This window comes from Caulobacter sp. P4_E5 (genome assembly GCF_056401555.1).
This window is the reverse complement of record NZ_JBFUJD010000008.1, coordinates 1-101,071: the sequence shown is the minus strand read 5'-3', so window position 1 is coordinate 101,071 and position 101,071 is coordinate 1. Positions and strand designations below refer to the sequence as shown.

Below are 101,071 nucleotides of genomic sequence, written 5' to 3'. Positions count from 1 at the left end.
GCAGGTAAGAGGCCAGGATCGCCGAGCTCTGGGCGATCATCATTCGCGCGCCAGCGAACTTGGCTTTCTCTTCGTACTTCTTGGTCATCTCCGCCGCGAGGGTTTCCCACGGGATCAGGAACATCGTGTAGAGGAACTCGAAGAAAACAAAGGTGAGAAGGTAGTAGACGAAGGTCTGGCCGGTGACGAAGATCAGCGCGAAGGCCGGCAACAGCGGAATGGTCAGGATCAGGAAGATCTTGCGCCGCCCGATCTTCCGGCCAATCCAGGTGTGGCGCAGGTTGTCGGAGATGTAGCCGATCAGCGGGCAGGTGATCGCTTCCAGCAGGCGCGGCAGACCCAGGATCAGGCCCGTCTCGACTGGCGACAGCCCGCAGAAGGTAATGAAGAAATAGGCCAGCCAGCCGGTGATCACGGCTTGCGCGCCGGCTCCCAGCATGTCGCCGGAACCCCAGCCCCAATAGGTGACCCAGGTGGGTTTGCGGATGTCCGGCGTGGCCATGGTCGTCTCGTTTCCCTTTGAGGAGGGGTCTTGGCGCCCCTTGCTGACCCGGCCCCAAGAGCGAAAGGGGCCGGATCAGTTGATGCGGAGGTGGCGTTAGATGAAGGCGCGCTGGAACTCGCCCAGGGCCAGCATGGCCAGCGACTGGCCATAGGGCATCGAGGTCAGGGGGATGTCCTTGTAGCCCTGGATCGTGTCGAACACCGGCGTGCCGAACGAGACCTGCTGCAGCTCGCCCTTGTCGTCGATATTGGCCAGCACGCCCTTGATGGCGCGGATGGCGACCGCCTCGTATTCCTTGCCGATATAGCGCTTGCGCACGGCCTTGAGGACGCCATAGGCGAAGCCGGCCGTGGCCGAGGCCTCCAGGTACGAGGTCTTGTCGTTGATGATCGTGTGCCACAGGCCCGTGGCCTGGTCCTGATACTCAGTCAGCGCCTTGATCTGCGCTTCCAGGGCGTCGATCAGGAAGGCGCGCAGGCCGTCGCCGGGCTTCAGGTCTAGGAGTTCGATGAACTCGGGGATGGCGATGGTTACCCAGCAGTTCCCGCGCGCCCACAGGGCGTCGGCGAAGTTGTGGCGGCCTTCGAAGGTCCAGCCGTGGAACCACAGGCCGGTCTTGCGGTCGGCCAGGTACTTGATGTGGACCATGAACTGGCGCTTGGCCTCCTCGACGAAGTCGGGGCGGTCGAGCAACAGGCCGATCTTGGCCAGCGGCAGCACGCTCATCATCAGCGTGTCGTCCCACAGCTGCTGCGGGTTCTCGCTGTTGAACACGATGTGCTGGAAGCCGCCTTCCTCGGTGCGCGGGCCCTCGTACATGACGTAGTCGGCCCAGGTCTCCAGATAGGGGACGTAGGTGTGGTCGCCGGTGGCTTCGTACAGATAGGCCAGGGTCAGGAACGGCGAGACGGTGTTGATGTTCTTGGTCGGGGTGCCGGCTTCGAAGCGGTCGGCGAACCACTGGGTCATGATGTCGAAGGCGCGCTCGTCGCCGTACATCTCGTACTGCTTCCACAGGCCGTAAAGGCCGACGCCGTGGGTCCACTCCCAGTCGTTCCAGCCCTTGGTGTCGATCACCCGGCCGTCGTCGAGGCGCAGCAGGAACTCGCCGGTCTCGTCCTTGATGTCGACCAGATTGCTGATCAGCAGGGCGATCTTGGCCTTGATGTCCTTGGCCTCGAGGCCGTGGGCGAGATTGGGCACGATAGTCTCCAGTGTCGGTCTTAGAGCGGCGAGGGAGCGCCGGTCTTAGGGTTTGAAATCGGGAGCGGGCACGCGAGCGACGGGGACGCCGCCGCGCACCGTGCGCAGGTTGACGAGCTTGACGGCTTCGAGCGCGTCGCCGGGAGCGCCGTCGCTGGTCACGGCCAGGGCGATGGTGTTCTTGCCGCGCGGATCGACGATGCCGTTGGGCAGCACGAAGGTCCGCTGCGGGCCGACATGGGCGATGAACTGGCCCATGTTCCAGCCATTGACGAAGATCAGCACGCGGTAGCGCTTGTTCGGCGAGCGCGGCTTGTCGGGATCGCCGATCGACAGGCCCAGGGTCACGTCATGATCCTTGGGCAGGGCCAGGTCGAAGCTGGTCCGGTACCAGGTCGTGCCGGCATAGGGCTTGGTCGCCGCCATCTCGGCCTTGGCCCACGACGTGTCCGGGAAGCCCGGCAGGTGCCAGCCTTCACGCTCGCCGTACTGACCGCCGTTGTTGGGGTTGCCGCGCACCGGATCCTGGATGTCCTCGCCGCCCTTGTTGCCCTGGATTTTCCAGGCGATCGGCACGGCGAAGCTGTAGCTGCCGGGACCCGACAGCGAGGTCGAGACCAGACCGCGCGCTTCCTTGTGGAAGTCGTCGGCGTCGAGATCCCAGTTGTGGCCGTTGTTGCGGACCATGACCGACAGCACGTGCTCGCCGGCTCCGCGCAGGTCCTCGGGCAGCTTGAAGGTGGCCACGCCCGTGGTGATCGGACGGGGCAGGCCGCCGTCCAGTTCGTGCTCGCCGAGGAACCGGCCGTCCAGCCAAACCTGCAGCATCCCCGCGCCGCCGGCCCCGTAGTGCAGGGTCAGGGTGTCGATGTCGGCCTGGCCCTGGTAGCGGCCGCGATACCAGACGTCGCCCTGGTGGAAGCCGTAGGTGCTCATGTCCAGCGCCGGCTGGCCGGTGGGACCGCGCACGGTCGAGCCGCTGCGGCGGCCCTCGGTCTTCAACCAGGAGCCGTCATCGAACTTCGGATCGGTCTCGGGCGTGCCGGACGTGGTCTTCCAGTCGAGCTTGGCGAGATCGGGCAGGGTGATCGCGGCCGGACCGGCAAGCGCCTTGTCGGCGAGCAAGCTGCCCGAGGCCGTCACCTTGGCCGCGACTTTGGCGCCGTTCCAGCGGATCGAGGTCACGGCCTTGGGCGCGAAGACTTCGAGCGGGCTGTCGGTCTCGGTGTCGCCGGTCAGGGAGAGGGCGCCGCCCTTAAGCGCGTCGCTGCGGACCAGGCCTGGGCCGCGCACCAACACGTCGTCGCGCCGCCAGAAGGTCTGACCCGTCTCGGCGTCGGCCAGCAGCAGGGTCAGAGAAGGGCGACCGCCGCCGGTGATCCGCACACGGGCTAGGCCCTTGTGGGCGTAGGTCAGCTTCAGGTCGCCCTTGGCCGCGTCGAAGGCGGACGTGACGTCGCCTTCGATGACCTCTACCTTCGGCGCGCTGGCGTAGCGCAGCACCGTTTCGCCCGTCTCGCCGGCGCGGCCGTAGAGCAGGGCCAGATCGCCGTCGTTCCACTTCAGGTGCGTCTGGATCTCGGAGGTCGAATAGACCAGCCGCTGGCCGCCCAGATCGTAGCTGGCCATCAGCATCTTGGCGTCCTGGCCCTTGATCCGCGACGGGACCACATAGTCGCCGTCGCGGATCTTCAGCTTGAAGGTGAAAGCCTCGTCGCCGGTGGCGCTGCTGGGGTTGTGGACGACCACATAGAGGTGGCTGCCGGTCTCGGCGTTGACGTTGTGATAGACGCGGACCTTGTCGTTCGATGGGACAACCGCCTCGCCCTTGTCCATGCGGGTGATGTCGGGGACGGCGGCGATGAACTCGCCCATCTGCTTCATCACCCGGATCTTGTCGCGCAGGCCTCGGGCCTCGTCGATGGCCGAGCCGTAGTCGTACGAGCTGAACACCACCGGGGCCGGCAGCCAGCCCCAGCTGGTTCCGCCATAGGTCATGTAGAAGCTCTGCAGCGTGATGCCGTTGGCGATGTTGGTCGCGTAGAACACCCGCTGATAGCCGACGCCGCGGTGGATGGCCGTGCAGTCGTAGTCGCCGTTGCTGCCCCAATAGTCGAACCAGCCGCCGCCGAACTCGGCCAGGAAGCCGGGGGTGTTGGGGCTGGCCAAGGCGCCGCCCTTGGCGCCGCTGGCGCCGTAGATCCCCCAGTCGGGCGCGACGCCCGGACTGGCCGGCTTGGAGTCGACTCGGCAGTTGCCGCCCGGGTAGCCGTCGAAGGCGTAGAGGTCATTGGGGCCTTCGACCGTGCCCGGCACGTTCGAACCCTTCGGCACCCAGTAGCCGTTGCGGCCTTTGTCGTTGTGGAAGATCGGTACGGTGATGCCGTCGGCCTTGGCCTTGTCGGCCAGCCACCGCATGTAGCGCTGCTGCGGCGCGCCGACGACGTCCAGTTCGTTCTCGATCTGATGGGCGATCACCGTGCCCTGGCCGGTGGTCAGTTGGTGGCGGGCGATGACGGCGTTGATCTGGGTCAGCCACTCGTCGGCGGCCTGGATGTATTCCGGCGCGTCGGTGCGGGCGCKGGCCTGCTGGTTGACCAGCCAGCCGGGGAAGCCGCCCCGGGTCAGCTCGGCGTTCACATAGGGCCCGGCGCGGGTGATGACGTAGAGGCCTTCTTCCTTGGCCATCGTCAGCACGCGGTCCACGTCGCGCACGCCGCTGAAGTCGTAGACTCCCTGCTTAGGCGAGTGGTAGCCCCAGTCGAAATAGATCGCGACGGTGTTGTAGCCGCTGGCCTTCATCTTCTGGAGGATGTCGCGCCACAGATCGGGGCTGGGCACGCGGAAGGGGTGGAACTCGCCGCCCCAGGAGAAGATGCGCTCGCCGTCGACCTTCAGCGAGTACTTGTCCCAGGTGATCTTGTGGGCTTCCACCGGCTTGGTCGCGACGGCTTGGTCGCCGCCTTCCTTGAGCACCGTGAAGTGACGCACCGTGCCGGAAAGCTCAGGCAATTCAGCCTTTTTCGTCCAGGTCCTGAAGCCGTCCTTGCTGTCCGAGTACCAATATCGCTTGGCCATGTACTCGTCGAAATAGATCCGCCAGCCGCCGTCGGGCGTGCGGGCCATGGCCGGGCCTTCCAGGAAGCGGCCCCAGCCGGCCCAGTCGCCGGTTCCCTTCGGCGCCCACGGGCCGTCCAGCGAGGGGGCGGTCCAAAGCTCGATGAACTTGGTCGTCTCGTTCTTGGCGAAGGCTTGATAGAGCCCGTCCTGGCGTACGACAAAGGTGTCGATGAAGTTCGGACCCAGCCCGGACAGGGGCTTGGGCGCGCTCCAGGTCGTCAGCGAGGCGTCGCTCGCCGTGAGGCGATAGGCTTGGAACTGGCCGGCGATGCCGGTAGTCGAGACCGACAGGATCAGATTGATCGATCCGTCCTGGTCGACGAACCACTCGGGCGCCCAGCTATTGGTGGCGCCGGGAACGTCGACCTTCACGTCGCGCAGGAAGGTCCAGTCGACCAGGTTCTGGCTGCGGGCCAGGCCGATCGTGTCGCCGGTCCAGCCGGTGGTGTAGGCGACATAGTACCAGCCGTCGGTGTGCTTCATCACGCTGGGGTCGCGGATGAGCCCCTGGGGCGGCGTGTAGGCCAGCGGCTTCTTCAGCGTGAACCGCGTCCCGTCGGCCGAGTCGTACACGCTCATGTTCGACTGGCTGGCGTTGGTGAACGCCGTCATCGTGTAGCGGACGGGCTCAGCAAGTGCGGAGGTCGCCAGCAGCGCGGCGGTTAGGCCGAACAGGAGGGAGGAGCGCATCTCAGCCCTCGAAGTAGAAGACGGGCTTCAGCGGCCACTCGACCGGCTTGTTGTCTGGATGGACTTCCATCAGGTCGGCCATGTAGTCCCACCAGCGCTTCATCACCGGCTGCAGCGGCAGGGCGTCCTTGTTGTGGTCGGGGCGCAGGCGCAGCACGGCGAAGAGGCTCATGGTCTCCTCGTCCAGGAAGATCGAATAGTCGTGGATCCCTGCGTCGCGCAGGGCCTCGGCCAAGTCGGGCCAGAGTTCGTCGTGGCGGCGCTCGTACTCGGCGGCGACACCCGGCTTCAACTGCATGCGGAAGGCGAGGGGGCGGCTTTCCGTCGTCGTGCTCATCGTCTTCCTCCCGTTTTCTTGTTGCGGCGATCTTGTTCTTGTCAGTGCGGTAATCGGTAGATCCGCCGCGCGGTCCCGGCGAACAGCGCCTCGCGCTCGTCATGGCTGAAGCCGGCCGTGATCGCGTCGTAGGCGGCGTAGAAGGCGCCGAAGCTGCCGTGGACCTTCTCGACCGGAAAGTTGCTGGCGAACATGCAGCGCTCGACGCCGAAGGTCTCGATGACCTGGAGCACGAAAGGTTTCAGGCTCGCCGTCGTCCATGATCGATCGACCATGGCCAGGCCGGAGATCTTGCAGCTGACGTTCGGGCGCTGGGCCAGGACGGCCAGGCCCTCGCGCCAAGCCGCCAGACCCGCCTCGTCGCGATCCGTCGGCATGCCGGCGTGATTGACGATCAGCGGGATGTCCGGGTGCGCGTCGGCCAGCTCGGCGGCGACCGCCATCTGCGACGCGTAGAGCTGCAGGTCGAACGACAGGCCATACTTGGCCAGGAGCGCGAACCCTTCACGCCATTGGGCGCCGAGCAGCTTGTCGGTCGGGCCGTAGGTCTTGGCCGGATCGGCGTGCCAGTTGACGATCTGGCGGATGCCCCGGACGGCCTCGCGGCTGGCGTGGGCGGCCAGCATCACCTCGACGTTCGGATCGTCCAGATTGGCCCCGGCCACGATGCCGCCGATCACGCCGCGCTGGTCGGCGATCGCCTGCAACCAATCGGTCTCGGAGAGCTGATCCTTGGGCGGCAGGCCGCACTCGACGTGGACGACCTGAACGACGTTCCAGCCCTTGGCGTCGGCCAGATAGTCGTCCAGCCCGTAGGACTTGTAGGCGATGGAGCTGATGTCGCCGGCCGGGTTGTTCGGCAGCGGCGTGTCCTGAAGCCAGGCGTAGTAGTGCCGATCGAGGTCCCACAGGTGCATGTGGGGATCGACGATGGGGCCTGTATACGCCATGRCTCCCTCCTAGAACGTGGTCCGACCGCCGGAAGTGTCGAAGGTCGCGGCGGTGGTGAAGCTGCATTCCTCCGAGGCCATGAAGCAGACCATGGCCGCGCTCTCGTGGACTTCGCCCAGGCGACCCATCGGGATCTTGCCGCGCATGTAGTCGACCTGGCTCTTGGGCAGCTGCTCCAGGATCGGGCTCTCGAAGGTGGCCGGGGTGATGCTGTTGGCGATCACGCCCTTGGTGGCCAGCTCCTTGCCCAGCGACTTGGTCAAGCCGATCACCGCCGCCTTCGACGCCGAATAGGCGCTGGCGTTGGGATTGCCTTCCTTGCCGGCCACCGAGGCGACGTTGACGATCCGGCCGTAGCTGTTGGTCAGCATGAAGGGCACGATCGACTTGCAGCAATAGAAGACGCCGTGGACGTTGATGTCGATCACGCGCTTCCAGCTCTCGGTCGGATACTCGTGCACCGGAGCGGTGGCGCCAGTGATGCCGGCCGAGGCGATCAGGATGTCGATGCGGCCGAGGGCGTCGTTGGACGCCTTGGCCGCCGCGTTGACGGCGGCTTCGTCCGAGACGTCCAGGGCGACGACGTGGGCCGCGCCCACTTCGGCGGCGGCCTCTTTCAGGCCGTCGGCGTCAAGGTCCCACAGCGAGACCTGGCCGCCCTCGGCGACGATGCGGGCGGCGACCGAACGGCCCAGGCCCGAGGCGCCGCCGGTGATCACCGCCGTGCGACCGGCGAAACGATTGGCGTAGGGAGTGCTCACGCGACGCCTTCCTTGGTCCAGGCCACCACGATCTGGCGCTGCTCGCCCAGCTTCTCGATGCCCAGGCGGATCTCGTCGCCGGCCTTCAGGTAGACGGGCTCGGGCTTCTGGCCCATGCCAACGCCGGGCGGGGTGCCCGTGGTGATCAGGTCGCCAGGCTCCAGCGTCATGAACTCACTGATGTACGAGACCAGCTTGCTGATCGGGAAGATCATGGTCTTGGACGAGCCGTCCTGCTTGCGCTGGCCGTTGACGTCCAGCCACATGCCGAGATTCTGCGGATCGCCGACCTCGTCCGAGGTGACCATCCAGGGGCCGACCGGGCCGAAGGTGTCGCAACCCTTGCCCTTGTCCCAGGTGCCGCCGCGCTCGATCTGGAAGGCGCGCTCGGAGACGTCGTTGATCAGGACGTAGCCGGCCACGTAATCCAGGGCCTCGGCTTCGGAGACGTAGCGGGCGCGCGACCCGATCACCACGCCCAGCTCGACCTCCCAGTCGGTCTTCAGCGAATCCTTGGGGATCATGACCGGATCGTTCGGGCCGGTCAGGCAGCTGACCGCCTTGGTGAACAGCACGGGCTCTTCCGGGATCGGCAGGTTCGACTCGGCGGCGTGGTCGGCGAAGTTCAGGCCCACGGCGATGAACTTCGAGACGCCGTTCACCGGCACGCCATAGCGGGGCGAGCCCTCGACGACGGGCAGGGTGGCGGGATCGATGGCGGCGAGGGCCTTCAGGCTGGCGGGCGAGAGCTGGGCGCCGGTGATGTCGGCCACGTGGCCGGACAGGTCGCGGATCTTGCCCTCGGCGTCGAGGAGGCCGGGCTTCTCGGAGCCCTTGGGGCCGTAGCGGAGCAGTTTCATCAGTGTTTCGCCTTCAGGGAGGTCAGCGGGCGTAAGGCCGGTGCAGACCGACCTCGCGATTGAGTTCGACGCCGAAGCCCGGCGCGTCGGAGAGCTTGAGTTTGCCGTTCACCGGCACGGGTTCGCCGATCAGCTGCGGGTGGAACATCGGGACCACCTCGTCTGCCTTGGGAGCCATCATCAGGAACTCGGCGAACGGGCTGTTATGGCGGGTGATCACGAAGTGATAGCTGTAGACGCTGGAGCCGTGCGGGATGCAGAGCACGCCGCGGCTGTCGGCCAGGTTCGAGATCTTGATGATCTCGGTCATGCCGCCGCACCAGCCCACGTCCGGCTGGATGATGTCGCAGCACTCCATCTCCAGCAGCATGCGGAAGCCCCAACGGGTGGCCTCGTGCTCGCCGGTGGTGACCAGCATGCCCTTGGGGGCGTTCTTCTTCAGGTCGCGATAGCCCCAGTAGTCGTCGGGGCTGAGCGCTTCCTCGATCCATTTGAGGCCATGTTCGTGGGCTTTGTGGGCCAGCTTGGTGGCGTAGTTGAGGTCCAGCGCCATCCAGCAGTCGAACATCAGCCAGAAGTCCTCGCCGCACCGCTCGCGCATGGTGGCGAGTTCCTCGAGGTTCTTGCGCAGACCTTCCTCGCCCTCGGCCGGGCCGTGGTGCAGGGGCATCTTGCCCCCGATGAAGCCCATCTGCTTGGCGAGGTCCGGTCGGGCGCCTGTGGCGTAGAAGGTCAGCTCGTCGCGGACCTTGCCGCCCAGCAGGTGATAGACCGGTTCCTGGCGCAGCTTGCCCAGCAGGTCCCACAAGGCCAGGTCGACGCCCGACAGGGCGTTCACCACCAAGCCTTTGCGGCCATAGTATTGGGTGGAGAAGTACATCTGGTCCCAGATCTTCTCGACCTCGGCCGGGTCACGACCTTCCAGGAAGCGGGCCAGGTGCTTTTCGACGATATAGGCGGCCGGCTCGCCGCCGGTGGTCACCGCGAAGCCGATCGTGCCGTCGGCGGCCTCGATCTCGACGACCAGCGTGCCCAGCACGTTGATGCCGAAGCTCTGGCGGCTCTGGCGATATTCCGGGTAGCGCGACATCGGCGTGGCGATGTGGTCGTCGATCCAGTGGCCCTCGCCCTGGTCGTGATAATCGGCGCCGCCGCCGCGAACCACGAACGCGCGTACGTGCTTGATGACCGGAAACGCCATGGACGATGAGGCTCCAACCTTTTGGGCTCGCCCAACGACGACGCCCGAGACAAGGAAGGCGCGCCTCCGGAACCCTTCCGGCAAGCCCCTGGCGGAGCCATTCGGCGCCGCCTACCTCCCCAACACAACCTGTGACACGCTGTCGGTTCGCGAGGCCGGCGACCTCCGAGAGAGTCGCCGTCGTTCCGCTTGCCTTGCGTTCCACAATATGAGAGGTAGTGCTACAAAATGAAACCAGCGTCAAGGGGAGCGGAACCGGTGGCGGCGGACGAAAACGCGACGACCAAGAGCCCCAGCGGCAGCCAGACCTTGTTCCGCGGCCTCGATCTGCTGGACATGGTCGCCGAGTCCGGGACCATCGCCCTGCCAGCCCTGGCCAAGCAATTGGGCCTGACCCGCAGCACGACTCACCGTCTGGCCACGGCTCTGGTCGAGCGCCGTCTGCTTTCGCAGGCGCCGCGCGAAGGCTACAGCCTGGGTTCGAAACTGCTGGAGCTGGGCTATCTGGCCAGCCAGCAGATGGACCTGCCGCGCATTGCCCGCCCGCACCTGGAAAGGCTGTGGGAAGACACCGAGGACACGGTGCACCTGGGCGTGCTCGACGACGACCGCGCCCTCTATCTCGACAAGCTGACCGGCCGCCGGCGGATCAATATCAGCTCGCGCGTCGGCGACCGCCAGCCGATCCGCTCGACCGGCCTGGGCAAGGCCTTGGTTCTGGACGACACCGAGGACCGCTGGCGTACGCTCTATCGCTCGGAAGGTCCGCCCGCGCCGGGCGCTCCGGACGAGAAGCAATGGATCGACTGGATGCGCGACTATTCCAAGCGGGGCGTGGCCTTCGACTTGGAAGAAAACGAAGACCGCATCCGCTGCGTCGCCGCACCGATCCGCGGAGCCGCGGGCCAGGTCGTCGGCGCGATCAGCGTCTCGGGCGCGGCCCAGTATATGGACGACGAGCGGATGCAGTCGCTGGTCGACGATGTCCGCGACACGGCCAACGCCATCGGCCGCGATCTCGGTTGGAACGGAAAAAGGACGGCCGTCGGCAAGTAGCTAGGCGGCCAACTTATGGGAGGAACGATGCTTCTGAAGAACAAGGTGGTGCTGGTGACCGGCGCCTCGCAGGGGATCGGCAAGGCCGCCGCGATCGGTTGCGCCCAGCACGGCGCGGACGTGGCGATCAACTACCACTCCGACGAAGCCGGCGCGGCCGACGCCGTCGCTCAGATCGAGGCTTTGGGCCGTCGCGCCATCGCCGTGAAGGGTGACGTGGCCGACGTCGCCACCGCCAAGGCGTTCGTCGAAGCGGCCGTCTCGGCGTTCGGCAAGATCGACGTCTTCGTCAACAACGCCGGAATTTGCCCCTTCCACGCCTTCCTCGACATGCCGCCCGAGGTCATGGAGCGGACGATGAAGGTCAACCTGTTCGGCGCCTATTACATGGTGCAGGCGGCGGCCAACCAGATGGTCAAGCAGGGCCACGGCGGCGCCATCGTCGCCGTCAGCTCGATCAGCGCCCTGGTCGGCGGCGGCATGCAGACCCACTACACCCCGACCAAGGCCGGCGTGCACAGCCTCATGCAATCGACCGCTATCGCGCTCGGGAAGCATGGCATTCGCTGCAACTCGGTGCTGCCGGGCACCATCGAGACGGCGATCAACAAGGAAGACCTGGCCGACGTCGCCAAGCGCGAATACATGGCCGGCCGCATCCCGCTGGGTCGCCTGGGCGAGCCCGACGACCTGGCCGGACCGATCGTGTTCCTGGCCTCGGATCTGGCCAAGTACGTCACCGGCGCGGCCTTGCTGGTCGACGGCGGCATGTTCGTGAACCTGCAGTAGCCCAGTGATCGTCTCCTCGACCACGGACTTCCGTGAGGCGGCGCGGCGCAAGCTGCCGCGCTTCCTGTTCGACTATATCGACGGCGGCGCCTATGCCGAGCGGACCCTGCAGCGGAACGTCTCCGACCTGGCCGACATCGCCCTGCGCCAGCGGGTGTTGAAGGACGTCTCGGCGGCCGACCTCTCGACCACTCTGTTCGGTGTGAAGCAGGCCCTGCCGGTCGCTCTGGCCCCGGTCGGCCTGACGGGCATGTATGCCCGCCGTGGCGAGTGCCAGGCGGCGAGGGCGGCCGCGAAGAAGAACGTGCCGTTCTGCCTGTCGACGGTCTCGGTCTGCGACGTCGACGAGGTCAGCAAGGCCTCGTCCGCGCCGATCTGGTTCCAGCTCTATGTGCTGCGCGACCGGGCCTTCATGCGTGACCTGCTGGCCCGGGCCAGCGCGGCCGGGGCCACGGCCCTGGTCTTCACGGTCGACATGCCGGTGCCCGGCGCCCGCTATCGCGACGCCCACTCCGGCATGAGCGGTCCCAACGCCGCCGCCCGCCGGCTGGTCCAGGCGGCGTTCAAGCCGTCGTGGGCCTGGGACGTCGGGGTGATGGGCCGTCCCCACACCCTGGGCAATGTCGCCCCGGTGCTGGGCGCCAATTCGGGGCTCGAGGACTTCATGGGCTGGCTGGGGGCGAACTTCGACCCGTCCATTCAGTGGAAGGACCTGGAATGGATCCGCGAGCTCTGGAAGGGCCCGCTGATCATCAAGGGCGTGCTGGATCCCGAGGACGCCAAGGCCGCCGCCGACATCGGCGCGGACGGGGTCATCGTCTCCAACCATGGTGGCCGCCAACTGGACGGCGTGCTGTCCTCGGCTCGGGCCTTGCCGGCCATCGCCGACGCGGTGGGTGACCGGCTGACGGTCCTCGCCGACAGCGGCGTGCGCTCGGGGCTCGACGTCGTGCGGATGCTGGCCCTGGGGGCCAAGGGCGTCCTGCTGGGGCGAGCCTTCGTCTACGCCCTGGCCGCGCGCGGCGAGACGGGCGTCACCCAACTGCTGGACCTGATCGAAAAGGAGATGCGGGTGGCCATGGCCCTGACCGGTGTCCGTGATCTCGCCAGCATCGACCGATCCATCCTCGCGGAGTTCAAGTCGTGATCGCCGCCCTCGCGCTCGCCGCCGCCATCAGCGCCGCGCCGCCGGCTCAACGGATCGTCATCGCCAGCGACTCCACCGCCGCCAACTACGGCGCCGATCGCTATCCGCAGATGGGCTGGGGCATGGTGCTGAAGTGCTCGCTGAATCCGAACGTCGAGGTGGTGAACCTGGCGCGCGGCGGCCGCTCGACCAAGACCTTCATCGAGGAGGGTCTCTGGGACCAGCTGCTGGCCCAGCTGAAGCCCGGTGACACGGTCCTGATCCAGTTCGGCCACAACGACGCCGACACCAAGAAAATCGTCCGTTTCACCGATCCGAACGGCGCCTACGACGTCAACCTGCGCCGGTTCGTGACCGATGTGCGGGCGGCCAAGGCCACACCGGTGCTGGTGACGCCGATCGCCCGCTGGATGTGGGAGAACGGCCAGCCCAAGGACGCCCACGGCCCCTATGCCGCGACGATCCACCGAGTGGCCGCCGACCTGAAGGTTCCGCTGGTCGACCTGGACGGCGACATGATGGCGGCGCTGAAGGCGAGGGGAGAGCTGGCCTCACGCGGGCTCTATCTCCAGTACAAGCCCTACGACCACGTCGCCCGCTATCCCGAGGGCGTCAGCGACGACACCCACATCAACGAGCAGGGCGCGCGCCTGGGCGCGGCCCTGGTGGCCACGCGCCTGGCGGCCCTGAAGCTGCCGATCTCCCGGAGCGTCCATCCGGCCTCCGTGGCGGCCCAGGCCAAGCTGGGCGGCCCGACCTGCCCCTGATCCCCACCTGATTCAAAGAGGGACTTCATGAAGCTGTCACGCGCGGGCCTGCTCGCCCTTGCTCTTCTTTCGGCCACGCCGGTCCTGTCGGCGCCCAAGGCCAGGCCGGCGGTGGTCGCGGCCCCGCTATCGGCCTGGTCGGGCGCCTGGGGTACGGCGCCGAGCGTCTCGCAGGCGGTGGCCCGGCCCAACGAGGTGCGGGCGTTCAGCGACATCACCGCCCGCCAAGTCATGCGTCTCAACCTCGGCGGCGAGGCGCTGCGCCTGCGCCTGACCAACGAGCTGGGCGAGCGGCCCTTGAAGGTCGGGGCGATGAGCGTCGCCCTGGCCGGCCCCGATGGCAAACCACTGGGCGCGCCGATCCGCGTCACGTTCGGTGGTCGCGCCGAGACCTTGATCCCGCCGGGCGGGCCGCTGCTCAGCGATCCGGTCGCTCTGCCGGTCAAGGCCATGGACTACATCTCGGTCTCGACCTTCTACGTGGAGCCCACCGCGCCGGCCGGTCACCGCGTGCGCCTCTTCCTTTCGCCACAGGGCAACCACACCGCCAAGACCGACACGCCCGGCGAGCAGGCCCTGCGCGGGCCCGGCCTGGTTTCGGGCGTCGACGTGCGTGGCGCGGCCCAAAGACCGGTGCTGGTGACGATCGGCGATTCGATTACCGAGGGCGCGGGCTCGACTCCGTTCGCCGACAAGGGTTGGCCCGAGCAGTTGGCGGCCCGCATCGCCGCGCGCGGCGGCGACTGGAGCGTCGTCAATGTCGGAATCAGCGGCGGCCGGCTGCTGCGCGAGGGTTCGGGGCCTAGCGCCCTGTCGCGCTTCGACCGTGACGTCCTGTCCGTGCCCGGCGTGGCCGCGGTGGTCGTGCTGGAGGGCATCAACGACATCGGCCGCGCGGCCCAGCCCGGCTACGCCAGCGAGGCCGTTACGCCCGACGAGCTGATCGCTGGCTACCGCCAGTTGATCGAAAGGGCGCACGCCCGGGGCGTGAAGATCTGGGGCGGAACCATCCTGCCGTTCGAAGGCGCGATGTACTACCACGCCGCCGGCGAGGCGACGCGCCAGGCCGTCAACACCTGGATTCGCACAAGCGGCGCGTTCGACGGGGTGATCGACTTCGAGGCGGTCGGCAAGGATCCGGCCAAGCCGGGCCAGATGCCTGACGGATTCCACAGCGGTGACCACCTGCACCCGGCCGACGCCGGCTACGCGCTGATGGCCGAGACGGCGGACAAGGCGCTGTTCGGCGCGAAATAGGCGGGGCGGAAAAGAAAAATGGAGCGCCTGGAGGAGGCGCTCCATGAGCCCGCACGGGGGGAAGGCGGGCAGTCAATCGCGAGGAACGGGGTCGAGGAGGCGACCGGCGCTCCCGAACAAAATCCCAAATTATGAGATATCATTCGATATAATGAGATTGCTTGACAGGTCGCGGCCTGTCAAGCCAAACGTGCGGATGAGCCGAAACTGGCCTGACCAATCGGAGGCGTTCCATGTCGAGCTTTCCCCGGTCCGCTCCCCTTGCCCTGGCCGTGCTGGCCGCCGCCGTCGCACCGGTCCAGGTCCTGGCCCAACGCGCCGAGTTCACGTTCAACGACGGCTGGAGGATGGCGACCGGCGAGGCGGCCGGCGCCGAGAAGCCCGACTTCGACGATACGGCCTGGAAGGCGGTCACCTTGCCGCGCGCCTTTAACGAGGACGAGGCCTTCAAGGTCGACATCCATGATCTGAAAGGCGGGATCACCTGGTACCGCAAGCGCTTCGTCCTGCCGGAAATCTTCGCGGCCGGCGGTAAGGCCTTCCTGGAGTTCGAGGGCGTGCGCCAGGCCGGCGACGTCTATGTCAACGGCGTCTTGGCCGGGGGGCACGAGAACGGCATCACGGCCTTCGGCGTCGACGCGTCCAAGCTTCTCAAGCCCGCGCCGTTCGAGAACGTGGTCGCGGTGCGGGTCGACAGCGACTGGAAGTACAAGGAGCGCGCCACCAGCAGCGGCTTCCAGTGGAACAACAACAATTTCAATGTGAACTACGGCGGTATCCACCGCGCCGTGCGGCTGCACCTGACTGGCGGCTTGCACCAGACCTTGCCGCTGTATTCCAGCCTCGGCACGACCGGCGTCTACGTCTGGGCCGACGACTTCGACATCAAGGGCCGCGCCGCGACGATCCACGCGGAGTCCCAGGTGCGCAACGAGACTGACCGGCCGCGCACGTTCAGCTACCGCGTCACCGTCCGCGACGTGGACGGCAAGACGGTCGGCGCGTTCGTCGGCCCCACTGTCACCTTGGCGCCTGGCGAGACGCGCGTGGTCTCGGCCAAGCAACGGCTGAAGGGTCTGAATTTCTGGAGCTGGGGCTACGGCTATCTCTACGCGGTCGGCACGACTCTGGTGGAGGATGGCAAGGCGGTCGACGAGGTCGTCACCCGCACCGGCTTCCGCAAGACCGCCTTTGGCCAGGGCATGATCCGGCTGAACGACCGTGTCATCCAGGTCCACGGCTATGCCCAGCGGACCAGCAACGAATGGCCGGCCTTGGGGACCGACATCCCGCCCTGGATCARCGACTTCTCGAATGCGCTGATGGTCGAGAGCGGCGGCAATCTCGTACGCTGGATGCACATCACCCCGGCCCGCCAGGACGTGACCTCGGCCGATCGCGTGGGGCTGATGCAGGCCATGCCCGCCGGCGACGCCGAGAGCGACGTCACCGGCCGCCGCTGGGACCAGCGCAAGGAGGTGATGGCCGACGCCATCGTCCGTTTCCGCAACAATCCGTCGATCGTCTTCTACGAGGGCGGCAACGAGAACATCAGCGACGAACACATGGCCGAGCTCAAGGCCATCCGGGACCGGTTCGACCCGCACGGCGGCCGCGCCATCGGCTCGCGCGAGATGCTGTCCAGCAAGGTCGCCGAGTATGGCGGCGAGATGCTCTACATCAACAAGAGCGCCACCAAGCCGGTCTGGGCGATGGAATATTCCCGCGACGAGGGCGCGCGGAAGTTCCAGGACGATTTCACGCCGCCGTTCCACAAGGACAGCCCCGACTACAACCGCAATCAGGACAGCCACGCGGCCGAGAACGTCCGCCGCTGGTACGACTACTGGCGCGAGCGTCCGGGCGGCGGCGACCGGGTCAGCTCGGGCGGGGTCAATATCATCTTCTCCGACAGCAACACCCACTTCCGGGGCGACAACAACTATCGCCGCAGCGGCGAGGTGGACGCCATGCGCCTGCCCAAGGAAGGCTTCTACGCCCACCAGGTGATGTGGGACGGCTGGGTCGACGTCGAGCGGCCGCGATCGCACATCGTCGGCCACTGGAACTACGCCCCCGGGACCGTCAAGGATCTGCTGGTGATCTCTAGCGCTGACAAGGTCGAGCTGAAGCTGAACGGCCGCTCACTGGGCTTTGGCCGCAAGAGCGACGGCTTCCTGTTCACCTTCGACAAGGTGGCTTGGGCGCCGGGCAAGCTCGAGGCGATCGGCTACGACGCCAAGAGCAAGGTCATCTCGACCCATGCGGTGGAGACGACCGGCGAGCCCGCCGCCTTGCGCCTGACGCCGCGCACTGGGCCGGGTGGCTGGAAGGCCGACGGGGCGGATCTAGCGCTGGTCGATGTCGAGGTCGTCGACAAGCAGGGACGCCGCGTGCCGACGGCGCTGAACACGATCAACTTCTCGACCTCGGGACCGGTCGAGTGGCGCGGCGGCATCGCCCAGGGCGACTCGCTAGGCCGCAAGCCCGCCGCCCCGACGTCCGCCGAGCCGCAGAAGCCGGCGGGCGCCGACCAGGTCACCAGTTTCCCGGGCGCCGCGCGCGGCGACGACAACTTCATCCTGGCCAAGACCCTACCGGTCGAGGCGGGCGTCAATCGCGTGTCGCTGCGCTCGACTTTGGAGAGCGGCAAGGTGACCGTCACCGCCCAGGCCGAGGGGCTGCCCGCGGCCTCGCTGACCCTGGACGTGGCCGCGCCGCCGAAGGCGGACGGCCGCTGGCCGGCGGGCGACGACGCCCTGCCGGTGAGCCTGGCGCGCGGCCCGACGCCGGCGACCCCGTCGTTCAAGCCCTGGCGGGTGACGGTGCGGCCGATCGCGACGACCGCCGGCTCGAATGCCGACACCGTCGGCCATGCCCAGGACGACGACGAGATGACCCACTGGGCCAGCGACGGCCAGTTGGCCAACGCCTGGATCGAGTACCGCCTGGACAAGCCCCAGGTGGTCGACGAGCTAGAGCTGAAGTTGATCGGCTGGCGTCTGCGTTCGTACCCGCTGCGCGTCACCATGGACGGCGTCGTGGTCTACGAGGGCGAGCCGGCCAAGACCCTGGGCTATGTCGCCCTGCCGTTGAAGCCGGTGAAGGGGACCCGCCTACGCATCGCCCTGACGGGCGGCACGATCGACCGCGACGGTTTTGGCAAGATCGTGGAAGTGAACGGCGCCCGCGCCGGGTTGGACACGGGCGCCGAGAAGGTCGCCACCGGCGGCGCGCTCGGGATCATCGAGGCCGAGCTGCTACGGCGCGTGAAGTAGAAGGCGGGCGCGGCCTTTACGGCCGCGCCTTGGCCACCTCGACCGCGTAGACTTGGTTCGCCCCATGCATGTTGGAGCGGAACACCAGCCACTTGGCGTCCGGCGTGAAGTTGACGTTCGGCTCCAGGCGATAGTCGTGGCCGCGCATGTCGACCAGGCGCTCGGAGTCCAGGACGCCGGGGGCGATCAGGTGCTCGGCGCCGGGCGCATGGATGCCGGCGACGTCCGGCACGGCGCGAGGCTTCAGCAGCACGATCCATTTGCCGTCCGGCGCATGGGCGACCATTTCGCTGTCGCCGCCATCGCCGGCGAACAGCTTGCCGTCCGGCGAGCTGTTGAAGTGCACCGACCAGTCGTTGCGCTGGACGTGCATCCAGTTGCGCTTGCCGGTGGCGATTTCGTAGCCGGCGACCCAGAAGTCCTCGCCGCGCGGGGTCTGCAGGTCGTACCAGACGGTCTTGCCGTCGGCGCTGAACCATTCGTGGCCCGCGATCTCCATGTTCATGGTGCGGCTGTGGATCTTGACCGGTGTATCGCCCGTCTTGTCGACACGGACCAGCCACAGGCGGTCGACCTTGTGCCACGGACCCTCGTGGCAAAACATCAGCAGGCCCGGATCGGTGGGCGAGAACTGCAGGTGGTTCAGCCAGTCGGTCGCCTGATGGACGATCTTGCGCTCACCCGTGACCGTGTTGATCGTGAAGATCTCCATCGGGATGCGGCTGTCCAGGCGCGCGTTCAGCTGCACCTCGCGGCCCTCGGCGTAGCTCAGCTCGCGGCCGTCGGCGCTCTTCACGTCATCGGGGTTCTTGGGCAGGGAGTCGGCCAGGTTCGGTGGTATTGGCACGTCGGTGCGGACGGCGACGCCGGCCAGCAGGGTTTCGTCGGCGTTGAGGGTCTGCAAGGACCCGCGGTCCATCTTGGCCACTTCGCGGGTGGCCTTGGTGTAGGGATCGGTGGCCATGACCGCCTTGGGGCCCATCGGATCGGTGGTCAGCGCCTTCTCGTAATAGACCGCGCCGGTCTTGCGGCCGACGAACAGCAGACGGACCCGGCCTTCGACGATCTTGGTCAGGGCGCGGGTCGTCAGGTCCATGGCCGTGATGCCGTTCGGCGACGAGAAGACCAGCCGGTCGCCCTTGGGCGTGTAGCCGTTGTAGTTGAAGTAGAGGCTGGAGCTGCCGGGCTCGCGCGAGAGGCGGACGATCCGGTGGCCAGTGGCCTTGTCTACCCATTCCAGCGGCGCTTCGGGAGCGCCAGGCTTGGCGGCGGTCTGCATATCCTGAGCCGACGCCGCGCCGCTCAGCAGGAGGGCGATCAGGCCGCCAATCAGAAACAACTTCATTGGAACGCCTTCCGGGTGACGATGGCCGCCGGCTTGGGCGACTTCATGCCCTCGCCGAGCTGGAAGCTGGTGTGGGGCGGTTGGTTGTAGGCGGTGTTCTGCCAAGCGATCGACACGCGGTATTGCGGGTCGTGCATCAGAGTCACCAGACGCCGCTCGGTGGGGTAGGGCGTGGCGTAGATCCGCAGGGACTTGTTGTCGTCGGCCCGCCAGATCACCTCCTCGCGCCAGTCGCCCAGGATGTCGGCCGATAGGGTCGGCGTCGACTTGGTGCCGTTGTTGGACAGCATGCCCTCGGCGGTCAGCAGCGGCGTGGCTTGGCCGGTCTTCCAGTCCCACTTGCTGATCTGGTTCTTGTCCAGAAGCTCTCGCAGGTCGTCGCCGTCCCACCAGATCGCGAAGTTCGTCTGACGGGGATGCTTGACGCCCTCGATGGCTTTGCCTTGAGCGGTGTAGAGCGCGTCCGAATTCGTGCCCCAGGCCTCGTCGCCAGGGAAGCGTGGATCGATGTCGGCGGCCAGGCCCCGGCCGGTGTCGCGATCGGTGGGCGTGCTCCATAAGACCTTACCGGTCTTGGCGTCCAGCATCGCCGCGCCCACGCCGCCGTTCATCTTGGGGCTTTCGTGGACGCCGAACTTCTCCAGGCCCGGATGGGTGGGGTCGAGATCGCCGACGTGCATGGCGTCGCCGTGGAAGAGGCGGGCGCTCCACAGGCCCTTGCCGTTGTCGTCCACCGTCATCGAGCCGTAGATGATCTCGTCACGGCCATCGCCGTCGACGTCGGCGACGCTGAGCTGGTGATTGCCCTGGCCGCCGAAGGCCTCGTTGCCCGGCGCGGCGCTGTCGAACAGCCAGCGCTGGGTCAGCTTGCCGTCCCGCCAGTCCCAGGCCGCCAGGGTCGAGCGGCCGTAGTAGCCGCGGGCCATGACGATGCTGGGACGCTGGCCGTCCAGATAGGCGGTTCCGGCCAGGAAGCGGTCGGAGCGGTTGGCGTAACCGTCGCCCCAGATCTCGGTCATCTGTTCGACCGTGGGCGCGTCGGTGCGGGGATCGCGCGGGGGAGTGTAGGGCGCGCTGACCAGAGCCTTGCCCGTGGCGCCTTCGAAGACGGTCAGATATTCTGGGCCGCGCAGGATGCGGCCCTGAACCTTGGCGACCTTGGTTCCGTCCGGCGTGACGAAGGCCCCGGTCCGGTCGGCCTGAGGCCGCTCGCCGCCGCTTTCGCGCCAGTCGGCGTTGGGATCGCCCAGCACCTTGCCGGTCCCGTCGATCGTGCCGTCGCTGGTGCGTACGGCGAGCTCGGCCTTGCCGTCGCCGTCATAGTCGAAGACCTGAAACTGGGTGTAGTGCGCGCCCGCTCGGATGTTGCGGCCCAGATCGATGCGCCACAGGCGTTTTCCGTCCAGGGTGTAGGCATCGAGGAAGGCGTTGCCGGCGTAGCCGCCGAACGCGTTGTCCTTCGAGTTGGTCGGATCCCACTTCAGGATGATCTCGTAACGGCCGTCGCCATCCAGGTCGCCGACGCTGGCGTCGTTGGCCGTATATGAGTAGGCCTCGCCCGCTGGGGTGACGCCGCCCGCCGGTGGCTCGATCGGAATCGAGAGATAGCCGTCAGCCCAGACCTGGGCCGGAACGCTGGCCGCGCCTTCCTTGCCCTTGGCGACAAGCCGCACCGAATAGGCGCCCGCGCCGGGCGTGGTGTCGACGAAGCCCGTGCCGCCTTTCAGCGGCTTGGCGTTCAGCTTCTTGCCGTCCTTATAGAGATTGAAAGCTGCGTTGGTCGGGTCGTCGCCCAGCAGGCGCCAGCTGATCAGCACGCCGCCGTCCTTGGCGGGAACGGCGACGACGCCGCGATCCAGTGATTCCATCCAGCGGGGAGCGGCTTGAGCCCCGCTCGCCATCAGCGCGGCGGCGCAGATCGTCGCGCCGAACCGCATTCCCATACGTGCCGTCATGGGCGTCTGGCCCTCCCTGAACCCTTTGTAGGATCCCGGCTGGCCGCGGTGAGCGGCTTCTGTCCGGCGCGCCGTGCGAGGCCGTCGGGATCGCTTCGGGTTACACCACGAAACCCATGTTCTGTCTTCCCACAAATTGCATTGACATCTCAATATGTGGCACTACTGTAATTGTACTAAGAATGCGTCGTTGTGCGTGGAGTCGACCTTCGGGATCGTTCGCGTGGGACAGGGGCATCGGGGGTCCCAGGGGACGGGATTCCKGGCAAGGAAACTAAAGGGAGGGACACCATGCAGTTCACCATGGCGCGCCGCCGTGCGGCCGCCGCCACCGCCTCGATCCTGGCGCTCAGCGCCGGTCTCGCGCTCACCGATCAAGCCGCTGCCCAGGCAGGCGGCCAGACTTCAGCCACCACCATCAAAGGCGCCGACGATCCGACTACGGTTGACGTGATCGTCGTCGGCGCGCGCGCTTCGCAACAGAACGCGATCCAGCGCAAGAAGCGGAGCAAGACGGCTCAGGACTCGATCGTCGCCGACGATGTCGGCTCCTTCCCGGACAGCAACGTCAACGAAGCCATGTCGCGCATCGCCGGCGTGGCCATCGAGCGCAATGGCTTTGGTGAGGGCGACGGCGTCACGATCCGCGGCAACGGCGCCGACCTTACCCGCATCGAACTGGACGGCCTTGGCGTCGCCGCCTCGGGCTTCAGCCTGGCGGCCGGGGGCGGTGACGGCCGCTCGTCCGACATGCGCGAGCTGCCCGCCGAAATGATCAAGAGCCTGGACGTTATCAAGGGCCAGACGGCCGACATGACGCCCGGCGGCCTCGGCGCCACGGTGCAGATTCAGACCCGCACCGGGCTCGACTTCAAGAAGCCTTATCTGTCGCTGCGCGGCGCGGCCGCCGGCAATACCCTGTCGAAGAAGGCCGGTCCCGAGATCGGCGTCGTCGGCGCCCGCCAATTCTTCGAGGGCCGCCTAGGCTTCGTCGGTAACCTGAACTCGACCAAGCGCTACAACGACAGTCACGCGCTGAACAACGCTGGTTCGAACAACCAGCAGGGCTATACGCGTTTCGCCGACTTCGACAATTCGCCGAACAAGACCTGGGCCTACAATCCGGCGGCGACCAACGGCATCGACGCCAGCACGCCGATCGGAACCTGGGCCTTGGCCAGCGGCGGTGGCAACTTCAACGCGCCGACCCCGCTGGACGTGGTCACCAAGTCAGCGGGCGCCAAGACCAAGGCCGACTGCCTGGCGGCCTTCCCCCTGTTGACCGACGCCCAGCTGAACACCATCGCCGCGGGCACCAACGGCGGCAACCGCCAAGCGGCGCAGGCGGCGATGATCAACTCGCAGATCAGCTGCTTGAACCAGTGGAACGACTACACGCCGAACCTGGTGCGCGACCAGAACTGGTCGCAGTACGAAAACCGCCTGTCCTGGGACCTGCGCCTCGACTATCGCGTCACCGACAACCTGACGATCTTCGCCAAGTACCAGGTCGCCAACCGCAGGCAGCACGAGGACAACCGCCAACGCACGCGCGGCGGCATCACCTCACTCGGCGCGGCCACCGTGGGCTCGGTCAATTCGCCGCTGGTCAACAACACCTTCTATCCGGCCGGTACGGCCAATCCGCTCTCGGCCGTGGCGGGATCGGGTTACTCGATCTTCAGCGGAGCCTTCCCGACCGGTGTGTCCGCGATCGACACCACGCCCGGCACGGTGATCACCAATGGCTCGTTCCCGATTTACGGGGTGGCGGCCAACATCATTCCAGGTTCGATCAAGGTCGATGACGCGCACCACCTGACCTCGTTCGACATCACCAATGCCGCGGTGGGTATCGATCACATCGAGAATACCCAGGACTGGAAGACGAACTACATCACGTACGGCGCCGACTACGACAATGGTCCGCTGAAGGTCGAGTTCCGCGGCGGCCGGTCCGACGCCTCCTATACGCGTTACGACCGTCGCCTCTCGCGCAGCTACACCTACGGCAACGCGACCATGCGCGCGCTGGACAACGGCATCTGGACGATCGACACGCCGGCCTCGTACGACGAGACCAACATGACGAACTTCGTGCAGATGCTGGCCCCCACCGCGCCCGGCCTGCCCAGCTACAGCGCCCTATCGCGCCTGCAATGGAACCCGCGGATCGTCGAGAGCGGCGAGGATCAGTACAAGCTCGACGTCAGCTATCTGGTCGACGACAAGCTGCCCTTCTTCACGCGATTCAAGGTCGGCGGCTTCTACCGCGAAGCCACTACCAACTCGTGGGGCGCCGGCGGCTATTCGCCCTCTGCCGGGGTCTTCGTCCCGACCATGGCGCTGCGCAGCGACGTCCGCGCCTGCGAGAACGTCGCCAGCACCACGGCGACCAACGCTTGCGCCTATGGCTACGCGCCCAATCCCACCACCGGCACCACGTTCCTGTACGGCGTCGAGACAGTGCCGCAATCCAAGCTGATCTCGATCTTCCAGAACAGCCTGCAGGACAACTCCGGCGCCTTCATGAAGGGCTTCGAGGGCACCAAGGGCCTGACGGTGTGGGACAGCATCGACGTGCCGAAAGCCTTCAGCGAACTGGCCAGCGCCGCGAACTACAACTTCGACTGCGTGAAGTCCTGCAAGGCCAGCGATGGCAAGACCTACGACCAGCCGGTCAACAAGGCGCTGGAGAAGTACTATTCTTGGTACTGGATGGCGGAGTTTGAACAGCAGCTGCCGTTCAACATGGAGCTGAACGGCAATCTCGGCATGCGCATGCTGAAGACCGAGGTGTCCGGATCCGGCTATGTAGGCTTGACCTACACGGTCAAGACCGCGGCGTTCAATCCGGCCGACCCTTCGGCGTCGGCGGGGATCGCCACCACCACCTTCACCAAGCCGGTGACCCTGAATCGCGAATATACAGGCTGGATGCCGGCCTATAACGCGGCCCTGTGGGCGATCCCCGACAGGCTGGTGCTGCGCTACTCGTGGGCTAAGACGATCGCGCCGCCGCCGCTGAACCGCCTGTTCCCGAGCGGCTCGTGCACCTATGACGAGCGCCGGGAAGGCGTCCAGGATAGCGATGGCAGCGAACAGGACATGACCTGCGGCAACACCCCCATCGGCAATCCCGACCTGAAGCCGTATACGGCGACCAAAAACAACACCAGCATCGAGTGGTACCCGAACCGCGATACCTCCTTCAGCGTGGCCTATTACCGCCAGAAGGTGCGGATCGGCGCGCCGGCTCAGGTGCCGCTGAAGAATAGCAACATCTTCGCCGGCAGCGACGAAATCGTCCCGGGCACGACCCGGCGGCTCTCCGACTATGAGTTCGGCCTGAACACGTACGTCAACGGTCCGGGCTATGTGCAGACGGGCTGGGAGTTCGCGGCGCGGACGGCGTTTACGCGCCTGCCGTGGAAGCTCAAGCACACCGGTATGGACTTCAACGTCTCGACGACCAAGTCTGGCTCCGCGGCGGCCTATATCGACCCGCTGACCGCCGACGCGCTGGATCCGGCCGGGCAGTCGAAGTACTTCGCCAACCTGGTGTTCTGGTACGACGACAACGTCACCAAGATCCGCGTCGCCTATCAGACCCGCGACCGAGTCCTGACTTGCATCTCGCCGTGCAGCTCCACCGCGTCCTCGCCGGTCCGTAACTCGCCGAACACCAACATCGGCAACTTCGTCGGCTTCCCGTACAATCCGGGCGAGCCGCTCTATTCGGAGAAGTACGAATATCTGGACGCCAAGATCTCGCGTCGGGTCAATCCGAACCTCGAGCTCTACGTGGAAGGTCGCAACCTGCTGAACGCCGCTCGTCTGAGCGTCGGCTCCGACCGAGCTGGCTTCGCGGACCGCGCCAATCCGTGGTCGGCGCAGTTCGGCGGCGCCCGCTACGCGGTCGGCTTCGTCTACAAGAACTAGAGCGATGCGGGGTGGCGTGACGGTCTCGCGGCGGGGAGTGCTGGGTTCCGGCCTGGCCCTTCCTGCCACCCTAGGCGGGTTCGGCGAGGCCACCGCCGCCCCGGTCGTTTCGGCCGATCTGCATTGGCTGGGGGATGCTCCGCCTGTCGCGCCTGGCGCGGCGGTGTGGGGCGCGCCCTGGCCGCGCGGGGCGGTGAAGCCGAAGACCGCCATGACCGCCATCGGTGTCGACGGCCAGGCTCTGCCTTTGCAGACCTGGCCGCTGGCCTATTGGCCGGACGGCTCGCTGAAATGGACCGGTCACGCCGTCTCGGGCGCGACCGGCAAAGGCTTCCAAGTTAGGCCGGGCAAGCCTGTCGCTCCTCCCAAACCCGTCCAGGTTCGCGAGACATCCGAGCGGATCGAGGTCGTCGCTGGCGATCTTGTCTGCCGTTTCGGACGTCCGGGCGGGGCTTTGATCGAAAGCGTCAACCTGGCCGGGCGCGAGACCCTGCGCGGCGGTCGGCTCGTCTGCCTCAACCAAACCCTGCCGCCGGGTGATCTGGGCTCTCGCGAGACCCAGGTCTTCGACGGCGTGATCGAGACGGTGACCGTCGAACAGCGCGGTCCGGTGCGGGCCGTAATCCGCCTTGATGGCCGCCATCGCGGCGCGGGCCGGGACTGGCTGCCGTTCACGGTGCGGGTCGCGGTCGACACCGAGGGGCGGCTGACCCTGACCCACAGCTTCGTGTTCGATGGCGACGGAAACAAAGACTTCATCGCCGGCCTCGGGATTCGTTTCGACGTCCCGCTGACCGACGAACTTCAGAACCGTCACGTGCGCTTCGCCGGCGAAGGCGAGGGCATGTGGGGCGAGGCCGTCCGCAACCTGCCGGGCTGGCAGCCCGCCAAGTTCGCCTTGGCCGGCAAATTTCCCGACCAGCTGCGCGGCGAGCGCGTGCCCGACCTCGCGTCCATGGACGCCAAGACCCGCGACCAGCTTCTGACCGTGCCCGCCTGGGATGGCTATCGCCTGTTCCAGGGCGACGCCGACGCCTTCGCGATCGACAAACGGACCAACACCAAAAGCAGTTGGTTACGCGCCGACCACGGCGGCCGCTCTCCCGGCCTTGGCTATGTCGGTGGCGTTTCCGGCGGGGTCGCGTTCGGCGTCCGTCATTTCTGGCAACGCCATCCGACCGGCCTGGAAATCGAGGGCGCGACGACCGACGCCGCCACCGTCACCCTGTGGCTATGGTCGCCTCAGGCCGGCGCCATGGATCTGCGTCACTACAGCGACCGCGCTCACGGCCTGGAGATCCAGTACGAAGACGTCGAGGAGGGGCACAGCACCCCGCTGGGCGTGGCCCGCACCAACCAGGTGTTCCTGTGGCCAGTAGCCGCCACCCCGTCGCGCGAGACCCTCTCGGCCATGGCGCGGACCACGGCGGAGCCACCGCTGCCCGTCAGCGCCCCGGCCTACTACCAAGCCTGCGGCGTGTTCGGTGTCTGGGCGCCGGTAGACCGCTGCACGCCGGTCAAGGCCAAGCTGGAGGCGGAGCACGAGCGTCTGCTGGCCTTCTATCAGCACGAGATCGAGCAGCGCCGCTGGTACGGGTTCTGGGACCACGGCGACGTGATGCACACCTACGATCAGGACCGCCACGTCTGGCGCTACGACGTCGGCGGCTACGCCTGGGCCAACAGCGAACTGGTCCCGGACCTGTGGCTATGGACGGCGTTCATGCGCACCGGCCGCGCTGACGTGTTCCGCATGGCCGAGGCCATGACCCGCCACACCGGTGAGGTCGACGTTCACCATCTGGGCCCGTTCAAGGGTCTCGGGTCCCGCCACAACGTCAGCCACTGGGGCGATGGCGCCAAGGAGGCGCGGATCAGCCAGTCGCTGCTGCGCCGCCATTATTACTACCTGACCGCCGACGAGCGGACGGGTGACCTGATGGCCGAGCTGGTCGACGCCGACCACGCCCTGGCCGCGGTCAATCCAGTCCGCAAGGTCGCTGGCAAGACCAGCTATCCCACCCAGGCGCGCAGCGGCCCCGACTGGTTCGCCTTCGCCAGCAACTGGCTGGTGGCCTGGGAGCGGACCGGCGACACGCGTTGGCGCGACAAGATCGTCAAGGGCCTGGACGCGATCGCGGCCTCATCGAACGGCATGTTCACCGGACCGCCGTTCGGGTACGACCCGGCCACCGCGACCCTTTACGATCTCGGCAGCGCCTTCACGGGCAGCTACCACCTCGTGACGATCATGGGCGGGGCCGAGTTCGTGTTCGAGCTGGACGGCCTGATCGACGACCCGGCCTGGGCCAAGGCCTGGACCCGGTTCTGCGCCTACTACAGCGCGCCCCTGGCCGAGCGGCAGGCGGCCCTGGGACCCAAGGCGATCGACCGCTATTTCGCCTATCCTGTCTGGCACGCTCGCCTGACCGCCTGGGCGGCGCGGAAACTGAACGACCCGGTCCTGGCTCAGCGCGCCTGGCAGGAGTTCCTGAGCGAAGGGCGCGGGGGCAAGGCCAGTCGTCCGGCGCCGATCGAGCGCGTGATGGGCCCTTCAGTGCTGGATCCGATCGACGAGATGGCCAACGTCTCGACCAACCAGTCGTCGCAATGGTCGCTGAACCTGTTCGAACTGCTGGCCTTGGTCGGCGACGCCGCGCCCGCGACTCTACCGGCCGGCTGGGAGTAGGGCGAAGACCGCGAAGTTCCGCATCCGCAGATGGCTCTGGGTCGTCCTCAGGCCAAACCAGCCGCGCGTGTAAGGATCAGGGTCGCGGTGCTCGAACAGCCGGCGCCCGTCGGACCAGTATTCGATGCGCTCGCCGTCGGCGACGGGCCGCACGCGCGTCCAGCGGTTGGGCGCCAGCATCTCGTCGGCGGCCGCGTGGTCGTGTTGCGGTAATAGCGGCCGGTCGCCGGGTTTGCCGACATAGCGGCGAAAGCGCGTCGTCGTATTGCCGTTGCCGCCCTGGCCCACATAGTAGGTCTTCAAAGTGTCGTAGTCGGCGAAGGCCCCGGAGCGCGGATGCGCCAGCGGCGAGCCGCCATCGGTCTCGCGCGCCATCCAGAAGGCGTTCAGGTCGCTGACCCGGTCGTAGGGACCACCTGCCGAGACCGCCTGGGCCTCGTAGGTGACGGCCACCGGACCGATCAGCTCCGGCTTGAACCAGGCCGTGAGGCCGGCCGGAGCGACGATGTCCAGCACGCCGTCTTTGACCGTGACGGTCGCCGGCTTTTCGGCTTCGATCGCCCAGCGCTTCAGGCCATGACGGAAGTCGTCGGCGAACAAGCGCCGACCTTGGCCCGTGAAAGGCACAGCGGCCAAGCCCGCCAGCAGGGTTCGGCGGTCGAGGCTCATGGCGCCTCGTGGACGTTCTCGAACAACCGGGCCGGGCGCGCGTCGGGTGCTGTCGTCTCCAGAGACAGGTTCTCGATCTTCAGCCCGTCCACGTGCCGCGCCCACAGGCCATGGGCCGGGGAGGGGCCGAACATGCTGGGCTCGGGATAGGCTTCCGGCAGGTCGCCCGGCCGCCGCTCGGCCCACTCCACCGGCCCGCCGCCGCGATAGGACAGCCGGATGTTCGACAGCGTCACGTTCTGGATCGGTGACTCCGGTAGGCCGGCGATCGTGGCGGCGTAGTCGGGCAGGATGTCGAAGGCCTCGATGTCGCGCAGGACGATGCCGCGCATGGACCCCAGCGGCGTGCCTTCCGGCCCACGCCGCCGATCCCCGACCCGCAGGAAGATCGGTGCGGTGGTCACCTCGTACAGGTGCAGCCGCTCGGCGACCACATTCTCCATCGTCCCGCCATCGACGACCTCCAAGGCCAGGCCTCGCGAACGCGTGAAGCGGCAGTCGCGGATCGTCACGTCGCGGAACCCGCCGTTGGACTCCGTGCCGAGCTTGACGCGGCCGGTGACCCGGTCCTGGTCGGGTGAAACCAGCTGGGTCCGACCGAAGGTTCCGTCCAGCATCGTCCCCAGGTCGAAGCCGCTGACCTCGCAGTGTTCGATCACGACGCGTTCGGTCGGGATCAGCTCGCCCAGCGCCAGCGAGCTCTTCAGCACGATGGCGTCATCATTGGGCGTGTTCACGCGACAGCCGCTGACCAGGACGCCGCGACAACAGTCGATGTCGAGCCCGTCGCGGTTGGTGTCGACGACGAGGTCGCGCAGCACCAAGTCCTCGCAGCCGCTGGCCAGCACCCCGAAGTGACCGCCGCGATAGATCGTCAGGCCTTCGATCCGGGCCCGCTTCACTCGCTTCAGGGCGATGGCCTTGTTGCCCAGCCCCGCCATGGCCTCGATCGCCGGCGACAGTTCCGCCATCGCCTCGGCCGACAGCCCGGCCATGCTGAGCGGGAACTCGCCGGCCTGGCGTCTCCAGCGCGAGCCGGGGCCTTCGCGGGTCAGTCCCACGCCGTCGATGCGGCCGGGGCCCAGGATGGCCACGTCCTCCAGATCCTCGCCCCAGATCAGGCTGTTGCGCCAGTGGCTATGGCCAAAGTCCTGCCACAGGTCGTGCGGATTGGGTTCGGCGGCGTCATAAGTCCCACCGTGGAGCGCCGGATCGGCCGCCTCAAGCACGCAGCCTTCTTCCAGCCGCAAGGTGACGCCGCTGAGCAGGCGGATCGAGAACGACAGGTGGCGTCCGGCCGGCAGCACCACCTCGCCGCCGCCGCGTGCGTGCGCACGGGCGATGGCGGCGTTGATCGCGTCCGTGGCCAGGGCCGGACCGTCGCCTCTCATGCGTAGAGGCCGTGCCGCTTGAAGAACACGTCCAGCGCGGTCATCGCGGGGGCGAGCTGGCCGTCGGGCGTGCGAAGGCCAAAGCCGTGGCCGCCGACCTCCTGCAGGTGCATCTCAACCGGGACCTTCCGGGCGCGCAGGGCCTGCCACATCAGCACGCTGTTCTCGACCGGCACGGTCTTGTCGTCGGCCGCCGCGGCGATGAAGGTCGGCGGTGTGTCGGCCGGGGTGTTCAGCTCGACCGACACGGCCTGGCGCTGCGCGTCGGTGGGATTGGCGCCGAACATCTCCTTCACCGATCCGCCGTGGGCGTAGGGCGCGGTCAAGGTGATGACCGGATAGAACAGGCCCGCCGCGAAGGGTCGGGTCGGCAGCTTGTCGGCGTCGTCGACCGGGGCGTAGGTTTCGCGGCCGAACTGGGTGGCCAGGCGCGCGGCGACGTGGCCGCCGGCCGAGAAGCCGATCACCGCGACCTTGGCCGGGTCGACACCTAGCGACGGGGCGCGGGCGCGGATCAGGCGGATGGCGCGCTGGGCGTCCTGCAGGGAGACGTCCGGCCCCGCCGCCCAGCCATCGGCCGGCAGGCGGTAGTCCATGACGAAGGCGGTGATCCCCAGGCTGGCCAGCCAGGCGTCGATCGGTCCGCCGTTCTTGCCCACCGCCACGCGGCGATAACCGCCGCCGGGGATCATCAGCACCGCCGCGCCGTTCGGCTTGGCCGGGCGGCGCAGGGTCAGCCAGGGCTTGGTCACGTTCAGGAAGGCGGTGTCGTTCGGATCGCCGCCGGGCGTGCGCAAGATCACCTGCTCGGTGACGGTGACCTTCTCGCCGCCGGGCGCGCCCTTGGGCCAGAGATCGACGGTTTCGACGCCAGGAGCGCCCTCCGCCGCGCGGGCCAGAGCGGGCAGGGCCGCCAGGCCGGCGGCGAGGCCCAGCAGGGCGCGGCGGTCGGTTTCAATCGCCCCTCTTCTAGTTTCCACGAGGCGGCTCCTGGATGCGCGCCGCACTGGGCGACAGGATGAAGGTGTCGGGTGAGGGCGGATGCGCCGGATCGAACGGCGGCAGGTCGCTCGTCAGGTGGGCCGCCAGGTCCGGCACGCCGGCCCGGATCCCCTCGACCACGCAGCGCGCCAGTTGATAGGCGCCGTAGTTGTTGTGGTGGGTGGCGTCCTTGCCGCCGTCGTTGAAGGCTTTCGGCGCCTGGTCGGGCCCCAGTGCTTCGTAGAGCGTGGCGCTCATCGCATGGAGGTCGATCAGCGGGACGCCGAGATCCTTGGCCGTGTCGCGCACCGCCTGCGGATAGTCGCCGTGGGTGTTTACGATCTTGCCGGCGGCGTCGAACTTGCGGCGGTGCATCGAGGTCACCAGCACAGGCGTCGCCCCGCGCCGCCGCGCCTCGCCAACATACGCCCGCAGATAGTCGCGATAGGTGGTGGCCGCCTCGACATAGGTCTGGGGCCACTGAGTTTTCTGGTCGTTGTGGCCGAACTGGATCAGCAGCCAGTCGCTCGGCTTGATTCCGCTCAGGAGCTTGTCGAGGCGGTGTTCGGTCAGGAACGACTTCAGGGTCTCGCCGGACTCGGCGTGGTTGGCGACCGACACCTCTGGCTTGAAGAAGCGCGGCAGCATCTGGCCCCAGCTGGCCGCCGGCTCGCCATTCTGGTCCGTGACCGTGGAATCGCCAGCCAGGAAGACGGTGGGGATGGTGACTGGCTCGATCCTCAATCGCCGCACGGCGGCGGTGGAGCCGCAGAACTCCAGGGTCAGCTTGTCGTCCCAGTTGAAGCTGCCGACCTCGCGTGGATTGAGCAGGACCCGCGTTCCGCCGGGCGCGTTGCGCGGCGGCGGCGTGAGGTCGGGGCGGCGGACATTGACGACAATCGCACGCGTCTCGGTCTGGCGCGCGTCGACTCGGACGTTTTCCAGCATCAGCCGTCGGGCCTCGGCCTTTACCGTGGTCTCGGAGGCCTTGTCGCCGCCGAGTTCCAACGTGACCCGATAGTCGCCCTCCGGCACGCGGACGGAGAACAGGCGGTCGGATCCTGGCTCGAAGCCATGGCCGATGGCGGGATCAAAGGGCCCGATGGAAGGTGATGTCGTGAAATCGAAGGCCCACACGGGCGCGACCTCCCTGGCGAGCGCGACGCTCGGCGCGAGAACGAGGCTCGCCAACAGCTTGCGCCGGTCCAGGATCATGCCGCCTCCCTTGCGCGCCGTGTCCGTGATCTTGGTAGCGCCGCCAGCAGGGGGTTTCAATGTCAAAATACAGGACATTATCCTGGAATGTGGGACTTACGTCCCGGCGCGGACCGAGCGCTGGAACTCAGCCGGCGTACGGTCGTAGGCCTGCTTGAAGGCGGCGCTGAAATGGCTGTGGCTGGAGAAGCCCAGATCCAGAGCCAGGTTGGTCAGGTGGTCGTAGCTGTCCAGCAGATCCAAGGCTCGGGCCAGACGCAGCCGCAAATGATATCGATAGAGCGGCACGCCTTCGACCTGCTGGAACATCTGGGTCAGATAGACGGGCGAGACTCCGACCTCATCGGCGATCTCGGCCAGGGTCCAGCGGCGGCCGAGGTCAGAGGCCAGCACCAGCTTGGCGCGATCGACGAGCTTTTGGCGACCCCAGCTGGCTGCCGCGGCGTGCGAGGTCCGCTCACCCAGGGCGCGGCGCACCAGGGTCAGGCTGAGGGTCTCGGCCTCCAGGGTCTCGATCGCGCCGCGTGACAGGCTGTGGCGCAACAGGGCGACCAGGGCCTGGGCGCGGGGATCGATCCGCCGCCGCTGCCGCTCGAAGCTGACCAAGGGACCGCCGCGTGTCTGGTCCTTGGGCGTCAGCTCGGCCAGCATGGTCTCGCTCAGCGACAGCGACAGGCAGGCGTCGCCGCCGCCGACGGGATGGCTGATGCGGAAGCCTTCCTCGCTGTTGAGGAACACCACCTGGTTGGGCTCGGCCACCGCATCGCGGTCGCCGCCCAGGTGGTGCATGAACAGTCCGCGATAGGGGAACACGAGGTGCGCGCCGTGGGCGCACTCCTCGGGGCTCTTGTGCCGGCATGCGCCATCGCAGACCACGTCGTAAAGCGACACGGTCGGCGTATCGAGCAGTTGCTGGACGGCGTATCCGCTCATGATCCCTCTAGGCGACCTTCCATAGCCGCCGTGCTTCCTCGGCGATGATATGGGGATACTCCTCCGGGAAGAACAGCTTGGCTTCCGGAATTCGACGAATGCCCTCCACGCGCGGCAGGACCCGAGCCAGGTAATCCGGATTGTCCTTGGCGAAGATGCCGTCGCTCATGCCCCAGACGACGCGCACCGGGATGTCCAGCTTGCGCAAGCTCGCCTCGATCCCCGCCAGCGGATTGGGCTTCAGGCCCAGGGCGTAGCGGTTGGCCAGATCCTTGCGCTCGACCGATTGCAGGATGGGGCCGAGATACTGCTCGATCGCCGCGTCGGTCGGGTGCTCGGGGTTGGAGAAGCACATGCCGCCCAGGCCGTCGGGCGCGCGGGCCTTGGCCTTGTCCTTCAGCCACGGGGCCAGCCAAGCGTCGGGCCAGATGCCCATTTCGGCCAGCTCGAACACCGGCTTCAGGGCCGGCGGCGGACTGTCGGGCTCGACGTCGCAATTGGTTAGCAGCAGCGAGCGCACCCGCTGGGGATGACGAATGGCCAGCAGCTGGGCGACCGCGCCGCCGCTGTCGTTGGCGACCAGGTCCACGGTGTCGACCGATAGGGCGTCCAGAAAGGCGATCAGCATCTTCACCTGGTCGTCCGGCGTCACCGACTTGCCGGGCAGAACCTCGGTGAAGCCCAGGCCCATGGAGTCGGGCGCCAAGCAGCGGCGGACCTTCGACAGGCGGTCGATGGCTCCGCGCCACTGGAAGCCGCTCAGCGGAAAGCCGTGCAGGAACAGCGCCGTAGGGCCGGTTCCTCGATCGATATAGGCTGTGCGCCCATAGGGCGTGGCCTGGAAGCGGCGTTCGCGGGTCCAGCGCTCGGCTGCGTCGGCGTCATCTTCGGCGTCGGAGCCGTGGGCGCGGGCGACGCCGCCCAGCAGGGCGGTGGCGGCTAGGCCCGTCGAGGCGATCAGCCAGCGGCGGCGAGTCATATCGGGGCGCATCGGGCTCACGCCTCCGGACCGGCGATGGCCGTCTGAGCCTCGCCCAGCAACGCGGCGCAGGCCTGGCAGCAGACCTCGACGGTCCGGCCGCCGATGGTCACAGTGATGGCGTCGCTCTCCAGCTCGCAGTCGCAGGCGGCGCAGGTCTTGGGGTCCATGGGAGGATCTCCTGTCTTGGTGTTTTTGGGTGTTCGTTGGGATGAGAAGGACCACGTCCGGGGCCCGCGCCGCTGTCAGGATCTTTAGCGATCGCCCAGGCTGAGGCTGGAAAACACGGTCTCGAAATCGACCTCGGCGTCGGCGGTCAGGGGGCGGGTCCAGACCACGGTCAGCAGCCAGGCGCCGTGCGGCGGGACCTGGAAGCGGGCGCGGCCGGCGGCGTCGGTGCGATGGATCTCGACCGGCTCGGCGTCGTGGGCCAGATCCGTCAGCTTGACCAAGGCTCCGGCCAGCGGGCGGCCGTGCTGGTAGACGCGCACCGGCAGCTCAGGTGATCGGCCCGGCGCATAGGGATCTGCTTCGGGCGCGATCTCCAGCGGCAGATCCAAAGGCGTTAGGCTGGCCGCCGTTCCGCCGGCCCCAACCTGGACGATGGCCTTGGCGACGCGGCTATAGCGCTCGGAGCCATCGGCAGCCTCGCGGCCCTGACGGCGACGAGCCTCCTGGGCGGGTGTCAGGCCCTCGGCCTCAAGGTGCAGGTTGAAGCGATCGGCCGGCAAGTGACTCTCGGCGTGGTCGTCGGTCGTCAGCAGCACGACGTACTGACCGGGCGCGGAGAGGCGAAGGCGGCCGTCCTCGTCCGGTTCTCCCGGATGCAGGTCACCGGTCAGGTCCAGTCGCCCCTCGGGCCCGACCGCTTCGAAGCTGACGATGCGGTCCTTGCGGATCGGAGAGCGTTGGCGGGCGCCGCCGTGGCCGACCTGCAGGGTCAGGGGGATGGTCGCGCCGGCGGCGACCTGAAAAGCCTGGGGCTGCAGCCAGAAGTCGTGGGCGAGGACCGGTGGCGCGGCCAGGCAGAAGGCCAGGGCGGCGAGGCCAGAAGGGAGGCGAACGCGCATCGGTCAGGACTTCGGCGGCGACAGGAAGGGGAAGGCGGCGTCCGAGACCGGCTGCTCGTCTTGGCTCAGGCCGTCATCGATGCTGGTGTTGGTCCCGTCGACCAGCAGCGAGCGGTAGACGTTGACGGCGCTGTAGCTGGGCGCGCGACCACCGCAGTCGCCGCTGGTCGGCCGACGGGCCAACGTCGCCATCTCGACCGCGAACAGCTGGGCGCAGGTTCTCGATCCGCTGTTCACCCATTGGCGATCGTCGGCCAGCAGTCGGGCCAGGGCCAGGTAGCGATGGGCGTCAATCTTAGGCGCGGCCAGCAACTGGTTGCCGCACTGGCCGTCGAAGCCGTCGTAGAGCGCCAGGCCCTTCTCGATTTCGGCGACGAATTGCGCGCCGTCGGCCGGCGTGGCGGCGTTGTAGGCCTCCTTCATCCGGTCCTGCTCGGCGTCGCTGGCGATCGTGCCCAAGAGGGCGTTGCCGGTTAGCGGCCGGGCGGCGCGGTCGATCTGGCGCTGGCTGGAAGTGGTGCTGGCCCAGACGGCCAGGATCGGCCCGCCTTTGGCGACGGCCTTCAGCTCGACCTGGACGACGATCGAGGCCGGGGTCCAGCCGGCGAGCAGGTTCTGGGCCGGGCCGCCCTTCGTGTGGCTCCACTCGTGGCGGATCGACGCGACGGTGGCGGCGTCGAAGGTCGGGCAGCCCGCGATGTCGACAGGCGCGCCGGCCTTCAGGCCGGCGGCCGCGACGTCATAGGCCGCGCGCGTACCGCGCACGTTGTTGAAGAACGGATCATCCCGAAGGCCAGCGAAAACGCGGAATTGGCCATGTCGGCTGCGCAGACCCTCGGGCGTCTCGGCAGCGCCCCGCGCGACGTCCTCGCCGAGGTGGCAGTCGGCCTGGCCTGGGCTCGGGAATCGGCAAGCGATGGTGACGCTGACCGTCGTGGCTCCGAACCGCTGGCCGCTGTCGATATGGAAGGCGTAGGTCAGGCGGTCCGAGAAGCCGTGCCCGACGATCGGCATGACCAGGTTCAGGTGGCGGCCGTCCGGCGCTGTCCAGGCGTAGAGGTCGCCGATGTCGGCGCGGGCGTCGGCGATGACGCTGGGCGTGTCGAGATGGTCCGAGGCGGCGGCGTGGCCGGCCGACAGGACGAAGCTGGCGAGGGCGGCGGTAGTCCAGAGGGAGGGGCGCATGGCGATCCGGCGGGTTGCTGACCCGCCTGATAGGCCTCAGGCGACCGCCGCTTCGCTGTCGGATTCTTTAGCGATCGACGTGGGCGAGCGCGTCGCGCGCCACAGGATCAGGCCGATCCCGCCCAAGGTCAGCTCGCGCAGGCGGCGCAGCAGCGACAGCGCCAGGGCCTGGTCGGGCGTCAGGCCCAGGGCCCCGCCCAGCAGCAGATAACCGCCTTCCTGCACGCCCAGGGCTCCAGGGATGGCGAAGCCGACGACCTTGGCCGTCTGAGCCAGGCCCTCGACGATCAGGGCCTGCAACAGGGTGGGGTTCAGGCCCAGGGCCCACATCGAGACATAGGTCTCGAACGCGCCGCCGATCCAGGCGGCCATATGCCAGGCCCAGGAGGCGAAAAGATTGGCGCGCTGGCGGCCGATGCCGCGAAAGGCCTCGCCCAGCTCGCCGACCCGGCTGGCGGCGGCGGTCCAGCGTTGCGAGAACTGGCCCAGACGCCGGCCTACGCCAGCCTTGTGGGCGACGAACAGCGACAGAGCGATCGCGGCGACCAGAACGATCAGGGCCAGTCCGGCTTGCGCCGGGCGCGGGTCGTGCAGGGTGACCATCGCCACGACCAGGCTGGTCAGGACGAACAGCACCAGGCCCACCATGCCTGCCAGCACGTCGACGACACAACTGGCGGTGGCCTCCGCCTGGGTCAGGCCGTTGCGAACGGAAAGCTTGGCCCGTACGACGTCACCGCCGACCTGGGCGACCGGGAGCAGGGCGTTGACGGCCTCCTTGACCAGGCGGAGGCGGAACAGGAAGTCCAAGGGTGGACGTCGATCCGGCGGCAACAGCACCTGCCAACCGATCGTGGCCAACAGGGTGACGGGCAGATGGGCGGCCACGATCAGGATCGCTTGCCAGCCGACCCGCTGCACGATCTCGCGTAGCGCCCCCACGCCGTGGGTGGCCAACAGGAGCGCCAGCAGGGCGACGCCGGCCGTCAGCAGCCAGCCTCGCCAAGATGGTCGCCCGGTCTTCTTCATGCCGCCGAGCGCACGCGCTGGACAGGCGCCGCGCCCAGCTCGCGATAGACGTCCAGCACGGACGAACAGATCGTGTTCCAGTCGTAGCGGGCGCTGGACAGCCGCGCAGCGCGGCCTAGTCGCAGGCGGCGCATCGGCTCGGCGACCAGGCTCTGGATCGCGCCGGCATAGGCCTTGGCGTCCGCGCCTTCGATCAGCACGCCGTCCAGACCGCCGGTGATCAGGGCGCTGGTGCTGGGCGCGCGCGGGCACAGCACGGCCAGACCGGCCGCCATGCCCTCGAGGCTGGCATTGCCGAAGGCTTCGGTCAGGCTGGGGTTGAACAGGATGTCGGCGCTGGACACCGCGCGGCCCAAGGCCTCGCCGTTAAGATGGCCGGTGAAGATCGCCTCGGGCAGCTTGGCCTCCAGGAATGCGCGGGCGGGACCCTCGCCGATGATCAGCGGGCGGATCGGCTGATCGCGTAGACGGACCATGGTCTCGGCCAGGACGTCCAGGCCCTTTTCCATGACCAGCCGGCCGAGGAAGGCGACGACGACCTCGTGGTCGGCGACGCCCAGCGACCGGCGCCAGGCCGTGTCTCGCCGCGCCGGAGAGAACCGCTCGCGATCGACGCCGCGACCCCAGACCCGGACGCGCTCGCCCAGACCCTGTTCGCGCAAAAGGTCGGCGATCGGCGCGTTGGGCGCCAAGACCCGGTCGCAGCCGCGATAGAACCGGTCCAGATAACGCTCGGCGCTCGGCCGCAGCCAGTCGAGGCCGTAATACGACAGATAGGTCTCGAACCGCGTGTGCAGGCTGGCGACCACCGGCAGGCCCTGGTTGCGGCCCCAGCGGCCGGCCTGAGCGCCCAAGAGGTCGGGTGCGGAGAGGTGGATGGCTGTCGGCTGGAACCGGTCGAGATCGGCGCGCAGGGCGCGGGTCAGGCCCAGGGCTAGCCGGTACTCGTGGCGCCCGGGGATCGCCACCGACGGCGCCGAGACGAGTTGGCCGGCGGGCTCGAAGGCGGGCGTGTCGGTCGTAGGCGAGTAGACTCGCACCTGGGCGCCCGCATCGATCATGTAGGCCGCGAGCCGGTTCAGGGCCTGGTTCGAGCCGTCGCGCGTGTAGTTGTAGTTGCCGGAGAACAACGCCAGCCGCAGGCCTTCGGCGGGTTTTTCCTCAGCGGGCTGACAATTGAATCTTTCCGCGAGCTGCACGACGCCTCCGTTGGTTACTGTCGAGGCCCCCGCCAATCCTCCGTATGACAATGGCCATATGGGAGAACGGTTCAGTTTCCGGAAGGGGGCGACCCGGTCGATGGAGGGACAATCCTCAGGTCAAGCTGAACCCAAGCTGAACCGTGGGTAGCGTCGGTCTCGGGGGCGCTCAGGGGCTCGTCACCGTCACCCTTGGGACGCGTTTTCCCGAAAAAGCGCCGGCGGGGGGTTGCGCCGCGACGCCATGACCGGTTTTGAAACGCCGAGCGCCCTTGCCGCGAGGCGGGTTCGTGCTCAGTTATGCGCGCGCGGCCGCCAAGCGCGTGGTCCAACGATTCCTACGGGGCGAAGACGCCCCGAACCCAGCGAGATTTCGAAACGTCATGCAGCCGGTCAAGACCCTCATCCTCAGCGCCGGCCAGGGCAAGCGGCTGTCGCCGCTGACCGACGATCGCCCCAAGTGCCTGGTCGAACTGGCCGGACGTTCGGTGCTGGAGTGGCAGCTGCGTCACCTGCATCAGGCGGGCGTCACCGAGGCGGTGGTCGTCACCGGCTTCCGCAGCGACCTGGTCGAGGCCGAGGTGGCGCGTCTGAGTTTGCCGGGCATGAGCGTCCGCACGCTCTACAATCCGTTCTACAGCGTGACCGACAATCTCGCGACCTGCTGGCTGGCGCGCGAGGAGATGCGCGGCGGGCCGTTCATGATCCTCAACGGCGACACCTTATTCGAGCCGGCGATCGCCGAGCGCCTGATCAGCGCGCCCTCCGCGCCGATCACCGTGACGGTCGACCGCAAGAGCTCGTACGACGCCGACGACATGAAGGTGCTGACCGACGGCGACGCCCTGCGCGCCATCGGCAAGACCATCACGCAATATGACGCCGAGTCGATCGGCTTCCTGCGCTTCGACGCCGAGGGCGCGGCGCTGTTCATCAGCACGCTGGAAGCGATCATGCGCACGCCGGAAGGCTTAAAGCGCTGGTATCTCAGCGTGATCAACGAGATCGCCCAGAACCACGACGCCGTGCGCGTGCGCTCGATCGAGGGGTTGGATTGGGCCGAGATGGACTTCCCGGAAGACCTGGTCGGCAACCGCGCCCTGACCGAGGCTTGGGCGGCGAAGGAAGCGGTTTCGGCCTAGGCTTCCCCCACCAGCTCCCGCACCAGATCCAGATCCGACGGTTTATCGACGTCCACGGCGGCCAGGCCGTCGTGGGCGCGCACGGCCGCGGCCTTGACGCCGGCCAGYTTGCCCAGGCGCGCCACGGCCTGATCCAGCGTCAGCAGCCCAAGCACATAGCGGAGCAGGAAGCTCGGCCCCAGCATGGCGGCGATCTTCCACGGCTGCTTGCGCAAGGCCTCGACCTTGCGCCACAGCTGGACCACGCCCATCGCCCGCTCGTCGCGCAACAGGAACAGGTTGCAGCCGGAATAGCGGCCATCCTGGAACTTCAGATAGGTTCGCTTGGTCTGGGGCGCGGCTTCGCGCACGCGGTCCTCGGGGGCCAGCAGCACAGCGACGTCGGCCCAGTCGGGCGTGTCGGCCAGGAACTGGGTGATCCACTCGGGCTTGAGCAGGGCGTGGTCGACCGTGGTCACCACCAGCGGGAAGCCCAATACGCCCGCGCCTTCGGCGACGCTCTGGCTTGGCCCGGCGGCGGGCGGCAAGAGGACGGCCTTGGAACTCACCAGCGCCGCGCGGATCGCCTCGTCATTGGCCGAGACGCCGATCGTGGCCGCGCCGGCGGTCTCGACCGCGCCCAGAACCCGCGCCAGCAAGGTCTGTCCTTGCAGCACGATCAGGCCCTTGTGGGCGACCCCCGCATAGGCGGCGGCCGGATCGACCTCGCCGCCGCGCGAACCGGCCAGGATCAGCGCCTTGAAGTGGCTGATCACAGGGCCTTCTCGTAGATCCGATAGGTCTTGTAGTGCGTGCCGCCGACGTTCTCGGCGATGTGGCACATGGCCGTATTGTCCTCGAGCACCCACGAGATCTCGAAGCGGTTGTAACCCAGGCCAATGGCGCTATCGCGGCTGGCCTTCATCATCCAGAACGGCAGCATGCGGCCGCGCTGGGTGGTCGAGAACTTGCGTTTGACGCCCATCAGCGGAATGCGGGCCGACTTCACGCCCTTGACCTTCAGTCGCCACAGCAGCTTGGCCCAGCCGAACGGCAGCAGCTTGCCCTTCAGGTCGGCGATCGCCTCGTTGACGTTGGGCAGGAAGACCACGACGCCCGCCGCCTCGCCGTCGATCTCGGCGAACCAGATCAGGCGCTTGTCGATCACCTGCTTCAGGGCCTTGCCCAACTGGCGGGTCTCGGCCTCGGTGGTGGCGGTGAAGCCCCAGTTGTCCTTCCAGGCGTCGTTGAGGATGTCCGTCAAGGTTTGGACCTCCTCGTCGTAGCGCTTCATGTCCAGTTGGCGCAGCACGACGCCCGAGGGCAGGCCGCGCTTGACGCGGCGCAGGGCGATCTCGGGGATGTCTCCGGTCTCGTCGGCCCTGTAGGCGAAGACGTCGCGGGCCTTGGCGTAGCGCTGCTCCTCGACCCGCTTGCCGGTATAGGCAGGGTCGTGGCCCATCAGGATCATCGGCGGCGTATCGAAGCCGTGGACCAGCAGGCCGACCTCTTCGTTGATCGACAGGTTGAACGGGCCGACCACGTGGGTGCGGCCGCGCGCGCGCAGCCAGTCCTCGGCGGCGCGGAACAGGATCTGAAACACCGCCGCGTCATCCTCGGCGGCGATCATGCCGAAGTGGCCGTCCAGGCGGCCCGGCGCGGGCTGCGGGGTCAGCTGGTCGATCTGGGCGCTGATCCGGCCGACGTCGCGACCGCCGCGCGTGGCGATGAACAGCTGAACCTCGGCGTGGTCGAAGAAGGGGTTGGTCTTCGGCGACAGAGCCTCGATCCGCTCCATGGTCAGCGGCGTGATCCAGTTGGGATCCTTGGCGTTGAGACGCGCGGGCAGGGCGATGAATCGCTTCAGCTCCTCGGCGGTCTTGACCGGGATGACCGAGAGGTCGGCGTTCGTGGAGTCGAAAGGCATCACCCCTCCAGGGCCAAGAAGGTTCGGGCGGCGAGGGCGCCGAAGATCGCGGGAGCGGCCCAGACGGCCAGGATGGGGGACAGGGCGCCGGACTCGCCAAGCGCGGTCAGCATGCCATTGGTCACCAGGAACATGAGGCCGGCCGCCAGGCCCGCCGTGAGCAGGACGGCGCCTTGGCCACTGCGGAAATTGGCCAGCGCCACGGGAGCGCTGAGCAGCAGCATGACCAGCGACACGAAAGGACTGGCGAAGGCTGCTTGCAGATGCGTGGCGTAGAAGCTCTCCGGGCGGTCCGAGCCGCCGTTCTGCAGCGCCCGGCGGGCCGAGGCGGCGGTGGGCACGCCATCGTCGCCGAACAGGCCCTGCACGTCTTGCGGTCGCAGGGCCGTTGGCCAGGTGGTCAAGGCCGCCGTCGAAACCCGGGCCAGGTCGCCGGTGAAGCGGGTGGTCTTCGGCTGCTCCAGCGCCCAGGCTCCGCCCTTGTAGTGCGCCCGGGCGGCCTCGACCTTTTCGATCAGGATGCCCTTGGTGTCGCGGCGGAAGACGGTGACGCCCGTCATGTCGCGACCGTCCGCCGAGGCGCTGGCGGCCATGACGAGGTCGGTCCCAGCGCGGAACGTGCGTGGGGCGGGGACCTTGCGTTCGGCGATCGGCGTCGTGTTCTTCCACCACTCGGCCAGGGTCGGGTCAGCGCGCGGGGCAAGCACCTGGCTGCAGAGGACGTCCAGCAGCATGACCGCGACGGCCGCCGGAATGGCCATGCCGACGATGCGATAGCCGGAAATACCGCTGGCGCGCATGGCCACCACGGCGCTTTCGCGGGCCAGCTGTGAGAAGGCGAACAGGCCGCCGGCCAGCACCGCGATCGGGGCGACCTGCTCGAACAGACGCGGCATGCGCAGGGCGGCGTAATAGGCCACGCCCGCGACACCAAGGCCCCGCTCGAGGATGTCCGGGGTGACGTCCAGCAGGTCCAGCATCTGCAGGATGGACATCAGGATCACGGCCGCGACGAGGATGCGGCTGGCGGCCGTCCGCAGGACGTAGAGCTGCAGCTTCATGCGGGACGCCGCTTCTTCGGTTTCGGCAGGGCGCGGATAAAGCGCGCGACCAGGTTGTTGATGCGGCGAACCAGGCGCGAGACCGGCGTATCGCCGGGGCGCGTGCGGCTGCCGACGAACAGCCAGACGGCCAGGGAGGCGAACACCGTGAAGGGAACCCAGATCGCCGGGAACGGCGGGACCATGCCGACCTTGGCCATGCCCTGGCCCAGCAGCAGCGAGTGTTGGAAGGCCAACAACAGCAGGCCGGCCATCACCAGGCCCGGACCTCGGTTGCCGCGCTTGGACGCCAAGCCGAAGGGGAAGGCCAGCAGCGGCAGGAACGGCAGGAAGATGGCCCGCGCCCAGCGGCCGTAGAGCTCGCTGAGCAGGGTGGCCTTGGAGACGACGGGGTGGGGCGACTTGGCCTGCCGCGCCAGTTCGCCGAGCGTCAGTTCGCGCTCGTCGCCGCCTCGATTGCGCAGCAGCACCGCGGCGGCGGATAGAGGCGTCTGGGTGGTCAGGCTGTCGAAGGCCAGGTTGCGATAGGCGCCGGCGGCGTCGTGCGCGATGCGGCGGCCGTCGCGCAGGTCCATGGTGATGGTCTTGCCGCCAGGGTCCATTTTAAGGTCGGCCGAGGCGGCGGTGATGATCTCCTCCTGGCCCCGCGTGTCCAGGCGGCGGATGAAGACGCGGGTCAGGCGTTGGCCGGCGACGTCGGCGCTGTCGGCGGTCAGCAGCGAGCCCTTGTCGTCGATGAAGGCGCCGCCCGCCAGGCGTCCGTTCCAGCCGGCGTTGATCGCCGCGTGCATGACCGCGCGAAAGGTGTAGCGGCTGTAGGGCTGCATGTAGCCGAAGACGACCACGCTGAAGATGCTGAGGAGCACGCCGACCACCAGGAATGGCGCGGCGATCCGCTCCAGTGACTGGCCGCTGGCGAGTAGGGCGTCGATCTCCGAGCCGTCAGACAGCTTCGCGATGACGATGAACAGCGCCACGAAGAACGCGACCGGCAGCGCCAGGCCGATGTAGTGCGGCACCAGATTGACGGCTAATTGCGAGACGTAGCCGAAGCGGGCGCTGCTCTGCGACAGCACGTCCAGCAGGCGCAGGGTGCGTTCCAGCAACAGGGCCACGACCGTGACGCCCAAGCAGCCGACCAGCGGCCAGACCAGCAGGCGCAGCAGATAGCGGTCGATCAGGCGAAGGCCGCCGGCTTGCAGATCCTTGGCGCTCACGCTTGAACCCAGGCTTGCGCGAAACGTTGGGCGAGGCGTTCGACGGCCTCCGGCGACAGGTCGACGGCCGCGCCCAAGGTCGGCGCGGCTGGCCAGCCGGCGTCCGGGAACGCCTGGCCGTCATGCTCGCGAGTCCCGGCGTAGCGGGGCAGCACGTGGAAGTGGACGTCCTTGTCGACCATCATCAGCATCAGGTAGTTGATCTTCTCGTAGTCGACTTGCGCCTTCAGTAAGCGTTCAATGCCGGCCACGGCGACTTGGAGGTCGGCGAAGGCGGCGGGACTCACATCGGAGAACGCCTGGACAGCTTCCTTGCACACCAGGACCAAAGACCCAAATGTCGGTTGCTTCGGACGGAGAAGAATCAGCCAGTGATCGGTTTCCGCGATCTTGGAACCGGGATAGCCGAACGCCAGGGCGGTGGGATTGGTCATGAGAAAGCCGGAACTTCGGGCTGATGTCGCCCGCGCGTAACAATAGGGATGCGGCCTTTTACATGAAAGCACGATCCGTTCTCGTCGGCGCGATGTTCGCGGTGTTCGCGATGGCGGGAATCGCTCGCGCCGAGGGCGCCGCTAGAGCGCTGACGGACAAGGAATGCGTGGGCCGCAAGACCGCGACGCGACTGAACGTCCAGGTGGGCGCCTTGCGCTCGAACGCGGGCGAGGTCGTCATCACGGTCTATTCGGGGGATCCCAGCCGTTTCATGGCGCCGCGCGGCAAGCTGGCCCGCCAGCGGGTCAAGACCTCGGCCCCGATGAGCCAAGCCTGCTTCTATCTGCCGTCGCCGTCCGACGCCTACGCCGTGTTCGTTTTTCACGACACCAATGGCGACAAGGAGCTGGATCGCAGCCCCGAGGGCATGCCGACGGAGGGCTACGGATTCTCCAACGACGCGCCGACCAAGTTTGGCCTGCCGTCGTTCGACGCGGTGCGCTTCGGCGTCAAGCCGGTGGGCGAGACGACGATCCGCATCAAGGTTCGCTACCCGCGCTGACGCTCAGGTCACGTCGACGAGGCTGTAGCGGCCCAATTCGGTGAGGCTGTCGCGGCCAGGCTCGATGCCGCGCGCCACGACCCTGGCGCGATAGCCGCCCGTGGGGCGCGGCTCGATCTCGATCGTGTGCCAACGAGCTGGCGAATGGCCGCTGGGCTTGGCTGAAGCGGAGGAAACCCCCAGCACCGGAATGGCCGAGCCGTTCGGACCGGGAACCGACCCCACGAGGGATTCGTGGGCGTGGCCGTGCAGCACGAGGTCCGCGCCCCTCAGAGCCAGAATGGTCCTGAGCGCCTCCTGGTCCTCCAAGGCCTTGCGCTTGGCCACAGCGCCCTTCTGCGGCGGGTGGTGCAGCACCACGATCCGGAAGAGGCCGGCATAGGCTGGATCGGCCAGCAGGGCGTCGAGGCGCTGCAACTGCTCTTCGCCCAGGCGGCCGGTGRCCAGGTGCGGTGCGGTGCGCACCGCCGAGCACAGGTTGAAGATCGCCGCCGGACCGCGCACCCGCACCTGGGGGAAGCTGGCCTCGCCGGCGTCGCCCAGCCAGGGGGTCCRGGTGGCGAAGCGTTCGCCTCCGCCAGGGCCGGCCAGGGCGTCATGATTGCCGGGGCTGACGGTGAAGTCCTGGGGCGAGCCCAAGGTTTCCAACCAGGCCCGCGCCGCCGCGATCTCCGTACGCGAAGCAAAGTTGGTGAGGTCGCCGCTGATCACCACATGATCGGGAGCGGCGGCCTTCAGGTCGGCGASCAGAGCCGCCAGCACCTCGGGCCGGTGAACCTCGCGCTTCTTTCGCCAGGCGATGCGGCTGAGGAGGCGCTTGGTGAAGATGTCCTTCCAGCCGAAAGCGCCACGCGGCGGCGGCAAGTGGGGATCGGACAGGTGCGCGATGCGGTATATGGACAAGACGGTTCGGGTCGTTCTGGTCGAAGCAGCCGAAGCTGCTTATCAATCGGCTCGGGTTACAAGGGGTATATCTGTCTTTGAGCGGTGAAATGCAAAACGGGCCTGGCCCCGGGACTGGCGGGGGGGCGCGCGCTCTGACGGTAGGCGAGGCCGGCGGGCGCATCTGGGGCATGAGCTCCAGCGAGCGCCTGTCGCGGATCTATCGCCGCCTGAGCCTGGCTGAGACGCCGGCGGTCGATCTGTCGAACCCCGTAGTGGCGGTCGACGCCGGCTGGGTGTTCGACGAGTCGTTGATCAAGGCCCTGGCGGGGCGCGAGGGCGCGGTGCTGGTCGACGAGACCGGTCGCGCCGTGGCTGTCCATGCGCCGGCCGAGCTGGCCTACGCCGCCAGCGAGTCGCTCGCCGCCGGACAGGATCCTTCGAGCCTGGATCCGCGCCTCACGCGTCTGACCGCGCTGGAGCTGGGCTCGGCCTACAACAGCGCCCTGCGCAAGCGTGAGCCGCCCGTGTTGGAGCGCCTGACGCCGAAAACGGTGCGCGCGGTCGAGAAGCGGCTGTTCCAGGGCTCGTACAAGGGCGTCACCGATCTGGTCACCAAATACGTCTGGCCGACGCCGGCGCGGATCGTGACCCGCTGGTGCGCCCTGGCGAAGATGACGCCCAACCAGGTGACCTTCATCGGCTTCCTGCTGACCCTGGCCGCCACCTGGCTGTTCTGGACCGGTCATTTCGGCTGGGGCCTGGTCTGCGCCTGGATCATGACCTTTCTCGACACGGTCGATGGCAAGCTGGCCCGGGTGACCTTGACCTCGTCCAAGTGGGGCAACGTCTTCGACCACGGCATCGACCTGCTGCATCCGCCGTTCTGGTGGTGGGCCTGGTTCGTCGGTGTCTATGCGGTCGGCCAGTCGATCCCCTATGCGGGTCTGAGCTTGGCGGTTGTCATCGGCGGCTACGTCGCCCAGCGGGTGGAGGAGGGGATCTTCCTGGCCCTGTTCAAGCTGGAGATGCACGCCTGGCGGCCGTTCGACAGCTTCTTCCGGCTGATCACGGCGCGCCGGAACCCCAATCTGATCCTGATGACCGCCTGCGTCCTCGCCGGACGGCCGGACGTCGGCTTCACCCTGGTGGCGATCTGGACCGCGGTGTGCTTGCTAGTGCACGCCGTCCAGATTCTACAGGGCTTGGCCGCGCCGAAGGGCTCCATCCAATCGTGGCTGTCGAAATGACGCGCATCGGGGTCGTCCGCAATCCGAAGAGCCATGGCAACCGGGCCCGCCCGCCGGGCCCCACGCCCGAAGGCGTGCGCCTGGTCGAGCCGTTCGGACGGGAGGCCCTGAGGACGGCGCTGGAGGATTTCGCTCGCGATGGCCTGGACCTGTTGATCATCGACGGCGGCGACGGCACGGTGCGCGACGTCATCAGTCTGCTGCCGCACACGTTCGGCGAGAACCTGCCGCTGCTGGCGGTGCTGCCGTCGGGCAAGACCAACGTCCTAGCCATCGACCTGGGCACGCCCAGGGACTGGCGGCTGGAGGAGGCCTTGATCGCCGCCCGCCGGGCCGAGCCCACGGTCAAGTCGCGGCCGCCGCTGCGAGTCAGCTGGGCCGATGGCAGGCCCTGTCTGCAGGGGTTCTTCTTCGGCATCGGGGCGTTGGTGAAGGCCACCAACCTGTCCCAGAAGGTCCACAAGGTCGGCTTCTTCCACAATCTCGCGGTGGTCGTGACGATCACCACGGCCAGCTTCGGCGCGCTGTTCGGCGGCGCGCGCGACGAATGGCGCGAAGGCGTGCCAGTCAAGCTCAGCTTGGATGGCGAGACTCAGCCTGGCGCGGAGCGGTTCGCGGTCGTCGCGACGGCGTTGAAGCGCTTGCCCTTTGGCCTCAAGCCCTTCGGGCCTCCGCGCGAGGGCTTGAAGCTGTTGGACGTCGACGCACCGCCCAGGCGCCTCTTCAAGGCGCTTCCACTGGTGCTGAGCGGCAGGGCGGAGCCGAAGCTTGAGGGCATGGGGTATCGCCGGCGCGACCCCAGCCTCGTCGGCCTGGGCGGCGGCGCGCCGTTCGTGCTGGACGGCGAGGTGTTCGAGGGTGGCGAGCTGACGATCGCCCTGGGGCCGTCGCTGAGGTTCCTGGTCGGATGAGCGGCCTTCGCGACCTGGTCGCGGCCGAGCTGTCCACGCCGACCCCCGCCCCGATCACCGCCTTCGCGGAACACCTGACGACGATCTTCCCGGGCGTCCAAGGGGTGCTGTTCTATGGCTCGATCTTGCGCACGGGCGATCTGTCGGGCGTGCTGGACTACTACGTCCTGACCGAGCGGCCGCCCGCGGGCTGGCGCGGTTTCTTCACCCGCATCCTGTGGCCGGACGTCAGCTATCACGAGCTGGAACATGGGGGGCGGGTCCTGCGGGCCAAGGTCGCCCTGATGACGCTTGGCCAGTTCCAGCGGGCGACGAGCGGGGCGGGGGCGGACACCACCATCTGGGCCCGCTTCGTCCAGCCCTGCGCCTTGGTCTGGGTCGCGCCCGGTGCGCGCGAGGCGGTGATCGACGCGGTGACCGACGCCTGCCGCACGGCGGCGCGCTTCGCCCAGGCCCTGGGGCCGGTCGGCGCTAGCCCTCACGCCCTGTGGACGGCGCTGTTCCAGGAAACCTATCAGGCCGAGCTGCGGGTCGAGAAGGCGGGGCGCGAGGTCTCGATCCTGACCTACGATCCTCAGCGCTACGATCACGTCATGGAAGCCGTCTGGCGCGACGAGGGCGCGGCGATGCCCGAGAGCGAGCGGGCGCGGCTGAGAAAGTCTTGGAGCCTGCGCAAGCTGGCCGGCAAGCCTTTGAACGTGGCGCGGCTGATCAAGGCCGCCTTCACCTTCCAGGGCGCGGCGCGATACGCCGCCTGGAAGATCCAGCGGCACACGGGCGTCCAGGTCGAGGTCACGCCTTGGCGGGAGCGGCATCCGATCCTGTCGGCGCCGGCGGTGCTGCTGAAGGTCTGGAAGAACCGGCGGCGAACGGCCTGATCGTCTGGATAAGCCGGCAAACAAAAACGCCCGGGCGCGAGCCCGGGCGTCTTCGTTTCAACGATGCGAGACTCTTAAGCGCGAGCGCGCTTCAGGGGCTCGATGACACCGAGGGCCGCGCCGATTTCGGCGAAGGTGGCCAGGACGGTGTCGATCTGTTCGTTGGTGTGGGCCGCGCTGACGCTGGCGCGCAGCAGCGGACGGCTGTCCGGCGTGGCGGGCGGCAGGGCCAGGTTCAGGTAGACGCCGGCCTGCAGCAGGCCGTTCCACATGGCGATGGCGCGTTCCTGGTCCGGCATGGTGGTGGCGACCACCGGGCTGGCGGTCGGGCCGGTGTGGAAGCCCAGGGTCGTCAGGCCGTCGTACAGGCGCTTGGCGTTGTGGTTCAGGCGGTCGCGCAGCTCGGGCTGCTCGATCATGCGGCGCAGGGCCGTCACGGTCGAGGCGACCACGGCCGGCGGCAGCGAGGCGGTGAACATGTACGGACGGCAGACGACGCGCATGACGTCGAAGTCGTCCATGTCCGAGACGCAGAAGCCGCCGATGGCGCCCAGGCTCTTGGAGAAGGTGCCGACGATGAAGTCGACGTCCTCTTCCRCGCCCGCCGCTTCGGCGAGGCCGCGGCCGGTCGCGCCGAGCACGCCCATCGAGTGGGCTTCGTCGACGAGCAGGTAGCCGCCCATCTCGCGCTTGATCGCGGCGATTTCCTTCAGCGGCGCGACATCGCCGATCATCGAATAGACGCCTTCGACCACGATCAGGCGTTCGCCCGGCGCATCGCCCAGGCGGCGCAGGCGCTTGGCCAGGTCTTCAGGGTCGTTGTGGCGGAAGCGGATGACCTCGGCGTGGCCGAGACGCGAGCCGTCGTAGATCGAGGCGTGGCTGTCGGCGTCGAGGATCAGGTGATCGCCGCGACCCACCAGGGTCGACAGCACGCCCAGATTGGCCTGGTAGCCGGTCGTGAAGACCATGGCGTGCTTGCGGCCGTAGAACTTGGCCAGTTCGGTCTCGAGCTCGACGTGAGCCTCGAAGCTGCCGTTGGCGATGCGCGAGCCGGTGGTGCCGGTGCCGCGCTCCTGGACGGCCTTGACCGAAGCGGCGATCGCTTCCTGGTCGAAGGTCAGGCCCAGATAGTTGTTGGTGCCCAGCAGGATCGTCGGGCGACCCTCGACGACGCCCTCGGTCGGCGAGATCACCGAGTCGAAGCGAACCTTGAACGGGTCGGCGCCCGCCTCTTGAATGGCCTTGTACGCGTCGCGATAGGCCAGGTGCTTATCGAATAGCCCCATCAGTTAAGCCCTAGTCCGGAGATCATTGATCAGTTTGGAAAGGTCGCCAACGGTCTCGACTGAGGCCAGGCGATCGAGAGGAATGGAGATGTCGAAGGTGTCTTCGAGTTCCATGATGATGTTCATGAGGGCCAGGGAATCTACGGCGAGATCACGGCCGATATGCGACTCTGCACGCACCTCGACAGGCCGTCCCAGAACCTTGCTCGCCGCTACCCCGATCTCGCGCAAGCTGAGATCCGTCACCGTTTCCATATCTAAATCAAACCTCCGGGAGCCCCACCCGTGACACTACTGTAACGGCGAGTCTGTCAGAATTCCGCCATAATTGAACTAGGCGACGATATTTTTGGGTAGCCAACCCTCAGAACGATACCAATCGACGGTGTTTTTGAACCCATCAATCAGACCGAACACGCTGGGTACTCTCTCCGCCATCGGAGCGCTAGATGGGGTCCAATCTGCGTGAAGCAACTCCTTGGCCTTGCCAAAACCGAATACGGCAGGGGTGCGAGTGGCCGAAGACCAAGCGTCAGCAAGGGCTCCGGCGGCTAAGATCGCTGTGTCGGGAAGCCTTACGAAGCGCGGTTTCGCRCCCATGACGACGCCAGCCGCGCTCATGATTTCCACCCAAGTGTAACCGTCACGCCGCACATCTGACAGCTCGATCAAGCCTGAAATGGGGTTTTTGCAAAAATCCGCAAGCTTGGCCGCCGCGTCCAGAACGTGAATCATTGCGATCCGGCTGGCCGGCGAGAGCACCGGCAGGATCGGGCTTTTCGCGGCCAGCTGAAAAAATCCCAAGGTTTCGGTGTCACCGGGGCCGTAGATCGCGGGTGGGCGCACGATCAAGGCGTCGGGCGCGGCCTCGCGCACGGCGTCCTCGCCGGCGCGCTTGCTGGCGGCGTAGTTTGACAACTGGGGTTCGCGAGCGGCCAGGCTGGAGACGAGGATGAACCGCGCGCCCGCCGCGCGGGCGGCCAGGGCGGCGGCGCGGGCGCCGTCACGGTTGATGGCGTTGAAGCCCTCCAGTGAGGCGGCCTTGATCAGGCCCGCCACATGGACGGCCACCTCGGCGCCGTCGCAGAGGCGATCTAGCGCCCCCGGAGTGTTCAGGTCGCCGGTGACGACCTCGACCTCGATCTCGCGCCAGAGGGGGGAGACCGGGTCGCGGCGCGCCAGGACGCGCGGCGTCCAGCCGTCCCGGGCCAGGGCGCGGACCAGGTGACGGCCCAGGAAGCCCGTGGCTCCGGTGACGGCGACGACCCTGCTAGTCACCGTAGGTCCCGGCCAGATAGGCAGTGCGGGCCTTGGACCGGCTCAGCTTGCCCGACGAAGTTTGGGGCAGGGCGTGGGCGCCGACCAGCTTCACCTTGGCGTCGACGCCATGGCGGGTGCGCAACAGGGTCGTCACCGACTCGACGAGGGCCAGGCGGCTGTCGACATCGCCGCCCCGCGCCTGGACCAGGACCACGATCTGGTCCTCGGGCTCAGCGGGGATCGCGAAGGCGCAGACGTCGCCGCTGCGCAGGCCTTCGATCTCGTGATCCGCTGTCCATTCAAGGTCTTGCGGCCAGATGTTGCGGCCGTTCAGGATGATCAGATCCTTGGCGCGGCCGGTGATGACGATCTCGCCTTCGATGACGAAACCGATGTCGCCAGTGTCCAGCCAGCCGTCGGCCGATAGCACGCGGGCGCTCTCTTCCGGATTGGCGAAATAGCCGCTCATCACCGAAGGACCCTTGGCGAAGATGCGGCCGACGCCGCGCTCGGGCAGCACCTGGCCGTCCTCGCCGCGCACCTCCAGGAAGTGTTCGGGCAAGGCCGGGCCGCAGCGCGCGAAGTCGCGCGCGCGTTCCGAGCTCTCAGGCGCGTCGACGGCCACGGCGTCGCGCTCCAGGCGTTCGACGTCCAGGGTCTCGGCCCGCAGGCCCTTGCCCAGCGGCGCCATCGACAGGGCCAGGGTCGCCTCGGCCATGCCATAGCTGGCCACGAACGCCTTGTCCGAGAAGCCAGCCGGCCCAAAGGCTTCGACGAAGGCCTTCAGCGGCGGCATGCGGATCATGTCGCCGCCCAGACCGGCGCTGCGCCAATGAGCCAGGTCGTAGGCGTCCAGAGGCTGGCCCTGAACCCGGCGGGCGCACAGCTCGTAGCCGAAGGTCGGGCTGTAGGCGATGGTGGCCTTGTTGCGGCCGATCAGGTCGATCCACAGCAGCGGGCGGCGGACGAACGCGCCGGTCGGCAGCAGGTCGACCGACATCTGGCAGCTCAGCGGGCTGAGCAGGAAGCCGATCAGGCCCATGTCGTGATAGAGCGGCAGCCACGAGATGGCGCGGTCTTCCGGGCTCACCTGCAGGCCGTCGCGGGTGATGGCCACGCAGTTGGCCATCAGCGCCTTGTGGCGGACCAGGACGCCGGTCGGCGTACGCGTGCTGCCCGACGAGAATTGCAGGTAGCAGGGATCTTCCGGGCTGATCGTCGGCAGGGCCGCGCCGCCGTCTTCCGGCAGATCGGCCAGGACGCCGGCGAAGTCGAGCCCGGCGCGCTCGCCGATCTCGGCCACCCAGTCCTTCAGCCCGACCGGGCCGATCAGGATCCGAGCCTGGGCGGAGTTCGCCAGGTTCTTGATCTGCTCGATATAGGCTTCCCGGCCGCCCAGGGGCGTCGGCAGGGCCAGGGGGGCGGGCAGCAGGCCGGCGTATTGGCAGGCGAAGAACGCCCGCACGAAGTCGCCGTCGGTCTCGGCCAGCAGGGCGACGCTGTCGCCGGTCTTGGCGCCGGTCGCCAACAGGCGGCGGGCCAGGACCAAGGCGTCCTCGCGCAGCTTGGCGTAGGGCAGGGCCTCGACCAGCTCGCCGCGCAGCGAATACAGGTTGATCCCCGTTTCGCCCTTGGCGGCGAAGTCGAGGGCCTCGGTCAGGGTCGGGAAGTCGGCGAACCGGACTTTGCGGTCAGACGCCGTGGGGGTGATCATAAGAGAGGCCTTCATCGTCTTTTTCGGTGCGGGCGGAGGAATCTTCCGCCGCGAGTCGGGCGAGCCTGCGGCGCGCCATGAAATACATGCCAATGGCCATGGCCAAAGCGGCCGCAACCAGGGCGGCGCCCGCGCCGGTCAGGCCGAACGTCGTAATCAGCGGAACCAGGGCCGCGAGATAGGCGGTCGCCACCACCAGGCGTACGGTCAAGGCCGCGCCCGCGGCGCGCATCGAGACCAGCATCGGCTCCAGCGGCAGGGTCATGACCCCGATCGCGGCGGCCGCGACCTGCCAATTCATGACCCCAGCCGCCGCGCCGTAGCTCTCACCCATGGTTATGGTCAAGATCCAACGGCCCGCGACCAGGCTGACCAGCAGCAGTACGCCCGCCGCGGCGCCGCCGATCAGGCCGATCTGCACGGCCAGCTTGGTCATGGCCAGCCGGCCGCCCGTGGCGCGCATCTTGGCCAGCTCCGGGTAGAGGGCGGGCACCATCAGCCGGGCGGGCTTGGCCATGCCGTCGGCCACCTGCTTGCCGATCCGCCAGAAGGCGGCCTGGGCGGGGCCGAGCAGGGCGCCTACGGCCATGGTCAGCACGTGGGTGAAGCCGACGTCCAGGGTGCTGGAGAAGTTGGTGGCCATGGCGAACCGCCAGACGCCGGGGAAGCCCTGGCCGGTTGGCCCGACCAGGGTGAAACCTTTCAGAAGGCCGCGTCGGTTCAGGTCCCAGATGGCGATCGAGGCGATGTAGAAGAACGAAGCGAAGGTCCCCGCCGCCCAGGCCGCCAGGAAGTACGGCAGCGGCGCGTGGGACACCGCGCAAAGAGCGCAGCCGATCATTCGGACGAACGAACTGATCGCCTGCTCAGCGGCCAGGAAACGGAAACGGTCGAACAGGCGCAGCAGGCCCACGCCAGTGGCCGAGGTCATGACTCCGATCGATACGGCGTAAAGCGCGCCGTAGCCGTGCGTGCCCGCGGGCCAGCGCAGTTCCTGCCAGAAGAACCAGGCCCCGAGAACGCCCAGCAGGATCCCCAGGACGCCGCTGATTAGGTCCAGCAGCAGGGAAAGCCGCAGCACTTGCTGGAACTTGGGCTTGTCGTCGTCCATCAGCGGCCCGGTGCCGTAGGTCAGCAGGGTCTGCCAGGACTGGAAGTGCGCCACCTCGCCCAGGAACTGTGCGAAGGCGTTGATCAAAACCAGGACGCCGAACGTTTCCTTGCCGAGGCTACGGGCGGTCAGGGCGATATAGGCCAAGCCGACCACGGCGTTGACCACGCGGCCGCTCAGCAGCTGGCCGGCGTTGGCCAAGACCTTCTTGAGCGGAGAGGTCGAGGCAAGCGGGGTCTGAGCGTCGGTCATGCCGTGCGCTCCAGCTTGTCGACGATGGCGCGGGCCGCGCGCACCGAGGCCGGCGTGTTGCTGACGTCGAAGGTCTCGTCGATGCCCCAGACCTGGGTCTCGCGGTATTGATCGTGATTGGCGAACGCCCCGTCGAGCCCATCGCCCAGGCCGTCGATGGTCTCCAGCACGGGACCGAACAGCCAATGGTGGAAGCTGGGATCGCCACACCACGCCACGCCGCTGGAATTGAGGAACAGGCACGGCTTGGGCGTGCGCAGGAACTCGTAGACCTGGCTGGAGACGTCGCCGAGATAGAGGTCGGCGGCCTTGGTGTAGGTCATGTCCGCGGCGGCCGGCCCGCCCAGGTCGACGTGGATGCGGGGGTGTTCGGCGAAAGCCCTGAACGCCGCCCGCTCCTCGGTCGAGGCGGTCTCGAACAGGCGGATGTGCGGAGAGAAGATCAGGTTGTAGCGGTCGTTGGCCGCGAAGAACTCCAGCACCTGCTTGCCCCACTTGGGCCAGGAGCCCAGTTCGGCGTGGAAGTGCGGATTGTACAGCACCACCGGACCGGGGTGTTCGAATTGAGGGGCGGCGCGTTGCGGCAGGTCATCGACCAGGTCGAACTTGGGATAGCCGACCATGGCGCAGGTGTCTTCGGTGACCCAACCTTCCTGCAGCATGCGGTCGCGCTGCTTGCGGCCGGCGGCCATGACCAGATCGAAAATCTTCAGGCGCGGCTCGAACGGTCCTCCGCGGTCGCCGGCTCCGTGCTGGGTGTAGACCAGCAGCGGACGGCGCACGCCCAGCCGGCGGAGCAGGGCTGTGGTGCGCTCGGGCGTGATTACGGCGTCGTAGCGAGCCAGGCGCGGAGCGTTGGCGATCAGCATCGGCGCCTTGGGCGGCAAGCCGCCGCCGCCGAAATGACGCAGCCACGCCGGCGGCAGCAGGACCAGCTCGATCGGCGCGCCGCCCAGTTCGGCGATCAGGCCGGCGACATAGTCGATCAGTTCGGGTGTGGTCGCGGCGATCTCGACCTTGATGGCCGGCCAACGCCGGGCCATGGCGACGGCCACCGACAGGCTGTGCCAAACCTGGTGGTGTTGCGCGATATAGAGGAAGCAGACGCGTTTTCTGGCGGCCACGTCAGCGTCGCGGCTCCAGCCGGGTTCTAACGCGGCCGTTCAGCACGACGCGGTCGCCCTTGTCGGTGACATTGTAGCTGTTGGCCCGGGTGCTGCCCTTGGGACCGCCCCCCGCGATGCCGGCATCGCCGCTGACCTCGCCCGTCCGCATGTCGATCAAGGCCTGGGGGGCGTCGAACGTGTAGCCCTCGGCGCTGGTGATCTTCACGTCTTCCGACAGCAGTAACTTGTGCTCGGCCTCGCGATAGAGGCCCGACTTGGCGGTGGCCTGGCTGGGATCGGGCGCGCCGTAGCCGCGCACCAGCAGCGGCGCGGTCAGGCGGACCAGGTTCTGGTCCTTGGCGTCGCGCTCGGCATGGTCGGCGGTGATCAGGAAGGCCCGGCCGTCCTTCAGCACGCCCGTGAAGCGCGGCTTGTTCAGCAGCAGCGGCGTGGAGGCGGCCTGGGTCTGGAGCTTGTTCGAGGCGAAGCTGCGCCACGAGGCCTGGCCGACCACGGCCACGCCGACGCCGACGGCGAAGATGGCCAGGACCAGGCGCAGGCGGCGGACCGGCTTCCGCCGGCGATTGCGGGCCCGTTCAGCGGCGGTTTCGGTGGGGGGGACGGCGGAGGCGCCATCTGTCTGGGTGAGCATTTGGGGGAATGGATAGTCCCACGTCGTCATTCGCCCAAGACCTTTGTTTCCCGGTGCGCGGTCCTGGCGCATGGCGGTGGGGTGCAAATGGGGGCGGCCGACGCCCCGTCAAGTTCGATTGCCTGCCGGTTGTTTAGGGCGCCGAACCGCGTGATCCTCGCTGGTACGCCGTGTAAGGATCCGCGTCATGTTCCATCGTCCGTCGCAGCACAAGGATTTCGGCGTCTTCCTGCCCGTGGCCAACGGCGGCTGGATCGTCTCGAAGACGACGCCGCCCCTGGACGGTCTCTATGCCCAGAACCGCGCCGCCGCCGTGGCCGCCGACCAGGTGGGTATGGATTTCGTGATGTCGATGGGCAAGTTCCGCGGCTTCGGCGGCGAGACCGACCACTGGGGAACCTCGCTCGAGTCGGTGACCTTGATGGCCGCCATCGCCGAGGCGACGACGAACGTCCGCATCTGGGCCACGGTCCATCCGCTGCTGCAGAACCCGGCCGTGGCCGCCAAGATGATCGCCACCCTGGACCACATCAGTGGTGGCCGAGCCGGTCTGAACATCGTCGCCGGGGCCTACAAGGCCGAATTCGACCAGATGAGCGCCTGGGACGATTCGCTGGACCACGACGACCGCTACGGCCTGGCCGAGGAGTGGACGACCATCGTCAAGCGCCTGTGGACCGAGGACAGCGTCGACTTCGCCGGCAAGTATTTCACGATGAAGGACTGCCAGTCCAAGCCTAAGCCCCTGTCCAAGCCGCGCCCCGAATTGATCTGCGCGGGCATGTCGGATCGCGGCTTTCAGTTCTCGGTGCGCGAAGCCGACGCCTGCTTTATCGGCGGCCGCTCGCGCGAAGAGCACCGCGAGGCCTCCCGACGGGCCAAGCAACTGGCGGAAAGCCTGGGCAAAACGGTTCGCACCTATGCCATGTGCACGATCATCCACGCCGAGAGCGACGCCGGCGCCGAGGCCCTGGTCCGCCGCTACGCTGAGGGGGCTGACATCGGCGCGATCCTGGCCATGCTGGCCAGTTGGGGCGTGCCGGCCGACCGGCTGCAGGCGGTGGTCGCCAAGCAGGGCGCTTTCATGACCCAGACCGTCGTCGGTTCGCCCGCCACCTGCCGCGAACAGATCGAAGCGTTCATGGTCGAGTGCGAGCTGGACGGGCTGATGCTGATCTTCCCGGACTATGAGGAAGGGCTGGCCATGTTCGGCGGCGAGATCCTGCCAAAGCTGCGGGCTGTGTTCTCGTGAGCCTGGCCTTGAATTTGAAAGACTGGATCGCGCCCGAACGGACGGCGCTGCTGATCGTCGACATGCAGACCGATTTCGCCTCCTCCGAAGGCGCGGCGGGACGCTGGGGACTCGACCTTTCCACCGTTCCCCCGGCGCTGACGGCCGCCGAGCGGCTGGCGGAGGCCGCCCGGACGGCCAAGATCCCGGTGGTGTTCTCCGGCCTGTTCACGACACCCGAGACCGACTCCTCGGCCTGGAACGAGCGGATGCGGCGGCGGGGCGACGACCCTTCGGTCGACGCGGCGCTCTGCCGGGCGGACGAGGCCGGCAGCGCCTTTGTCGGTCCCCAGCCCCAGCCGGGCGAACTGATCATCCGCAAGGTCCGCTACAGCGCCTTCTGGGACACCGACCTCGACGCGCGACTGAAGACGCTGGGTGTCGACACCCTGGTGATCGCGGGCCTGACGACCGAGTGCTGCGTCGACGGCACGGCGCGCGACGCCTTCAACCTCGACTACCATGTGTTCGTCGCCGCCGACGCTTGCGCCGCTTACGAACCGGACTTGCACGCCGGGGCTCTGAAGATGCTGGACCTCAACACCGCCATCCTGACCGACTCGGCCAGCGTCGCCGCCGCCTGGAGCGCCTGAGTGCCGCCGATCTCCCAGGCTGACCGCGCCGCGATCGCCGCCGCCATCGACGAAGATGAGCTGGTCGAACTGGCCTTGACCCTGGGCAACATCCCTAGTCGTTCGGGGCAAGAGCGAGAGGCTGGCCAGTTTGTCCACGACTGGATGGCGCGCGAGGGTTTCTCGCCGCGCAAGGTCGGCGCGACGCCGGAGCGGTTCAATGTCATCGGCGCCTATGGCGGCCTGGGGAGGGGCAAGAACCTGCTGTTCACCGCCCATCTCGACACCGAGAGCCCGACCCGCGATCCCGACCTCGACGTCCACAAGTACAGCCCCGCCACATTGGCCGACCCGGAGTGGGAGCGCTGCTGGATCGAGGACGGGGTGCTGCGCGGCTATCCGATCGCCAACGATCGTGGGCCGATGAGCTGCTTCCTGATCGCGGCCAAGGCGCTGAAGGCCGCCGGCTACGGCCTGGCCGGCAAGATGTACCTGACCGCCTGTCCCGGCGAGATCGGGCCCGAGCCGATCGAGGAGCATCGTGGGATCGCCTACCTCGGCAAGGACATCGGCGCCCACTACCTGTTTCACCACGGCGGCGTCGCGCCCGACTACGCCATCGCCGCCGAGGGCTGCGACTTCGGCTGGACCTCGGTCGGCTGCGGCTATGCGGTGTTCCGCCTGCGGTTGTGGGGCGAGGGGACCTTCACCCCGCTGCTGCGCCATCCGGAGCGCGCCAGCGACCACCGAAACCCGATCTATCGGGTCGGTGCGCTGACCGACGCCATCCACGCCTGGACCCGCGATTGGGAGGCCGCCAGCCGCTACGAGAGCGAAGGCGGGATCGCCGAGCCCAAGGTTCAGCTTTGCGCCATTCGAGGGGGCGTGCCCTACCAGTTCGGCGATGGAACCGAGGTGGTCAGCCTCTATCTCGAGGTCGGGCTGAACCCCCGTCAGAAGGCCGCCGACGCGCAGCACGCCCTGGAAGCCATGGCGCGCGCGGCGGGCGTGGGGCGGGTCGAGATCGAGCCGGTCGTGGTCCGCCACGGCTTCGAGGCCGCCGCCGGCGAGGTCGCGCCGCTGGTCGGGGCGGTGGACGCGGCCACGCGTCTGGGCCTGGGTCGCCCGGCGGCGCTGGCGAGCCCGGTCTATTCCAGCATGTGGCGCGACCACAACGTCTTCAACATGCACCGGATTCCGGCGATCACGACGGGCCCGAAGCGCTGGCGGCCGTCACCGAAGGACCTGGCCGACAGCGCCTTGATCTACGCGCTTACGGCCCTGGCGGTCTGTGGGCGGGCCGATGGCGACGAGGCGGCGCGGGCCTCTTCCGTCTATCCGGACAATCCGTTCGGGGTGTAAGCGCGGAACGCTCATCCCGGCTTCCGGGGCGCGTGTGGGACGCCGGTCGGAGCTGCTCAATTCCCCGACCGGCAGGCGCGTCGACAGTAAGGGGCCATCGACGTCCCTCCGATGGGGAGACGCCCCCACGAACGGTCTCCCTCTAACTCGCGGCGATGGAAAACGCCCATTCTGGGTTTCGAAGGCTCGGGTCTTGCGGAACGCCTCTTGCCACAAAGTGTCAGCAGCCCGAGCCGTCGCGCTTGTCACGGCGGGTTGGAACACCGAAGTTCCGGGAACGTTGTCGTCGCTCGGGCTTCGCCACAGCCCTGCTCGGCCAGGAGACGCCCATGACCCCGGACGATCAGCCCGCTATGGATCTTGTCGAGGTTTCGGTCGACGCCCTCGTCGATCGCTATCGGCGGGTGCGTCGGCGCACCGAGGTCCTGGCCGCGCCGCTGTCGCCCGAAGACCAGGCGGCCCAATCCATGCCGGACGCCAGCCCCACCAAGTGGCATCGGGCCCATACGACCTGGTTCTTCGAGACCTTCCTGCTGACGCCGTTCCTGGCCGGCTACGAGGTTTACGACCAGACCTTCGGCTATCTGTTCAATTCCTATTACGAGGCCGTCGGCCCTCGGCAGCCGCGCCCGCAACGGGGCCTGCTGACCCGGCCCTCGGTCCAGACGGTGGGCGCCTATCGCGCCCATGTCGACGCGGCCATGGCCCGCCTGCTGGCCGGTCCGCTGACGCCGGAGATCCTGGAGCGTATCGAGCTGGGCCTGGCGCATGAGGAGCAGCATCAGGAGCTGATCCTGATGGACATCCTGCACCTGTTCGCCCAGTCGCCGCTGAGTCCCGCCTACCAGCCGGGCCACGCGGCGCCGCGCCCCGATCCGGGCCCGCAGCGCTTCCACCGCTTCGCCGGCGGCCTCGTCGAGATCGGGGCCTGCGAGGCGGGCTTCGCGTTCGACAACGAGCGGCCGCGCCACAAGACCTATGTCGCCCCGTTCCGCCTGGCCGATCGGCTGACGACCAATGGCGAGTGGCTGGCCTTCATCGAGGCCGGCGGCTACGCCAGGCCCGATCTCTGGCTCTCCGAGGGCTGGGCCAAGGTCCAGGAAGAGGGCTGGGAGGCGCCGGCCTATTGGCGGCGCGAGGGCGGCGGCTGGACCACCATGACCCTGCGCGGCCGCCACCCCGTCGATCCGAACGCGCCCGTCGTCCATGTCAGCTACTACGAGGCCGCCGCCTATGCCGCCTGGGCGGGCCGCCGCCTGCCGACCGAGGCCGAATGGGAGGCCGCCGCCACCGCGACCGGAGTCTCGGCCTCGCGCCAGCTCTACGGCTCGGCCTGGCAATGGACCGCCAGCGCCTACAGTCCCTATCCGGGCTTCAAGCCGGGGGCGGGCGCGCTGGGCGAGTACAACGGCAAGTTCATGGTCAGCCAGATGACCCTGCGCGGCGGCTGCGAAGCCACGCCGCCGGGTCACACGCGGGCGACCTATCGCAACTTCTTCCATCCCGGCAGCCGCTGGATGTTCGGCGGCGTGCGTCTGGCCGACGACGACCGCCTGGCCGAGGTGACGCCGGAGAACGGCTTCCTCAACGAGGTGATCGCCGGCCTGTCGGCCTCGCCCAAGACCTTGCCGGCCAAGTACTTCTACGACGCCGAGGGCTCGCGCCTGTTCGAGGCGATCTGCGAGCTACCGGAATACTACCTGACCCGCACCGAGACGGCCTTGCTGCGCGCGATCGCGCCGGAGCTCGCCGCGCGCATCCCGGCCGGCGCGGCCCTGGTCGAGTTCGGCAGCGGGGCCAGCACCAAGACCCGCATCGTGCTGGACGCCGCGCCGCAGATCGCCGTCTACGCGCCGATCGACATTAGCCCCAACGCCTTGGACGAAGCCGCCGCCAGCCTGCGCGCGGACTACCCCGCGCTGGCCATCGCGCCGCTGGTCGAGGACTTCACCAAAGCCCTCGATCTGCCGGAGGGCGCCAAGGGCCACACGCCGGTCGGCTTCTTCCCCGGCTCGACGATCGGCAATTTCGCGCCGCATGAGGCCGAGGCATTGCTGCGCCAGGCGCGGGAGCTGCTGGGCGAGGGCTCTCTGTTCATCGTCGGGGCCGACGTCGCCAAGGATCCGGCGGTGCTGATCCCGGCCTATGACGACGCCCAGGGCGTGACGGCGGCGTTCAACCGCAACGTCCTGGTCCATATCAACCGCGAGCTGGGCGGGACCTTCGATCCCTCGGCCTTCGCCCACAAGGCGGTATGGAACGCGGACGAGAGCCGGATCGAGATGCATCTGGAAAGCACGCGCGACCAGATCGTCATGGTCGGCGACTACGGCTTCCGGTTCGCCGCCGGCGAGACCATTCACACCGAGAACTCTTACAAGTACCCGGCCGAGGCCTTCGAGGCGATCGCCCGCCGCGCCGGCTGGACCGTGGCCCAGCGCTGGGTCAGCGCCGATCCCGCTTTCGCGGTTTACGCCCTCACGGCCTAGAGGGGCGGCCTAAAGGCCGTTCTCCTGATCAGCACGCGCGAAAACGCGCCGGTTCCGAAGGCTCGGAGCCGGCGCGTCTCGGGTAGGCGTCCGCGCGCTCTTTTCTAGAGCGCGCGTTCTCCGGGGCGACCGCCGCGCGAGGACGAACCGCCCTTGCGTCCGGCGTTCGCCGCGAGATCGCGATCCTTGGCGAAGCTGCGCTTTTCGCTGGGCACGCTAGCTCCGCCCTTCCTGGCGATCTCGCGTCGGCGTTCCGGGTCCATGGCGGCGAAACCGCGACGACCGCGGGGACGTTCGCTATCGGTGTCCATGTGGGGGCTCCTAGTCGGACAGGTCACAGGCGGTACGGGCGAGATCAGGCGCCATAGGGACGGTCGTCCCCTGGATCGACCGGCGGCGAGGTGGGGGGCTCCTCGACGGGGGCGACACCGGGCTCGTACTCGGGCGGCTTAGGCTCGGGCGGAGGCGGGGCGTCTGGGTCGGTCACTGGCGTCGTTTCCTGCGCGTTCCGGTGAAGTAACCAGCGAAGACGCTTTCGGTTCACCGTGCGATGACACTAATTGCACAGCACCGGGACGAGCCGGCCGCCGAGGAGACGCCCGAGAATGCCTCGCAGGACCAAGCAAATGGTCAATCGCGCCGCGTCCCACTGGCGTTTGGCGCTGGGTTTGGCGGTCGGAATTATCGTGTGGACGGCGGCGAAATTTTTCGGCGCGCCGCGCGGCGCCCACCTGTTGCTGGGCTGGGACAGCGGCGCGGGCGCCTATCTGCTAACCACCTGGCAGCTGTTTCTACGCGCCGACGAGGCCGAGGTGCGCTCGCGCGCCGCCCAGGAGGACGAGGGCGTGCCGGTGCTGCTGCTGATCATCCTGGCGGCCATCATCGCCAGCCTGGGAGCGGTGATCGACGCCATGATCGCCGCCAAGAACACGGACGCCGGCGCCCAGGCCTTCATCGCCACCTGCGCCGGCGTGACCCTGGTGCTGTCGTGGCTGGTGCTGCAGTCGGTGTTCGTCCTGCACTACGCCCACCGCCACTTTGGCGAGGGCCGGAGCAAGGGTGGCATCCAGTTTCCAGGAGAGCCGCCCTCCGGCTACATGGACTTCGCCTATCTGGCGTTCAGCGTGGGGGCGACCTTCCAGGTTTCGGACAACAGCATCCTGACCTCGAGGCTGCGCCGCCTGGTCACCGCCCACGCCGCCACGGCCTATTTCTACAACACCGCCATCCTGGCCCTGGGCATCAACATCATCGCCACCCTGGTGGGCGGCTGAGGTTAGCCGGGGCGACCGCCCCCTGGCCCACCCATGCCGCCGCCACGCCCTCCACGACGGCCCCCGCCGCCTTCGCCGCGCCCGCCGCCACGTCCCGGGCGTAAGCCCGCCTGCGACGGTGTCTTGGGCAGCTCGTCCAGCTTCAGGACGCCATCCTTGTTGGTGTCGAGCAGGGCGAAGCGAGTCTTGGCGGCCTTGGTCGCCTCGTCCTTGGTGATGCGGCGATCGAAATTGCCGTCGGAGGCCATGACCGGCTCCGGCTCGGCGATCAGGCCGAACAGGGCCGCCCCCTGCAGGACGTTGCTCCCCTGCGGACGCCGGCGTGGGGCGTCGCCGCCGCCGTCCGGGCCCTGGCCCATCGGTCCGCGCCGCATCGCGCCCGGCGCCGCGCCGCCGATGATCTCCGGGGCGATGCGGGTTTCGTAGGTCGAGACCTCGAAGCCGTCGACCACGCCATTGTGGTCGCCGTCGACCACGGCGAAGAAGCGCAGCGAGTCAGCGACGAACTCGTCCCGCGCCAGGGCGCCGTCATGATTGGCGTCAGCGCCGGCGAACCAGGCCGCTACGGGATAGGGGGCGCCGCCCGCGGCGCGGAAGGGCTCGCCGGCCGGGCTGATGAACAGCTGAGGGCCGCCACCAAGGCCAAGCCCGCCTTCACCGCGCGCCCCGCCGGGACCGCCCCGATCTCCGGGACCTTCTGGCGGCGCGCTGGCGCAGCCGGCGAGGGCGGCGGCGAGGGCGGCGGTCAGGCCGAGCGAACGAAGCATCATCCGGGAAATCTCCAATCAGCCAAGCTTTGAAGCCCGGCAGGATGTCCCGGTGATGTCAGGCCGCGCCTCCAGCCTTGCGGTCATGCAACACTCGCCCCCGTTCGGCCGCAATGGGCCGCCGAAGATTGCCGCAGGATATCTTCAGGCCGGGAGGAGCACGCAGGCCCGTAGGCCGCCGCTCGCACGGTTGTGCAAGGTGACGTCGCCGCCGTGGGCGCGGGCCAGGGAGCGGACCACCGCCAAGCCCAGGCCGATCCCGCCGGTCTCGCGGTTGCGCGAGGGCTCGCCGCGATAGAAGGGCTCGAACACCCGCTCCAGCTCGCCAAGCGGCACGCCAGGACCGTCGTCGTCGATCTCGATGATGGCCATGCCGTCCTCGACATAGACCCGACCGCGCGCCGCACCGCCATACTTGAGAGCGTTGTCGACGAGGTTGGAGATCAGGCGCTTCAGCGCCACCGGATCGCCCTCGACGATCACCTTCTCGGACCGCTCGACCGTGGCCTCGCCGCCGGTCTCGGCCGCCTCGTCCATCACGCTTTCGACCAGGGAGGACAGCTCCAGCTTGGTGCGTTCGGCCGGGCGCTGGGTGTCGCGTACGAAGCCCAGGGTGGCGGCGATCATCGCCTCCATCTGGTCGATATCGGCGGCCAGCTTGGGGCGGATGTCGTCCGGCGCGGCCTCGATGCGGAACTTCAGGCGGGTCAGCGGCGTGCGCAGGTCGTGGGCGATCGCCCCGACCATGGCCGTTCGGTCCTCGACATAGCGGCGCAAGCGCTCCTGCATCATGTTGAAGGCCATGGCGGCGGCGACCACCTCGCCCGAGCCAGAGATGCTGAGCGGCGGCGTGCGCGGGTCCTTGCCCAGGCGTTCGGCGGCGTCGGCGAAGGCGGTGATCGGCTGGGCCAAGCGCCGCGCGAAAAGCCAGGCCAGCGGCGTCACGGCGGCCACTGACAGCAGCAGGATCAGCAGAATCCGCTGTTGCCAGCTGTCGAAGCGGAAGGTCGGCTTGGGCTCGACCACCAGCCAATGGCCGTCGCTCTGGCGGACGCCCAGCTTGAAGTCGCCGAAGATCAACGGCTCGTCCTTGGCCTGGAGGCGGGGCCCGCCGGGGCCGCCGGAGCCGGGCTCGCGGGCGAAGGGTTCGCGCGTTCCGCCGTTCGGCCCGACGCGGCCGTCGGGCTTGGGCGGCGTGACAGGCGTACGGCGCACGAAGAAGCGCGGGCCGTTGTCGATCTGCAGCTCGATGCGGTTCGCCGGCACGTCGATCGCGCGGCCGATCCCGGCCTTGAAGTCAGCGCGTCGCGGGCTGTCCGGACCCAGCGAACGGATCGAACCGTGCTGCTTGACCACCAGCAGGCGGCCGTCGCGCGGCTGGACCGGCTCGCCCGACTTCAGCGCGCGCACGATCTCGCTGGACCGGTAGAACTCCGGCGGGGGCGGTGGCAGGTTGAAAATGACCGCGATCGAGATCAGCTGGGCCGCCACCAGGGTGATGATGACAAGGCCCAGGGCCTGGACGAACAGCGGCGCGCCGCGCCGGAAGATGGTCATGGGGTGCGGACGACCTTGGCGGTGAACATATAGCCTTCGCTGCGGATCGTGCGGATCAGCTCACTGCCGCCGCCGTCGTCCAGCTTGCGGCGCAGGCGGCTGATCTGGACGTCGATGGCGCGGTCATAGGCGTCGCTGTCGCGGCCGCGGGCCAGGTCAAGCAATTGGTCGCGGGTCAGCACGCGCTGCGGACGCTCGACGAAGGCGCGCAGCAGCGAGAACTCGCCGCTGGAGAGATTGACCACCACCGACTGCGGCGAGCGCAGTTCGCGGCGGACAAGGTCCAGGCGCCAGCCGGCGAACTCGCAGGCCGCGCCCATGGCGTCGTCGACCGCGCGGGGCTCCTGGCGACGGCGCAGCACGGCGCGGACGCGGGCCAGCAGCTCGCGCGGATTGCAGGGCTTGGGCAGGTAGTCGTCGGCGCCGAGCTCCAGGCCGACGATGCGGTCAGTTTCCTCGCCCATGGCCGACAGCATGATGATCGCCGGGCCATCGTTGGTGGCCGAAAGGCGCCGGCAGATGGCCAGGCCGTCCTCGCCAGGCAGCATGACGTCCAGCACGATCAGGTCGACCGGCCCGCGCGCCAGCACCTGCTCCATGGTGCGGGCGTCCTGGGCGGCCTCGACCGCGTAGCCGTGGCGGGTGAGGAAGTCGGAGACGACGTCGCGGATGCCCGGATCGTCATCGACGATCAGGATGCGCGGAGCAGCGCCCCGCTGAGCGTCGACGTCGCCTTGGCCAATGGTCCCTGGGACGGTGTTCTGGACGTTTTCCATGCGATTTTCCTGTCACGCCCCCGTCACGTTCAGATTTCACGCCTGAAACAGGGGCGCAACCCAGTCGTGGGATCCCCATAGGGCGATCCCCTATGGGGGCCGATGTCGCACCGACGGCCCACTGTCCCCCTCGTGAGGTCGGCGGCGAATGGGGCTCGGCCTGCCTCTCCCCCCTTGGCAGGCTGGGCCCCGACCACCCTCGGCCTGGCGATCCCTCAGCCCGGCGAGTGGTTTTTGGGCGCCTGGTAGGCGTCGCCCTGAGCCTGCATCGCCGCGATCACCCGGTCGCCCACGAACGGATTGTTGCGCCGCTCGGCCGCGAAGGTCGACATCGGGCCGTGGCCAGGCACGAACTGTACGTCACCGCCCAAGGGCCAGAGCTTCTGGGTGATCGAGTCCAGAAGGTCCTGGTGGTTGCCCAGCGGGAAGTCGGTGCGGCCGATCGAGCCCTGGAACAACACGTCCCCGACCTGAGCGAAGCGTGCTTCGCGATGGAAGAACACCACGTGGCCCGGCGTATGGCCGGGGCAGTGGAAGACCTCGAACTCGGTCTCGCCCAGGGTGACTGTGTCGCCGTCCTTCAGCCAGCGGTCGGTGACGAAGATCCGGGCCTCGGGCACGCCGTACATTTCGCCGGTCTGCTGGATGCGGTCGATCCAGAACTGGTCGTCCTCGTGCGGGCCCTCGATGGGGACGCCTGTGCGGACCTTCAGCTCGGCCGCGCCGCCGGCGTGGTCCATATGGCCGTGGGTGATCCAGATCTTCTCCAGGGTCAGACCCTTGTCGGCGATGGCCTTGAGCAGGCGGTCGACCTCGCCGCCGGGATCGATGACGGCGGCCTTCAGGGTCTTGGCGCACCAGACGATCGTGCAGTTCTGCTGCAGCGGGGTGACCGGGGCGATCACGGCGCGGATGGGCGACTCGGCGCTCATGCGGCGGCTCCAAAACGAAAACGGGCGGAAGCTGTAAAGCCTCCGCCCGTTCGAACTAAGCGTTATCCGCTCCGGTTCAAGCGCTTATTGGGCGCCCGGCAGACCGGTCGGAGGCGCGTCGTCGTCCAGTTCGTGGACTTCGCCGCGCAGGCCCTTGCCCACGTGGCTCTTGCGGTAGCCGTAGGCGAAGTAGAACACCAGGCCGATGACAGCCCAGATCGGCAGCAGCAGCTTGGCCTTCATCGGCAGGTAGAAGAACAGCACCAGGCAGCCGAYGATGGCCAGCGGGGCGATGATCCAGACCAGCGGCGTCCTGAACGGACGGCGACGATCCGGATCCTTGATCCGCAGCATCATCACGGCGATCGCCACCATCAGGAAGGCGAACAGGGTGCCGGAGTTGGAGATGTCGGCCAGCTGACCGACCGGGAAGAAGGCCGCGGCCACCAGCACCAGGCCGCCGGTGACCATGGTCACGATGTGCGGCGTCTTGAACTTCGGGTGGACCTTGCTCAGCACGCTGGGCAGCAGGCCGTCGCGCGACATCACGAAGAAGATGCGGGTCTGGCCGTAGATCATCATCAGGATGACCGAGGGCAGGGCCAGACCGGCCGCGAGGCCGAGCAGGTTGCCGACGGCCGGATGGCCGATCTCGCGCAGAACGTGGGCCAGGGCTTCCTTAGAGCAGACCAGCGGCATGGCGCCGACGGCCGTGATTTCCTTGCAGCGCGCGGCCAGTTCGATCGAGCCGGGCGACAGGACTTCGTGGTTCAGGCCGAAGACGGGTTGAGCGCCATAGGCGCCGACAGCGCCGCCGGCGACCAGCAGATAGAAGATGGTGCAAATGACCAGCGAACCGATCAGACCAATCGGGACATTGACCTGCGGATTGCGGGTTTCCTCGGCAGCGGTCGACACGGCGTCGAAGCCCACATAGGCGAAGAAGATCGAAGCCCCGGCCCCGATGACCCCGGCGGTGGCCAGGGGGGCGAAGGGGTGGAAGTTTTCCATCTTCATGACCGGCACGGCCAGGAAGACGAAGGCGGTCAGGGCGCTGATCTTGATGGCGACCAGGAAGCCGTTGACGGTCGCGCTTTCCTTGGTGCCCAGCACCAGCAGCCAGGTGACCAGCAGCGAGATCAGCACGGCCGGCAGGTTGATGACGCCGCCGGCATAGGGGCCGGCTGTCAGCATGTCAGGTATGTCGATGTGCGCCAGGTGCTCGATCAACCCGACTACGTATCCCGACCACCCCACGGCCACGGCGGAGGCCGCCACGGCGTATTCGAGGATCAGGGCCCAACCGACCAGCCAAGCGAAGAACTCGCCCAGGACGGCGTAGGAATAGGTGTAGGCGGAGCCCGCGACGGGGACCATCGAGGCCAGTTCGGCGTAGCAGAGGGCGGCGACGGCGCAGACGGCGCCCGCGATGACGAACGACAGCATCATGCTGGGACCGGCCTTTTGGGCCGCTTCGGCGGTCAGCACGAAGATACCGGTGCCGATAATGCCGCCGATGCCGAGCAAGGTCAGCTGCACAGGCCCGAGCGAGCGATGCAGCGACTTCTTCTCGGCGGTCGCTAGGATCGCATCGAGCGATTTAACGCGCCACATAGTTCCTCCTGGATACGCACGACTCCCCCCGGGGGTCGCCCTTGGATAAATTTTGCGGACCGTGACCCGTTTATGAGCATGGGGTCAAGGCCAAGCCGCGAGGGGGCGTAAATGCTACCCGTAGGCCTGACTCGTCTAGCCCTGCTTGGCGCGCGCGCCATCGAGCGCTAAAGCCGAGCTGATGTTGCCCATTTTCGAGGCCCTTCCGGCGCTGAAAGGCGCCCTGAGCACGCGGGAGGCCGCCGTTCTCGTCGCGCCGCCGGGGGCGGGCAAGACCACGGCCGTTCCGTTGGCGCTGTTGGACGAGCCCTGGGTCCAGGGCCGCAAGCTGATCGTGCTCGAGCCTCGCCGCCTGGCCGCCCGCGCCGCCGCGTCGCGCATGGCCGCCAATCTGGGCGAGACGGTGGGCGAGACGGTCGGCTTTCGGGTCCGCCTGCAGTCCAAGGTCTCGGCCCGGACCCGGATCGAGGTGGTCACCGAGGGCGTCTTTACCCGGATGATTCTCGACGACCCGGGTTTGGACGGCGTTGCGGCCGTGCTGTTCGACGAGTTCCACGAACGCAGCCTGGACGCCGACCTTGGCCTGGCCTTCGCCCGCGACGTCCAGAGCGTGCTGCGCGACGACCTGCGCCTGCTGGTGATGTCCGCCACCCTGGACGGGGCGCGGATCTCGGCCCTGCTGGCCGATGCGCCGATCGTCGAGAGCCAGGGGCGGATGTTCCCGGTTGACACCCGCTATCTCGGCCGAGACGAGCGTCAGCGGCTGGAGGAACGCGTCGGCCGCGCCGTCGAGCGAGCCCTGGCGGAGGAGACCGGCAGCGTCCTGGTCTTCCTGCCGGGCCAAGGCGAGATCCGCCGCGCCGAGAGCTGGCTGAACGAGCGCCTGCGTCGGCCGGACGTCGATGTCGCGCCGCTGTATGGCGCCTTGGAGCCGGCCGTGCAGGACCGCGCCATCGGCCTCGCGCCGGCCGGCCGCCGCAAGGTGGTGCTGGCGACCTCGATCGCCGAGACCAGCCTGACCATCGAGGGCGTCCGAGTGGTGATCGACGCCGGCCTGGCCCGCGTGCCGCGCTACGACCCGGCCTCGGGCATCACCCGGCTCGACACGATCCGCGTCAGTCGCGCCGCCGCCGACCAGCGCCGGGGCCGCGCCGGCCGCACCGAGCCCGGTGTCTGCTACCGCCTGTGGGACGAGCCCGAGACCCGGGCGCTGCCCGCCTTCGCGCGGCCGGAGATCCTGGAGGCCGACCTGTCGCGCCTGGCCCTGGACCTGGCCCGCTGGGGTGCGCGCGATCCTTCGGGCCTGACCTTCCTGGACCCGCCGCCCGCCGCCGCCTTCGCCGAGGCGCGGACCCTGCTGACCCGCATCCAGGCGCTGGACGGGCAGGGCGACCTGACCGCCCACGGCAAGGCGCTGGCCGAAATGCCGCTGCCGCCGCGCCTGGCCCACATGGTCGTGCGCGCCGCCGCCTCGGGCCAGGCCCGTGAAGCCGCCGAGATCGCCGCGGTGCTGACCGAGCAGGGACTGGGCGGCAAGGACGTCGACCTGCGGCGGCGGCTGGAGGGCTTGCATCGCGACCGCTCGCCACGCGCCCGCGACGCCATGGCCCTGGTCGAGCGCTGGAGTCGCGCGGCCGGAAGGTCCGCAAACACAAAGGGGGGCGGCGCCAAGTCACTGGAGATCGGCGTGATGCTGGCCGAGGCCTATCCCGAGCGGGTGGCCAAGGCGCGCGGCAAGCCGGGCGAGTTCCAGCTGGCCGGGGGCCGCGGGGTCTATCTGGAGCCGACCGATCCGCTGGCCCGCGAGACTTGGCTGGCCGTGGGCGAGCTGGGCGGCGGCGACAGCCGCGACCGCATCCTGCTAGCGGCCGCCGTCGACGAAGCCGACCTGCGCGAGACCTTCGCCGACCGCCTGGTCGCCGAGGACCGCCTGGAGACCGCTGGCGGCAAGGTCCGCGCCAAGCGGCTGCTGCGCCTGGGCAAGCTGGTCTTGGCCGAGCGGCTGATCGAGAATCCCGACCCCGCGATGATCGCCGGCGCCCTGATGGACCAGGTGAGGGCTGACGGTCTGAGCGCTTTGCGGCTGGGCCAAGGCGTTGAGGGCTTCCGCAGCCGGGTGGCGTTCCTGCGAGCGCTGGACGGCGAGGCCTGGCCGGACCTTTCCGACGCCGCCCTGATCGCCCGCCTGGACGAATGGCTCGAGCCGTTGCTGCACGGCCGCTCGTCGCTCGCCAGCGTGGACGAGAGCGGCCTGGACGGCGCGATCCGTTCGCTGGTCCCCTGGGACCTGCAGCAGAAGGTCGACCAGATGCTGCCGGCCCGGTTCAAGGCGCCGACCGGCACCACCGTAGCCATCGACTACGCCGCCGAGGCCGGACCGCGCATCGACATCCGGGTGCAGGAACTGTTCGGCCTGACCGAGCATCCCAGCATCGCCGGCGGCAAGGTGCCGCTGGTGCTGTCGCTGCTGTCGCCCGGCCACAAGCCGATCCAGATCACCCGCGACCTGCCCGGCTTCTGGAAGGGCTCGTGGCGCGAGGTGAAGGTCGAGATGAAGGGACGGTATCCGCGACATGTGTGGCCAGACGACCCGGCGGCGGCCATGCCGACGACGCGGGCCAAGCCGCGAGGGACTTGAGAACTTGCCCCCTCCGCGCTTCGCGCTCCTCCCCCGGAGGGGGAAGAAGACACCGCGATCCTTCTTCCCCCTCCGGGGGAGGAGGATGCGCAGCATCCGGAGGGGGCCAGTCCTATGCCTACCCCGTCACCGTATAGATCATGATCCCGGTCGCAACGCTGAGGTTCAAGCTGTCCGCCCGGCCGCGCATCGGGATCTTGACGTTGACGTCGCAGGCCGCCGCCAGCTCGGGCGGTAAGCCCTGTTGCTCGTTGCCCATCAGGATCAGCGACGGTTTCACATAGTCGGCGGCCTTGTGGTCGACGGTGGCGGTCAGCAGGGTGCCGACCACGCTGCCCGGCCATTCCTGGCGCCAGGCCAGGAACTCGGCGATCGTCGCCTTGGCGATCTTCACCGCGAAGATCGAGCCCATGGTCGCGCGCACGCCCTCGACCGAATAGGGATCGACGCAGTCGCCGACCAGGATCACGCCGCCGCAGCCGGCCGCATCGGCGGTGCGGATCACGGTGCCGAGATTGCCGGGGTCGCGGACGGCCTGCATGGCCACCCAGCACGGAGCGCTTTCGGGCACGATAGCCGACAGGGGCGTGTAGACCTGCTGGAACACGGCGACAACGGCCTGAGGATTGTCGCGCCGCGAGACCTTTTCGAGGATTTCGCGGTTGACCTCGATGACCTCGCCGCCGGCCTTCAGGCACGCGGCGACCGCCTTCTTGAGCATCGGGTGATCAGCCGCGTCGGGGCCATACATAACGATCTTCGGCGCGTGGCCGCAGTCGATCGCCTCGATGACGATCTTCAGGCCCTCGGCCAGGAACAGGCCGCTCTCCTCGCGCTCCTTGCGCATGTGCAGGGCGCGGACGGCCTTGACGGTGTTGTTGGTCAGGGAGGTGACGGTCTTGGTGCTCATCGCGCTCAGCCTTCCCCCATCTTTTCTTGGGCAGACCAGCGGGCGAAGAACGACAGGCCGATCTGGCGGTCGCCCTTTTCCTCGACCAAGGAGAGTTCGCCCCAGTCAATGACCCCGCCGCGGCCTTGCAGCTCCTGAGCCAACAGGCCAGACATCGCCGCGCCCGAGACGCGGGCGGCATAGGCGTTCATCAGCAGGAACGAGGCATCGTCGCTGAGCAGTTCGGCGCAGTCCTTGGTCAGGGCGGCCAGATCCTCGAACAGGCGCCAGACCTCACCGTCGGCGCCGCGGCCGAACTTCGGCGGGTCCAGGATGATGCCGTCATAGCGATTGCCGCGCCGGACCTCGCGGGCCACGAACTTGCGGGCGTCCTCGACGATCCAGCGGATCGGCTTGTCGGCGAGGCCGGCGAAGGCGGCGTTCTCGCGGGCGAAGCCGACCGACTTTTTTGACGCGTCCACGTGGGTCACGGCCGCGCCGGCGGCGGCGCAGACCAGCGAGGCGACGCCGGTATAGCCGAACAGGTTCAGGATCTTGGGCTGAGGACCGGAGCCCTTCGAGAAGGCCCGCACCCGGTCGTCCTGCCAGGCCCAGTTGGCGGCCTGTTCGGGGAAGAAGGCCAGGTGGCGGAAGGGCGTGAACTGGCCGTGGAACTTCGCCTGGCCCCAGGCCAGGTCGAATTTCTCGATCGGCTTGCCCTTGAAGCGCCAGCGGCCGGCCTCGTCCTCGTCGGTGGGATCGAAGATGGCGTCGGCGTCTTCCCAGGCCTTGGCTGGTAGGCGCGGCGCCCAGAAGCACTGCGGCTCGGGGCGTACCACGGTGTAGCGGCCATAGCGCTCGAGCTTCTTGCCATTGCCACTGTCCAGCAAGGCGTAGTCCGCCCAGCCGGTGGTGCGCATGACGAGGGGGGCGGGAGCGATCTTCGGGGCCATCGCCCGCCCATACCGCCTTACGGCCCGGCGCGTCCAGAGTTTGGGCCAGGTCGAGGACCAAAGGGCGAGGCCGCCCGCGCGGTGTGCCGGGTCTTGTCCCAATGATGCGGGGCCGTGATGAACTGCTGCAGCGCCTTGCCCGCCGCCACGCTCTGCAGCAGCCAATAGGCCACCATGCCGAATAGATGCAGAAACTTCGGCTGGCCGCCGGCCCGCATCACGCCGCGCGCGCCGGCGATCGCCGCCGAGCCCCAGCCCAGGGCGTAGAGCAGCAAGTCCAGTGGCGGGATGCCGAACGCGGCGTCCGGCAGATAGTCGAGGGTCGCCGCGACGATGGCGACCAGCATGACCGGGCCGTGCAGGTGCGAGGACGCGACCGACTGGGCCAGGGTCAGGACCAGGGACGCGGCGTTGCGCGGCTGGCGCGGGACCTGGCCGCGCGCATGCACGGCCAGGGTCTGCATATGGCCCTTGATCCAGCGGGCCCGCTGCGGGAACCACTGACCCCAGGTGGTCGGGGCGGTTTCCCAGGTCGGGCGGCCGATCACGCCCAGCCGGTGGCCGGCGGCGACCAGGCGAAAGCCGACGTCCGCGTCCTCGGTCACGTTGTAGGGGTCCCATGCCCCGATTTCGCGCAAGGCGGCGACCTTGAAGTGATTGCTGGTCCCGCCCAGCGGAAAGGCCAGGCCCCAGCGCGCCAGGGCCGGCAGCAACACCTCGAAATGGGCGGCGTATTCCAGCCGGAACTGCGAGGGCAGGAACAGCGAGAAGCCCGGGTCCTCGATCCGCAAAGGCGCCTGCAGGCAGGCCAGGCGCGGATCCGAGGTGGCGAACCGGGCCGCCGCCTCGCGAAGCTGGCCGGGATCGGGCATGTCCTCGGCGTCGTAGATCACCACCAGCTCGCCGCGCGCCCGTTCCAGCGCGTGGTTGCAGGCGCGCGGCTTGGTCTTGGGCGTCCCCGGCGGCGCGACCAGCACCTGGACGAAGGCGGGCAGGGGGATGGCGCGCACGGCGGCCCGAGTGACCTCGTCGTCGGCCTCCAGCACGATCAGGGCCTGCAGCCGGTCGCGCGGATAGTCCAGCGCGGCCAGGTTCTCGACCAACTCGGCCACGACCTCGGCCTCGCGATAGAGCGGAGCGATGATGGTGTAGGTGGGCAGGTCCTCTTCCGGTAGCGGTGTTGGCCGAGGGAGCGGCAGCGGTGTGCAGGCCGCCGCCAGTCGTGTGGCGCCGCCCAGCAGGAAGACGCCGAAGAACAGGTGGTGGATCACCGTCAAGGCGTTCCACGGATCCAGCGCGACACCGATGGCCGACAACAGACCCGCCAGGGCGACGAACGCCGCCTGGCTTCGGGAAAGCGTCTGGTGCGCGCCATCCCGCGCCTTGTCTCGCCCGCCGAGCGGAAACGCCGCCGGGCTTTCCTGTTCGACGGACACAGGTCCGCTAGCCGGCGCGAACGCCGGGTCCAACCGTCTTTCTTCGCGCGCCATGGAAGCCCCTGAACGCCGTTCGCCCCAACGGACGCAGATAACGGAATCACAACCAAGAGCTGTCAAACAGAAAAACACGCGTTTCGCGCACAATCCTCGCGCGCGCGACTTCTGGGCGAACTCAAATTCTCCTGCGACGCACGTTCTTGCGACGGCTGGGTGATTCCCGTTTAGTGTCCCTCGGGGGAAACGCAGGGGAAGCCAAGTCCGTGACGGTCGTTCTGAAGAAGCCTCACAAGTCCGCGCGAAAGCCCAAGGGCGACGGGCACTTGCGCCGGGGCGAAATCCTGGCGGCGGCCGAGCGGATCTTCATCGCCGAAGGCTATGCCGGCGCGACGATCCGCAAGATCGCCGACGCGGTGGGCGTGTCGTCGACGGCGCTGTACATGCACTTCCGCGACAAGGACCAGATCCTGATGGAGATCAGCAACGACGCTATCGAGCGTCTGCTGACCCTGAACATCGAGATCGCCGCCCAGCCGATCGACCCCGTCTCGCGTGTGCGGCTGATGCTTGAGGCGTACATGAAGTTCGCCCTCGACAATCCCAACACCTACCAGCTGGTGTTCTGCAGCACGGGCGAGCACATCTCGCAGGACAAGATCGCCGACACCCTGGAGCTGGGCGACCGCTGCTTCGAGAAGTTCAGCGAGCCGGTGCACCAGATCGCCGCCCAGGGTCGCCTACGCTCGGGCTCGGCCGTGCAGGCCGCCGAGGTGCTGTGGAGCGGCTGCCATGGCCTGGTCTCGCTGCTGATCACCAAGCCCTCGCGTGGCTGGTCGGATCAGGATCAGCTGATGAAGGTCATGCTGGACGGCCTGCTGTACGGCTTGGTCACGGACTGATTTGGTGAACGCCGCCAAGGCTTTGGGCGCGCTTCTGGCGATGTTGGCATTCGCGCCTGGAGCGGCATTCGCGGGACCGCGCGTGATGTCGCTGGACTCCTGCGCCGACCAGTACGTCCTGGCCCTGGCGCCGCGCGACAGCATCGTCGGCCTCTCGCACCGCGCCATCTCGCGCGACAGCTACCTGCGCCGCGAGGCCGTCGGCCTGCCGCTGCGCCGGGCCACGTTCGAGAGCCTGGTCGCGGCCAAGCCCGACGTCGTCGTGCGCCTGTGGGGCGGTGACGCGCGGCTGTCCAAGGCCCTGGAACGCAAGGGCGTCACCACCGTCGCCCTCGACGACGCGGCCGACTTCGACGGTGTCCGCGCCAATGTCCGCAAGGTCGCCGCCGCCCTGGACCGCAAGCCCGAAGGCGAGGCGATCATCGCGCGGATTAACGCCCAGCTAGGCCGCGCGGCCGGGGCGGGGAAGGGCAAGTCGGTGCTGTATCTGACGCCGGGCGGCTTCACGGCCGGCTCGGGCACCCTGATCGACGCCCTGCTGAGGGCGGCCGGCTATTCGAACGCGTCCAAGGCTCCGTATTTCGCGCCGGTCTCGCTGGAGAGCCTGGTGATGAAGCCGCCGGCGGCCGTGGTGCTGGGCTTCTTCGACGGAACCCGCGCTGGTGCGGATCGCTGGGGGCCTGGCCGCCACGCCGCCCTCCGAAAAGTCGTGAAGACCCGCACCGTCGCTTCGCTGCCGGGAACGATGATCGGTTGTCCGGGCTGGTTTGCCGCCGAGGGCAGCGCGATCCTGGCGCAGGCGGCGCGATGAGCCTTCCTCGCCTTTGCCTTCTGATGCTGCTGGTCCTGGCCAGCGCGGCGATCCTGGCGGTGTCGCTGGGCGAGACCCCGCTGTCCCTGGCCCAGTACGCGCAAGCCCTGACCCACCCGGCCTCGCCGCCGGGCGAGGTTTTGTGGACCATCCGCGCGCCGCGCGTGGCGGTGGCGGCCCTGGTCGGCGCGGCCCTGGGCCTGGCCGGCGCGACCATGCAGGGGCTGCTGCGCAATCCGCTGGCCGATCCCGGCGTGCTGGGCGTCTCGGCCGTGTCGGGCCTGGGCGCGGCCCTGGCCATCTCGGCGGGCCTGGCCGTGGTTCCAGGCGTGATCGAGCTCTCGGCCCTCGTTGGCGCCCTGGTCGCCGGCGGCCTGGTCGTGGTCCTGGCCGCGCGGTTCCGCGAGCCCGAGGCGCTGATCCTGTTCGGCGTGGCCTTGTCGGCCTTCGGTGGCGCGCTGACGGCGCTGGTCTTCAACCTTTCGCCATCGCCGGTGACGACGGCCGAGATCCTGGCCTGGCTGATGGGCTCGGTTGAGAACCGCGACGCGATGGACGCCGTTCGGGCTCTGGTTCCGATGGCGATCGGGGCGGCTCTGTGCGTCCGGGCCGGCAGTGGCCTGCGCATGCTGACCTTGGGCGAGGAGGCCGCGCGGATGTCCGGCCTGCCGATGGCGCGCCTGCGGGTCTACGCCGTGGCCGGCGCGGCCCTGCTCACGGGCGCGGCGGTGGCGGCGGCCGGGGTGATCGGCTTCGTCGGCCTGGCCGCGCCGCATCTGGTGCGGGCCCTGGTCAAGGACGACCCTAAGAGGATCCTGTGGCCCTCCGCCCTGGCCGGGGCGTTGCTGCTGGTGCTGGCGGATCTCGCCGCGCGGTTGGTTCCGACCGAGCAGGAGCTGAAGCTGGGCGTGGTCACGGCCCTGTTCGGCGCGCCGGCCTTCGCCCTGCTGGCCTGGCGGGCCTCGCGGAGCTGGCGGTCGTGAGCGCGCTCTGGACCCTGACCGCCATCTCGGCCCGCCATGGCCGCAAGACCGTGCTGGAGGACGCCTCGCTGAGCGTGGCGGCCGGCGAGGTGGTCGGCGTGGTCGGACCCAACGGCGCGGGCAAGACCAGCCTGCTGCGCGCGGGCCTGGGGCTGCTGCCGTTGGAGGCGGGCGAGGCCCGCCTGTCCGCCCGACCGTTGGCGTCTCTGAAGCCCGACGAACGCGCCAAGCTGGTCGGCTATCTGCCGCAGGACCGCCGCGTGGCCTGGAACCTGCCGGCCCGCCTGGTCGCCGCCCTGGGCGCGACCGATCTCGCCGACGAGGCGGCGGACGTCTTGGCCGTGGATTGCCTGTCACGCGTCGGCGCGGCCGAACTGGCCGACCGCGGCGTGCTGGACATGTCGGGCGGCGAGCGGGCGCGGGTGCTGCTGGCCCGGCTGCTGGCTACGCGCGCGCCGCTGCTGGTCGCCGACGAGCCGGTGGCGGGCCTGGATCCCGACGCTCAGCTGCTGACGTTGGACCTGCTGAGAGCCGAGGCCGCCAAGGGCGCGGCGGTGGTGGTGACCCTGCACGACCTGGGCCTGGCCGCGCGATCCTGCGACCGGATCGTCGTGGTCTCGCACGGCCGCCTCGTCGCCGAAGGACCGCCACGCGAGGCCCTGTCGCGGTTCATCCTCAGTCACGTCTTCCGGCTGGATGGCGAGCTGGTCGAGACCGAGGCCGGCCCGGTGCTGGCGGCGAAGCGGGTCTAGGGCTGCGCCGACGGCGTGTAGGCGGCCGCCACCGACGGGCTGTAGACGTAGCCGCCGCGCTTGAGGTCCGACGACAGGGTCAGCGGGGCCACGCCGCCATTCAGGCGGGCGCGGTAGACCATGGTCGTCTCCAGGGTCCGCATCACATAGTTGCGGGTCTCGGAGAACGGGATGCACTCGATGAAGTCGAGCGGGTCGGTCTGGGCGCCGCGCGGGTCGCCGCACAGGCCCGCCCACTGGGCCGGCCGGCCCGGGCCAGCATTGTAGGCGGCGGCGGCCATGATGTACGAGCCGCTGAAGCTGCTGACCATGTCGCCCAGATAAACCGAGCCCAGGCGCATGTTGTACGAGGCCTCCGACAGGCGATCGATGCTGTGGGCCTCGCCCAGCTTGCGGGCGACGATCGAGGCGGTGGCCGGCATCAGCTGCATCATGCCGCGCGCGCCGACGCCCGAGCGGGCGGCCGGGTCGAAATTGCTTTCCTGGCGCGAGATCGAATAGACGAACGCCGTCTCGGCCGCGCCCGGACCCGGGGTGAAGTGGTGGTCCAGCAGCGGATAGCCGCGCTCGGCCAGGATGAAGCCGCGCTGGGCGGCCGTGCGCACGGCGCGCATGGCCAGGTCCTGGTCGCCATAGCCGCGGGCGAAGTCGACCAGCAGGGCGCTTTCCTCGGCGTTGGGCAGGGTGTCGTCGATGTACAGCACCAGGCTGCGGAACAGGTCGCGCGCGCCGATGTCGGCCAGGATCCGTGCGGCGCGGATCTGTTCGCGGCCGTAGAAGCGGGYGCGGTCGGCCTGGGTGATGACCGGGTCGCGGTCCAGGCGCAGCTCCTTCAGCCCCGCCTTCTCGGCGGCCAGCTGGCCGTAGAAGGTGGTGATGTAGCGCGCGCCTTCGGCATAGAAGGTCTGGGCGGCGATCGGGTCGCCTTGCGCCTCGGCCGCGCGGCCTTGCCAGTAGAGGGCCCGGCCCTTGGTGATCGGCGAGGCGCCGACGGCGGCGATCTGGGCGAAGTGGGCGGCAGCCGCGTCGGCGTCCTTCAGCCGGGTGAGGGCGATCCAGCCGGCGTAGAACTCGGACTCGGCGATGTCGGCCGGGGCCAGGGCCTGGACGTTGTTGGCGGCCGCATAGGCGCCGCTGCTGTCGCCGGCCTTCAGGGCCGAGACGATCAGCTGCTTGCGCTCCTTCCAGATGGCGGTCGAGGCCTCTTCCGTCGGAGGGACGGGGAAGTTGACGACCATCGGCAGGGCCAGGGTGTCCATGCCGGCGCGGCGCAGATAGGCCGCGCGCTCGAACACCACGCCGGGCGAGATCTGCTGGTCCGATGTCAGGGCGTTGTAGAGGCTGTTGGCGCTGGCCGAGTTCTGGCGGTAGGCCATCCGCACGCGGGCGGTGGCCTGCTGGTTCTCGGACAGCATGGCGATCAGATCGCGGGCGGCCGGGCCTTGCTGGCCGTACAGCAGGATATCGGCGCGGCGGGCGTAGTCGTCGGCGGTCAGCATGCCGCCGAAGCGGGCGATCAGGCTGCGCTGCGCGTCGGCCTCGAACACCTTGTCGCGGAAGGTGYGGCGGATGAGGTCCGTGGCCTCCTTGTTGCGGCCGGTCGCCTGATAGGCGCTGGCCAGGGCCATGGCCCCGTCGGCCGTCGCCGGCTGGGCGCCGCCGAACCAGGCGACGATGCGGGCCGGATCCAGGCCGGAAGTGGAAAGAGCTTTCTCGGCGGCGGCGTCACGGCGCGCGGCGCGCGGCCAGCCGGCCAGGTCGCGGCGGGCGGCGTCCAGCTCGAAGAAGCTCATCGCCTCGGCGTTGTTGTCGACCAGCTGCCAGAGGGCGATCTTCTTGGCGATCGGATCCTGCAGGCTGTCCATCGCCATGCGCGCGCCCGAGACGTCGGCGCGCTTGGCGGCGGCCAGCGACGTCTGCAGGTTGGCGGAGTCGGTGTCCGACAGGGCGGTGGGGACGGCGGTCGGCGGCGTGGTGATCAGGCCGGACGTCGTTTGGCTGGCGTAGCCCGACGTCGTCTGGGCGTCCGCGGCCCCTACGACCACGGCCACGACGCAAGCTCCCCCGAGCAGGATCCGACGCACCACTGAAGCCAAAACACTCTCCTTAACCAAGTCTCTTAAAGAGCCTTGTACGCGAATCTCAGCCCACGCCCTATGCGACGATTCAGACCGCATTAGGGTTTAAAGTCCGGTTCTCGGGCTTGACCGAAGAGGCTTCCCCCCTCAAATCCGCTCCCTGCCCCTCGAACCGCATCCGGGCGCCGGTTGCGGAACAGCGGGGCAGGGACATATTGTCCGCCCCCATCGTCCTGCCGCAACACCACGCGGCGTCTTCTCACGGCAATTTGCAAGTCATGGTCCAGTCTCACTTCAAGGGCGTCATTCCGGCCCTCGTCACGCCGTTCCGCGACGGTGAGGTGGACGAAAAAGCCTTCGTGGCCCTGGTCGAGCGTCAGATCTCTGGCGGTGTCCACGGGCTGGTGCCCGTGGGCACGACCGGCGAGACCTCGACCCTGTCGCACGACGAGCACAAGCGCGTCGTCGAACTGTGCGTGAAGACCGCCGCCGGCCGCGTGCCGGTGATCGCCGGCGCCGGAAGCAACTCGACCGACGAGGCCATCGCGCTGGCGCGCCACGCCAAGACCGTCGGCGCCGACGCCTGCCTGGTGGTGACGCCGTACTACAATCGCCCCAGCCAAGAGGGCATGTACCAACACTACAAGGCGATCAACGACGCCGTCGAACTGCCGGTGTTCGTCTACAACGTGCCGGGCCGCACCGGTGTCGACATCTCCAACGAGACCCTGGAGCGCCTGTCCAAGCTGCCCAACATCATCGGCATCAAGGACGCGACCGGCGACCTGACCCGGATCAGCTTCCAGCGCCTGATGTGCGGCCCCGACTGGGTGCTGCTGACCGGCGACGACCCGACGGCCCTGGGCTACATGGCCCACGGCGGCCACGGGGTGATCTCGGTCACCTCCAACGTCGCGCCGGACGCCTGCGCCGCCTTCATGAACGCCTGCATGCAGGGGCAGTGGGAAACCGGCCTTTACTGGCAGGATCGCCTGGTGCGCCTGCACAAGGCCTTGTTCCTGGATTCCTCGCCGGCCCCGACCAAGTTCGCCCTGGCCCATCTGGGCCTGTGCTCGGAAGATGTCCGCCTGCCGATCACGCCGTGCGCCGAGGCCGTCCGCCCGACGATCCTGGAAGCCATGCGCGAGGCTGGCCTCGAATAATGACCAAGCCGATCGCGGAGAACCGGCGCGCCCGGTACGACTACTTCATCGAGGAGACCTTCGAGGCCGGCATCATGCTGACCGGCACCGAGGTGAAGTCGCTGCGCGTCGGCCGGGCCAACATCGCCGAATCCTACGCTTCGGTCGAAGGGCGCGAGATCAAGCTGATCAACGCCGACATCCCGCCCTACGGCCACGCCAACCGCTTCAACCACGAGCCGCGCCGGCACCGGAAGCTGCTGCTGCATCGCAAGCAGATCGACAAGCTGATCGGCGCGGTGCAGCGCGACGGCCGGACGATGATCCCGCTGAAGCTCTATTGGAACGAGAAGGGCCTGGCCAAGCTGGAGATCGGCCTGGCCAAGGGCAAGAAGMWCCACGACAAGCGCGAGACCGAAGCCGCCCGCGACTGGGCCCGCGACAAGGCCCGCCTGATGAAGGGCGACCGGGGGGACTGAGGCGGTCTGGCGCGGATCATCGCCGGCGGAAGGGACGAACTGCCGGGCGACCGGAAAGGTCGGCTTTCGACCCATGGCGGACTTGTTTCCCTCTCCCCTTGCGGGAGAGGGTGGCCGCCGCAGGCGGTCGGGTGAGGGGTCGAAGACCGGATCCGCCGCGACAGCGGATAGGCTGGGCGCCACGCCGACAGGACTATCGACCCCTCATCCGTCAGCTTCGCTGACACCTTCTCCCGCAAGGGGAGAAGGAAACGGACGTCCGCAACCCACCCCTTACGGACGATCGAACCCGCCGGCTTCGAGACTCCCCAACCCCGACCTCCCCGGCGAAGGCCGGGGCCCAGATCGAACCCCTGACGCTCACGCCCTTGGTCGGCGTTCGATCGCGAACACCCAAACCGCTCAGGCTGAATCTGGGCCCCGGCTTTCGCCGGGGAGGTCGGATCTAGGGGGAAGAATTAGAGTCTCTCTTCCCCCAAAGCCGACGTCTCGTCGGTCCGCGCAGAGGCGGCTCCACTGACCGGAAAGATGGGGTCAGGTGCGATCCGAAACGGTTTCGGCCGGACTAGTGCAGGCCCATAAACCCAAAACCCATCGCCAGGCCGAAGGCGAAGGCGCCGGCGCTGACGATCAGGAAGATGCGGACTTCGGTACGCAACTGGTTACGCGTCGACTGGGCCATGGCGTGGCCTCCGGCTGGTCGCGCAACCCCGGGCGCGGCGAAATAGTCCCTAGCCGGTGGATATTAGTCCTCTCAGCGCTGGAAAAATGTCAACGATTGTAAAGTCGTTGGCTGATCAAGCGCTCCCGCCCACGGGCGAAATCGCCCTCATCGTCCAGCCGTCAAAGGCCAGCGCGAGGGCGATCGCGTTGTTAGCCAGCGGCCGTCGTGGCGTCTCAGGCCAAAGCGGGCAGTTCGTAAACCCGAGAGGGCACGCCGCGCTCGAACAGCTCGCCGCATATGGCGAGCGCTCGGTTGTAGGCGGTTTCGGCGCTGTCGAAGAAGCCGGCGAGGCGGCCGTCTTCGGTGACGACCCAGCCCTCGGGGACGTGGGCGATTTCTATACGCTGGCAGTGCGCGGCGTCAGACATGACGACGAGCTCCCTGGACTAGAAACGCGCCCCTGAGCTCGGGCGCGCTAAAATGCTTAACGCGCGTCGGGCTCCCCGCATTGTCAACGATTGTAAACCGTATGCGGATCTTCGCGCAAGGCGATAGTGACGCCTGGGTTGTATGGTCAAGCTTAGGCGGAGCTCAAAACCTAGCCGTTTTCCAACGCCAGCAGGGCGAACGTAGCCAGCCAGTGCTCGCCCATATAGTCGCCCGAGACATGAGGAACGGCCGCCGCCAGGTGGTTCATCGCCGCGGTGATCGCATGGTGTTTGCCCGGATCGGCCTCCGGCATGGCGGCGGCCAGCAGCCGCCAGCACCAGGCGCGGGACAGGTTCAGGCCATCCAGATGGGCGATCTTGCCGTCGGTGCGGTCGCTAACCCGGGCAGGCTTGAACAGCGTCGCCGGCTGCTTGTCAGCGATGTCCGGCAGGAAGCGCGGGAACCACAGCTCGAAGCTCTCGCGCGGCAGCAGCCGGCGCATGGCCTCGGCCTCGATCAGGGCGGGCGAGAGGAAGTCGTCGCCGGACGGCTCCCAGGCCTGGCAGGCGGCGTCCTGGCCGTACCAGACCAACGCCCGGCTCTGCAGCATCTGCCGGAAGGCCGAATCGCCGGTCATGTCGGCGTACTCGCTGGCCAGAACCAGGGCGAACGCGGTGTTGTAATGGGTCCCGGCCCGCACCGGATAGTCGGCGACCGGCAGGAAAGCCTCGAACCGCTCGGCGAAGGCGCGGGCCAGGGGCGCGTGGACGCCGGCCCAGGGGCGTTCGTGGCGCAGCAGCTCGGCCTGCAGCATCAGGCTCCAGGCCCAGCCGTAGGGACGCTCGAAACCGCGGCTCTCGGGACGGGCCAGATAGGCCAGCTCGCCGGCGACCTTGTCGTCGGTGAAGGCGTCGTCGAACAGGGTCGTGATCGTCTCGGCCTCGGCCATCTCGGGGCGCAGGCGCAACAAGGTGGCCAGCAGCCAATAGCCGTGCACGCACGAGTGCCAGTCGAAACTGCCGAAGAAGATCGGGTGCAGCTCACGCGGCGAGCGGACGTCATTCGGCCCGGCCATCACGTGGTCCAGCTTGTTCGGATACTCACGGGTCAGGTGGCCGAGCGCGATTTTGGCGAAGCGCGAGGCGGTGGAGCGGGCCAGGCTCATGGGTGGCCAATCTCAAGCATGAAAGGCGAGGGCGTGCATCAGGACCACGTTGACGATCAGCATCAGGACCGCGGTCGGCGCCTGGGCGCGGATCACGGCGTAGCGGTCCTTCAACTGCAGCAGCGCGGCCGGCACAAGGTTGAAATTGGCCGCCAGCGGCGTCAGCAGGGTTCCGCAGAAGCCCGACAGCATGCCGATGGCGCAGACCACGGCCGGATCGCCGTGGAAGCGGCCGACGACCAGGGGCAGGGCGATGCCGCCGGTCATCACCGGAAAGGCCGCGAAGGCGTTGCCCATCATCACCGTGAAGGCGGCCATGCCCAGGCAGTAGGCGGCGACGGCGGCGAAGCGGCTGTCGACGGGCGTGATCTGCACCGCGATCTCGCCGATCGTCTTGCCGACGCCGGCGATGGCGAACACCGCTCCGAGAGCCGCCAGCATCTGTGGGAGAAGCGCGGCCCAGCCGACCAAGTCCATCAGCCGGCGGCCCTCCTGAACGGATGCTGCGGCGGGCTGGCGGAACATCAGCTGGGCCAGGATGGCGGCGACCAGGGCCGCGAAGGCTAACGAGATCAGCGTCGCCTGCTTGGGATCGACCACCGGCGCGCCGTGCAGCGACAGGCGCTTCAGGGTCAGGGAGCCGGCCAGGACCAGCACTGGAATGACCAGGGCCGGGACGAACAGGCGCGCGCCGTAGGTCGCCGCCAGGCTTTCGCGTTCCTCCGGGGCGGTGGTCTTCGGCGCGCCGACGCCCAACTGGCCCGCGCCGGCGATCAGGGCCAGGGCCAAGGCTAGAAAGCCGTTGCCCAGGTCGCCTAGGCGGTCGCCAGCCAGGAAGCTGACTGCGAACAGGCCCCAGAAGGCGGCATTGCCGAAGCGCTTCCTGTTCTCGCGGTCGGCGGCGCTGAGGCCGGCGAAGGCTGCGAACATCAGACCGGCCAGCAGATAGACGAGCGGCAGGCCGATCATGCCGCGTCCTCCGCCCCAGTTGGGCTTTGAGCGAGCTTGCGGTCGAACAGCAGCAGGCGGGCCCCATGGATCAGGAAGGCGGCGATCGCCGTCGGAATGGCCCAGACCGACAGGGCCAGGGGCTCCACCGTGATCCCGCTCTGGTCCAGAAAGCCGACGATCAGCAGGATCGAGCCGATGGCCAGGAAGATGTCCTCGCCGAAGAACAGGCCGACATTGTCGGTCGCCGCGCTCATCGCGCGCACCCGCTGGCGGGTGTCGTCGTCGAGCGGTTCGGCGGCGGCCTCGGCCATGGGGGCGAGCAGCGGTCGCACGGTCTGCGCCTGGCCGGCGACCTGGGTGAGGCCCAGGGCGGCCGCGACTTGGCGCAGGGCCAGGTAGGCCAGCAGGATCCGGCCCGGCGTCGCCGCGCGCAGGCCCTGGATGGTCTTGCGCGCCTGTTCCTTGAGGCCCGAGCGTTCCAGCACGCCGATCGCGGGCAGGACCAACCAGGCGACGCTGACATAGCGGTTGGTGTTGAAGGCCTTACCGAAGGCGGCCAGCACCTCCAGCGGCGTCAGGCCCGCGGCGATGCCCGAGGTCAGGGCGGCGGCGATCACGACCAGCAGCGGATTGAAGCGCAGGGCGAAACCCAGCACGATCACCGCCACGCCCAGCAGGGTCAGCATCCCCTTCGACTCCCCTCGTTCGAGGGGACGGTCCGACGCGGGACGCGCCGTGGCAAGCGCTCAGGGCTTGGCGGCGACCAGTTCGACCTCGATCAGCAGGTTGGGCGCCACCAGGCTGGCCACGCCCACCAGCGTGCTGGCCGGCGGCTTGGCGTCGCCGAAGAAGGCGGTCGCGGCCTTGCGATAGGCGGGCAGGGTGCTTTGCATGTCGACCAGGAAGCCGCGCAGCTGGACGACGTCCTTCGGCTCCAGACCCCTGGCCGCCAGGGCGGCGCGCAGATTGCGAAACACCGCCTCGGCCTGGGCGTCGGCGCCTTCGGGGGCCTTGCCGTCGGGGCCCTGGGCGGTCAGGCCCGAGACCAGGACGAGGCGAGCTCCCGCCGGCAGCTCCACCACGTTGGTGAAGCGCGGGCTGGTGAACAGGCCAGGCGGGTTGTCCCGCACGATCTCCTGGGCCTGGGCGGGTCCGGCGAGGGTCAAGACGGCCAAGCTCGCGGCGAGGATCTTCATGCGGCTTCCTTCCATGGCGAACGGGCTCTTGACGATGCGGCGCCCCGGCGCGACGCTCAACTCAACAACGATAACCTACGGGAGAAACCAATGGCCGACGGTGCTCTGCCGATTACATCCTTGAAGGGCAAGGTCAGCGAAGCCGAATGGCAGGCGCGCGTGGACCTGGCGGCCCTCTATCGCCTTGTCGCCCTGCACGGCTGGGACGACATGATCTTCACCCACATCTCGGCCCGCATCCCCGGTCCCGAACATCACTTCCTGATCAATCCGTACGGCATGTTCTTTGGCGAGATGACCGCCTCGTGCCTGGTCAAGGTCGATCTCGAAGGCAACGTGATCGACAAGACGCCGTACTTCATCAATCCGGCGGGCTTCACGATCCACTCGGCCATCCACGCCGCCCGCGAGGACGCCCACTTCGTCATGCACCTGCATACCGACCCGGGCGTGGCGGTCTCGGCCCATCGCGAAGGCCTGCTGCCGCTGACGCAACATTCACTGATTGTCTTGCCTCAGATCGCCTATCACGATTATGAAGGTATTGCGCTCAACTTGGACGAGCGGGAGCGGCTGGTGGCCGATCTCGGCGACAAGAAGCTGATGATGCTGCGCAACCACGGCACCCTGTCCGTGGGCGCCAGCGCGGCCGAGTGCTGGTTGGGGATGTTCTTCCTGGAGCGGGCGTGCACGCAGCAGGTGATGGCTCTGTCGATCGGACGCGACAACGTCCTGCTGGCGCCCGACGGGGCCCAGGAGGAGGTGCGCAAGCAGACCGGCATGGGCATGGGCATGATCGGCGGCCTGGCCTGGCCTGGCTGCCTGCGCAAGCTGGACCGCGAGTCGCCGGGCTACGCGGACTAGCCGCCGTTTTCGAGACTGGGAAGGCCGCCGTGATCCTGGCGATCGCGGCGGCCTTTTCGTGTCTGAGCCCCGGCGCGGCGCGCGCCGGGGCGTGGCCGATCGAACCGGGCCGCACCCAGGTGATCGCCAAGTACGAGGGCACGACCGCCGACCAGGGCTATGATCCCGACGCCGTGCTGGTCGACATCAGCCACCGGCGGGACGAGACCCTGTCGGTCTTCGTCGAGCGCGGCCTGACCCCGCGCCTGACCCTGCAGGCCAAGGCCGGCGTCACGCGCGGCCACGACCGCTGGGTCGACTATTCCGGACGGGGACCGCTCGAGCTTGGCCTGCGCTGGGCGGTCCGGCGCACCGAACGCTCATCGCTTGCCGTTTATCTAGGCGCCGGCGAAGCGGGCGCGGGCCGCAACGCCGGCTACGCCGCGCCGGGGCAGGGCAGTCTCGACCTCGAGGCGCGGGTCCTTTACGGCCGCTCGGGCGTCTGGCGCGGGCGCCAGGTCTATATCGACTTGCAGGCCGCGCGGCTGAAGCGTGAAGGCCTGGCGGACGAGACTCGGATCGACGCCACCCTGGGCGTCAGGCCCACGAAACGCTGGCTGCTGCTGGCCCAGACCTATGCCGGCCAGGCCGACCGCAGCCCGATCCGCTCGCGCTGGCTGAAGAGCGAAGTGTCCGTCGTCCGATCGTTCGGCGACTGGAGCATGCAGGGCGGCTGGCGCGACACCGTCTCGGGCCGCGAAACCGCCCGAGATCGTGGCGTCGTGCTCGCTTTGTGGCGCAGGCTCTAGCTTGTTTCAAAACTGCAATAGTCCGTCATCCGCCTGTCACTGGACGCCGCTTTAGGCTGCGGTCATATCTCGCCGCACTTGCAGCTTCGCCGGGGGCGTCCGGCGCCGGAGCGTTTCTTTGATCCGTAGGCACTTCTTCCTCGTGGTGGCCCTCGCCGCCGTTGTCCTGATGCTGGTGGTGGGCGGCTTGAAGCTGGCCTTCGCCAAGAAGGAAACCCAGGGCCCGGGCGGCGGCGGCCGGGCGACCAGCGTCTCGCAGATGGTGGTCGGCGAGCGTCCGTTCACCGACCGCATCGAGGTGCTGGGCGTGGCCAAGGGCCGTCAGTCGGTGACGATCACCTCCAACACCCCCGAACTGATCACCGCGGTCCACTTCACCGATGGCCAGGCCGTCTCGCGCGGCCAGGTGCTGGTCGAGCTGAAGGCCGACCAGGAGAACGCGGGAATTTCGGAGGCCAAGGCGCGCCTGTCCCAAGCCGAGCGCGACTACAACCGCTGGAAAACCCTGGCCGACAAGGGCATCGCCCCGCGCGCCACCGCCGAGCAATACCTGTCGGCCCTCGAGGTCGCGAAAGCCGCCGTCGGCACGGCCCAGGCCCAGAAGCTGGACCGGGTGCTCCGCGCCCCGTTCGCCGGCCGCGTTGGCATCTCGGACGTGGCGCCGGGCATGCTGATCGCCGCCGGCACCCCGATCGTCAGCTTGGACGACGTTTCGCTTATCCGCGTCGACTTCTCGGTGCCGGACCGCTACCTGGCCACCCTGCGTATCGGCCTGCCGATCGCCGCGCGGCCCGACGCCCTGCCGGGTGAGACCTTCCAGGGCCACATCGCCCAGATCGACACCCGCATCGACCCGGCGACCCGCGCCCTCAAGGCCCGCGCCGAGTTCCCCAACGCCGGCGGTCGCCTGAAGCCGGGCATGCTGGTCAAAGTGGCCATCGACCAAGGTGTACACACCGCCGTCGCCGTGCCCGAAGCGGCCGTACAGTTCGAAGGCAGCCAGGCCTCGGTCTTCCGCATCGCCAAGGGGCCCAAGGGCATGGTCGCCCGCCGCACCGACGTCGAGACCGGCATCACCGCCGACGGCTTCGTCGAGATCCGCACGGGCCTGAAGACGGGCGACAAGATCGTCGCCGACGGCCTCAACCGCATCCAGGACGGCGCCCCGATCGGCGGCGGCAAGGGCAAGCCGGGTGACAAGAAGGACGGCCCCGGCAAGGGCGGCAAGGACGGTTCTGGCCGGAAGGCCGGCTGATGCTGTCCGATCTCTCCGTCCGTCGTCCCGTCTTCGCCGCGGTCGCGGCGATCATCCTCTGCGTCATCGGCCTGGCGGCGTTCTCGTCGCTGCCGATCCGCGAGCTGCCCAGTGTCGATCCCCCCGTGGTCTCGGTCTCGACGACCTACCGCGGCGCCTCGGCCGAGGTCATCGAAGAGCGCATCACCCAGGTGATCGAGCGCCAGGTGGCCGGCATCCAGGGCATCGACCGCGTGAACAGCAGCAGCCGCGACGGCCGCTCGCAGATCACCATCACCTTCAACCTCGACCGCGACCTGGACGCGGCCGCCAACGACGTGCGCGACGCCGTCAGCCGGGTGACCGCCAACCTGCCCGACCAGGCCGACCCGCCGCAGATCGCCAAGGCCAACGCCGACGCCTCGCCGATCATCATCCTGAACCTGACCTCGACCACGCTGGATCCGCTGCAGCTGGCCGACTACGCCGACCGCTACCTGGTCGAGCGGATGTCGACGATCGACGGCGTGGCTCAAGCCAACCTGTTCGGGGCCAAGATCTACGCCATGCGGATCTGGCTGGACGCCAACGAGATGGCCGCGCGCGGCGTCTCGGTGGACGATGTCGAGAACGCTCTGAACGCCCAGAACCTGGAGCTGCCGGCCGGTTCGCTGGAGAGCACGGCCAAGGATTTCACGATCCGCGTGGCCCGCAGCTACGCCAAGCCCGAGGACTTCGCGCGTCTGCCGCTGCGGCCCGCCGACGCCAGCGGCTACGTGCTGCGCCTGGGCGATGTGGCCCGCATCGAGGAAGGCCCCGACGAGCGTCGCCGGCTGTTCCGCGGCAACGGCGTCGACCAGGTCGGCATCGGCCTGACCCGTCAGTCGCAGGCCAACGACGTGGCCATCTCCCAGGCCGTGCGCAAGGAAGTGGACGCGATCAACGAGAGCCTGCCGCCCGGCACCAAGATGGTCGTGGCCGTGGACAACTCGGTGTTCACCGCCGAGGCCATCCACGAGGTGTGGATCACCATGGGCATGTCGATCAGCCTCGTGGTGCTGGTCAATCTGATCTTCCTGGGCAGCTGGCGTTCGGCCCTGATCCCCTCGGTTGTCGCCCCGATCTGCATCCTGTCGACCTTCATCGTTCTGGCCCCGCTGGGCTTTTCGTTGAACCTGCTGACCCTGCTGGCCCTGGTGCTGGCCGTCGGCCTGGTGGTCGACGACGCCATCGTCGTGGTCGAGAACATCCAGCGTCGGGTGGACGAGGGCGAGCCGGCCCTGGTCGCCGCCGAGCGCGGCACCCGCCAGGTGTTCTTCGCCGTCGTCGCCACCACCATCGTGCTGATCTCGGTGTTCGCGCCGCTGATGTTCCTGCCCGGCTATATCGGCCGCCTGTTCGTCGAGCTGGCCGTGGCCATCGCCGCGGCCGTGGGCTTCTCGGCCCTGCTGGCCCTGTCGCTGTCGCCGATGATGGCGTCCAAGCTACTGAAGCCGGCGCATGGCGAGGGCTGGCTGGCCAGGCGCGTGAACAGGGCGATGGACGCCTTGAAGAACTCGTACCGCGCCTCGCTGGAAAGCATCCTGGGCGGCTGGTCGGCCGCGATCGCCGGCCTGATGGTGGTCGTCCTGGCGGCCTTCGCGGGCCTGCTGTTCGTCAGCCTGCCCAAGGAACTGGTGCCGCCGGAAGACCGCGGCCGGGTCGATGTGGCCATCAATGGGCCGGAAGGCGCGGGCTACGACTACATCCAGGGCATCGGCCTGAAGGTCGAGAAGATCGTCGATCGGTACCGCGACGAAGGCGTTGCTCAGCGCGTCCTGCTGACGATCCCGCGGTTCGGCGGCAACTCGTTCAACAGCGGCAGCAGCGTCATCGTGATGAAGCCCTGGGGCGAGCGCAAGAAGACCGCCGACGAGGTCGCCGCCGAGCTGAACAAGGATCTCTCGAAGATCACCAGCGTGCGGGCCATCGCCAGCGTGCGCGGGCCGTTCCAGCGCGGGGGCGGCGGCGGTGGGGGCGGCGGCACCAATGTCGACCTGATCGCCGTCGGCAACGACTATGTCCAGCTGGCCAACTGGCTGAAACCGATCCTGGCCGAGGCCCAGGACAATCCGGGCTTTTCGCGGCCGCGTCTCGACTACGAGCCGACCTCGCCGCGCCTGTCGGTGCAGATCGACAACGACAAGGCCGCGACCCTGGGCGTCTCGGCCCAGTCGATCGGCCGGGCCCTGGAAACCATGTTCGGGTCGCGCAAGGCCACGACCTACATCAAGAATGGCCAGGAATACGACGTCATCCTGCAGACCAACCTCGACCAGCGCCGCAGTGTCGAGGATCTGAACCGGCTGAACGTGCGCACCAGCTCCGGCGCGTTGGTGCCGCTATCGACGGTGGTGACGACCCAGCTGCGGGGCGACACGCCGGACCGCCCGCGTGTCGACCGCCTGCGCTCGGTGACCCTGACCACCCAGCTGAACCCCGGCTTCACCGTCGAGGACGCCGTGCGCTTCCTCAGGGACCAGGCCGACCAGCATCCGACGCCCGGCGTCAGCATCAAGTGGGGCGGCCAGGCCAAGGACTATCTGGAAGGCTCGGGCGGCATCGCCATCGCCTTCGGCCTGGCCTTGCTGCTGGTGTTCCTGGTGCTGGCGGCCCAGTTCGAGAGCTGGATCCACCCGGCCGTGATCATGCTGACCGTGCCGCTGGCGGCGCTGGGCGGCCTGTTCGGCCTGCTGATCATGGGCTCGACCATCAACACCTACAGCCAGATCGGGCTGATCATCCTGATCGGCATCGCCACCAAGAACGGCATCCTGATCGTCGAGTTCGCCAACCAGCTGCGCGACGAGGGCTTGACCGTGCGCGAGGCGGTGATCGAGGCGGCGGCCCTGCGCCTGCGCCCGATCATCATGACCTCGATCTCGGCCGCCATGGGCGCTCTGCCGCTGATGCTGTGGGCGGGGGCGGGGGCGGGCAGCCGCAAGACGATCGGCTCGGTGATCTTCACCGGCTCGATCTTCGCCACCCTGCTGACGCTATTCATCGTTCCGGTGTTCTACGACCTCTTGGCCCGCTTCACGAAGTCGCCGGAGTGGACGGCGCGCCAGATCGAGGAGTATGAAACCGGCGAAAAGAACGGTGAGGGGCAAACTTCACCGGCGTAGAGCGCGTTAGGCGAAAGTGTGAGCGGTTTCGCCGCCGAACGCGCTCCCATGTAAAGAACGAGCCTGTTTATCCGGTTCAGATATTCATCTGAACCGGACAGGCTCGGCCGGTGAGGAAGCATGGCCGATGGCTCCCTGACGGCGAGGCGGCAGGAAATAGCTCTGCTGCGCCGTCTCGAGGAACGGATTCTCTGGTTGGCGGCGTGGACCATCCACAACGCCAACCACCTCCGGGAAAGCCGTGACGGCCTGAAGGTCGGCGGCCACCAGGCGTCCAGCGCCTCGATGACCACCCTGATGACGGCGCTCTACATGAAGGCGCTGCGGCCGCAGGACCGGGTGGCGGTCAAGCCGCACGCCAGCCCCGTCTTCCACGCCATCCAGCATCTGTTCGGCCGCCAGAGCCTGGACAATCTGAAGCGCTTCCGAGCACTGGGCGGGGCCCAATCCTATCCCTCGCGGACAAAGGACGTGGACGACGTCGACTTCTCGACCGGCTCGGTGGGCCTGGGCGTGGCCATGACCGCCTTCGCCTCGCTGACCCAGGACTACCTGGCCGCGCGGGGCGCGGTGAAGCCCGAGCGCATGGGCCGGATGATCTCGCTGCTGGGCGACGCCGAGCTGGACGAGGGCAACATCTACGAGGCCCTGATCGAGGCCTGCAAGCACGACATCCGCAACACCTGGTGGATCGTCGACTACAATCGCCAGAGCCTGGACGCGACCACCCAGGACCGGATGTTCACCCGCTATGGCGAGATCTTCGAGGCCGCCGGCTGGACGGTGGAAACCCTCAAGTGGTCCAAGCGCCAGCGCGAGGCCTTCGCCAAGCCGGGCGGCGAAAGGCTGCGGGAATGGATCGAGACCGCGCCCAACGACCTTTTCTCGGCCCTGACCTATCAGGGCGGAGCGGCGTGGCGCGAGCGGCTGTCCGCCGATCTGGAGGGCAGTCCCGACACCTTGGCCCTGATCAAGGGCTACAAGGACGTCGACCTAGCCGAGCTGATGACCGAGCTGGGCGGCCACTGCCTGGAGACGCTGCTGGAGGCGTTCGAGAAGGCGGGGCAGGACGACCGGCCGCGCTTCTTCATAGCCTACACCGTCAAGGGCCTGCGCCTGCCGTTCCAGGGCCACAAGGACAACCACGCGGGCCTGATGACCCCGGCCCAGATCGCCGAGCTGCGCGAGCGCCTGGGCGTGGTCGAGGGCGAGGAGTGGGACCCGCTGTCGGGCCTGTCAGCCGCCGAGCGCACGGCGCTGAAGGGCCTGATCGCTCGCGCCCCGTTCGCCGCCGAGGTCGAGCGCCAGCACGTCGCCCCGACGATCGCGACGCCGACCGCCGACGAGTTCTTGGTCGCCGTGACCGGCGGCAAGAACGATAGCGAGCAGTCGACCCAGGCCGCGTTCGGCAAGGTGATGTTCGAGATCGCCGCCCGCAAGGACGAGTTCGGCGGCCGGGTGGTCACCACCTCGCCGGACGTCACGGTCTCGACCAATCTGGGCGGCTTCGTGAACCGGCGGGGCGTGTTCCAGCGCCGCGCCCACGAGGACGTCTTCAAGCGCCGCCGCATCCCCTCGGCCCAGGTCTGGTCCAAGGCCGAGACCGGCCAGCACGTCGAACTGGGCATCGCCGAGAACAACCTGTTCATCGCCCTGGCCGCCCTGGGCCTGACCGCGCCGCTGTTCGGCGAGCGTCTGTTCCCGGTCGGCACCCTCTACGACCCGTTCATCGCTCGAGGCCTCGATGCGCTGAACTACGCCTGCTACCAGGACGCCCGCTTCCTGCTGGTCGCCACGCCCTCGGGCCTGACGCTGGCCCCCGAAGGCGGCGCGCACCAGTCGATCAACGCCGCCGTCATCGGCATGGCCCAGCCGGGCCTGGACACCTACGAGCCTGCCTTCGCCGACGAGACTGCGGTGCTGATGGCCCACGCCTTCGAGCGCATCCAGGCCAAGGACGGCGCCTCGACCTATCTGCGCCTGTCGACCCGCGTGATCGCCCAGCCCGAGCGAACGGACGACGCCTGGCGCCAGGGCGTGGTCGAGGGCGGTTATTGGCTGAAGGCTCCCGCGCCCGGCGCGCGTCTGGCGCTTGTCTATAGCGGCGCCTTGGCCCCCGAGGCCCTGGCGGCGTTCGAGGCCTTGGTCGAGGACATGCCCGAGGCGGGTCTCCTGGCCGTAACCTCGGCCGACGTGCTGCACCGGGACTGGACCGCCGCCGGCCGCGCGCGCTGGACGGGGGAGGGCGCCCAGGGCGTTCCAAGGGCCTCCACGATCGAAACCCTGCTGGCCCCGCTTGACCGAGACGCCGGCCTCGTGACGCTGACCGACGGCGCGCCGCTGGCGCTGTCGTGGCTGGGCTCGGTGCGCGGCCAGCGGGTGCGGGCCCTGGGCCTGGAGGCGTTCGGCCAGTCGGGCGACCTGCCGGACCTCTACGGCAAGTACCGTCTGGACGCCGAAGCGGTTCTGGACGCCTGCGCGGATCTGCTGGTTTAGGCCAAAAACCTGTCATCCCGGACAAGCGCACAGCGCGCCGATCCGGGACCGCCGGAAGCGCCGAGCTTGTGGCGGTCCCGGCTCTCCGCTCCGCTGCGGCCGGGATGACGAGAGAAAGGTTGCTTTGAGCTAAGCCGCTCAGAACCCGCCCACGATCGTCATGCCGCTCAGCAGCCCGTCGCGGAAGTGATAGGTCAGCGTCGCTCGGGTGTCGCTCCAGACATGGCCATCCGAGCTCTCGACCGAATACTGGGCCTCGACGGTCAAGGTGTCGTCGGTTTCCGCGACGACCCGGATCAGCTGGATGTTCGGCAGGATGGTCGCGAGAATGCGGGCGAAATGGCCGATGACGGCTTCTCGGCCGATCAGTGGCGGGCCGTCCTCCAGGGTGTTGGGCCACACCGCCTCGGCATGGATCAACGGCCGGATGCGCGCCAGGTCCCGCGCGTTGAAGGCGTCGTAGGCCTTGATCAGCATGGCTTGCGGCGCGCTCATGGCGAGCGACCGTGGTCGTCGACGTCCTGCTCGGCGAGCAGCCCGTGCTCGAGGCGATAGCGGACGGTGATCTCGCCGTCCTGCCATAGCCCGCCGCCAAGGCCTCGGGTCACCACGTGCATTCGCGCCTTCACCCGGCCATCGGGCTCGAGCGCATGATCGATCAGCGAGATCTCGAGCCGGACGGCTTCGAACAGGCGGATGAAGTGGCCGCGGACGGCCTCGAGGCCTTCGACCTCACCGCCGTCCAGACTGTCGTCAAAGCGGGCGCTCGGCGCGTAGCAGGCCACGACGGCGTCGAGGTCGCGGGCGTTGAGCGCGCGGTGCAGCCGGCGGAGCAGCGCTTCGACCGTGTCGAAGCCCTCGTAAGGCTGCGCGATCCGATCCTCGTCGGGCGTCATGGGCCTGGATCCGGGTCTCCCGTGGAAACCACATCCATGCGCCAGAACAGGCCGTTGCGAAGCGTGTAACAATGCCGCACGCACATGTCCGACCACAGCTGGCCGGAGCGGTTCCAGACCACCTGGTTGGCGTCGACCACGATGCGGTCGTCGTCGTCCATGTGAACCTCGACCGGCGTGGTCTCCACCCGGATCGAGGCGTCGTTATAGGCCCAGTAATCGCGCACCGCCTCGGGGCTGGTCAGCATCCCGCCGCGCGTCAGGTCCGGCCATTCCAGCTGGGGAGAGACCAGGGCGCGGAACGCCTCGAAGTCGCGCCGCTGGGTGGCGTCGTAGAGGCGCTGGACCAGCGCCTCGATCTGGGGCGGGGCCGGGCGCACGGCGACCTACGGGGCCGGCTTGTAGCCCGTCTCCACCTTCAGATAGGCGATCAGGTCGACGCGGTCCTTCGGATCGCGCAGGCCGGCGAAGGTCATCTTGGTGCCCGGCATGAATTCGCGCGGGCTGGCCAGCCACTTGTCCAGGTGCTCGGCGTCCCAGGTGAAGCCGGCGGCCTTCACGGCGTCGGAATAGGCGTAGCCAGCCTTGGACCCTGCCTTGCGGCCGAACACGCCGTGAAGGTTCGGCCCCGTCAGGTCCGGGCCGCCCTCGGTGATGGTGTGGCACGAGCGGCAGAGGGCGAACTTGCTCTGGCCGTTCGAGAGGTCGCCGGTGTTGTATGGAGCGGGCAGGGCGGCCAGGGCGGCGGCCTTGTCGGCGTCGGTGGGGGCGGCCGCGGCGGGGGCGTCGGCCGGGGGCGAAGCGTCGCCGGAGCCGCCGCCGTCCTTCGAACAGGCCGAAACGACAAGGCAGAGGGCGGCCACGGCGGCCAGGTTCAACGTGCGCATGGTGGTCCCCGACTGACGTTTCGCCGCACGGTCTGCGACCGCGCGACGCATTCCAAACCCTTATAAAATCAGGGTCCCCCGCTTGTCACGGAACAATGTTCCTTAAGAGAGGTCGAAGCGGGGCCCTGCGACAATCGTCGGTATCTACGTGATTCTTCTCGTGAAAAGTGAAATCGCAAACCGTGGGTCTGCACATAAACATTTGACGGTTGTTAACCATAAATCTTACCCATTTCTCACGGAGCGGGCTGGCTCCGGTTTGGGCTGGGAAACAAGATCATGGACTGGAGCGAAGAACGCACCGCGACGCTGAAGAAGCTGTGGCTCGAGGGCCTCAGCGCCAGCCAGGTGGCGCGTCACCTGGGCGGCGTCAGCCGTAGCGCGGTGATCGGCAAGGTGCACCGTCTGGGCATCACCGTCCGCGAGACTCCCGTCCGTCAGCGCATCACCACCGCCCGCGCCCCGACGCGGATCCAGGCTCGTCAGCGGCCGACCCGCGAAACCACCGCCGCCCCGCACGTCGCCCCGCGCTTCGAGCGCATCGAGGAGGGCCTGCTGCCGACCTCGGGCATCCTGGGCCTGGGCGCCCACTCGTGCCGCTGGCCGATCGGCCATCCCGAGAACGACGACTTCGGCTTCTGCGGTCGTCCCAAGACCAATGCTCGCGGATCGTATTGCGAGCAGCACAGCCAGGGCGCCTTCCGCCGCCTCGGCTCCAGCAAGGCCGTCGAGGCCTGGGCGCTCAAGGGCCTGAAGGAACGCGTCCAGCCTAGCCTGGCCTGAACGCCGTCCAAGCCTTCCATCGACATTCCCTCATCCTCGAGATCACCGAGCCGAAACCCATGAACATGGTCCTGATCGAGAACGCCGCCGGCAGCAGCCAAGTGATCACCATCATCGAGGAGTTCGCCGGCCACTCGGTGTCGCGCGATCTCAACCCCGGCGACCACGCCCGCATCCCGGTCACCCAGTTCAAGTCGATCACCGTGCGCGAGACCTATCCGGATGACTGGTTGACCCGCGCCCGCACCCGCAACCGCGCTTCCGCCGACGCTTGAAGGTCGCCCCATACGGGTCAAATTCCCGCATAAATTGAAAGAGATGACCCCGCGAAGCCTTTCGCGGGGTTTTTCGTTTCCAGAGCCGACACCGCAGATTGCGTGGTCGTTAGCCTTGTGACACACAGATCGCCGTTTTGTGGGGGCGGAACAAATTATGCGTGAGGGGGACAAGCGCGAAGGGGGCAGGCGCGCTGACGTGGTCGACGACCACGCGCTGCCATTGCCGAGCTATCTCAGTTACCTGCTGTACCAGACCGAGCAGCATCGCCGCGCCGTGGCGGCGGACCTGCTGGCCCAGCACGGCCTGACCTTCGCCAAGTGGGTGGCGATGATCTCGCTGCGCCGGTTCGGCGACCTGTCGATGACCCGGCTAGCCAAGCTGGCGGCCACCGACCGCACGACGCTGACGCGTTCGGTCGACAGCCTGATCGCCGACGGCCTGGTGGCGCGCGAGGCCTCGGCCAGCGACCGCCGCATCGTCGTCGTCTGCCTGACCGACACCGGCCGCATCCTGTTGGAGAAGATCCGCGCCGAGATCCGGCCGCTGAACCGCGAGATATGCTCGAACCTGACCACGGAAGAGCAGGCGGCCATGACCCTGTACCTGCAGAAGATGCTGGCGGGCCTGATCGTCGAACCGGACTGGAAGCAGGACGTCATCGCGTTCTCGACGCCGGCGCCGCCGGAGACGGCCTAGATCTCGAAACGCCCCCACCGTCTCGTCGCCTATCGGCGCCGATCCACCTCCCCGCTACGCAGGGGAGGAAGGTTTCCTCCTCACCCGTGAAACGGGGGAGGTGGCGCGATGCGGATACGCAGCGCGACGGAGGGGGCGTTCAGAGCCTAGTCGTCGCCGCGAGGCTTCCCACGCATCGACTTCACGGTCGCGCGCTTGGTCTTGCCCTCCAGCCGCTTCAGCTTGCTGGAATAGGTCGGCTTGGTCGCCTTGCGGGGCTTGGGCTTCTCGGTGGCGCGGCGGATCAGCTCGACCAGGCGCTCCAAGGCGTCCTGGCGGTTCATCTCCTGCGAGCGGGAGCCTTGCGAGAACAGGATCAGCACGCCGTCCAAGGTCAGGCGGCTGCCGGCCAGGGTCTCCAGCCGCGCCTTGACGTCCTCGGGCAGGGCGGGGGAGTTGCGGACGTCGAAGCGCAGCTCGATCGCCGTCGAGGTCTTGTTGACGTGCTGGCCGCCGGGCCCCGAGGCGCGCGTGGCCTTCCAGACCAGCTCGTCCTCGTCGATCCGCAGCCAGGAGGTGATCTCGATCATCGCTGAACCCGCCTGGCCTTGACCACCAGCTGGTCCAGCGCCTGCAAGAAGCGCGAGCGGTCGGCGTTGGCGAAGGCGGCGGGGCCCTTGGTGACCTCGCCCATCGAGCGCAGGTGCTCGCCGATCGAGCGCGAGGCCAGGGCCGAGCCGATCATGTCGGCCGAGAACACCCGGCCGTTCGGGGCCAAGGCCGCGCCGCCGGCCTTCAGGACCCGGTCGGCCAGGGGGATGTCGTTGGTCACCACCACGTCGCCGGGACCGCAGCGCTCGGCGATCCAGTCGTCGGCGATGTCGGGGCCCGCATCGACCACCACCTGCTCGATCACGGGCGTCAGCGGCACGCGGATCCAGCTGTTGGACACCACGAAGGTCTTGAAGCCATGGCGGGCGGCGACCTTGTAGCACTCGTCCTTCACGGGACAGGCGTCGGCGTCGATGAAGAGGGTGGCGGCCATCGCCCTAATCTCTGAAAAACGGGACCTGAGCGAACGTTCGGGAAATGGTGCCGGCTGCAGGAATCGAACCCGCGACCTTCGGTTTACAAAACCGCTGCACTACCGCTGTGCTAAGCCGGCTTGCCCGGCGATCGCCGGACGGGCGTCTTCCTTAGCGAGGCGAGGGGACGTGGGCAATGGCCTCGGAGGCTGACGCCTTGCGCTCGTCCCGGGCGCTCGCTATCTCGGTCGCGCAACCGGGGGTGGTTTGAAGTGCGCAAGCGTACATGGGCGGCGGTCATTGTCGCCGGGATAGCGGGCCTGGCCGCCGGCCTGTACGGTTGGAAGGCCTACCAAGCCGACTGGGCGCGCCGTAACCCCGAGGCGGCGCGGATCGCCCGCTACGAGCGGATCTTCGACGTCGCCTGGAAGACGGTCGACGAAAAGTACTACGACCCGAAGTTCGACCATGAACGTTGGCGCAAGATCCGCGACGTCTACCGGCCACGGGTCAAGGCGCAGACCTTCGAGATCGCGTTGTACGTCAATGTGCTGCACAACATGCTGCAGCAGGCGGGAACGTCGCACGTGGYGGTGCTGCCGCCGCCGACCCCGTTGATGACATCCAATAACGGCCAAGTCGCGACGGCGCCGCGGCCGAAGAACGAGGGCTGCCCGGACGCGGCCAATAGAAGCGATTTCGGCTTCAACTTCACCGAGGTGCGTCGTCGGGGCGGGTCGGTCACGCTGGTGGACGCCGTGCGGCGCGGAAGCCCGGCCGAGCGGCTCGGGATCGCGCCGGGCGACCGCCTCCAGAACTTCGCCACGACCAATCCACGCGACGGCTGCCCGCACGCCACCGTGATCTTGAGCCGGGGTGGCTCGTCCCACCAGGTCGAGTTCGACCTGGAGCGGGGCGGAAGGTCCGATCCGCGAGCCCGCGCCGACCTTCCCAGCGGCGTTCGCGTGCTGCGGTTCGACGCGTTCGACAAGGCGTCGGTCGCTTGGCTGGCGCGCAACCTCGCCGACCCGTCCCCGCGCGGCATGATCCTGGATCTGCGGAGCAATAGCGGTGGCCTGGTGACGGCGCAGGTCGAGATCTCCAGTTATTTCCTGGAACCTGGAACGAGCCTGGGCCGCTCGGTCGCGCGTCACAAGACCCGCTCCTCCGTCACGCGCCAGTCCTCGATGCGATATGACGGACCGCTGGTGGTGTTGATCGGTCCGTCAAGCGCCAGCGCCGCCGAGATCACGGCCTACGCCCTGCGATACCACCGCCGGGCCCGCCTGATCGGCGCCGAGACCGCCGGCGCGGTGCTGGCCGCCCGAAGCTATCCACTGCCGGGCGGAGGCTTCGTCGACGTCGCCGTGGCCGACTACCTCACGCCCGATGGCCGCCGTCTCGAAGGCGTCGGCGTCAAACCTGATCTGCCGATCGCCCAGACCCTGGAGGCCGTCCGCGCCGGCCGCGACCTGCCACTGGAGGCGGCCGAGCGGACGCTGCTGGAGGGGCGTTGGCGACCGTAAGCTCGTCGGAGCGCGGGTGTTGAACCCCTCTCTCTTTGAGAGAGGGAGGGGCCCGCGCCGTAGGCGTGGGAGGGTGAGAGGTTAGGCGAAGCCGGTGGGTGATTTCGCGCATCTCACTGAGTTTTCAGGATTTATCGGTGAGCGGTGTAACCACTCACCCTCCCATGCTGCGCATGGGCCCCTCCCTCTCTCTCAGAGAGAGGGGTGATGCGAACCACGAGCG

General features: G+C 68.3%; 91 protein-coding genes and 1 tRNA gene. 34 read left to right on the top strand and 58 right to left on the bottom strand.

Annotated elements, in window-relative coordinates; translation table 11 throughout:
* From AC1DSO_RS04530 to rhmD, 8 genes are all read right to left on the bottom strand, one after another.
* A partial coding sequence (locus AC1DSO_RS04530; protein WP_477067716.1) for an MFS transporter occupies nucleotides 1–502 on the bottom strand: 502 nt, incomplete at its 3' end.
* 96 nt (nucleotides 503–598) lie between these two features.
* Nucleotides 599–1,708 carry a beta-galactosidase BglB gene (bglB, locus tag AC1DSO_RS04525; RefSeq protein ID WP_477067715.1) on the bottom strand — a complete coding sequence of 370 codons (1,110 nt, stop codon included), beginning with the start codon at nucleotides 1,706–1,708 and terminating at the stop codon, nucleotides 599–601.
* A 45-nt stretch (nucleotides 1,709–1,753) separates the two neighbouring features.
* Nucleotides 1,754–5,518 carry a beta-galactosidase gene (locus tag AC1DSO_RS04520; protein WP_477067714.1) on the bottom strand — a complete coding sequence of 1,255 codons (3,765 nt, stop codon included), beginning with the start codon at nucleotides 5,516–5,518 and terminating at the stop codon, nucleotides 1,754–1,756.
* 1 nt (nucleotide 5,519) lies between these two features.
* Nucleotides 5,520–5,855, bottom strand: a complete 336-nt coding sequence (gene rhaM, locus AC1DSO_RS04515) for an L-rhamnose mutarotase (RefSeq protein ID WP_477067713.1) — start codon at nucleotides 5,853–5,855, stop codon at nucleotides 5,520–5,522.
* A 41-nt stretch (nucleotides 5,856–5,896) separates the two neighbouring features.
* Nucleotides 5,897–6,805, bottom strand: coding sequence for an amidohydrolase family protein (locus tag AC1DSO_RS04510; RefSeq protein ID WP_477067712.1), 909 nt, complete (start codon nucleotides 6,803–6,805; stop codon nucleotides 5,897–5,899).
* A gap of 9 nt (nucleotides 6,806–6,814) precedes the next feature.
* Nucleotides 6,815–7,567 (bottom strand): SDR family NAD(P)-dependent oxidoreductase, encoded by a 753-nt coding sequence (locus AC1DSO_RS04505; RefSeq protein ID WP_477067711.1) that lies wholly within the window; start codon nucleotides 7,565–7,567, stop codon nucleotides 6,815–6,817.
* Nucleotides 7,564–8,427, bottom strand: coding sequence for a 2,4-didehydro-3-deoxy-L-rhamnonate hydrolase (locus tag AC1DSO_RS04500; protein WP_477067710.1), 864 nt, complete (start codon nucleotides 8,425–8,427; stop codon nucleotides 7,564–7,566). Before AC1DSO_RS04500 ends, AC1DSO_RS04505 begins: the two co-directional genes overlap by 4 nt.
* Nucleotides 8,428–8,449: 22 nt before the next feature.
* On the bottom strand, nucleotides 8,450–9,628 hold the full coding sequence (gene rhmD, locus AC1DSO_RS04495) for an L-rhamnonate dehydratase (RefSeq protein ID WP_477067709.1): 1,179 nt from the start codon (nucleotides 9,626–9,628) through the stop codon (nucleotides 8,450–8,452).
* Between the two features lie 228 nt (nucleotides 9,629–9,856).
* Between rhmD and AC1DSO_RS04490 the strand changes: the two genes are divergently transcribed.
* The 6 genes from AC1DSO_RS04490 (at nucleotide 9,857) to AC1DSO_RS04465 (ending at nucleotide 17,922) form a co-directional block, all read left to right on the top strand.
* Nucleotides 9,857–10,684, top strand: coding sequence for an IclR family transcriptional regulator (locus AC1DSO_RS04490; RefSeq protein ID WP_477067708.1), 828 nt, complete (start codon nucleotides 9,857–9,859; stop codon nucleotides 10,682–10,684).
* Between the two features lie 27 nt (nucleotides 10,685–10,711).
* A complete protein-coding gene (locus AC1DSO_RS04485; RefSeq protein WP_477067707.1) occupies nucleotides 10,712–11,473 on the top strand; it encodes an SDR family NAD(P)-dependent oxidoreductase in 762 nt (253 codons plus the stop codon).
* A 4-nt stretch (nucleotides 11,474–11,477) separates the two neighbouring features.
* Nucleotides 11,478–12,620: an FMN-dependent L-lactate dehydrogenase LldD gene (gene lldD / locus AC1DSO_RS04480; RefSeq protein ID WP_477067706.1), complete on the top strand. Its 1,143-nt coding sequence runs from the start codon at nucleotides 11,478–11,480 to the stop codon at nucleotides 12,618–12,620.
* Entirely contained in the window at nucleotides 12,617–13,387 is a 771-nt protein-coding gene (locus AC1DSO_RS04475; RefSeq protein WP_477067705.1) for a rhamnogalacturonan acetylesterase, read from the top strand. The genes lldD and AC1DSO_RS04475 overlap by 4 nt, the downstream gene beginning before the upstream one ends.
* 27 nt (nucleotides 13,388–13,414) lie before the next feature.
* Nucleotides 13,415–14,644 carry an SGNH/GDSL hydrolase family protein gene (locus AC1DSO_RS04470; RefSeq protein WP_477067704.1) on the top strand — a complete coding sequence of 410 codons (1,230 nt, stop codon included), beginning with the start codon at nucleotides 13,415–13,417 and terminating at the stop codon, nucleotides 14,642–14,644.
* Between the two features lie 233 nt (nucleotides 14,645–14,877).
* Nucleotides 14,878–17,922 carry a DUF4982 domain-containing protein gene (locus tag AC1DSO_RS04465; protein ID WP_477067703.1) on the top strand — a complete coding sequence of 1,015 codons (3,045 nt, stop codon included), beginning with the start codon at nucleotides 14,878–14,880 and terminating at the stop codon, nucleotides 17,920–17,922.
* Between the two features lie 16 nt (nucleotides 17,923–17,938).
* On the opposite strand, the gene AC1DSO_RS04460 is transcribed toward AC1DSO_RS04465, so the two are convergent.
* On the bottom strand, nucleotides 17,939–19,267 hold the full coding sequence (locus AC1DSO_RS04460) for an oligogalacturonate lyase family protein (RefSeq protein ID WP_477067702.1): 1,329 nt from the start codon (nucleotides 19,265–19,267) through the stop codon (nucleotides 17,939–17,941).
* Nucleotides 19,264–21,222: a rhamnogalacturonan lyase gene (locus AC1DSO_RS04455; protein WP_477067701.1), complete on the bottom strand. Its 1,959-nt coding sequence runs from the start codon at nucleotides 21,220–21,222 to the stop codon at nucleotides 19,264–19,266. The genes AC1DSO_RS04460 and AC1DSO_RS04455 overlap by 4 nt, the downstream gene beginning before the upstream one ends.
* 291 nt (nucleotides 21,223–21,513) lie before the next feature.
* On the opposite strand from AC1DSO_RS04455, the gene AC1DSO_RS04450 reads away from it, so the two are divergent.
* Nucleotides 21,514–25,164: a TonB-dependent receptor gene (locus tag AC1DSO_RS04450; RefSeq protein ID WP_477067700.1), complete on the top strand. Its 3,651-nt coding sequence runs from the start codon at nucleotides 21,514–21,516 to the stop codon at nucleotides 25,162–25,164.
* 16 nt (nucleotides 25,165–25,180) lie between these two features.
* Nucleotides 25,181–27,853 carry an exo-rhamnogalacturonan lyase family protein gene (locus AC1DSO_RS04445; protein ID WP_477067699.1) on the top strand — a complete coding sequence of 891 codons (2,673 nt, stop codon included), beginning with the start codon at nucleotides 25,181–25,183 and terminating at the stop codon, nucleotides 27,851–27,853.
* On the opposite strand, the gene AC1DSO_RS04440 is transcribed toward AC1DSO_RS04445, so the two are convergent.
* The 11 genes from AC1DSO_RS04440 to AC1DSO_RS04390 all read right to left on the bottom strand — a co-directional run bounded on the left by AC1DSO_RS04440 (nucleotide 27,833) and on the right by AC1DSO_RS04390 (nucleotide 38,504).
* Complete coding sequence (locus tag AC1DSO_RS04440) at nucleotides 27,833–28,522, bottom strand: DUF6250 domain-containing protein (protein ID WP_477067698.1); 690 nt, start codon at nucleotides 28,520–28,522, stop codon at nucleotides 27,833–27,835. The two genes, AC1DSO_RS04445 and AC1DSO_RS04440, sit on opposite strands and share 21 nt — an antisense overlap.
* A complete protein-coding gene (locus AC1DSO_RS04435) occupies nucleotides 28,519–29,913 on the bottom strand; it encodes a rhamnogalacturonidase (protein ID WP_477067697.1) in 1,395 nt (464 codons plus the stop codon). The genes AC1DSO_RS04440 and AC1DSO_RS04435 overlap by 4 nt, the downstream gene beginning before the upstream one ends.
* The gene (locus tag AC1DSO_RS04430) at nucleotides 29,910–30,893 is read right to left on the bottom strand and encodes an alpha/beta hydrolase (RefSeq protein WP_477067696.1); all 984 of its coding nucleotides are present in this window, start codon (nucleotides 30,891–30,893) and stop codon (nucleotides 29,910–29,912) included. The genes AC1DSO_RS04435 and AC1DSO_RS04430 overlap by 4 nt, the downstream gene beginning before the upstream one ends.
* Nucleotides 30,883–32,109: a rhamnogalacturonan acetylesterase gene (locus AC1DSO_RS04425; RefSeq protein WP_477067695.1), complete on the bottom strand. Its 1,227-nt coding sequence runs from the start codon at nucleotides 32,107–32,109 to the stop codon at nucleotides 30,883–30,885. Before AC1DSO_RS04425 ends, AC1DSO_RS04430 begins: the two co-directional genes overlap by 11 nt.
* 96 nt (nucleotides 32,110–32,205) lie before the next feature.
* The gene (locus AC1DSO_RS04420) at nucleotides 32,206–33,042 is read right to left on the bottom strand and encodes a helix-turn-helix transcriptional regulator (protein WP_477067694.1); all 837 of its coding nucleotides are present in this window, start codon (nucleotides 33,040–33,042) and stop codon (nucleotides 32,206–32,208) included.
* 7 nt (nucleotides 33,043–33,049) lie between these two features.
* Nucleotides 33,050–34,033, bottom strand: a complete 984-nt coding sequence (locus AC1DSO_RS04415) for an alpha/beta fold hydrolase (protein WP_477067693.1) — start codon at nucleotides 34,031–34,033, stop codon at nucleotides 33,050–33,052.
* A 5-nt stretch (nucleotides 34,034–34,038) separates the two neighbouring features.
* The gene (locus AC1DSO_RS04410; protein ID WP_477067692.1) at nucleotides 34,039–34,191 is read right to left on the bottom strand and encodes a hypothetical protein; all 153 of its coding nucleotides are present in this window, start codon (nucleotides 34,189–34,191) and stop codon (nucleotides 34,039–34,041) included.
* 84 nt (nucleotides 34,192–34,275) lie between these two features.
* The gene (locus AC1DSO_RS04405; protein ID WP_477067691.1) at nucleotides 34,276–35,091 is read right to left on the bottom strand and encodes a DUF4198 domain-containing protein; all 816 of its coding nucleotides are present in this window, start codon (nucleotides 35,089–35,091) and stop codon (nucleotides 34,276–34,278) included.
* Between the two features lie 3 nt (nucleotides 35,092–35,094).
* Nucleotides 35,095–36,276 (bottom strand): DUF4331 family protein, encoded by a 1,182-nt coding sequence (locus tag AC1DSO_RS04400; RefSeq protein ID WP_477067690.1) that lies wholly within the window; start codon nucleotides 36,274–36,276, stop codon nucleotides 35,095–35,097.
* Nucleotides 36,277–36,312: 36 nt separating this feature from the next.
* A complete protein-coding gene (locus AC1DSO_RS04395) occupies nucleotides 36,313–37,305 on the bottom strand; it encodes a flippase-like domain-containing protein (RefSeq protein WP_477067689.1) in 993 nt (330 codons plus the stop codon).
* On the bottom strand, nucleotides 37,302–38,504 hold the full coding sequence (locus tag AC1DSO_RS04390; protein WP_477067688.1) for a glycosyltransferase family 4 protein: 1,203 nt from the start codon (nucleotides 38,502–38,504) through the stop codon (nucleotides 37,302–37,304). The genes AC1DSO_RS04395 and AC1DSO_RS04390 overlap by 4 nt, the downstream gene beginning before the upstream one ends.
* 383 nt (nucleotides 38,505–38,887) lie before the next feature.
* On the opposite strand from AC1DSO_RS04390, the gene AC1DSO_RS04385 reads away from it, so the two are divergent.
* Nucleotides 38,888–39,646: a phosphocholine cytidylyltransferase family protein gene (locus AC1DSO_RS04385; protein ID WP_477067687.1), complete on the top strand. Its 759-nt coding sequence runs from the start codon at nucleotides 38,888–38,890 to the stop codon at nucleotides 39,644–39,646.
* Here the strand turns inward: AC1DSO_RS04385 and AC1DSO_RS04380 are convergent.
* Genes AC1DSO_RS04380 through AC1DSO_RS04360 form a run of 5 tightly spaced genes read right to left on the bottom strand, consistent with a single transcriptional unit; the run spans nucleotide 39,643 to nucleotide 44,264 of the window.
* Entirely contained in the window at nucleotides 39,643–40,494 is an 852-nt protein-coding gene (locus tag AC1DSO_RS04380) for a nucleotidyltransferase family protein (RefSeq protein WP_477067686.1), read from the bottom strand. The genes AC1DSO_RS04385 and AC1DSO_RS04380 overlap by 4 nt on opposite strands.
* The gene (bcerS, locus tag AC1DSO_RS04375) at nucleotides 40,398–41,552 is read right to left on the bottom strand and encodes a ceramide synthase (protein ID WP_477067685.1); all 1,155 of its coding nucleotides are present in this window, start codon (nucleotides 41,550–41,552) and stop codon (nucleotides 40,398–40,400) included. Before bcerS ends, AC1DSO_RS04380 begins: the two co-directional genes overlap by 97 nt.
* Nucleotides 41,552–42,613, bottom strand: a complete 1,062-nt coding sequence (locus AC1DSO_RS04370; RefSeq protein WP_477067684.1) for an LptF/LptG family permease — start codon at nucleotides 42,611–42,613, stop codon at nucleotides 41,552–41,554. The genes bcerS and AC1DSO_RS04370 overlap by 1 nt, the downstream gene beginning before the upstream one ends.
* Nucleotides 42,610–43,830, bottom strand: coding sequence for an LptF/LptG family permease (locus AC1DSO_RS04365; protein WP_477067683.1), 1,221 nt, complete (start codon nucleotides 43,828–43,830; stop codon nucleotides 42,610–42,612). Before AC1DSO_RS04365 ends, AC1DSO_RS04370 begins: the two co-directional genes overlap by 4 nt.
* Nucleotides 43,827–44,264, bottom strand: coding sequence for an HIT family protein (locus tag AC1DSO_RS04360; RefSeq protein WP_477067682.1), 438 nt, complete (start codon nucleotides 44,262–44,264; stop codon nucleotides 43,827–43,829). The genes AC1DSO_RS04365 and AC1DSO_RS04360 overlap by 4 nt, the downstream gene beginning before the upstream one ends.
* A gap of 62 nt (nucleotides 44,265–44,326) precedes the next feature.
* Here AC1DSO_RS04360 and AC1DSO_RS04355 point away from each other — a divergent pair, with 62 nt between their 5' ends.
* Complete coding sequence (locus tag AC1DSO_RS04355; RefSeq protein WP_477067681.1) at nucleotides 44,327–44,827, top strand: DUF2141 domain-containing protein; 501 nt, start codon at nucleotides 44,327–44,329, stop codon at nucleotides 44,825–44,827.
* Between the two features lie 3 nt (nucleotides 44,828–44,830).
* Here AC1DSO_RS04355 and AC1DSO_RS04350 read toward each other — a convergent pair whose 3' ends face one another.
* Nucleotides 44,831–45,730 carry a metallophosphoesterase family protein gene (locus AC1DSO_RS04350; RefSeq protein ID WP_477067680.1) on the bottom strand — a complete coding sequence of 300 codons (900 nt, stop codon included), beginning with the start codon at nucleotides 45,728–45,730 and terminating at the stop codon, nucleotides 44,831–44,833.
* Between the two features lie 77 nt (nucleotides 45,731–45,807).
* Here AC1DSO_RS04350 and AC1DSO_RS04345 point away from each other — a divergent pair, with 77 nt between their 5' ends.
* From AC1DSO_RS04345 to AC1DSO_RS04335, 3 genes are read left to right on the top strand one after another with little or no spacing between them, the layout of a single operon-like run.
* The gene (locus tag AC1DSO_RS04345) at nucleotides 45,808–46,959 is read left to right on the top strand and encodes a CDP-alcohol phosphatidyltransferase family protein (RefSeq protein WP_477067679.1); all 1,152 of its coding nucleotides are present in this window, start codon (nucleotides 45,808–45,810) and stop codon (nucleotides 46,957–46,959) included.
* Nucleotides 46,878–47,870 (top strand): diacylglycerol/lipid kinase family protein, encoded by a 993-nt coding sequence (locus AC1DSO_RS04340; RefSeq protein WP_477067678.1) that lies wholly within the window; start codon nucleotides 46,878–46,880, stop codon nucleotides 47,868–47,870. Before AC1DSO_RS04345 ends, AC1DSO_RS04340 begins: the two co-directional genes overlap by 82 nt.
* Nucleotides 47,867–48,748, top strand: a complete 882-nt coding sequence (locus AC1DSO_RS04335; RefSeq protein ID WP_477067677.1) for a hypothetical protein — start codon at nucleotides 47,867–47,869, stop codon at nucleotides 48,746–48,748. The genes AC1DSO_RS04340 and AC1DSO_RS04335 overlap by 4 nt, the downstream gene beginning before the upstream one ends.
* A gap of 74 nt (nucleotides 48,749–48,822) precedes the next feature.
* On the opposite strand, the gene spt is transcribed toward AC1DSO_RS04335, so the two are convergent.
* The 7 genes from spt to lptC all read right to left on the bottom strand — a co-directional run bounded on the left by spt (nucleotide 48,823) and on the right by lptC (nucleotide 56,132).
* Complete coding sequence (gene spt, locus AC1DSO_RS04330; protein ID WP_477067676.1) at nucleotides 48,823–50,037, bottom strand: serine palmitoyltransferase; 1,215 nt, start codon at nucleotides 50,035–50,037, stop codon at nucleotides 48,823–48,825.
* Between the two features lie 3 nt (nucleotides 50,038–50,040).
* The gene (locus AC1DSO_RS04325) at nucleotides 50,041–50,292 is read right to left on the bottom strand and encodes an acyl carrier protein (RefSeq protein WP_047413332.1); all 252 of its coding nucleotides are present in this window, start codon (nucleotides 50,290–50,292) and stop codon (nucleotides 50,041–50,043) included.
* 78 nt (nucleotides 50,293–50,370) lie between these two features.
* Nucleotides 50,371–51,315 carry a ceramide reductase gene (gene cerR / locus AC1DSO_RS04320; RefSeq protein WP_477067675.1) on the bottom strand — a complete coding sequence of 315 codons (945 nt, stop codon included), beginning with the start codon at nucleotides 51,313–51,315 and terminating at the stop codon, nucleotides 50,371–50,373.
* Nucleotides 51,308–53,026, bottom strand: coding sequence for a fatty acyl-AMP ligase (locus tag AC1DSO_RS04315; protein WP_477067674.1), 1,719 nt, complete (start codon nucleotides 53,024–53,026; stop codon nucleotides 51,308–51,310). The genes cerR and AC1DSO_RS04315 overlap by 8 nt, the downstream gene beginning before the upstream one ends.
* Nucleotides 52,989–54,374, bottom strand: a complete 1,386-nt coding sequence (locus tag AC1DSO_RS04310) for a lipopolysaccharide biosynthesis protein (protein ID WP_477067673.1) — start codon at nucleotides 54,372–54,374, stop codon at nucleotides 52,989–52,991. Before AC1DSO_RS04310 ends, AC1DSO_RS04315 begins: the two co-directional genes overlap by 38 nt.
* Nucleotides 54,371–55,498, bottom strand: a complete 1,128-nt coding sequence (locus AC1DSO_RS04305) for a glycerophosphotransferase (protein WP_477067672.1) — start codon at nucleotides 55,496–55,498, stop codon at nucleotides 54,371–54,373. Before AC1DSO_RS04305 ends, AC1DSO_RS04310 begins: the two co-directional genes overlap by 4 nt.
* 1 nt (nucleotide 55,499) lies before the next feature.
* The gene (gene lptC, locus AC1DSO_RS04300; RefSeq protein ID WP_477067671.1) at nucleotides 55,500–56,132 is read right to left on the bottom strand and encodes an LPS export ABC transporter periplasmic protein LptC; all 633 of its coding nucleotides are present in this window, start codon (nucleotides 56,130–56,132) and stop codon (nucleotides 55,500–55,502) included.
* 187 nt (nucleotides 56,133–56,319) lie between these two features.
* Between lptC and AC1DSO_RS04295 the strand changes: the two genes are divergently transcribed.
* The 4 genes from AC1DSO_RS04295 (at nucleotide 56,320) to egtB (ending at nucleotide 61,846) form a co-directional block, all read left to right on the top strand.
* Nucleotides 56,320–57,384: an LLM class flavin-dependent oxidoreductase gene (locus AC1DSO_RS04295; RefSeq protein ID WP_477067670.1), complete on the top strand. Its 1,065-nt coding sequence runs from the start codon at nucleotides 56,320–56,322 to the stop codon at nucleotides 57,382–57,384.
* 8 nt (nucleotides 57,385–57,392) lie between these two features.
* The gene (locus AC1DSO_RS04290; RefSeq protein WP_477067669.1) at nucleotides 57,393–58,016 is read left to right on the top strand and encodes a cysteine hydrolase family protein; all 624 of its coding nucleotides are present in this window, start codon (nucleotides 57,393–57,395) and stop codon (nucleotides 58,014–58,016) included.
* Nucleotides 58,017–59,357, top strand: coding sequence for a zinc-binding metallopeptidase family protein (locus tag AC1DSO_RS04285; RefSeq protein ID WP_477067668.1), 1,341 nt, complete (start codon nucleotides 58,017–58,019; stop codon nucleotides 59,355–59,357).
* A gap of 329 nt (nucleotides 59,358–59,686) precedes the next feature.
* On the top strand, nucleotides 59,687–61,846 hold the full coding sequence (gene egtB / locus AC1DSO_RS04280; RefSeq protein ID WP_477067667.1) for an ergothioneine biosynthesis protein EgtB: 2,160 nt from the start codon (nucleotides 59,687–59,689) through the stop codon (nucleotides 61,844–61,846).
* A gap of 104 nt (nucleotides 61,847–61,950) precedes the next feature.
* Here egtB and AC1DSO_RS04275 read toward each other — a convergent pair whose 3' ends face one another.
* Nucleotides 61,951–62,157 (bottom strand): con-10 family general stress protein, encoded by a 207-nt coding sequence (locus AC1DSO_RS04275; protein ID WP_047413350.1) that lies wholly within the window; start codon nucleotides 62,155–62,157, stop codon nucleotides 61,951–61,953.
* A gap of 44 nt (nucleotides 62,158–62,201) precedes the next feature.
* A complete protein-coding gene (locus tag AC1DSO_RS04270) occupies nucleotides 62,202–62,333 on the bottom strand; it encodes a hypothetical protein (protein WP_477067666.1) in 132 nt (43 codons plus the stop codon).
* Between the two features lie 118 nt (nucleotides 62,334–62,451).
* Between AC1DSO_RS04270 and AC1DSO_RS04265 the strand changes: the two genes are divergently transcribed.
* A complete protein-coding gene (locus tag AC1DSO_RS04265) occupies nucleotides 62,452–63,120 on the top strand; it encodes a DUF1345 domain-containing protein (protein ID WP_477067665.1) in 669 nt (222 codons plus the stop codon).
* Between the two features lie 2 nt (nucleotides 63,121–63,122).
* Here the strand turns inward: AC1DSO_RS04265 and AC1DSO_RS04260 are convergent, their stop codons facing one another.
* The 5 genes from AC1DSO_RS04260 to AC1DSO_RS04240 form a co-directional block, all read right to left on the bottom strand.
* Nucleotides 63,123–63,890 (bottom strand): EF-hand domain-containing protein, encoded by a 768-nt coding sequence (locus AC1DSO_RS04260; RefSeq protein ID WP_477067664.1) that lies wholly within the window; start codon nucleotides 63,888–63,890, stop codon nucleotides 63,123–63,125.
* A 141-nt stretch (nucleotides 63,891–64,031) separates the two neighbouring features.
* Nucleotides 64,032–65,444 (bottom strand): ATP-binding protein, encoded by a 1,413-nt coding sequence (locus AC1DSO_RS04255; protein ID WP_477067663.1) that lies wholly within the window; start codon nucleotides 65,442–65,444, stop codon nucleotides 64,032–64,034.
* Complete coding sequence (locus tag AC1DSO_RS04250; protein ID WP_477067662.1) at nucleotides 65,441–66,220, bottom strand: response regulator; 780 nt, start codon at nucleotides 66,218–66,220, stop codon at nucleotides 65,441–65,443. The genes AC1DSO_RS04255 and AC1DSO_RS04250 overlap by 4 nt, the downstream gene beginning before the upstream one ends.
* A gap of 215 nt (nucleotides 66,221–66,435) precedes the next feature.
* Nucleotides 66,436–67,152, bottom strand: a complete 717-nt coding sequence (locus tag AC1DSO_RS04245) for an MBL fold metallo-hydrolase (RefSeq protein WP_477067661.1) — start codon at nucleotides 67,150–67,152, stop codon at nucleotides 66,436–66,438.
* A gap of 84 nt (nucleotides 67,153–67,236) precedes the next feature.
* Nucleotides 67,237–68,766, bottom strand: coding sequence for an amino acid permease (locus AC1DSO_RS04240; RefSeq protein WP_477067660.1), 1,530 nt, complete (start codon nucleotides 68,764–68,766; stop codon nucleotides 67,237–67,239).
* Between the two features lie 181 nt (nucleotides 68,767–68,947).
* Between AC1DSO_RS04240 and hrpB the strand changes: the two genes are divergently transcribed.
* Nucleotides 68,948–71,404 carry an ATP-dependent helicase HrpB gene (gene hrpB, locus AC1DSO_RS04235; protein ID WP_477067659.1) on the top strand — a complete coding sequence of 819 codons (2,457 nt, stop codon included), beginning with the start codon at nucleotides 68,948–68,950 and terminating at the stop codon, nucleotides 71,402–71,404.
* 118 nt (nucleotides 71,405–71,522) lie between these two features.
* Here hrpB and AC1DSO_RS04230 read toward each other — a convergent pair whose 3' ends face one another.
* The 3 genes from AC1DSO_RS04230 to AC1DSO_RS04220 are packed head-to-tail and all read right to left on the bottom strand — an operon-like array spanning nucleotide 71,523 to nucleotide 74,736.
* Complete coding sequence (locus tag AC1DSO_RS04230; protein ID WP_047413365.1) at nucleotides 71,523–72,314, bottom strand: TrmH family RNA methyltransferase; 792 nt, start codon at nucleotides 72,312–72,314, stop codon at nucleotides 71,523–71,525.
* A 5-nt stretch (nucleotides 72,315–72,319) separates the two neighbouring features.
* Nucleotides 72,320–73,246 (bottom strand): RsmD family RNA methyltransferase, encoded by a 927-nt coding sequence (locus AC1DSO_RS04225; protein WP_477067658.1) that lies wholly within the window; start codon nucleotides 73,244–73,246, stop codon nucleotides 72,320–72,322.
* 17 nt (nucleotides 73,247–73,263) lie between these two features.
* Complete coding sequence (locus AC1DSO_RS04220) at nucleotides 73,264–74,736, bottom strand: glycosyltransferase (RefSeq protein WP_477067657.1); 1,473 nt, start codon at nucleotides 74,734–74,736, stop codon at nucleotides 73,264–73,266.
* 209 nt (nucleotides 74,737–74,945) lie between these two features.
* Here AC1DSO_RS04220 and AC1DSO_RS04215 point away from each other — a divergent pair, with 209 nt between their 5' ends.
* From AC1DSO_RS04215 to AC1DSO_RS04200, 4 genes are read left to right on the top strand one after another with little or no spacing between them, the layout of a single operon-like run.
* Complete coding sequence (locus AC1DSO_RS04215; RefSeq protein ID WP_047413369.1) at nucleotides 74,946–75,581, top strand: TetR/AcrR family transcriptional regulator; 636 nt, start codon at nucleotides 74,946–74,948, stop codon at nucleotides 75,579–75,581.
* Between the two features lie 4 nt (nucleotides 75,582–75,585).
* A complete protein-coding gene (locus tag AC1DSO_RS04210) occupies nucleotides 75,586–76,392 on the top strand; it encodes an ABC transporter substrate-binding protein (RefSeq protein ID WP_477067656.1) in 807 nt (268 codons plus the stop codon).
* Nucleotides 76,335–77,375 carry a FecCD family ABC transporter permease gene (locus tag AC1DSO_RS04205; protein ID WP_477067655.1) on the top strand — a complete coding sequence of 347 codons (1,041 nt, stop codon included), beginning with the start codon at nucleotides 76,335–76,337 and terminating at the stop codon, nucleotides 77,373–77,375. Before AC1DSO_RS04210 ends, AC1DSO_RS04205 begins: the two co-directional genes overlap by 58 nt.
* Nucleotides 77,372–78,127 carry an ABC transporter ATP-binding protein gene (locus AC1DSO_RS04200; RefSeq protein WP_477067654.1) on the top strand — a complete coding sequence of 252 codons (756 nt, stop codon included), beginning with the start codon at nucleotides 77,372–77,374 and terminating at the stop codon, nucleotides 78,125–78,127. The genes AC1DSO_RS04205 and AC1DSO_RS04200 overlap by 4 nt, the downstream gene beginning before the upstream one ends.
* On the opposite strand, the gene AC1DSO_RS04195 is transcribed toward AC1DSO_RS04200, so the two are convergent.
* On the bottom strand, nucleotides 78,124–80,223 hold the full coding sequence (locus AC1DSO_RS04195; protein ID WP_477067653.1) for a lytic transglycosylase domain-containing protein: 2,100 nt from the start codon (nucleotides 80,221–80,223) through the stop codon (nucleotides 78,124–78,126). The genes AC1DSO_RS04200 and AC1DSO_RS04195 overlap by 4 nt on opposite strands.
* A gap of 260 nt (nucleotides 80,224–80,483) precedes the next feature.
* Between AC1DSO_RS04195 and dapA the strand changes: the two genes are divergently transcribed.
* Together dapA and smpB are read left to right on the top strand one after the other, a co-directional pair.
* Nucleotides 80,484–81,368, top strand: coding sequence for a 4-hydroxy-tetrahydrodipicolinate synthase (gene dapA / locus AC1DSO_RS04190; protein ID WP_477067652.1), 885 nt, complete (start codon nucleotides 80,484–80,486; stop codon nucleotides 81,366–81,368).
* On the top strand, nucleotides 81,368–81,826 hold the full coding sequence (gene smpB, locus AC1DSO_RS04185) for an SsrA-binding protein SmpB (protein ID WP_477067651.1): 459 nt from the start codon (nucleotides 81,368–81,370) through the stop codon (nucleotides 81,824–81,826). Before dapA ends, smpB begins: the two co-directional genes overlap by 1 nt.
* Before the next feature lie 565 nt (nucleotides 81,827–82,391).
* Here smpB and AC1DSO_RS04180 read toward each other — a convergent pair.
* The 6 genes from AC1DSO_RS04180 to AC1DSO_RS04155 all read right to left on the bottom strand — a co-directional run bounded on the left by AC1DSO_RS04180 (nucleotide 82,392) and on the right by AC1DSO_RS04155 (nucleotide 86,231).
* Nucleotides 82,392–82,508 (bottom strand): hypothetical protein, encoded by a 117-nt coding sequence (locus tag AC1DSO_RS04180; protein WP_477067650.1) that lies wholly within the window; start codon nucleotides 82,506–82,508, stop codon nucleotides 82,392–82,394.
* 215 nt (nucleotides 82,509–82,723) lie between these two features.
* Nucleotides 82,724–82,918, bottom strand: coding sequence for a hypothetical protein (locus tag AC1DSO_RS04175; protein WP_477067649.1), 195 nt, complete (start codon nucleotides 82,916–82,918; stop codon nucleotides 82,724–82,726).
* A 170-nt stretch (nucleotides 82,919–83,088) separates the two neighbouring features.
* Nucleotides 83,089–84,084: a DUF2891 domain-containing protein gene (locus AC1DSO_RS04170; protein ID WP_477067648.1), complete on the bottom strand. Its 996-nt coding sequence runs from the start codon at nucleotides 84,082–84,084 to the stop codon at nucleotides 83,089–83,091.
* A gap of 12 nt (nucleotides 84,085–84,096) precedes the next feature.
* Complete coding sequence (locus AC1DSO_RS04165) at nucleotides 84,097–85,053, bottom strand: DUF979 domain-containing protein (protein WP_477067647.1); 957 nt, start codon at nucleotides 85,051–85,053, stop codon at nucleotides 84,097–84,099.
* Nucleotides 85,050–85,721, bottom strand: a complete 672-nt coding sequence (locus tag AC1DSO_RS04160) for a DUF969 domain-containing protein (RefSeq protein ID WP_477067646.1) — start codon at nucleotides 85,719–85,721, stop codon at nucleotides 85,050–85,052. The genes AC1DSO_RS04165 and AC1DSO_RS04160 overlap by 4 nt, the downstream gene beginning before the upstream one ends.
* Nucleotides 85,722–85,781: 60 nt before the next feature.
* The gene (locus AC1DSO_RS04155; RefSeq protein WP_477067645.1) at nucleotides 85,782–86,231 is read right to left on the bottom strand and encodes a RidA family protein; all 450 of its coding nucleotides are present in this window, start codon (nucleotides 86,229–86,231) and stop codon (nucleotides 85,782–85,784) included.
* Between the two features lie 90 nt (nucleotides 86,232–86,321).
* Here AC1DSO_RS04155 and AC1DSO_RS04150 point away from each other — a divergent pair, with 90 nt between their 5' ends.
* From AC1DSO_RS04150 to AC1DSO_RS04130, 5 genes are all read left to right on the top strand, one after another.
* Nucleotides 86,322–87,095, top strand: a complete 774-nt coding sequence (locus AC1DSO_RS04150; RefSeq protein WP_477067644.1) for a class II aldolase/adducin family protein — start codon at nucleotides 86,322–86,324, stop codon at nucleotides 87,093–87,095.
* 41 nt (nucleotides 87,096–87,136) lie between these two features.
* Entirely contained in the window at nucleotides 87,137–87,883 is a 747-nt protein-coding gene (locus AC1DSO_RS04145; protein WP_477067717.1) for a hypothetical protein, read from the top strand.
* A gap of 118 nt (nucleotides 87,884–88,001) precedes the next feature.
* Nucleotides 88,002–89,138, top strand: coding sequence for an efflux RND transporter periplasmic adaptor subunit (locus tag AC1DSO_RS04140; RefSeq protein ID WP_477067643.1), 1,137 nt, complete (start codon nucleotides 88,002–88,004; stop codon nucleotides 89,136–89,138).
* Nucleotides 89,138–92,281 (top strand): efflux RND transporter permease subunit, encoded by a 3,144-nt coding sequence (locus tag AC1DSO_RS04135; RefSeq protein WP_477067642.1) that lies wholly within the window; start codon nucleotides 89,138–89,140, stop codon nucleotides 92,279–92,281. Before AC1DSO_RS04140 ends, AC1DSO_RS04135 begins: the two co-directional genes overlap by 1 nt.
* 120 nt (nucleotides 92,282–92,401) lie before the next feature.
* The gene (locus tag AC1DSO_RS04130; protein ID WP_477067641.1) at nucleotides 92,402–94,777 is read left to right on the top strand and encodes a transketolase; all 2,376 of its coding nucleotides are present in this window, start codon (nucleotides 92,402–92,404) and stop codon (nucleotides 94,775–94,777) included.
* A 138-nt stretch (nucleotides 94,778–94,915) separates the two neighbouring features.
* Here AC1DSO_RS04130 and AC1DSO_RS04125 read toward each other — a convergent pair whose 3' ends face one another.
* Genes AC1DSO_RS04125 through AC1DSO_RS04110 form a run of 4 tightly spaced genes read right to left on the bottom strand, consistent with a single transcriptional unit; the run spans nucleotide 94,916 to nucleotide 96,560 of the window.
* Nucleotides 94,916–95,272, bottom strand: a complete 357-nt coding sequence (locus AC1DSO_RS04125; protein ID WP_477067640.1) for a nuclear transport factor 2 family protein — start codon at nucleotides 95,270–95,272, stop codon at nucleotides 94,916–94,918.
* Complete coding sequence (locus tag AC1DSO_RS04120) at nucleotides 95,269–95,673, bottom strand: nuclear transport factor 2 family protein (RefSeq protein WP_477067639.1); 405 nt, start codon at nucleotides 95,671–95,673, stop codon at nucleotides 95,269–95,271. Before AC1DSO_RS04120 ends, AC1DSO_RS04125 begins: the two co-directional genes overlap by 4 nt.
* The gene (locus AC1DSO_RS04115; protein WP_477067638.1) at nucleotides 95,670–96,053 is read right to left on the bottom strand and encodes a nuclear transport factor 2 family protein; all 384 of its coding nucleotides are present in this window, start codon (nucleotides 96,051–96,053) and stop codon (nucleotides 95,670–95,672) included. Before AC1DSO_RS04115 ends, AC1DSO_RS04120 begins: the two co-directional genes overlap by 4 nt.
* Before the next feature lie 6 nt (nucleotides 96,054–96,059).
* A complete protein-coding gene (locus AC1DSO_RS04110; RefSeq protein ID WP_477067637.1) occupies nucleotides 96,060–96,560 on the bottom strand; it encodes a c-type cytochrome in 501 nt (166 codons plus the stop codon).
* 279 nt (nucleotides 96,561–96,839) lie between these two features.
* Here AC1DSO_RS04110 and AC1DSO_RS04105 point away from each other — a divergent pair, with 279 nt between their 5' ends.
* The 3 genes from AC1DSO_RS04105 (at nucleotide 96,840) to AC1DSO_RS04095 (ending at nucleotide 98,318) form a co-directional block, all read left to right on the top strand.
* The gene (locus AC1DSO_RS04105) at nucleotides 96,840–97,343 is read left to right on the top strand and encodes a GcrA family cell cycle regulator (RefSeq protein ID WP_477067636.1); all 504 of its coding nucleotides are present in this window, start codon (nucleotides 96,840–96,842) and stop codon (nucleotides 97,341–97,343) included.
* Nucleotides 97,344–97,402: 59 nt separating this feature from the next.
* The gene (locus tag AC1DSO_RS04100; RefSeq protein WP_047413405.1) at nucleotides 97,403–97,618 is read left to right on the top strand and encodes a hypothetical protein; all 216 of its coding nucleotides are present in this window, start codon (nucleotides 97,403–97,405) and stop codon (nucleotides 97,616–97,618) included.
* Nucleotides 97,619–97,775: 157 nt separating this feature from the next.
* On the top strand, nucleotides 97,776–98,318 hold the full coding sequence (locus AC1DSO_RS04095; protein ID WP_477067635.1) for a MarR family winged helix-turn-helix transcriptional regulator: 543 nt from the start codon (nucleotides 97,776–97,778) through the stop codon (nucleotides 98,316–98,318).
* 146 nt (nucleotides 98,319–98,464) lie between these two features.
* Here the strand turns inward: AC1DSO_RS04095 and arfB are convergent, their stop codons facing one another.
* From arfB to AC1DSO_RS04080, 3 genes are all read right to left on the bottom strand, one after another.
* Nucleotides 98,465–98,887, bottom strand: a complete 423-nt coding sequence (gene arfB, locus AC1DSO_RS04090) for an alternative ribosome rescue aminoacyl-tRNA hydrolase ArfB (protein WP_477067634.1) — start codon at nucleotides 98,885–98,887, stop codon at nucleotides 98,465–98,467.
* A complete protein-coding gene (locus tag AC1DSO_RS04085) occupies nucleotides 98,884–99,342 on the bottom strand; it encodes a YaiI/YqxD family protein (RefSeq protein WP_477067633.1) in 459 nt (152 codons plus the stop codon). The genes arfB and AC1DSO_RS04085 overlap by 4 nt, the downstream gene beginning before the upstream one ends.
* Nucleotides 99,343–99,387: 45 nt before the next feature.
* Nucleotides 99,388–99,462: transfer RNA gene (locus AC1DSO_RS04080), tRNA-Thr, on the bottom strand.
* A gap of 132 nt (nucleotides 99,463–99,594) precedes the next feature.
* Between AC1DSO_RS04080 and AC1DSO_RS04075 the strand changes: the two genes are divergently transcribed.
* Nucleotides 99,595–100,848: a S41 family peptidase gene (locus AC1DSO_RS04075; protein ID WP_477067632.1), complete on the top strand. Its 1,254-nt coding sequence runs from the start codon at nucleotides 99,595–99,597 to the stop codon at nucleotides 100,846–100,848.
* Nucleotides 100,849–101,071 lie beyond the last annotated feature (223 nt).

What these genes read in the sequence shown, in the direction of transcription:
- rhaM (WP_477067713.1), bottom strand. Translation starts at nt 5,855, where the DNA reads ATGAGCACGACGACGGAAAGCCGCCCCCTCGCCTTCCGCATGCAGTTG.
- AC1DSO_RS04510 (WP_477067712.1), bottom strand. Translation starts at nt 6,805, where the DNA reads ATGGCGTATACAGGCCCCATCGTCGATCCCCACATGCACCTGTGGGAC.
- AC1DSO_RS04500 (WP_477067710.1), bottom strand. Translation starts at nt 8,427, where the DNA reads ATGAAACTGCTCCGCTACGGCCCCAAGGGCTCCGAGAAGCCCGGCCTC.
- rhmD (WP_477067709.1), bottom strand. Translation starts at nt 9,628, where the DNA reads ATGGCGTTTCCGGTCATCAAGCACGTACGCGCGTTCGTGGTTCGCGGC.
- AC1DSO_RS04490 (WP_477067708.1), top strand. Translation starts at nt 9,857, where the DNA reads ATGAAACCAGCGTCAAGGGGAGCGGAACCGGTGGCGGCGGACGAAAAC.
- AC1DSO_RS04485 (WP_477067707.1), top strand. Translation starts at nt 10,712, where the DNA reads ATGCTTCTGAAGAACAAGGTGGTGCTGGTGACCGGCGCCTCGCAGGGG.
- AC1DSO_RS04470 (WP_477067704.1), top strand. Translation starts at nt 13,415, where the DNA reads ATGAAGCTGTCACGCGCGGGCCTGCTCGCCCTTGCTCTTCTTTCGGCC.
- AC1DSO_RS04460 (WP_477067702.1), bottom strand. Translation starts at nt 19,267, where the DNA reads ATGAAGTTGTTTCTGATTGGCGGCCTGATCGCCCTCCTGCTGAGCGGC.
- AC1DSO_RS04455 (WP_477067701.1), bottom strand. Translation starts at nt 21,222, where the DNA reads ATGACGGCACGTATGGGAATGCGGTTCGGCGCGACGATCTGCGCCGCC.
- AC1DSO_RS04450 (WP_477067700.1), top strand. Translation starts at nt 21,514, where the DNA reads ATGCAGTTCACCATGGCGCGCCGCCGTGCGGCCGCCGCCACCGCCTCG.
- AC1DSO_RS04440 (WP_477067698.1), bottom strand. Translation starts at nt 28,522, where the DNA reads ATGAGCCTCGACCGCCGAACCCTGCTGGCGGGCTTGGCCGCTGTGCCT.
- AC1DSO_RS04435 (WP_477067697.1), bottom strand. Translation starts at nt 29,913, where the DNA reads ATGAGAGGCGACGGTCCGGCCCTGGCCACGGACGCGATCAACGCCGCC.
- AC1DSO_RS04425 (WP_477067695.1), bottom strand. Translation starts at nt 32,109, where the DNA reads ATGATCCTGGACCGGCGCAAGCTGTTGGCGAGCCTCGTTCTCGCGCCG.
- AC1DSO_RS04420 (WP_477067694.1), bottom strand. Translation starts at nt 33,042, where the DNA reads ATGAGCGGATACGCCGTCCAGCAACTGCTCGATACGCCGACCGTGTCG.
- AC1DSO_RS04415 (WP_477067693.1), bottom strand. Translation starts at nt 34,033, where the DNA reads ATGCGCCCCGATATGACTCGCCGCCGCTGGCTGATCGCCTCGACGGGC.
- AC1DSO_RS04410 (WP_477067692.1), bottom strand. Translation starts at nt 34,191, where the DNA reads ATGGACCCCAAGACCTGCGCCGCCTGCGACTGCGAGCTGGAGAGCGAC.
- AC1DSO_RS04405 (WP_477067691.1), bottom strand. Translation starts at nt 35,091, where the DNA reads ATGCGCGTTCGCCTCCCTTCTGGCCTCGCCGCCCTGGCCTTCTGCCTG.
- AC1DSO_RS04400 (WP_477067690.1), bottom strand. Translation starts at nt 36,276, where the DNA reads ATGCGCCCCTCCCTCTGGACTACCGCCGCCCTCGCCAGCTTCGTCCTG.
- AC1DSO_RS04395 (WP_477067689.1), bottom strand. Translation starts at nt 37,305, where the DNA reads ATGAAGAAGACCGGGCGACCATCTTGGCGAGGCTGGCTGCTGACGGCC.
- AC1DSO_RS04385 (WP_477067687.1), top strand. Translation starts at nt 38,888, where the DNA reads ATGCAGCCGGTCAAGACCCTCATCCTCAGCGCCGGCCAGGGCAAGCGG.
- bcerS (WP_477067685.1), bottom strand. Translation starts at nt 41,552, where the DNA reads ATGCCTTTCGACTCCACGAACGCCGACCTCTCGGTCATCCCGGTCAAG.
- AC1DSO_RS04370 (WP_477067684.1), bottom strand. Translation starts at nt 42,613, where the DNA reads ATGAAGCTGCAGCTCTACGTCCTGCGGACGGCCGCCAGCCGCATCCTC.
- AC1DSO_RS04360 (WP_477067682.1), bottom strand. Translation starts at nt 44,264, where the DNA reads ATGACCAATCCCACCGCCCTGGCGTTCGGCTATCCCGGTTCCAAGATC.
- AC1DSO_RS04355 (WP_477067681.1), top strand. Translation starts at nt 44,327, where the DNA reads ATGAAAGCACGATCCGTTCTCGTCGGCGCGATGTTCGCGGTGTTCGCG.
- AC1DSO_RS04335 (WP_477067677.1), top strand. Translation starts at nt 47,867, where the DNA reads ATGAGCGGCCTTCGCGACCTGGTCGCGGCCGAGCTGTCCACGCCGACC.
- AC1DSO_RS04325 (WP_047413332.1), bottom strand. Translation starts at nt 50,292, where the DNA reads ATGGAAACGGTGACGGATCTCAGCTTGCGCGAGATCGGGGTAGCGGCG.
- AC1DSO_RS04315 (WP_477067674.1), bottom strand. Translation starts at nt 53,026, where the DNA reads ATGAAGGCCTCTCTTATGATCACCCCCACGGCGTCTGACCGCAAAGTC.
- AC1DSO_RS04310 (WP_477067673.1), bottom strand. Translation starts at nt 54,374, where the DNA reads ATGACCGACGCTCAGACCCCGCTTGCCTCGACCTCTCCGCTCAAGAAG.
- lptC (WP_477067671.1), bottom strand. Translation starts at nt 56,132, where the DNA reads ATGCTCACCCAGACAGATGGCGCCTCCGCCGTCCCCCCCACCGAAACC.
- AC1DSO_RS04295 (WP_477067670.1), top strand. Translation starts at nt 56,320, where the DNA reads ATGTTCCATCGTCCGTCGCAGCACAAGGATTTCGGCGTCTTCCTGCCC.
- egtB (WP_477067667.1), top strand. Translation starts at nt 59,687, where the DNA reads ATGACCCCGGACGATCAGCCCGCTATGGATCTTGTCGAGGTTTCGGTC.
- AC1DSO_RS04275 (WP_047413350.1), bottom strand. Translation starts at nt 62,157, where the DNA reads ATGGACACCGATAGCGAACGTCCCCGCGGTCGTCGCGGTTTCGCCGCC.
- AC1DSO_RS04265 (WP_477067665.1), top strand. Translation starts at nt 62,452, where the DNA reads ATGCCTCGCAGGACCAAGCAAATGGTCAATCGCGCCGCGTCCCACTGG.
- AC1DSO_RS04260 (WP_477067664.1), bottom strand. Translation starts at nt 63,890, where the DNA reads ATGATGCTTCGTTCGCTCGGCCTGACCGCCGCCCTCGCCGCCGCCCTC.
- AC1DSO_RS04255 (WP_477067663.1), bottom strand. Translation starts at nt 65,444, where the DNA reads ATGACCATCTTCCGGCGCGGCGCGCCGCTGTTCGTCCAGGCCCTGGGC.
- AC1DSO_RS04250 (WP_477067662.1), bottom strand. Translation starts at nt 66,220, where the DNA reads ATGGAAAACGTCCAGAACACCGTCCCAGGGACCATTGGCCAAGGCGAC.
- AC1DSO_RS04245 (WP_477067661.1), bottom strand. Translation starts at nt 67,152, where the DNA reads ATGAGCGCCGAGTCGCCCATCCGCGCCGTGATCGCCCCGGTCACCCCG.
- hrpB (WP_477067659.1), top strand. Translation starts at nt 68,948, where the DNA reads ATGTTGCCCATTTTCGAGGCCCTTCCGGCGCTGAAAGGCGCCCTGAGC.
- AC1DSO_RS04230 (WP_047413365.1), bottom strand. Translation starts at nt 72,314, where the DNA reads ATGAGCACCAAGACCGTCACCTCCCTGACCAACAACACCGTCAAGGCC.
- AC1DSO_RS04225 (WP_477067658.1), bottom strand. Translation starts at nt 73,246, where the DNA reads ATGGCCCCGAAGATCGCTCCCGCCCCCCTCGTCATGCGCACCACCGGC.
- AC1DSO_RS04220 (WP_477067657.1), bottom strand. Translation starts at nt 74,736, where the DNA reads ATGGCGCGCGAAGAAAGACGGTTGGACCCGGCGTTCGCGCCGGCTAGC.
- dapA (WP_477067652.1), top strand. Translation starts at nt 80,484, where the DNA reads ATGGTCCAGTCTCACTTCAAGGGCGTCATTCCGGCCCTCGTCACGCCG.
- AC1DSO_RS04180 (WP_477067650.1), bottom strand. Translation starts at nt 82,508, where the DNA reads ATGGCCCAGTCGACGCGTAACCAGTTGCGTACCGAAGTCCGCATCTTC.
- AC1DSO_RS04175 (WP_477067649.1), bottom strand. Translation starts at nt 82,918, where the DNA reads ATGTCTGACGCCGCGCACTGCCAGCGTATAGAAATCGCCCACGTCCCC.
- AC1DSO_RS04170 (WP_477067648.1), bottom strand. Translation starts at nt 84,084, where the DNA reads ATGAGCCTGGCCCGCTCCACCGCCTCGCGCTTCGCCAAAATCGCGCTC.
- AC1DSO_RS04165 (WP_477067647.1), bottom strand. Translation starts at nt 85,053, where the DNA reads ATGATCGGCCTGCCGCTCGTCTATCTGCTGGCCGGTCTGATGTTCGCA.
- AC1DSO_RS04160 (WP_477067646.1), bottom strand. Translation starts at nt 85,721, where the DNA reads ATGCTGACCCTGCTGGGCGTGGCGGTGATCGTGCTGGGTTTCGCCCTG.
- AC1DSO_RS04155 (WP_477067645.1), bottom strand. Translation starts at nt 86,231, where the DNA reads ATGAAGATCCTCGCCGCGAGCTTGGCCGTCTTGACCCTCGCCGGACCC.
- AC1DSO_RS04150 (WP_477067644.1), top strand. Translation starts at nt 86,322, where the DNA reads ATGGCCGACGGTGCTCTGCCGATTACATCCTTGAAGGGCAAGGTCAGC.
- AC1DSO_RS04135 (WP_477067642.1), top strand. Translation starts at nt 89,138, where the DNA reads ATGCTGTCCGATCTCTCCGTCCGTCGTCCCGTCTTCGCCGCGGTCGCG.
- AC1DSO_RS04130 (WP_477067641.1), top strand. Translation starts at nt 92,402, where the DNA reads ATGGCCGATGGCTCCCTGACGGCGAGGCGGCAGGAAATAGCTCTGCTG.
- AC1DSO_RS04125 (WP_477067640.1), bottom strand. Translation starts at nt 95,272, where the DNA reads ATGAGCGCGCCGCAAGCCATGCTGATCAAGGCCTACGACGCCTTCAAC.
- AC1DSO_RS04120 (WP_477067639.1), bottom strand. Translation starts at nt 95,673, where the DNA reads ATGACGCCCGACGAGGATCGGATCGCGCAGCCTTACGAGGGCTTCGAC.
- AC1DSO_RS04110 (WP_477067637.1), bottom strand. Translation starts at nt 96,560, where the DNA reads ATGCGCACGTTGAACCTGGCCGCCGTGGCCGCCCTCTGCCTTGTCGTT.
- AC1DSO_RS04105 (WP_477067636.1), top strand. Translation starts at nt 96,840, where the DNA reads ATGGACTGGAGCGAAGAACGCACCGCGACGCTGAAGAAGCTGTGGCTC.
- AC1DSO_RS04100 (WP_047413405.1), top strand. Translation starts at nt 97,403, where the DNA reads ATGAACATGGTCCTGATCGAGAACGCCGCCGGCAGCAGCCAAGTGATC.
- AC1DSO_RS04095 (WP_477067635.1), top strand. Translation starts at nt 97,776, where the DNA reads ATGCGTGAGGGGGACAAGCGCGAAGGGGGCAGGCGCGCTGACGTGGTC.
- arfB (WP_477067634.1), bottom strand. Translation starts at nt 98,887, where the DNA reads ATGATCGAGATCACCTCCTGGCTGCGGATCGACGAGGACGAGCTGGTC.
- AC1DSO_RS04085 (WP_477067633.1), bottom strand. Translation starts at nt 99,342, where the DNA reads ATGGCCGCCACCCTCTTCATCGACGCCGACGCCTGTCCCGTGAAGGAC.